The 115,343-nt window shown below is 49.2% G+C and carries 117 protein-coding genes and 2 pseudogenes (1 of these 119 running past the window's edge); 34 read left to right on the top strand and 85 right to left on the bottom strand.

Features of this window, described 5'->3' with window-relative positions:
* The 4 genes from AN963_RS01600 to AN963_RS01585 form a co-directional block, all read left to right on the top strand.
* Positions 1-1,047: the 3' portion of an aspartate aminotransferase family protein gene (locus tag AN963_RS01600; RefSeq protein WP_055742816.1), read on the top strand. 312 nt of this gene lie to the left of the window's left edge; 1,047 of the gene's 1,359 nt are visible here — the last part of the coding sequence; its start codon lies off the left edge, out of view; the stop codon is at positions 1,045-1,047.
* Between the two features lie 73 nt (positions 1,048-1,120).
* Positions 1,121-1,990 (top strand): MurR/RpiR family transcriptional regulator, encoded by an 870-nt coding sequence (locus AN963_RS01595; RefSeq protein WP_055742815.1) that lies wholly within the window; start codon positions 1,121-1,123, stop codon positions 1,988-1,990.
* A 188-nt stretch (positions 1,991-2,178) separates the two neighbouring features.
* Positions 2,179-3,036: an AraC family ligand binding domain-containing protein gene (locus AN963_RS01590; RefSeq protein ID WP_055742814.1), complete on the top strand. Its 858-nt coding sequence runs from the start codon at positions 2,179-2,181 to the stop codon at positions 3,034-3,036.
* A complete protein-coding gene (locus AN963_RS01585) occupies positions 3,033-3,989 on the top strand; it encodes a DMT family transporter (RefSeq protein WP_055742813.1) in 957 nt (318 codons plus the stop codon). The genes AN963_RS01590 and AN963_RS01585 overlap by 4 nt, the downstream gene beginning before the upstream one ends.
* A 33-nt stretch (positions 3,990-4,022) precedes the next feature.
* Here the strand turns inward: AN963_RS01585 and AN963_RS01580 are convergent, their stop codons facing one another.
* From AN963_RS01580 to AN963_RS01550, 7 genes are all read right to left on the bottom strand, one after another.
* A complete protein-coding gene (locus tag AN963_RS01580) occupies positions 4,023-4,538 on the bottom strand; it encodes a tetratricopeptide repeat protein (protein WP_330218810.1) in 516 nt (171 codons plus the stop codon).
* Between the two features lie 267 nt (positions 4,539-4,805).
* On the bottom strand, positions 4,806-6,134 hold the full coding sequence (locus tag AN963_RS01575; RefSeq protein WP_055742811.1) for an MFS transporter: 1,329 nt from the start codon (positions 6,132-6,134) through the stop codon (positions 4,806-4,808).
* Positions 6,135-6,350: 216 nt separating this feature from the next.
* A complete protein-coding gene (locus tag AN963_RS01570; protein ID WP_055742810.1) occupies positions 6,351-7,256 on the bottom strand; it encodes a hypothetical protein in 906 nt (301 codons plus the stop codon).
* Positions 7,257-7,351: 95 nt separating this feature from the next.
* Positions 7,352-8,158, bottom strand: coding sequence for a hypothetical protein (locus AN963_RS01565; RefSeq protein WP_055742809.1), 807 nt, complete (start codon positions 8,156-8,158; stop codon positions 7,352-7,354).
* Positions 8,151-8,735: a sigma-70 family RNA polymerase sigma factor gene (locus AN963_RS01560; RefSeq protein WP_055742808.1), complete on the bottom strand. Its 585-nt coding sequence runs from the start codon at positions 8,733-8,735 to the stop codon at positions 8,151-8,153. The genes AN963_RS01565 and AN963_RS01560 overlap by 8 nt, the downstream gene beginning before the upstream one ends.
* 274 nt (positions 8,736-9,009) lie before the next feature.
* Entirely contained in the window at positions 9,010-9,651 is a 642-nt protein-coding gene (locus AN963_RS01555; RefSeq protein ID WP_055742807.1) for a pyridoxamine 5'-phosphate oxidase family protein, read from the bottom strand.
* A 41-nt stretch (positions 9,652-9,692) separates the two neighbouring features.
* Complete coding sequence (locus AN963_RS01550) at positions 9,693-10,319, bottom strand: LysE family translocator (RefSeq protein ID WP_055742806.1); 627 nt, start codon at positions 10,317-10,319, stop codon at positions 9,693-9,695.
* 176 nt (positions 10,320-10,495) lie between these two features.
* Between AN963_RS01550 and AN963_RS01545 the strand changes: the two genes are divergently transcribed.
* The 3 genes from AN963_RS01545 (at position 10,496) to AN963_RS01535 (ending at position 12,052) form a co-directional block, all read left to right on the top strand.
* On the top strand, positions 10,496-10,921 hold the full coding sequence (locus AN963_RS01545; protein ID WP_055742805.1) for an SRPBCC family protein: 426 nt from the start codon (positions 10,496-10,498) through the stop codon (positions 10,919-10,921).
* Entirely contained in the window at positions 10,921-11,307 is a 387-nt protein-coding gene (locus tag AN963_RS01540; RefSeq protein ID WP_055742804.1) for an ArsR/SmtB family transcription factor, read from the top strand. The genes AN963_RS01545 and AN963_RS01540 overlap by 1 nt, the downstream gene beginning before the upstream one ends.
* 85 nt (positions 11,308-11,392) lie before the next feature.
* Complete coding sequence (locus tag AN963_RS01535) at positions 11,393-12,052, top strand: S-layer homology domain-containing protein (RefSeq protein WP_055742803.1); 660 nt, start codon at positions 11,393-11,395, stop codon at positions 12,050-12,052.
* 73 nt (positions 12,053-12,125) lie between these two features.
* Here the strand turns inward: AN963_RS01535 and AN963_RS01530 are convergent, their stop codons facing one another.
* From AN963_RS01530 to AN963_RS01480, 10 genes are all read right to left on the bottom strand, one after another.
* Positions 12,126-13,331 (bottom strand): MFS transporter, encoded by a 1,206-nt coding sequence (locus tag AN963_RS01530; RefSeq protein WP_055742802.1) that lies wholly within the window; start codon positions 13,329-13,331, stop codon positions 12,126-12,128.
* A 53-nt stretch (positions 13,332-13,384) separates the two neighbouring features.
* Positions 13,385-13,948 (bottom strand): thioredoxin family protein, encoded by a 564-nt coding sequence (locus AN963_RS01525; protein WP_055742801.1) that lies wholly within the window; start codon positions 13,946-13,948, stop codon positions 13,385-13,387.
* Positions 13,949-13,983: 35 nt separating this feature from the next.
* A complete protein-coding gene (locus AN963_RS01520) occupies positions 13,984-14,376 on the bottom strand; it encodes an IDEAL domain-containing protein (RefSeq protein WP_236707853.1) in 393 nt (130 codons plus the stop codon).
* A gap of 65 nt (positions 14,377-14,441) precedes the next feature.
* Complete coding sequence (locus tag AN963_RS01515; RefSeq protein WP_055742800.1) at positions 14,442-14,858, bottom strand: RrF2 family transcriptional regulator; 417 nt, start codon at positions 14,856-14,858, stop codon at positions 14,442-14,444.
* Positions 14,859-15,272: 414 nt separating this feature from the next.
* On the bottom strand, positions 15,273-16,253 hold the full coding sequence (locus AN963_RS01505; protein WP_055744407.1) for a quinone oxidoreductase family protein: 981 nt from the start codon (positions 16,251-16,253) through the stop codon (positions 15,273-15,275).
* A gap of 37 nt (positions 16,254-16,290) precedes the next feature.
* Entirely contained in the window at positions 16,291-16,878 is a 588-nt protein-coding gene (locus AN963_RS01500) for a DUF1802 family protein (protein WP_055742798.1), read from the bottom strand.
* Between the two features lie 63 nt (positions 16,879-16,941).
* The gene (gene nadR / locus AN963_RS01495) at positions 16,942-17,982 is read right to left on the bottom strand and encodes a multifunctional transcriptional regulator/nicotinamide-nucleotide adenylyltransferase/ribosylnicotinamide kinase NadR (RefSeq protein ID WP_055742797.1); all 1,041 of its coding nucleotides are present in this window, start codon (positions 17,980-17,982) and stop codon (positions 16,942-16,944) included.
* A complete protein-coding gene (gene pnuC / locus AN963_RS01490) occupies positions 17,970-18,683 on the bottom strand; it encodes a nicotinamide riboside transporter PnuC (protein WP_055742796.1) in 714 nt (237 codons plus the stop codon). The genes nadR and pnuC overlap by 13 nt, the downstream gene beginning before the upstream one ends.
* Positions 18,684-18,726: 43 nt before the next feature.
* Positions 18,727-19,602, bottom strand: a complete 876-nt coding sequence (locus tag AN963_RS01485) for an NUDIX hydrolase (RefSeq protein ID WP_201783730.1) — start codon at positions 19,600-19,602, stop codon at positions 18,727-18,729.
* A 239-nt stretch (positions 19,603-19,841) separates the two neighbouring features.
* Complete coding sequence (locus AN963_RS01480; protein ID WP_055742794.1) at positions 19,842-21,110, bottom strand: cation:dicarboxylate symporter family transporter; 1,269 nt, start codon at positions 21,108-21,110, stop codon at positions 19,842-19,844.
* Positions 21,111-21,748: 638 nt separating this feature from the next.
* Between AN963_RS01480 and ytvI the strand changes: the two genes are divergently transcribed.
* The 3 genes from ytvI to AN963_RS01465 all read left to right on the top strand — a co-directional run bounded on the left by ytvI (position 21,749) and on the right by AN963_RS01465 (position 24,619).
* Positions 21,749-22,780, top strand: a complete 1,032-nt coding sequence (gene ytvI / locus AN963_RS01475) for a sporulation integral membrane protein YtvI (protein WP_055742793.1) — start codon at positions 21,749-21,751, stop codon at positions 22,778-22,780.
* Positions 22,781-22,877: 97 nt separating this feature from the next.
* Positions 22,878-24,113, top strand: coding sequence for a pyridoxal-phosphate-dependent aminotransferase family protein (locus tag AN963_RS01470; protein ID WP_055742792.1), 1,236 nt, complete (start codon positions 22,878-22,880; stop codon positions 24,111-24,113).
* Positions 24,114-24,145: 32 nt separating this feature from the next.
* On the top strand, positions 24,146-24,619 hold the full coding sequence (locus AN963_RS01465) for a GNAT family N-acetyltransferase (protein ID WP_055742791.1): 474 nt from the start codon (positions 24,146-24,148) through the stop codon (positions 24,617-24,619).
* A 143-nt stretch (positions 24,620-24,762) separates the two neighbouring features.
* Here the strand turns inward: AN963_RS01465 and AN963_RS01460 are convergent, their stop codons facing one another.
* The gene (locus AN963_RS01460) at positions 24,763-25,071 is read right to left on the bottom strand and encodes an HD domain-containing protein (RefSeq protein WP_055742790.1); all 309 of its coding nucleotides are present in this window, start codon (positions 25,069-25,071) and stop codon (positions 24,763-24,765) included.
* A 174-nt stretch (positions 25,072-25,245) separates the two neighbouring features.
* On the opposite strand from AN963_RS01460, the gene AN963_RS01455 reads away from it, so the two are divergent.
* On the top strand, positions 25,246-25,566 hold the full coding sequence (locus tag AN963_RS01455; RefSeq protein WP_055742789.1) for a helix-turn-helix domain-containing protein: 321 nt from the start codon (positions 25,246-25,248) through the stop codon (positions 25,564-25,566).
* Positions 25,512-26,396: an IS3 family transposase gene (locus AN963_RS01450; RefSeq protein WP_330218809.1), complete on the top strand. Its 885-nt coding sequence runs from the start codon at positions 25,512-25,514 to the stop codon at positions 26,394-26,396. Before AN963_RS01455 ends, AN963_RS01450 begins: the two co-directional genes overlap by 55 nt.
* A gap of 95 nt (positions 26,397-26,491) precedes the next feature.
* Here the strand turns inward: AN963_RS01450 and AN963_RS01445 are convergent, their stop codons facing one another.
* The 14 genes and pseudogenes from AN963_RS01445 to AN963_RS01385 all read right to left on the bottom strand — a co-directional run bounded on the left by AN963_RS01445 (position 26,492) and on the right by AN963_RS01385 (position 41,736).
* A complete protein-coding gene (locus tag AN963_RS01445; RefSeq protein WP_055742788.1) occupies positions 26,492-26,926 on the bottom strand; it encodes an NUDIX hydrolase in 435 nt (144 codons plus the stop codon).
* Positions 26,927-26,980: 54 nt separating this feature from the next.
* Positions 26,981-27,190, bottom strand: a pseudogene (locus tag AN963_RS31315) (hypothetical protein); the annotation flags it as partial.
* Positions 27,191-27,380: 190 nt separating this feature from the next.
* Entirely contained in the window at positions 27,381-28,709 is a 1,329-nt protein-coding gene (locus AN963_RS01440; RefSeq protein WP_083496749.1) for a (Fe-S)-binding protein, read from the bottom strand.
* Positions 28,702-30,117, bottom strand: coding sequence for an FAD-binding oxidoreductase (locus AN963_RS01435; protein ID WP_055742787.1), 1,416 nt, complete (start codon positions 30,115-30,117; stop codon positions 28,702-28,704). Before AN963_RS01435 ends, AN963_RS01440 begins: the two co-directional genes overlap by 8 nt.
* Positions 30,118-30,135: 18 nt before the next feature.
* Complete coding sequence (gene murQ / locus AN963_RS01430) at positions 30,136-31,044, bottom strand: N-acetylmuramic acid 6-phosphate etherase (protein ID WP_055742786.1); 909 nt, start codon at positions 31,042-31,044, stop codon at positions 30,136-30,138.
* Positions 31,045-31,067: 23 nt separating this feature from the next.
* The gene (locus AN963_RS01425; protein WP_055742785.1) at positions 31,068-32,054 is read right to left on the bottom strand and encodes an ABC transporter ATP-binding protein; all 987 of its coding nucleotides are present in this window, start codon (positions 32,052-32,054) and stop codon (positions 31,068-31,070) included.
* Entirely contained in the window at positions 32,051-33,025 is a 975-nt protein-coding gene (locus AN963_RS01420; protein WP_055742784.1) for an ABC transporter ATP-binding protein, read from the bottom strand. Before AN963_RS01420 ends, AN963_RS01425 begins: the two co-directional genes overlap by 4 nt.
* Positions 33,000-34,262: a serine hydrolase domain-containing protein gene (locus AN963_RS01415; protein ID WP_055742783.1), complete on the bottom strand. Its 1,263-nt coding sequence runs from the start codon at positions 34,260-34,262 to the stop codon at positions 33,000-33,002. The genes AN963_RS01420 and AN963_RS01415 overlap by 26 nt, the downstream gene beginning before the upstream one ends.
* Before the next feature lie 15 nt (positions 34,263-34,277).
* Positions 34,278-35,111 (bottom strand): ABC transporter permease, encoded by an 834-nt coding sequence (locus AN963_RS01410; RefSeq protein WP_055742782.1) that lies wholly within the window; start codon positions 35,109-35,111, stop codon positions 34,278-34,280.
* A gap of 15 nt (positions 35,112-35,126) precedes the next feature.
* Positions 35,127-36,068 (bottom strand): ABC transporter permease, encoded by a 942-nt coding sequence (locus AN963_RS01405; RefSeq protein WP_055742781.1) that lies wholly within the window; start codon positions 36,066-36,068, stop codon positions 35,127-35,129.
* Positions 36,069-36,134: 66 nt separating this feature from the next.
* Positions 36,135-37,685 carry an ABC transporter substrate-binding protein gene (locus tag AN963_RS01400; protein WP_055742780.1) on the bottom strand — a complete coding sequence of 517 codons (1,551 nt, stop codon included), beginning with the start codon at positions 37,683-37,685 and terminating at the stop codon, positions 36,135-36,137.
* 25 nt (positions 37,686-37,710) lie between these two features.
* On the bottom strand, positions 37,711-38,931 hold the full coding sequence (locus AN963_RS01395; RefSeq protein WP_055742779.1) for an anhydro-N-acetylmuramic acid kinase: 1,221 nt from the start codon (positions 38,929-38,931) through the stop codon (positions 37,711-37,713).
* 745 nt (positions 38,932-39,676) lie between these two features.
* Positions 39,677-40,519 (bottom strand): aldo/keto reductase, encoded by an 843-nt coding sequence (locus AN963_RS01390; protein ID WP_055742778.1) that lies wholly within the window; start codon positions 40,517-40,519, stop codon positions 39,677-39,679.
* A complete protein-coding gene (locus tag AN963_RS01385) occupies positions 40,516-41,736 on the bottom strand; it encodes an MFS transporter (RefSeq protein ID WP_055742777.1) in 1,221 nt (406 codons plus the stop codon). The genes AN963_RS01390 and AN963_RS01385 overlap by 4 nt, the downstream gene beginning before the upstream one ends.
* Before the next feature lie 199 nt (positions 41,737-41,935).
* Between AN963_RS01385 and AN963_RS01380 the strand changes: the two genes are divergently transcribed.
* A complete protein-coding gene (locus AN963_RS01380) occupies positions 41,936-42,304 on the top strand; it encodes a winged helix-turn-helix transcriptional regulator (protein ID WP_055742776.1) in 369 nt (122 codons plus the stop codon).
* A gap of 98 nt (positions 42,305-42,402) precedes the next feature.
* Here the strand turns inward: AN963_RS01380 and AN963_RS01375 are convergent, their stop codons facing one another.
* The 10 genes from AN963_RS01375 to AN963_RS01330 form a co-directional block, all read right to left on the bottom strand.
* Positions 42,403-42,786, bottom strand: a complete 384-nt coding sequence (locus AN963_RS01375; RefSeq protein WP_055742775.1) for a DMT family transporter — start codon at positions 42,784-42,786, stop codon at positions 42,403-42,405.
* Between the two features lie 11 nt (positions 42,787-42,797).
* Positions 42,798-43,298, bottom strand: a complete 501-nt coding sequence (locus AN963_RS01370) for a TetR/AcrR family transcriptional regulator (protein WP_236707852.1) — start codon at positions 43,296-43,298, stop codon at positions 42,798-42,800.
* Between the two features lie 316 nt (positions 43,299-43,614).
* Positions 43,615-44,556: an NAD(P)-dependent oxidoreductase gene (locus AN963_RS01365; protein ID WP_055742773.1), complete on the bottom strand. Its 942-nt coding sequence runs from the start codon at positions 44,554-44,556 to the stop codon at positions 43,615-43,617.
* 26 nt (positions 44,557-44,582) lie between these two features.
* Positions 44,583-45,515 (bottom strand): sugar phosphate isomerase/epimerase family protein, encoded by a 933-nt coding sequence (locus AN963_RS01360; protein WP_055742772.1) that lies wholly within the window; start codon positions 45,513-45,515, stop codon positions 44,583-44,585.
* Positions 45,512-46,246, bottom strand: a complete 735-nt coding sequence (locus tag AN963_RS01355) for an HAD hydrolase-like protein (RefSeq protein WP_055742771.1) — start codon at positions 46,244-46,246, stop codon at positions 45,512-45,514. Before AN963_RS01355 ends, AN963_RS01360 begins: the two co-directional genes overlap by 4 nt.
* A 92-nt stretch (positions 46,247-46,338) precedes the next feature.
* A complete protein-coding gene (locus AN963_RS01350; RefSeq protein WP_055742770.1) occupies positions 46,339-47,670 on the bottom strand; it encodes an ABC transporter substrate-binding protein in 1,332 nt (443 codons plus the stop codon).
* A gap of 96 nt (positions 47,671-47,766) precedes the next feature.
* Positions 47,767-48,588 (bottom strand): carbohydrate ABC transporter permease, encoded by an 822-nt coding sequence (locus AN963_RS01345; protein WP_236707851.1) that lies wholly within the window; start codon positions 48,586-48,588, stop codon positions 47,767-47,769.
* Positions 48,589-48,604: 16 nt separating this feature from the next.
* Positions 48,605-49,492 (bottom strand): carbohydrate ABC transporter permease, encoded by an 888-nt coding sequence (locus AN963_RS01340; RefSeq protein ID WP_055742768.1) that lies wholly within the window; start codon positions 49,490-49,492, stop codon positions 48,605-48,607.
* Positions 49,493-50,647 carry an alkaline phosphatase family protein gene (locus AN963_RS01335; protein ID WP_055742767.1) on the bottom strand — a complete coding sequence of 385 codons (1,155 nt, stop codon included), beginning with the start codon at positions 50,645-50,647 and terminating at the stop codon, positions 49,493-49,495.
* The gene (locus AN963_RS01330) at positions 50,644-51,732 is read right to left on the bottom strand and encodes an ABC transporter ATP-binding protein (RefSeq protein ID WP_055742766.1); all 1,089 of its coding nucleotides are present in this window, start codon (positions 51,730-51,732) and stop codon (positions 50,644-50,646) included. The genes AN963_RS01335 and AN963_RS01330 overlap by 4 nt, the downstream gene beginning before the upstream one ends.
* A gap of 266 nt (positions 51,733-51,998) precedes the next feature.
* Here AN963_RS01330 and AN963_RS01325 point away from each other — a divergent pair, with 266 nt between their 5' ends.
* A complete protein-coding gene (locus AN963_RS01325) occupies positions 51,999-52,541 on the top strand; it encodes a GbsR/MarR family transcriptional regulator (RefSeq protein WP_055742765.1) in 543 nt (180 codons plus the stop codon).
* 536 nt (positions 52,542-53,077) lie between these two features.
* On the opposite strand, the gene AN963_RS01320 is transcribed toward AN963_RS01325, so the two are convergent.
* From AN963_RS01320 to AN963_RS01310, 3 genes are all read right to left on the bottom strand, one after another.
* Positions 53,078-53,455 carry a VOC family protein gene (locus AN963_RS01320; protein WP_055742764.1) on the bottom strand — a complete coding sequence of 126 codons (378 nt, stop codon included), beginning with the start codon at positions 53,453-53,455 and terminating at the stop codon, positions 53,078-53,080.
* 17 nt (positions 53,456-53,472) lie between these two features.
* Positions 53,473-53,835 (bottom strand): MmcQ/YjbR family DNA-binding protein, encoded by a 363-nt coding sequence (locus tag AN963_RS01315; protein WP_055742763.1) that lies wholly within the window; start codon positions 53,833-53,835, stop codon positions 53,473-53,475.
* A 110-nt stretch (positions 53,836-53,945) separates the two neighbouring features.
* Positions 53,946-54,770: a helix-turn-helix transcriptional regulator gene (locus AN963_RS01310; protein ID WP_161827247.1), complete on the bottom strand. Its 825-nt coding sequence runs from the start codon at positions 54,768-54,770 to the stop codon at positions 53,946-53,948.
* Between the two features lie 171 nt (positions 54,771-54,941).
* On the opposite strand from AN963_RS01310, the gene AN963_RS01305 reads away from it, so the two are divergent.
* Positions 54,942-55,733 (top strand): YheC/YheD family protein, encoded by a 792-nt coding sequence (locus AN963_RS01305; protein ID WP_055742761.1) that lies wholly within the window; start codon positions 54,942-54,944, stop codon positions 55,731-55,733.
* Positions 55,734-55,750: 17 nt separating this feature from the next.
* Here the strand turns inward: AN963_RS01305 and mscL are convergent, their stop codons facing one another.
* The 3 genes from mscL to AN963_RS01290 all read right to left on the bottom strand — a co-directional run bounded on the left by mscL (position 55,751) and on the right by AN963_RS01290 (position 58,077).
* Positions 55,751-56,218: a large conductance mechanosensitive channel protein MscL gene (gene mscL, locus AN963_RS01300; protein WP_055742760.1), complete on the bottom strand. Its 468-nt coding sequence runs from the start codon at positions 56,216-56,218 to the stop codon at positions 55,751-55,753.
* 63 nt (positions 56,219-56,281) lie between these two features.
* Entirely contained in the window at positions 56,282-57,211 is a 930-nt protein-coding gene (locus AN963_RS01295; protein WP_055742759.1) for a nucleoside hydrolase, read from the bottom strand.
* A complete protein-coding gene (locus tag AN963_RS01290; protein WP_236707923.1) occupies positions 57,211-58,077 on the bottom strand; it encodes a nucleoside hydrolase in 867 nt (288 codons plus the stop codon). Before AN963_RS01290 ends, AN963_RS01295 begins: the two co-directional genes overlap by 1 nt.
* Positions 58,078-58,324: 247 nt before the next feature.
* On the opposite strand from AN963_RS01290, the gene AN963_RS01285 reads away from it, so the two are divergent.
* Positions 58,325-58,672 carry a hypothetical protein gene (locus tag AN963_RS01285; RefSeq protein ID WP_055742757.1) on the top strand — a complete coding sequence of 116 codons (348 nt, stop codon included), beginning with the start codon at positions 58,325-58,327 and terminating at the stop codon, positions 58,670-58,672.
* Between the two features lie 416 nt (positions 58,673-59,088).
* Here the strand turns inward: AN963_RS01285 and AN963_RS01280 are convergent, their stop codons facing one another.
* From AN963_RS01280 to AN963_RS01255, 6 genes are all read right to left on the bottom strand, one after another.
* Positions 59,089-59,304 carry a hypothetical protein gene (locus tag AN963_RS01280; RefSeq protein WP_055742756.1) on the bottom strand — a complete coding sequence of 72 codons (216 nt, stop codon included), beginning with the start codon at positions 59,302-59,304 and terminating at the stop codon, positions 59,089-59,091.
* Between the two features lie 58 nt (positions 59,305-59,362).
* Complete coding sequence (locus AN963_RS01275; RefSeq protein WP_055742755.1) at positions 59,363-60,580, bottom strand: ABC transporter permease; 1,218 nt, start codon at positions 60,578-60,580, stop codon at positions 59,363-59,365.
* Positions 60,577-61,299, bottom strand: a complete 723-nt coding sequence (locus AN963_RS01270; protein WP_055742754.1) for an ABC transporter ATP-binding protein — start codon at positions 61,297-61,299, stop codon at positions 60,577-60,579. The genes AN963_RS01275 and AN963_RS01270 overlap by 4 nt, the downstream gene beginning before the upstream one ends.
* A 4-nt stretch (positions 61,300-61,303) precedes the next feature.
* Entirely contained in the window at positions 61,304-62,842 is a 1,539-nt protein-coding gene (locus AN963_RS01265) for an efflux RND transporter periplasmic adaptor subunit (protein WP_055744404.1), read from the bottom strand.
* 155 nt (positions 62,843-62,997) lie between these two features.
* Positions 62,998-64,407 carry a HAMP domain-containing sensor histidine kinase gene (locus AN963_RS01260; protein WP_055742753.1) on the bottom strand — a complete coding sequence of 470 codons (1,410 nt, stop codon included), beginning with the start codon at positions 64,405-64,407 and terminating at the stop codon, positions 62,998-63,000.
* Positions 64,400-65,083: a response regulator transcription factor gene (locus AN963_RS01255; RefSeq protein WP_055742752.1), complete on the bottom strand. Its 684-nt coding sequence runs from the start codon at positions 65,081-65,083 to the stop codon at positions 64,400-64,402. The genes AN963_RS01260 and AN963_RS01255 overlap by 8 nt, the downstream gene beginning before the upstream one ends.
* 138 nt (positions 65,084-65,221) lie before the next feature.
* Here AN963_RS01255 and bluB point away from each other — a divergent pair, with 138 nt between their 5' ends.
* Positions 65,222-65,887, top strand: coding sequence for a 5,6-dimethylbenzimidazole synthase (bluB, locus tag AN963_RS01250; protein WP_055742751.1), 666 nt, complete (start codon positions 65,222-65,224; stop codon positions 65,885-65,887).
* A gap of 183 nt (positions 65,888-66,070) precedes the next feature.
* On the opposite strand, the gene hrpB is transcribed toward bluB, so the two are convergent.
* Positions 66,071-68,602 carry an ATP-dependent helicase HrpB gene (gene hrpB / locus AN963_RS01245; RefSeq protein WP_055742750.1) on the bottom strand — a complete coding sequence of 844 codons (2,532 nt, stop codon included), beginning with the start codon at positions 68,600-68,602 and terminating at the stop codon, positions 66,071-66,073.
* Between the two features lie 162 nt (positions 68,603-68,764).
* Between hrpB and AN963_RS01240 the strand changes: the two genes are divergently transcribed.
* Positions 68,765-69,580: an MBL fold metallo-hydrolase gene (locus AN963_RS01240; protein WP_055742749.1), complete on the top strand. Its 816-nt coding sequence runs from the start codon at positions 68,765-68,767 to the stop codon at positions 69,578-69,580.
* Positions 69,581-69,637: 57 nt separating this feature from the next.
* On the opposite strand, the gene AN963_RS01235 is transcribed toward AN963_RS01240, so the two are convergent.
* The 5 genes from AN963_RS01235 to AN963_RS01215 all read right to left on the bottom strand — a co-directional run bounded on the left by AN963_RS01235 (position 69,638) and on the right by AN963_RS01215 (position 72,647).
* Positions 69,638-70,084, bottom strand: a complete 447-nt coding sequence (locus tag AN963_RS01235) for a DinB family protein (protein WP_083496748.1) — start codon at positions 70,082-70,084, stop codon at positions 69,638-69,640.
* A 140-nt stretch (positions 70,085-70,224) separates the two neighbouring features.
* On the bottom strand, positions 70,225-70,932 hold the full coding sequence (locus AN963_RS01230) for a DUF421 domain-containing protein (RefSeq protein WP_055742748.1): 708 nt from the start codon (positions 70,930-70,932) through the stop codon (positions 70,225-70,227).
* A 158-nt stretch (positions 70,933-71,090) separates the two neighbouring features.
* Entirely contained in the window at positions 71,091-71,921 is an 831-nt protein-coding gene (locus tag AN963_RS01225; RefSeq protein WP_055742747.1) for a prohibitin family protein, read from the bottom strand.
* Positions 71,922-71,989: 68 nt separating this feature from the next.
* Complete coding sequence (locus AN963_RS01220; protein WP_055742746.1) at positions 71,990-72,205, bottom strand: hypothetical protein; 216 nt, start codon at positions 72,203-72,205, stop codon at positions 71,990-71,992.
* A 1-nt stretch (position 72,206) separates the two neighbouring features.
* A complete protein-coding gene (locus AN963_RS01215) occupies positions 72,207-72,647 on the bottom strand; it encodes a hypothetical protein (protein ID WP_055742745.1) in 441 nt (146 codons plus the stop codon).
* A 197-nt stretch (positions 72,648-72,844) separates the two neighbouring features.
* Here AN963_RS01215 and AN963_RS01210 point away from each other — a divergent pair, with 197 nt between their 5' ends.
* The 5 genes from AN963_RS01210 (at position 72,845) to AN963_RS01190 (ending at position 75,878) form a co-directional block, all read left to right on the top strand.
* Positions 72,845-73,180 carry an ArsR/SmtB family transcription factor gene (locus AN963_RS01210; protein ID WP_055742744.1) on the top strand — a complete coding sequence of 112 codons (336 nt, stop codon included), beginning with the start codon at positions 72,845-72,847 and terminating at the stop codon, positions 73,178-73,180.
* Positions 73,181-73,384: 204 nt separating this feature from the next.
* On the top strand, positions 73,385-73,774 hold the full coding sequence (locus AN963_RS01205; protein WP_055742743.1) for a DoxX family protein: 390 nt from the start codon (positions 73,385-73,387) through the stop codon (positions 73,772-73,774).
* Between the two features lie 50 nt (positions 73,775-73,824).
* Positions 73,825-74,319 carry an SRPBCC domain-containing protein gene (locus tag AN963_RS01200; protein ID WP_055742742.1) on the top strand — a complete coding sequence of 165 codons (495 nt, stop codon included), beginning with the start codon at positions 73,825-73,827 and terminating at the stop codon, positions 74,317-74,319.
* Between the two features lie 154 nt (positions 74,320-74,473).
* Positions 74,474-75,262 carry a YwqG family protein gene (locus tag AN963_RS01195; RefSeq protein ID WP_055742741.1) on the top strand — a complete coding sequence of 263 codons (789 nt, stop codon included), beginning with the start codon at positions 74,474-74,476 and terminating at the stop codon, positions 75,260-75,262.
* A gap of 46 nt (positions 75,263-75,308) precedes the next feature.
* On the top strand, positions 75,309-75,878 hold the full coding sequence (locus AN963_RS01190) for a DJ-1/PfpI family protein (protein WP_055742740.1): 570 nt from the start codon (positions 75,309-75,311) through the stop codon (positions 75,876-75,878).
* A gap of 74 nt (positions 75,879-75,952) precedes the next feature.
* Here AN963_RS01190 and gnd read toward each other — a convergent pair whose 3' ends face one another.
* On the bottom strand, positions 75,953-76,849 hold the full coding sequence (gnd, locus tag AN963_RS01185) for a phosphogluconate dehydrogenase (NAD(+)-dependent, decarboxylating) (RefSeq protein WP_055742739.1): 897 nt from the start codon (positions 76,847-76,849) through the stop codon (positions 75,953-75,955).
* A gap of 176 nt (positions 76,850-77,025) precedes the next feature.
* On the opposite strand from gnd, the gene AN963_RS01180 reads away from it, so the two are divergent.
* The 3 genes from AN963_RS01180 (at position 77,026) to AN963_RS01170 (ending at position 80,974) form a co-directional block, all read left to right on the top strand.
* Positions 77,026-77,886: a MurR/RpiR family transcriptional regulator gene (locus tag AN963_RS01180; RefSeq protein WP_407922535.1), complete on the top strand. Its 861-nt coding sequence runs from the start codon at positions 77,026-77,028 to the stop codon at positions 77,884-77,886.
* Positions 77,887-78,060: 174 nt separating this feature from the next.
* Positions 78,061-79,602, top strand: coding sequence for a gluconokinase (gene gntK / locus AN963_RS01175; protein WP_055742737.1), 1,542 nt, complete (start codon positions 78,061-78,063; stop codon positions 79,600-79,602).
* 43 nt (positions 79,603-79,645) lie between these two features.
* Positions 79,646-80,974: a GntP family permease gene (locus AN963_RS01170; protein WP_055742736.1), complete on the top strand. Its 1,329-nt coding sequence runs from the start codon at positions 79,646-79,648 to the stop codon at positions 80,972-80,974.
* Between the two features lie 15 nt (positions 80,975-80,989).
* Here the strand turns inward: AN963_RS01170 and AN963_RS01165 are convergent, their stop codons facing one another.
* From AN963_RS01165 to AN963_RS01155, 3 genes are all read right to left on the bottom strand, one after another.
* Entirely contained in the window at positions 80,990-82,417 is a 1,428-nt protein-coding gene (locus AN963_RS01165; protein ID WP_055742735.1) for a sensor histidine kinase, read from the bottom strand.
* Positions 82,417-83,100, bottom strand: coding sequence for a response regulator transcription factor (locus tag AN963_RS01160; RefSeq protein ID WP_055742734.1), 684 nt, complete (start codon positions 83,098-83,100; stop codon positions 82,417-82,419). Before AN963_RS01160 ends, AN963_RS01165 begins: the two co-directional genes overlap by 1 nt.
* 137 nt (positions 83,101-83,237) lie before the next feature.
* A complete protein-coding gene (locus AN963_RS01155) occupies positions 83,238-84,125 on the bottom strand; it encodes a PepSY domain-containing protein (RefSeq protein WP_055742733.1) in 888 nt (295 codons plus the stop codon).
* Between the two features lie 307 nt (positions 84,126-84,432).
* On the opposite strand from AN963_RS01155, the gene AN963_RS01150 reads away from it, so the two are divergent.
* Positions 84,433-86,427, top strand: a complete 1,995-nt coding sequence (locus AN963_RS01150; RefSeq protein ID WP_055742732.1) for a Na+/H+ antiporter — start codon at positions 84,433-84,435, stop codon at positions 86,425-86,427.
* Positions 86,428-86,479: 52 nt separating this feature from the next.
* On the opposite strand, the gene AN963_RS01145 is transcribed toward AN963_RS01150, so the two are convergent.
* Complete coding sequence (locus AN963_RS01145; protein WP_055742731.1) at positions 86,480-87,709, bottom strand: MFS transporter; 1,230 nt, start codon at positions 87,707-87,709, stop codon at positions 86,480-86,482.
* Positions 87,710-87,851: 142 nt separating this feature from the next.
* Here AN963_RS01145 and AN963_RS01140 point away from each other — a divergent pair, with 142 nt between their 5' ends.
* Positions 87,852-88,763: a LysR family transcriptional regulator gene (locus AN963_RS01140; RefSeq protein WP_055742730.1), complete on the top strand. Its 912-nt coding sequence runs from the start codon at positions 87,852-87,854 to the stop codon at positions 88,761-88,763.
* Positions 88,764-88,815: 52 nt separating this feature from the next.
* Here the strand turns inward: AN963_RS01140 and AN963_RS01135 are convergent, their stop codons facing one another.
* Both AN963_RS01135 and AN963_RS01130 read right to left on the bottom strand, forming a co-directional pair.
* On the bottom strand, positions 88,816-90,669 hold the full coding sequence (locus AN963_RS01135; protein WP_055742729.1) for an ABC transporter ATP-binding protein: 1,854 nt from the start codon (positions 90,667-90,669) through the stop codon (positions 88,816-88,818).
* A 1-nt stretch (position 90,670) separates the two neighbouring features.
* Positions 90,671-92,398, bottom strand: a complete 1,728-nt coding sequence (locus tag AN963_RS01130; protein ID WP_055742728.1) for an ABC transporter ATP-binding protein — start codon at positions 92,396-92,398, stop codon at positions 90,671-90,673.
* A gap of 141 nt (positions 92,399-92,539) precedes the next feature.
* Between AN963_RS01130 and AN963_RS01125 the strand changes: the two genes are divergently transcribed.
* The 3 genes from AN963_RS01125 (at position 92,540) to AN963_RS01115 (ending at position 94,892) form a co-directional block, all read left to right on the top strand.
* Positions 92,540-93,286, top strand: coding sequence for a class I SAM-dependent methyltransferase (locus tag AN963_RS01125; protein ID WP_055742727.1), 747 nt, complete (start codon positions 92,540-92,542; stop codon positions 93,284-93,286).
* Between the two features lie 86 nt (positions 93,287-93,372).
* The gene (locus AN963_RS01120) at positions 93,373-93,789 is read left to right on the top strand and encodes a VOC family protein (RefSeq protein WP_055742726.1); all 417 of its coding nucleotides are present in this window, start codon (positions 93,373-93,375) and stop codon (positions 93,787-93,789) included.
* A 416-nt stretch (positions 93,790-94,205) separates the two neighbouring features.
* Entirely contained in the window at positions 94,206-94,892 is a 687-nt protein-coding gene (locus AN963_RS01115) for a hypothetical protein (protein WP_055742725.1), read from the top strand.
* A gap of 98 nt (positions 94,893-94,990) precedes the next feature.
* On the opposite strand, the gene AN963_RS01110 is transcribed toward AN963_RS01115, so the two are convergent.
* From AN963_RS01110 to AN963_RS01025, 18 genes are all read right to left on the bottom strand, one after another.
* Positions 94,991-95,890, bottom strand: coding sequence for a hydroxymethylglutaryl-CoA lyase (locus AN963_RS01110; RefSeq protein WP_055742724.1), 900 nt, complete (start codon positions 95,888-95,890; stop codon positions 94,991-94,993).
* A gap of 7 nt (positions 95,891-95,897) precedes the next feature.
* Entirely contained in the window at positions 95,898-97,253 is a 1,356-nt protein-coding gene (locus tag AN963_RS01105) for a tripartite tricarboxylate transporter permease (RefSeq protein ID WP_055742723.1), read from the bottom strand.
* A complete protein-coding gene (locus AN963_RS01100; protein WP_055742722.1) occupies positions 97,250-97,696 on the bottom strand; it encodes a hypothetical protein in 447 nt (148 codons plus the stop codon). The genes AN963_RS01105 and AN963_RS01100 overlap by 4 nt, the downstream gene beginning before the upstream one ends.
* Positions 97,686-98,966 (bottom strand): hydroxymethylglutaryl-CoA reductase, degradative, encoded by a 1,281-nt coding sequence (locus AN963_RS01095; protein WP_055742721.1) that lies wholly within the window; start codon positions 98,964-98,966, stop codon positions 97,686-97,688. Before AN963_RS01095 ends, AN963_RS01100 begins: the two co-directional genes overlap by 11 nt.
* A gap of 343 nt (positions 98,967-99,309) precedes the next feature.
* On the bottom strand, positions 99,310-99,978 hold the full coding sequence (locus AN963_RS01090; protein ID WP_055742720.1) for a GntR family transcriptional regulator: 669 nt from the start codon (positions 99,976-99,978) through the stop codon (positions 99,310-99,312).
* Positions 99,979-100,071: 93 nt separating this feature from the next.
* Entirely contained in the window at positions 100,072-100,614 is a 543-nt protein-coding gene (locus AN963_RS01085; RefSeq protein ID WP_055742719.1) for a Fe-S-containing hydro-lyase, read from the bottom strand.
* A 9-nt stretch (positions 100,615-100,623) separates the two neighbouring features.
* Complete coding sequence (locus AN963_RS01080) at positions 100,624-101,466, bottom strand: fumarate hydratase (RefSeq protein ID WP_055742718.1); 843 nt, start codon at positions 101,464-101,466, stop codon at positions 100,624-100,626.
* Between the two features lie 5 nt (positions 101,467-101,471).
* Positions 101,472-102,224 (bottom strand): succinate dehydrogenase iron-sulfur subunit, encoded by a 753-nt coding sequence (gene sdhB / locus AN963_RS01075; RefSeq protein ID WP_055742717.1) that lies wholly within the window; start codon positions 102,222-102,224, stop codon positions 101,472-101,474.
* A complete protein-coding gene (gene sdhA, locus AN963_RS01070) occupies positions 102,221-104,023 on the bottom strand; it encodes a succinate dehydrogenase flavoprotein subunit (RefSeq protein ID WP_055742716.1) in 1,803 nt (600 codons plus the stop codon). The genes sdhB and sdhA overlap by 4 nt, the downstream gene beginning before the upstream one ends.
* A gap of 27 nt (positions 104,024-104,050) precedes the next feature.
* The gene (locus AN963_RS01065) at positions 104,051-104,689 is read right to left on the bottom strand and encodes a succinate dehydrogenase (RefSeq protein WP_236707850.1); all 639 of its coding nucleotides are present in this window, start codon (positions 104,687-104,689) and stop codon (positions 104,051-104,053) included.
* 140 nt (positions 104,690-104,829) lie between these two features.
* On the bottom strand, positions 104,830-106,044 hold the full coding sequence (locus tag AN963_RS01060; protein WP_236707849.1) for an MmgE/PrpD family protein: 1,215 nt from the start codon (positions 106,042-106,044) through the stop codon (positions 104,830-104,832).
* Positions 106,031-106,945, bottom strand: a complete 915-nt coding sequence (locus AN963_RS01055) for an HpcH/HpaI aldolase/citrate lyase family protein (RefSeq protein WP_055742714.1) — start codon at positions 106,943-106,945, stop codon at positions 106,031-106,033. The genes AN963_RS01060 and AN963_RS01055 overlap by 14 nt, the downstream gene beginning before the upstream one ends.
* Positions 106,946-108,124 carry a CaiB/BaiF CoA transferase family protein gene (locus AN963_RS01050; protein ID WP_055742713.1) on the bottom strand — a complete coding sequence of 393 codons (1,179 nt, stop codon included), beginning with the start codon at positions 108,122-108,124 and terminating at the stop codon, positions 106,946-106,948.
* Positions 108,125-108,214: 90 nt separating this feature from the next.
* Positions 108,215-109,657, bottom strand: coding sequence for an aldehyde dehydrogenase family protein (locus tag AN963_RS01045; RefSeq protein ID WP_055742712.1), 1,443 nt, complete (start codon positions 109,655-109,657; stop codon positions 108,215-108,217).
* Positions 109,658-109,685: 28 nt separating this feature from the next.
* Positions 109,686-110,774 carry a zinc-binding dehydrogenase gene (locus AN963_RS01040; RefSeq protein ID WP_083496745.1) on the bottom strand — a complete coding sequence of 363 codons (1,089 nt, stop codon included), beginning with the start codon at positions 110,772-110,774 and terminating at the stop codon, positions 109,686-109,688.
* Positions 110,775-110,801: 27 nt separating this feature from the next.
* Positions 110,802-111,635 carry an AhlS family quorum-quenching N-acyl homoserine lactonase gene (gene ahlS, locus AN963_RS01035; protein WP_152985592.1) on the bottom strand — a complete coding sequence of 278 codons (834 nt, stop codon included), beginning with the start codon at positions 111,633-111,635 and terminating at the stop codon, positions 110,802-110,804.
* Between the two features lie 262 nt (positions 111,636-111,897).
* Positions 111,898-112,461 (bottom strand): helix-turn-helix domain-containing protein, encoded by a 564-nt coding sequence (locus tag AN963_RS01030; protein WP_055742711.1) that lies wholly within the window; start codon positions 112,459-112,461, stop codon positions 111,898-111,900.
* A gap of 76 nt (positions 112,462-112,537) precedes the next feature.
* Positions 112,538-112,915, bottom strand: a complete 378-nt coding sequence (locus AN963_RS01025) for a hypothetical protein (RefSeq protein ID WP_055742710.1) — start codon at positions 112,913-112,915, stop codon at positions 112,538-112,540.
* A gap of 227 nt (positions 112,916-113,142) precedes the next feature.
* Here AN963_RS01025 and AN963_RS01020 point away from each other — a divergent pair, with 227 nt between their 5' ends.
* The 3 genes and pseudogenes from AN963_RS01020 to AN963_RS01010 form a co-directional block, all read left to right on the top strand.
* Positions 113,143-113,616: an RrF2 family transcriptional regulator gene (locus AN963_RS01020; protein ID WP_055742709.1), complete on the top strand. Its 474-nt coding sequence runs from the start codon at positions 113,143-113,145 to the stop codon at positions 113,614-113,616.
* A gap of 55 nt (positions 113,617-113,671) precedes the next feature.
* Complete coding sequence (locus tag AN963_RS01015; protein ID WP_055742708.1) at positions 113,672-114,586, top strand: NAD(P)/FAD-dependent oxidoreductase; 915 nt, start codon at positions 113,672-113,674, stop codon at positions 114,584-114,586.
* A gap of 76 nt (positions 114,587-114,662) precedes the next feature.
* Positions 114,663-115,343: pseudogene (locus AN963_RS01010) on the top strand (helix-turn-helix domain-containing protein); the annotation flags it as partial.

Raw genomic sequence — 115,343 nt, 5'->3', positions numbered from 1 at the left:
ATGGAAATGACAGACGAGCTGATCGAGCTGTACCCGAGCTTTGATCAAGTACGCTTTACGAACTCCGGACTGGAAGCGACTCTGTTTGCCCTGCGCCTCGCTACGGCGTATACCGGCAAATCCCACATCGCCAAATTTGAAGGGCACTATCATGGGGCACACGACCATGTTCTGCAGAGCGTAAACCCAACGGCAGACCTCGCTGGCACGACCCAATCGCCACAGGCGGTGCCTGAATCCCTCGGTACTCCTGACTACTACCGCGATCACAGTGTCATCCTGCCGTTTAATGACTGGGATGCATGCGAGCGCATTTTGACAGAAAAAGCAGACCTCATCTCTTCTGTGATCATGGAGCCGATGCTCTCCGGCTACATTGCTGCGGATCGCACATTCATGAAAAATCTGCGCGAGCTCACCACTCAATTGGGCATCATTCTAATTTTTGACGAAGTGAAAACGGGCTTCCGTATCGAGGTAGGCGGAGCACAAGCCTTTTACGGCGTGGAGCCTGATTTGACCGCTCTGGGGAAAGTAGTGGGCGGCGGCTTTCCTATCGGAGTCGTGGGCGGAAAACGTTCTATCATGGAGCTGTCCTCCCCGCTGCGTTCCAGCAAAAAATCAGAGGTCGTCTTCCACAGCGGTACATTCAATGGCAATCCGTTGTCCATTGCCGCTGGTTTGGCTACGATCCGTTACTTGAAACAGCCTGGGAATTTTGCACAGCTCGTCGCAAACACCAACGAGCTGCGCGCCGGTATCGACGTTCTTGCCAAGCAATATGAACTGCCTTTCCAAACGCTCGGAGAAGGTACCATCTTTAATGTCCTGGCAACTCATGCACCTGTTGGCCATTACCGCGATCTTGGCAACAACAACAACCAGCTGCGCCTCGCTCTCGACTACTTGTTGATGGAAAACGGCGTCTACTCTAAACCGATGAACCGTTTCTCGATGTCTGCTGCGCACGGATCGGCCGAGATCAAAGCGACATTGGATGCCTTTGAAAAAAGCATGGCCGCCCTCAAACAAGATCCGCTCGTGTAAGGCGTGTAATTGTCACTCCTCCGTTCCTGTCGTATACTTATCGCAGTATTTGTGCAAGACAGGAGTGAATCCATTGAACCTGCGCCCTACCGTATTGCAAAAGTTGTCCCATATGTACCCGCAGATGAGCCCTTCTCAGCAGGCGATCGCGGATGTGATCTTGCGTGATCCCGAGGCATCGGCCTTTTATAATGTAGCGGAAATGGCCAGAGAGGCAAACGTGAGCGAATCTACTGTCACGCGATTCGCCACGTTCCTCGGCTTTTCCGGCTTCCCCGGACTCTCTCGTGAGCTACAGGAAATGGTTCGCTCGCGACTTACGACGGGCCAACGCTTTCAGCTGTCCCGCAGCATTACCAAGGCCGAGCAGCAAACGGTCGTGCAGCATTTTGAAGAGGATGTTCACAACCTGAATCTGATGATGGAACGGATCGACCTCAATGCACTTGAGCGGATTGTACAGCTGCTTTTGGCCGCCAAACGGATCGGCATCGTGAGCGCACGCAGCGCCTTGGCACTGGGAACGTTCTTTGATTTTTATCTGAATCTGTTGAACAAGGACACGCTCCTGTTTAATGGAGATCCTCGAACTGTGGATCGGATCCATCGTTTCCAAGCAGAGGACGTGATCGTCGGGATCGGCTTTGCTCGGTATACGCGATTTACCGTAGATTGCCTCGCGATCGGGAAAAAGCGTGGTGCTCGGATCATCGTCATCACCGACTATCCTTCTTCGCCGCTGGTCCAATATGCGGATGAGGTCTTGTATACACCAACAGGTATCGCCTCACACATGGAATCCTTCGTCGCACCGATGTCCCTCTTGACGGCCATCCTGCGCTCCATGTTCCATCAGGATTCCGAAAAGGCTACAGGCTTGTTGACCGACTTGGAAGAAGCGTGGATTGGATTGGGAACGTATTACGATCCGAACAAGTCTTAAATCAGAGCTCCAACTAAAAAGGCAGTAGCAGTCACGGACGAAGCATAAAGTCCTGGACTGCCACTGCCTTTTTTGCGTTAACGGTAACAGTTTGGTCACCAAATTTCTTTTGAGCAACATCATGCAAGAATCACTAACATTCGTGTGGTATGTTATCCCTACATCAACAAGCAACGGGGGGATAACGAATGGCCAATGAGGTACGGACGGTCTTTTTTGATAAGAAATTAAAAATTGAGGCTTATTGTTTTCAAGGAATTATGCAGAAATTCCCAAATCATTTTCATGATTATTATGTCTTGGGCTTTATCGAAAAGGGAAAGCGTTATCTGTTATGCAAAAACCAGGAATATATCACGAACGCCGGCGACGTGATCATTTTTAACCCACGTGATGCTCATACCTGTGAACAGGTGGACGGGAAAACGCTGGACTATCGCAGTCTTAACATTCCTGAGGATATCATGCGCCAAGCCGTATGGGAAATCACAGGAAAGGAATACCTACCACGCTTTACACAAACGGTTCTTTATCACAGCGAACTTGCAACCTCGCTTCGAGAGCTTCATCTGATGATTTCTGAGGGTGACAGTGCCTTCAAAAAAGAGGAGCTGTTTCTGTTTCTCATCGAGCAGCTCATACAAGAATATTCCGATACCGTTCCGGAACATTGCACACAAGAACCTACCTCTGAATTGAGATTGGTCTGTGAATATTTGGAATCAAACTACGCAAATCCAATTACGCTAGACCAGTTGAGTGAGTTGACGAAAATAAGCAAGTATCATCTGCTGCGCTCTTTTACCAAACAAAATGGCATCTCCCCCTATAGTTATCTTGAAACCATTCGGATCGGAAATGCTAAAAAACTGTTGGAACAAGGCGTTCCGCCGATGGAGGTAGCCTTTCAAACTGGCTTTAGCAACCAAAGTCATTTTTCGAATTTCTTCAAAAAAATGATCGGATTAACGCCTAAGCAATACATGAAAATATTTGAACCTGTTACAGAATCGCTATTGCCGACCAGCAGGGAGATCGCTAAATGAAGACTCAGCGTATATCTGCGGGGCATCTGGCTGCATTCGTTACGATCCTGATTTGGGGCATGACTTATATATCCACCAAGCTATTGCTGGTCGATTTTACTTCTATTGAGATTCTCTTTTTTCGATTTATCATTGGCTATCTTACACTGCTGATTGTATACCCGCGTCGAGTCAAAACAAGAGATTTTAAAGAGGAGCTGCTTTATATCATTGCGGGGCTGTGTGGCGTTACCTTGTTCTTTTTACTGGAAAATATCGCGCTTACCTATACGTTTGCCTCCAATGTCGGTGTGATCGTTTCCATTTCACCGTTTTTTACTGCTGTTTTAGCCCACTTCAGCTTGGAGGGAGAAACATTACGTCCTCGCTTTTTGGTAGGCTTTGTTATCGCGATTATCGGGATTGCATTGATTATGTGTAACGGCAGCTTTGTTTTACAGCTGAATCCTCTAGGAGACTTACTTGCTATTATTGCATCCATCGTTTGGGCCGCTTATTCTGTATTCATGCGTAAAATAAGCAAACTTGGCTATCACACCGTGGGTAGCACGCGCAAGGTGTTTTTCTACGGTTTACTCTTCATGCTACCTGCTTTATTAACTCTGGACTCTACCTTTGACTTTTCGAGGTTCCTTAGCGTGCCCAACTTATCAAATCTATTATTTTTGGGCTTTGCAGCTTCTGCCTTATGCTTTGTAAGTTGGAACTGGGCCGTGGGGATTTTAGGAGCGGTAAAAACAAGTTTGTATATTTATTTGGTGCCGGTGATTACCATCGTAGCCTCTTCGCTTATTTTGCATGAGAAAATCACATGGATCGCGATAGTAGGAGCAGCGCTTACCTTGGTGGGGCTGTTTGTTTCAGAGGGGACGAAGCAGCTTGGCTTAAAGGGTAAGTTCTTCAGACAGACTGGCCGAGATAACCAAGTAAGCGTAAAGAAGTCCTCATATTGAGAAGAGACTTCTTTACGCTCCGAAATTTCATTTTCATTTTTTCAACCAAGCCAGAAGCGCCCAGCGTCTTTCCATCCGGCGTTTGTAGGAAGGCAATCCGCGATAAACCTCCACTGCTTCTTGGTAGGCCTGCTTTGCTTTTTCTTTTTGTTGCAGCTCGGTATACAGCACTCCCTGTTTGTAGTAAACCTCGCAGGATGACATATTGATCTTGGCCAGTTCTTCTAGACTTGCGAGAGCTTTTTCGCTCTGGTTCTGTTTCGCGTGTGCCTCTGCTACTCTGAGGTACGGTTCTCCGTATTTGACCCTAGGATTGGCTTTCAATGCCTGCTCGATCAGGAGCAAACCCTCTTCCACACGGTTCACCTTCAGTAGGCAGATACCCTTGTCGCTCAAATATTCTGGAGAATCCTGCATCAATGACGAGATTCCTTCCAAATAGGACAATGCCTCCCCGAATTGCTGTTTCTCCATGAGCAAACGGGCTGCCTCCAGCTTGGCAGGGGTGTCATGTGGATTGAGACGCAGCTGGTTTTTTAGAGTGCTCAAGCGCCTCCATCTCCTGTATGGTTTGGTGATGTCAGGGAGCAATCGCACAAAACGAAGATCCAGAAAGTATAACAGGAGCAAAATGATTATCAGAGCGGCAAATGGATTCCCAGTCAGCCACCATAAAAACGAAAACAAAAAAAATTTCCCCAACGCTTTTCCCTCTATTCTCTGTTTTTTTCTTCCTAACTATAAAAGCCTCCCTATGAAATTGTCAATTTTTGCATAAAAATCCGGTTATCACCACGCAGGTGTAACCGGCATTTTTTAGAGTGTCATACTTTCAGTTTTTTCCACACTTTGACTTCTGTGGTACCATATGCCGACTGGTATCAGGAGCAGAGAAAGGAAACCGCCCGCGAGTGAGAGTATTGCGTAGCTGGCGTTTGCGACAACCATCCCAGATAATGCTCCACCCGATGCTCCTGCCAAAGCAATCAAGACATCAATCGTGCCCTGTGTCTTTGCTCGTGTGCTTGGGTGCGTGGCATCTACAATAAGTGCTGTGCCACTAATTAACCCGAAGTTCCAGCCCAGCCCCAGAAGCGCGAGAGCAGTAATGAGAAGTGCCATAGAATCGGCTGGGGCTAGCGCTGCTGTAACACCTGCCGCAAGCAAAATGGCACCTGAGGCAAACGACATCGCTGTGCGACCCAGCTTATCGACGAGGACGCCAGTCAAGAGGGATGGTAGGTACATCGCGCCAATATGAATACTGATGACCAATCCGACCTCACCCAATCCGTGTCCATGATGCTTCATGTGGATCGGCGTCATCGTCATAATGGCGACCATGACAATTTGCGTTAAAATCATGACGACTGCCCCAACGATGATTCCTCGGTTGTTGGTTGCCGTTTTGTTTGTATGCCAGTCTGACAGGTTACGCTGATCGACCTTCTGTGCTTCCGATATGGCATTCGCTACGAGCAACGGATCAGGTCGGAGAAACAGCAGAAACACAAGACCCGCCAGGATAAAGGCTGCAGCACCTAAAATAAAGGGACCTGCTAATGCTGGGATCCCCAGTGAGGTAGCGAAACCGCCCATGACTTCAACCAGGTTGGGACCTGCTACTGCACCGAATGTCGTTGACACCATCGCAATACTGACTGCGGTTGCTCGCTGCTTGGGCTTTGCCAAGTCGGTACCTGCATAACGTGCTTGTAGGTTGGTAGCCGTTCCTGCGCCATAAATAAGCAGAGAAATAAAAAGCAACGGAACGTTTTGAGCGATTGCTGCAAAAATCACGCCAATAGCGCCAATGCCTCCTGCTAAGAACCCTGCAGCAAGCCCAACGCGACGTCCATGCCTTTGTGAGATCCGCCCAACGAGCAATGCGGCCACGGCAGACCCAAGGGTGAGCAAGGCAGCAGGAATTCCTGCCAAACTGTCCGTTCCCAGCATATCTTGGGCGAGTAGTGCCCCGACCGTGACACCTGCTGCAAGACCAGCACCGCCAAAGATCTGGGACAGAACCACGATCAGTAGCGTCCGTTTATATATCCCCTCTTGCTTTTCTGGGGAATCGATGATACATCGTATGCTTGATGTTTGCTTTTCGAGGATTCCAGATTCATTTGACTTACTTGACATGACTTCAAACCACCTTCCTGTAAATAGAGCATCCAGCATTACTTCGTACGAGCCTACTAGTCGATAATAATTTCTCCTCTCTACTAACAACCGTACATTCATTTTACAATAATTAGGCAAAAATAAAGAGATAGAATTGTCTTCTCGTTTTAGGAGTCCATGCAAAAAAGCCCCCCTAGGAGGCTCTTCCCATTCCTTGCTTTCCCTTTTTCATTTTCACTCTGTCACAACTATTTTCATGGTTGCTTCCCCGATCCACTGCTGGTCCCGCGAAACCTTGAAGGTAACTTTGTGTTCTCCCGCCTCATTTGCCTTGAACAATCCAACGATATACGTATTAAGATTGTCTGATGAAGCAGGCTTACCAAAACCAGTTACATTGTCTGACCAATCGACACGATAGCCTTGATCTGCATAATATTTAGGTACTTTTGCGATGACTACTGCTTGGCCATCCTCACGCAAACTAGGATTACCCAGTAAAGGGATGAATGTAACTTTAATTTTCTTGGGCTCTACCTTTTTCACTTTGATTGTTTTGCTTGCAATACCTTCCCACTGTTTGCCATTGTCATCACTCATGAGCATTCGAAAGTTGATCTTGTACTCCCCTTCTTGCTGGGGAGTTAGATAGCCTGTGGTAGCATAACTGTTATTTAAGGAAACGGTTCTTATCGATTGCACTTTTTCCCCACCATCTGGATTGGGGACGAGTTCAAAACGGGCATTCTCATATGTAGTTCCTTTTTTCGGAGTCGATACGGTGATTTTTACTGTCTTCCCGACTTCATAATGGTTGGTCGAAATCATCATTTTCGATTCCACCGGGTCAGCAGGAGCAAATATTTCTCCCTCATTTAGGACCCTTATCTTTGTCGTAATCGAATCAATCGTATAAGAACTCTCCTCGTCTCCCGCTCCAACCGTGCACTTCAACGTATAGTTCCCTTTTTTCTTGGGCGTGAAGTCACCTGTGATCTTGTAGTATTTTCCGTTCTTGGTCAAAACCGTTTCGATATTCTGCACCGCTTCATTGGTACCACCCGCAAAAGCGAACTCCACTTTCTTTATTTCTCCCTCCAAACTGAGTGATTCCACTTCCAGATTGTACGTTTTTCCCACAACGAAATAATCCGGTAAATCTACAAATAGCCAGTCAAAACACGAATCACGCCGTGTTCGACTGGCTTGTCCTCCTTTACGCTGATTTCACTCTTTTACTTGCTTTCCACAGACAACGAATCAATGATTTTCCCGATTGTCCCATGATCAAAATCCTTCTCGGCCATTTGATACATCTCGTAGGTGAATCCTTCATGCTCCCAGATCACAATTCCGTTTGCAAAATAGACTTTATGCCCGCTAATGGTTTCGATTTTGACTGGATCCGTAGTGCCGATACCGTTTTTCGACCCAGTTGAGATCAACAACGAAATGATCTCGTCTCCCTTTGCATATTGCACCTCGACCATTTGTTTCCCTTGAATGACACTGTTCACGTATTGATAATCCGACATCCAGCCTGGTGCAGGGAAATTGATTCCCAAAGCCTCACGAGCTTCTTTCACCGTCATTTTTTTCGGAGCCACTCCTCCTTGTGTTTTTTCTGGGGAATCGGGAGAAACCGGCGCAGGGCCAACAGTTGCTTCTTCTCGTTTGTTATCTACAGAACTGTTTTCCTTCACTACAGGCAGCTCTCTATCATATTGAGTGATTTCCATGTTCCCAACCTGGAAACGTGCCAAAATCGATTGAATCATCCCTTGCGCAAATGAGGTAGTCGAAAATGCACCGCAAAGAATGATGACAGCAACAGCACTTACCGTGATCGATTTCCATTTATTTTTTCTCATGAGTATCCCATCCTCTTCTAGTTTGGAATCAAATTTTTGTATGGTTCCTGCTTCTAGCTTGAATTTCAGGCGCTTGTAAATCCGATCCTTGTGCTCGCTGTCATCGACTTCAGCACTTTTGAGCAAGTCAGCCACTTTACGGAATTCACTCAGATCCTGCTTCTTATTCATACAGGAACCCTCCTTTATCCAGTTCTTTTTGCAGCTTTTTTAAACTTCTGTAGAGAACCACCCCAATATTTGAACCACTAACACCCAAGAGTTCTGCAATTTCCGAGTTTTTTAGTCCCGCTGCGTATTTCATGGCAATGATATTTCTCTCCTTGTCACTCAGCTTAGCGAGTGCCAGAAACAAGGCTCGGTTGTTGTCGCCCTGGATCACCATGTCTTCGGGTGATGGCTTGGCTAGGACCATATCCAAGATGGAATCCAGTGAAAAGACAGCCCTCTTTTTCTTCAGTGAGCGAAAGTAATCCGTCACGGCATTTCTCGCAATCGCAAACAGCCACACTTCAAAATTCGATTTTTCCGGTGAGAAGCTACTGTATTTGGAAATAACCACTTCAAAGATATGACTGCATATTTCTTCTGCCGCGTAGTGGTTATTGATTCGATAGCAAACATATTTATAGATACGCGTATAGTACGCATCATAGATTTGCGTAAATTCCTCTGAGGCAATGAGTCTGTCATGCGTATCGCTTTGCTGGCTTTGGCAAAATCCTGATGGTACTTGGACGATCTCCACCTGTTTCTCCTCCCTTCCTCTCGTCATGAACAAATTGCGCAATTTGTTTGTAGGAGTCTTACAATAGCTAATACGTAAAACTCACGAATGTATTAACAAATAAAAAAAGCCAACTTCTCATAGGAAGTCGGCTCCCGAATATGAAATGGCTACAAGCATTCTAATCAATATCCATCCCAATAAACATGCTTAGGCACCAAAGGTTACGTTGTCCGAGTCGAATCACGACTTCTTTACCTGTCTGTAATGTGAATAGCCTCTAGAAGCATTCCCCTCAATACAAGCGTTTCGTGTAGCTTTCGTTTAATTCCTTTTCCACTTGCTCCGCGGTCATCGTCGGGATCTTGCAATGGTCGACGTACATTTGCGGCATTGAGGGCAGTAGCTCCTCCGACAACCAAGAGTCCGATTTCCATAGTCCCGATCGAATGATGGCTTTGGCACAGTGCGCATAGCACTCCTCGATCTCTACTCCAATCCCGAACAAAGGGCTACGACCGTTTACTGCGGTTTTTTCGAGAAGCTCCTGATCCCGACAGACAAAAGCTTTCCCGTTGATTCGTAGCGTCTCTCCTAAGCCCGGAATGAGAAACAGCAGTCCGACCTGAGGGTTTGAAATGATGTTCTGTACGGAATCCAATCGCCGATTTCCTGGCCGCTCCGGAATGAACAGGTGATGATCATCGAGAACGAGCACAAAACCTGGCTGATCTCCTCGTGGCGAAACATCGCATTGGCCGTTTGCGTGAGAGGTAGCCATGGATAGAAAGGGTGACTTGGCAATGAAATCTCGGCAGTGCTGGTCGAGATAAGAGATGACTTTTTTGGCAGCACGCTCACCCGGCTGACCATACACCGAACGTAATTCAGCAAATTGCTCTTCGGTCGAAATGACATCCTGAAACATCTTGCTCATTCGATCACCTGCTTCTATGTATTTTCACTAAGAAACCCTCATTAGCGACTCTGAAATGCCACTTTCAATCCCAGACCGATATAAATAACACCGACTAATTTCCCACTCCAGCGTCCCATCCAAGGCACCCGTTTGACCAGCCTCCCTAGCTGACGAACACTCACTGCGATCAGCGTTGTGTACATGATACTCAGCGCCACAAAAAGCAACCCAAGCACCAAAAACTGTAGGAACGATGCCCCGTTCTCCGGATGAACAAACTGAGGTAGAAACGCTAAAAAGAATAGGGCGGTTTTCGGGTTTAGCACCTCAATCAAAATGGCTTGACTATACATGCGTAGGTTGGACATAGGCGCTACTTGCGGCAGACTAGGGTCAGTAGGCTTCTCGAGCATTGAGCGTATACCCAGGTAAAGCAAGTAACCGGCTCCAGCAAATTTGACGACCTGAAAAGCCGTCGCGGACGTCATCAAGATGGCGGACAATCCGATTGCCGCAAATAACGTATGGATGAAATCTCCCGTAGCAATGCCGAGTCCAGCCATTATACCTGCCTGGCGTCCGCCCTGTACCGTGCGAGTAGCAGTCAATAGAACAGCTGGTCCAGGTATCAAAAACAGTCCGATGACAATGATAATGAATGTGCTCAATGTTGAAATGGTAAACATGTGCTCCTCCCCTTGGCTACTTTTCTCATCTCCCCCTATTGTAACGGTGAGCAAGCAATCTGGTAAACGGAAACTACTTGACGCGAAACCAATTGGTTTCCTATAATAAACGCGAAACGTTTTGGTTTCGCTTTTTGATTTGTCTGCTACTGATTTCATTCATATGGAGGTTACTCATGTCAAACCATGCCAACGGAACGATTCCTGATATCGTTCAGACACTCGTATTTGAAGCTCCTTTGCAAAAAGTATGGCAAGCTGTTTCTACTGCAGAAGGGATTGCCGCTTGGTTTATGCCAAACAATTTTCAAGCCATTGAAGGACAGACCTTCACGATTTTTTCACCTTATGGAGACTCACCCTGCGAGGTAAAAGAGCTGGATCCCCCCAATCGCCTCGTTTTTTCGTGGGGCAAGGACTGGGTCGTCACCTTTTCGTTGAAGGATCTGGATGGGAAAACTGAATTTACGCTGATCCATTCTGGATGGTCCGAAGACACCGTCACTGAAGTGGGCGAAACACACACGGTTGTCAGAGATCGCATGAACCAAGGCTGGGATTCTTCTGTACTGCCTAAACTGCGCCAATTCGTGGAGCAATAATGAACTCATCTGCCGCTAAGCATGATGTCTTTCAAGCCATCGCCGACCCTACCCGACGCCAGCTTTTACATTTGCTAGTCGAGCAGGAAATGTCGGTCACCACGATCAGCGGACATTTTCCCATGAGTCGGACTGCCGTTTCCAAGCATCTGCGAGTCTTATCAGAAGCAGGTCTGGTCAAAGAGCAAAAGGTGGGGCGCGAGACGAGATACCGCATGCAGCCTGAGCCTTTGCTGGAACTGAAGGACTGGCTGTCGTACTACGAGCGTTTTTGGGAGAATAAAATGCAAGCTCTCAAGCGATTTGTGGAGGAAGATCCATCCGAAAACAACGTGCCTGCCAATCCTCGACTCGTAGATCGATCGCCTAAAAAAGAATCTCGTTAACGAATGTGCAAGTCATTGAAACGGATTGCGATGCATCTCGTCCCATATACGTAAAACTCAACAACATGAGACGAGGTGGCTCTTAATGAAAGCGCGCAAACTGATGGCCCTGCCGATCGTAGCACTGCTCACACTGTCCTTTGGTCAACAAAGTTTTGCTGCAACTACTCCTTTTACGGATCTCAATCACGTAGCAGCAAAAGAGAAGATCATCGCTTTACAAGAAAAAGGCTATGTTCATGGTGTGGATGCAAATCGCTACATGCCGGAAGCGGTCATGACAGCAGCTCAAGGGATCCAGTTGATTGTAAACGCACTGAGCCTGGAGGCGGATCCGACACAGACTGGAAAGCCTACTCTGAATGTTGATCCTGGAGAGTGGTATGCGGATGTTTTGCAGATCGCTATCCAAAACGGGATCGAGCTACCTGCTGATTTTGATCCAAACAAATCTTGGACGCGTGAAGAATTTATCCACCAGCTCATGGTAGGGATGGAGAAAAAGAATCACCTTCCTATGATTAAAATTGCTCCTGTAGAATTTGCGGACAGTGACGAGCTCACGGTAGAATACCAAGGCGCGATTCAACGTGCGATTGTTCTTAAAATCGTCCAGTTGGATGCCGATCGCAAGCTGCATCCAAAAGAAGAATTGACCCGTGCAGACGCTGCCGAGCTCATCTACCACGCCCTTGAATACTTGCAGGCGCACCCTGGACCTGCCGCTGATACACCAAAATCGTAAGTAGTTTTGCCCAGGCTTTTTTGGCTCGTTTCGGCAATAAAAAAGGACCCGTTTCTACGGGTCCTTTTTCTGATTAGGTTTGAGCCGCAATTGGCTTGATTTTTCTTCGCCCTTCTCTTCTCGAAAGGAACAGGCTGACGATCAAAATAATAGCACCGACTAAATAAGGCGCATTCAAATGTACATCGTACAGCGTGCCTGCTGCAGCTGGTCCAAAGATGTTACCCAGACTCATGTAGGCATTGTTCATCCCCGCCACGAAGCCTTGTTCGTCACCGGCCTTCTTGGAGATGAGTGTATTGATGGCTGGACGCATGATGGAAGTGAGTGTAAAGAAAATCACGGTCAGCACGAGCATATACCAGAAGTTCCCGGACAGAAGCATCAGCACCATGGATATTGCGGAGAAGAAGAACGTCCAGTTGATCAATTTTTTCTCACCAAAGCGAGTGATCAGCTTTCCGATAAACGCTGCCTGAACAATCGTACCTGCCAATGCCCCCACCGTGATGATAATGGAGATGTCACGCGCGGTGTAGGCGAATTTCGCATCCACAAACAACGGAAAGATCGCTTCAAAGTTCGCCAAGCCAAAGGTCATCGTAAAGATGAGGATCAGCATGATGAAATAAGGAGCTTTAATCGACTTGCCCAGCTGGACAAAGATGTTTTCCTTCTTTTCTATTGCATTTCGCGACGCCATCTGTGCTTCTTTCGAGAGCGATTCAGGCAAGAACAGCAAAGAGCCAATAGTTGCCAAAGCCCCTACCGCTGCCGATACATACAACGGAGTCCGCAGTCCGAGCTCGGCGAGGAAACCGCCAATCCCTGGCCCAATCACAAAACCAAGCGACATGGCCGCACCCAGGAGGCCCAAGCCTTTCCCCCGTTTTTCTTCCGTCGTAATGTCTGCTACATATGCCAGCATCGAAGGAATCATAGCAGCAGCGCCGATTCCCCCGATCAACCGGGAAATGTACAGCATCGAGATGTGTTCTGCCATTGCAAAAAGCAGATTGGAAATCGTAAACAACGCAAGTCCTGATACGATCATGATCTTCCGACCGTATTTATCGGACCATTCCCCTGCAATCGGTGAAAATAAAAACTGCGTCAAACCCAAAGCCGCGATCAAATATCCAGCGGTCTTGCCACCCGCGTCAAATTCCTTTAAAAATTCGGGAAGAATGGGAATGATCAGGCCGATTCCCAGCATCGCAATGAACATGTTGACCATGAGGAAAAGAATCGGTCGTTGATTATTCTCTGTACTTCTCATTTCTATTTTATCCAGTCCTATCCAAGTATATTTTTCTCTCTATGCGCCTCTCTTTATCCCTGAAGCTTGGCTTTTACACTGTCGATCACCGTGCGCCAAATAGCAGGATCGGTCGTGATGTGTTGTTTGAAGTCGCGATAGACGTTTTTCTGCTTTTCTTCAAAATCTGATGCATCAGCAGCAGGCAATTGACTGCGCAAGCTAGTGATCAGATCTTGTACTTCTGGAGATCGAGGTCCCCATACCGCCTTCATTTCTCCCTCTTGGTCGATGAAGATGAAGATCGGAATCGCACGGGATGTTCCATTGGTCAAATACTGATCCATCAGTTCGAGATTCTCGTCACGGATCAAATAACGCAGCTCCATCTGACTCTGTTCCGCGATTTTTTGCACGACCGGCACATTCAGGGCAGCATCCCCGCACCAATCAGCTGTTAGAACGATGCCTCTCCAGTTACGCTGAGCGACTTCCTTCCATACCGCCAAATCATCAGCGGAAAACTCGAGCTGCTCATAGACGCGCGTCAGTTCTTCGCGGTTTACCTTCATGGCCTCCACGTACTGCTCAAAAGTCATCCCTTTTTCGAACCATGGATTGTGTGCTACAGTAGCCATCCTTTTTCCCCCTACGCATTATACTGTATAAACCGTTATTCCCAGATAGCAGATGTTCCCAAGCGATTACGGATGTATCGATGCTCTGCAGTCCTTTTTTCTCTACCTTGCAAGTTCTTTTGCAATGATTTGGATGTCGCAACAAGCTCTCTAAACCATTCCTGATCCCTCGTTGCTAAAGCGAGATCAATCAGATCGCTCAGATGTTCCTCATCGATTACACTGGATTCATTCATCACCTCGACCCTGCTTATAGGGATAGCGATTACTTTTCCCACCGTCATGTCGTTATCACAATTAACCACGTACACATGAACGGTGCTCCCTGTTGAATCGATGCTTTCCACAAAACCGTGGATCAGCTCACCTTTTTTGGTCTTACCTCGAACCCATTCGCCAACCATCGATTGTTCTTCACGACTCATCATGTTGCACCACCTTACGTGTATTTGGAAAAGTTACAGTTTGAATATAAAAAACCGAAATGGAATGACTATGGCTGCTTGATTCGATCTAGCACGGACTGGATGGTAATCTGCTCCAGATACTTGGTGTAGTGGATCTCAGCCTCCATAAAAATTTGATCCATTACACAGTGCATTTTAGCAGATACGAGACAGGTGTCTTGAGGATCTCCCGTGCACCAATGCGGCTTGAGAGTCCCATTCGAGATCGTCCGATAAATTTGGGCCAGATTCACTTCACGCGGATCGCAGTCCAGAATGTAGCCTCCCCCGATCCCCTCCTTTGTCCGTACAAAGCCATGCTTTCGCAGTATACTCATGATCTTTCGGATTCTTGCCGGATTCGTACATACATTTTTCGCAATGTGTTCACTGCTCGCCATATGGTCAGGAAGATTCGCCAATAAGGCTAAGCTGTGGACAGCTATCGTAAATTCACTATTCACTTCATCGACTTCCTCCTCCAGAAGAGTACTGTAATTTTAATTCGTACAGTTTATAAAGTCAACGGGTCAATAAACTTTGGCTATTGCGAGTGGATGGACTATCGTGGAGGGGCGGAAAAAGGAGAAAACGCTCCAGGTTAGTAGGGTCACTTGCGCTGGGGTCATTCCTGTACGGCTCCATTCCAAAAGCGAAACGGCGTCCAAAGTTGCTGCTTCCATGGAGATATTTCAAAAGTGGACGCTCAAGCGTGTTCCGCTTTTTCCACTCTGCCTCGGCTGTGCCCCTAATACCTTCGCTTTTTTCTCCTTTTTCCTGGACAGCTCGTTTGTTTGTCGGGATATAACTGCGTCTTTTTAAAGCGAGAAAAGCTCTCGCCACATGGACAAGAACTTTTTCCCGCAATCTTTCTAAGTTTACTTCCTCACATCGAGCAATACTTTCCCCGTACTCTGCCTGCTCTCCACCCACGCGTGGGCACTAGCTGCGTCCTCTAGAGCGAAGCGTCTGCCGATCTTGATATTTAGACTTCCATCCACTAAGTACTGGAACACTTTTTCTGCTGTGTCCTGCAATAGCTGTGGACGTTTGTTGCGGGTGGTTCCAAAGCTAAAGCCTAGCACGGAGCGGCAGCTCGCATGTAGATCAATCGTTTTGATTGTCCCCACTTCTCCGCTGGCATTTCCAAAGTGGACGAGTCTTCCGTACCACGCCAGGCACTCCATGCTTCTCTCCGAAACCTCGCCAGAAATGGAATCCAGAATAACATCAGCGCCAGCTCCATCCGTCAGTTCGTTCACTTTTGCTGTGAAATCCTCTGTATCATTGCAGATGACGTGATCCGCACCTGCTTCCCGGGAAATTTCTGCTTTGCTTTCACTGCCCACCGTGCCGATAACTTTGCCTGCTCCCAGCAGCTTGGCGAGTTGAATCGCTGTCGTTCCAATTCCACCAGCAGCCGCGTGAACCAAGACCGTCTCACCCGGGACGAGCCTCGCCACATCTGCCAGCAATTTATAGGAAGTAAACGAAACGACAGGGCTCGCCGCCGCGGTATCAAAGTCGATGCTGTCCGGAAGTGCAAATGTCAGGTCTTCACTTGCAACGACGTACTCTGCGTACGTACCGCTGGCGGGGAATGCAACAACGCGCTGTCCGGGCTGGAAGTGTTGTACCTCAGGGCCGACTTGCGCGATAACCCCAGCCACATCAAGTCCCGGGATAAAGGGGAGTTTGCCTGCTCCTTTCTTTCCATAACGCGACTTGATATCTGCAAAATTCACGCTCGTCTTTTCCACGCGGATTAGAACCTGCTTCGGTTGTATCTGTGGCATTTCCATCTCCACGAACTTCATGTGTTCAGGACCGCCAAACTCGGTTACAACGATGGCTTTCATCATTGGACTCCTCCTCTTTCGCAGCCTAAGTCATCCTTCAACGGTTCAAAATACTCAGGATTGCATCTTTTTTCTGAGCATACTCTGCATCGGACAGCACAGGCTCAAAGCTTTGGCCCGGAATGGCTTCTAGCAGATCATGCCACGATTTGCAGCCTTTGTACGCTTCATCGATATGGATTTCCACTGGCTGCTGCAGACGGTACACACGGGCGAACAAGATATGGAGAGGCTTTTGCTTTTTCCAGTGCAGCCGCACATCCGCGAAGTTGTCCGTCCAAATATGATAAGGCGATAAGGCACGGAGCTTTTCCTCGTCCATGAGCTCTACATCATCTGTTACTTCCGCAAAATAAGCAATTTCCACCGTTTCCTTCTCCGGCGACCAGCTGATCCGTGTCGCCTCCAGCAAATGCTGATACTCCGGTTTGACCATCTCCTGCTTTTGGTGCTCATAGGTCGGGTACAGATAAAACTGGTTGTTTTCAAGCCTGAACTCTCGCGTTTCTTCATATAATCCGCCCTTGCGGATCGTAATGATCTGGTGTCCATCTCCCAGCGCTTTGACGGCGACAGCCCATTCCTTGAGAGAAAGGGGTGATACGGGTTGCGTGATGGTGTGCATCCAAAAGCAGCTCCCTTCCTATATGTTCACATACTTGTTGCTCTAGTCTAGCCGAATTTACCGCTACTGGGAAGTCTTCCGGCGCAGCAAAGCGTCCACATGATACATCGCTTGTTGCAACCGTTCTTGGTAGCTTCCCCCGATCTTCACGTACGAGATGTTCCTCTCATCGAGCATCTGCTGGAGTCTCTCATTGTTCTCTCGGCGGACATCGCTCTCCCCATGCACACGCAATCCATCATCTACCCATGGCACATCTGGTTCGAGGAAAAGCCAGAGATCGTACTGTTGCTCTCGCGCTACCTGATCGAGCACGGGAAAGGTACGTCCCGTGTACAGCTCCGAATAAAACTGCGTCACGATTGCTTCCGTATCGATAAACAAAAGCTTGTTTGCCTGCTTAATCGCTTCGTACTCTTTCATCTTGTGGCCATAGGCAATGTACGGGTAGTACTCCTCGGTCAAGATGGTCTCGCACCCGCCGACCTCTTCGCATACGGTCCGCCCGTACTCTTCAACAAACACCGTGTTGTACACCTTTGCCAAGTATCGGATCAGTGTCGATTTGCCACAGCTCTCTGTGCCTACCACCACCACTTTTTTCACAAAAGTCGGACGGACGATGGTAGGAATCTGCTCCCAATGGGCAAAAACTCCCTCTTCCCTTATGCGAGTGGCGGAAATGGGCACCTGACTGCGGTCGGCGTCGATGATGATGTGCTTTGCTTCTGGGTACAACTGATGGAAAATAGGTTCATAAGCCGTCTCTGAGCTGAAGACGTAGTCAATCGGCTTTCCGATTTTACGTCGTATATTAGCAGCCCCCGCAGCCCAATCGTAGCTTTCGTCGCTATCCGCTGCATCTTCTACTGCCAGCACGTGCACATTTTCCATGTCTTTCGCCATACCAGACAACCAGCGTAGTCGAACTTCATACGGCATCTCCTGGATTTCTGCTGCCTCACAAAGCTTGCGGTCACGAATCTGACTGTAGGAGAGAATGACATACAGCTCGTCGCAGTAGCACGCCGCCTGAGTAATCGCGTAAACATGCCCTTGGTGAAGCGGCAAGAACTTTCCTCCAATAAACCCTACTGTTCCCATACCTTCTCCTCCTTTTGCATGCGATATTGTGTTCTCCAGTTCAGCCAGCCATAGATCGCATTCACGAGATACGCGGTCCACATGACGAGGATCGAAACGTCGTTGCCATCCCTCATAAAGGCGACTAGCCACATGTAGATGGTCAGCACATCGATGAGAATCCAGACGACCCATTGTTCTACAAAGCGTTTCACCATGAAGATCATCGCCACAATCGAGAGCACAGCGGTCAGGGAGTCAATGAACGGGAGAGCTCCGCCCATTGTCTTCAGTACCCAAGCATACACAACCGTCACAGCGAGACATAGCACGCTCCAATAGATCCGGGCGCGGTTGGTCATCACCGCCACCCTCACATCATTTCGTTTTTCTTCGGACAAACCGTTCTTTCTCCACATGAACAGCCCAATAAACTGCATCGGTAAAAAGTAGAGAAGATTGAGCATGACTTCGCCGTAATATTTTTGTCCATAGGCAACAAAAGCGTAGAGCACTACGTTGATGATGCCCGGGTAGTAATTCCAGGTCTTCCCTTTGGCGACGAGGACCACGCTGAGCATTCCTGTCAACGACGCAATCAAGCCGATGAGCGTATCATCTAGGGCGAAAAACAAATACACATTGACGACGGTAAAAGCAAGCAGCCACAGTCTTTCAAACCAGCTCCAGTCAGCGAAGTAACCGGTCCATTTGGTAATCATAGGAATCTCTCCCTTTTCATATTCGTTCCTCCCCAAGCCGGGGTTACGCTTGATCTGTCCACTCCGGATGAAACCGGTAATATTTTGATGGCCGATGGCCCGCATGCTTGCGGTAGTGATTCGTCTCGATTACCTTGTCAGCAACCTTTCTGCGAAATGCCGCAGCCAACAGTTCCTTGCCTAAAATCACCTCATACACTTGCTGCAGCTCTGTCAGCGTGAAGAGCTCCGGCATGAGGGCAAAAGCGATATCCGTATACTCGATCTTGTTGCGCAGACGCTCTAGCGCGTATTGAATGATCTTCGCATGGTCAAAGGCCACCTGATTTGTCTCCACGATCTCTCTTTCTTCCCGAACGGTACGCCCCGAGACCGTGCGCGTGATTTTGACCGTTGCCGATAATTCCTCGGCTTCATTCCAGAAACGCAACGCTACCCATTTTTCCGTAATCGTTCCTGTCTCTGTGGCGATCTTGTTCTCGCGCAGCCATTTGTCCTCGACGCGAAACCACCTGGCATCATCTGCATCGTCTCCTGCTTTTACTTCCAGCCTCTCGCTGTCCACCAGCGCCATGTATGAAGCGCTGATAACCCGTGTGCGAGGATCCCTGTTTACTTCTCCCCACGTGTACAGCTGCTCCAGATAAATGTCGTCGATATTCGTCTCCTCTCGAAGCTCGCGAAGGGCTGCCTCCTCCAAGCTTTCATCGGGAGAGACAAATCCTCCCGGCAAGGCCCACTGTCCCATGAAAGGATGATCCGCGCGTTTGACCAGTAGAATCTGCAACGATTTTGGGGAGAGCTTGCGATAATTCGGCTCCTGTTCATCGGCAACGGTAAAAATGAGCATGTCGACGGTGACAGACGGTCGTGCATATCGGCTTGCATCGTACTTTTGTAGAAATTCCTGCTCGGTCATTCCATCCTTGTTGGTAATCGGTGATGGCTTCACTTCGTTCTTCGCCCTCCAGTCGCGCATTTTGTAAAGTTAGATGCGCGTTAATTGTTCGAAACTCATTGTTATTATCATTTTGTTATTAACAATCTGTTATCATGATAATATCTTTCCTTTTTCTCCCTGTCAACAGGCAATTACAATTAAAAAAAGCCCTTTGCCCGGATTGCTCCAGACAAAAGGCTTGGTTGGGTCTGTTATATTTAAGCGGCTTTCGTAGCTACTTCTTTTAGGTACTGCTCAGCTTTTTGTTTGTCAAACTGACCTTCCCAGCGAGAAATAACGACGGCAGCCAGAGAGTTCCCTACTACGTTTACAACGGTACGCGCCATGTCAAGCAGACGGTCGACACCCGCGATGAAAGCGAGACCTTCCAATGGAATACCGACTGAACCCAAAGTCGCCAACAGGACAACGAACGAGACACCAGGTACACCTGCGATCCCTTTGGAGGTTACCATCAGAACGAGCATCAATGTAATCTGTGCGCTGATTGGCATGTGGATGCCGTACATTTGCGCAATAAACAATGCCGCCAATGCTTGGTACAGCGTAGAACCGTCCAGGTTAAAGGAATAGCCTGTCGGGATTACAAACGAAGTAATCGCTTTTGGACAGCCGAGACGCTCCATTTTTTCCATGATTTTCGGCAAGACGGTCTCAGAGCTGGAAGTCGAGTAAGCCAAGAGCAGCTCGTCCTTCAAGATTCTGAGAATCTGCGTAATTTTAATTCCACTGATTCTTGCAATCGTTCCCAAAACAACGAAAATGAAGAACGCCATCGCGACGTGTACGAGAATCACCAATTTCCCCAAAGGTACAAGGGATGATAGACCAAACTTGGATACCGTAACCCCGATCAGGGCAAATACCCCGAATGGAGCAAAACGCATGATTGCATTTACAACCCAGAACATAGCGTCCGCAACGCCCTGGAAGAAATTCAGTACCGGTTTTCCGCGCTCACCTGCAGCCGCTACCCCTAACCCAAATAAGACGGAGAAGAAGATAATCGCCAGCATGTCACCACGGACAATGGCATCAAAGATGTTTTTTGGAACGATGTTTACAAAGGTATCAATCATACTGTGGCTTTGCGTGGTTTCCGCTGTCTCCACATAAGTATGAATGTCGGTTTTCGCCAGATGCGACATGTCCACGCCGACCCCTGGTTGAAAGATGTTTGCAGCCAGAAGACCGACAACAATTGCAATCGTGGTAACGATTTCAAAATACAGAATGGTTTTTCCGCCGATTTTACCCAGCTTCTTGACGTCTCCCACTCCCGCAACTCCGACGATCAACGTCGCGATTACGATCGGGATAACAATCATTTTAATCAAACGAAGGAAAACATCACCAATCGGCTGTAAATAGGTCGCCACAGCAGGATTGCCAAAGAAAATGGCGCCCACCAGGATACCCAGAATGAGACCGATGACAATCTGAATCGCTAAACCAAACCGCTTCATTCTGACACCTCACTTCAATAAAAGTAATGTATGTCTACACCAATTTCGACGTTTTGTCGAATTGTGTCGATTCATAATTCACATTCTAGCAGAGGAACGTTTTTATACTCAATGTAAATAGCTTCCTCTACTCCTTACATACTTTTTCTTGCTATATACTTTCGTGACTCTTGGCCGAGAATCATATAGATCAGTATCATATCACGCAATTTACGTATACCTGATTTTTTGTATTTTTTTATTTTTACTTATTATTTCGATAGTTTGGTCACAACACATCTAGGCCCTAGGTCGAATACGATGAAGAAATCGCGTTTTACGTAAAATCCCAGAAGAGGAGATCTCTCATGACCGCTCGTACAACACCTCCCCGTTTCCTTTCCCTTGAGCAAAAATTGGCAATCATCCAAAATGACTTTCCGCCAGTACGAATACCCAAAAAGATAACGATCGTCAGCTTTCGGTCATCTCCCCGACGACTGCCTTTTACGAAATGACAGGGGGCAACGATCAATTGTCCAACGCATTTCTCCCGGAGCTGGCGAAGTGATAACATTGTTTTACCCATGACAAAAATGATAAAATAGGTAAGATTGGATATAACCTGTTACTTATAAGAATGAGAATGGAGCCCAGCGATGACGATTCGGAAGATTATATTGTTAGGAATTCTCCTAGCGATCACATTATTTCTGCTACCGTATTCCGTTCCTTTTATCCTCTCGTTATTGACGGCGATTTTGCTGGAACCGTTGGTGTTGTTTCTCATCCGGAGTCTACGCATCAATCGATTGAGTGCCGTCATCGGTTCCTTTCTCTTGTTTCTCTTGTCATTTGCAATCATCGCCTACTGGTTAGGCACTCAGATCGTGGTGCAAAGCGTTGATCTCGCTCAGCGGCTACCCACCTATTCCCAGCATCTGTTTGAGTTCCTGGAGTCCACGTTTGGGCAATGGGAACTGTATTACTCCACTTTGCCTGCTGAAACAGTCAATCAGATTCAACAGGTATTTGACAGCTTGAAAACGTCCGCGCTAAACACCGCTTCTACGCTCGCGAAAGGAATCCTCGGAGGTGTCGCCACCATTCCTGGCTTCCTGCTCACGACGATCATCTACCTGGTAGCACTGTTCCTGATTAGTCTGGATCTGCCTCGGTTGCGTGCTGGTTTCATGCGGATGTTCACGGTCTCTGCCAGAGAGAAGATAAACGTGGTGCTCACTCAGCTCAACCGCGCCACGATTGGTTTCTTACGCGCCCAGATCATCCTCAGCTTTGTCACGTTCATGATCGCATGGCTGGGTCTCATCATCTTGAAGGTCAAGTATTCAGCGGTCATTGCTCTGCTGATCGTACTGGTGGACATCCTCCCGATCTTGGGAACAGGATCCTTCCTCGTTCCATGGGCGGTCTACAATTTCTTTACAGACAAGGAGCACCTCGCCATCGGTTTGGTCATTCTCTTCCTGGTGATCACCGTCATCCGGCGCATCATCGAGCCAAAGATTTTGGCTTCGAGCCTCGGCATCAGTGCTTTGGCAGCGTTGGTCAGCCTCTTTCTCGGCTTTCAGGTCATGGGCTTTTTCGGTCTCATCCTGGGTCCTGCCCTCGTCATTATTTATGATGCACTGCGCAAGGCAGGTTTCCTGAAGTTCAAAATTGATTTCTAAATAGGAAAGCAACGATGCGAGCGGCCGTTTTTTCTGGGGAAGACCCTGAGAGGACGGTCATTTGTTTCATACAGGAGAAAAAAGGAGTGGCCTGAACATGTACAAAGAACTGAATACGTCGATGCGTACCATTCTGACCCCAGGGCCTGTAGAAGCAGAGCCACGTGTGCTGCGTGCCATGTGTACACCGATTCTGGGGCAGTTCGATCCAGAATTTACAGCCATCATGAATGAAACCATGGAGATGCTGCGCAAGCTATTCCAGACAAATAATCACTGGGCGTTCCCTGTCGACGGTACTTCCCGAGCGGGCATCGAGGCCGTACTCGGCAGTCTCATCGAGCCGGGGGATCGGGTGCTCGTCCCGATTTACGGCCGGTTTGGACATCTGCTGACGGAAATCTCAGAGCGCTATGGTGCGGATGTCGTCACGATGGAAACAACTTGGGGCAAAGTCTTTGATCCCGCTGCCGTCATTAACGAAATCGAACGCATCCAACCTAAAATCGTCGCGATGGTCCACGGGGAAACCTCTACCGGTTGCTTGCAGCCTCTTCAGGAAATCGGATGGGCTTGCCGGCAGATGAATGTGCTGTTCGTCGTCGATGCCGTCGCCTCTATCGGGGGCACGGACGTAAAAGTGGATGATTGGTACATAGACGCTTGCATCGGTGGTACGCAAAAATGTTTATCCGTTCCATCTGGTATGGCTCCAATCACGTTCAATTCCCGCGTTGAAGCTCTCCTCCTGGAACGCAAGAAAATCGAAAGAGGCTTGGCAGATCCTGATGCATCGTACTCAACAGGTCTGGGGCGAAGCATTCGCAGCAACTATTTTGACCTCAGCCAGCTCATGGACTACTGGGGACCGGCCCGACTCAATCATCACACGGAAGCTACCAGCATGCTCTACGCTTTGCGTGAAGGGGTACGCATCGTTTTGGAAGAAGGTCTGGAGGAGCGCTTTTCTCGGCATCGACTGCATGAAACCGCTCTGGTACAAGGAATCAAGGCGATGGGTCTGGAGCTGTATGGCGATCCTGCCTGCAAGCTACCTGTCGTCACATGCATCTCTATTCCTGATGGGGTTAACGGCGAATCCGTACGTGCGATGTTGTTGGAAGATTTCCACATCGAGATCGCCAGCTCGTTTGGACCACTCAAAGGGAAAATATGGCGGATCGGGACCATGGGCTATAGCTGCCGGAAGAAAAATATTTTGCATGTGCTAGGAGCACTGGAAGCTGTTTTGATTCGGCATGGGGTGGATGTACATACGGGGCAGGCGGTGCAAGCTGCTTTGGATGTTTATCATGGGGAGAAGCCTCAATAAAAAAACGCAGGCGAGCTTGGGGGTTAACGCTCATGTCTCAAATCACTTTGAAACGAATCACCTCTGAAAACTGGCGAGAAGCAATAGGACTCTCTGTAACTGTTGAGCAGCAAGAGTTTGTAGCAGCTGTCACACCTCCTGCTGCCATTGCTCTTGCCAAGGCATACATTAGGCCAGACGGTAAGATGGTTGAACCTTATGGCGTCTATCATCTGCAGGAAATGGTGGGTTTTTTCAATCTTCACTATACACCGGATAGCCATGAAGACTATTGGCTTTTTCATTTATTTATTGATAAACGGTTTCAAAGAATGGGATTAGGGTCTACTGCAATACAAGAGTTGATCAAACATATGAGAGAATTCCATCCTGCTTGTCATCGCTTAAGATTGACTGTACACCCTGAAAACGATGCAGGCAAAAAATTCTACAAGAAGCTTGGATTTACTGATGATCATATTCTTACACATGGTGAACCGACATTTTCGATTTCCCTAAAAGCATAGCTCTTCCTTCTGACAGACTCAAAAAAGGAAGCCAGCACTGCCTCTTCATTTTCGTGGCAGTACTGGCTTGAAGAGTTTCGTCGTTTCTTCACAGCTAGCTTCTAGCCCCCTTTTGGATTACAGGGCCAGCACATGCCATTTGCCTAAAATTCCACTTGGTTGATCAAATGGATAATGGCATGCGCGATTTTTGCTTCGTAGCTCTCGTTTCTCTCAAACTCGTTCCATATCGCTTGAACATCGTGATTGGATATCGTCTCGATCCGTAATCCTGGCTTTGTGGCCCATTTCTGTCCCATGCTCGTTCCTTGCTCAGCGGACGTGCACGCGACATCGTGGAGAATGAGCATTTTCAAGAGCTTTTCCATGTTGGCATGATTACGGATCAGATGCGGTTCCATCCGTTTGGCCAGCATCCATAACTTTTGCGATTGATCTTGTGTCGCCACCATTTACAACCGTCCACCTCCCATTAATTATATCTAGTTATAACTAGTTATAACTAATTATAACGATTTTCTCAAACAAAAAAAGCTATTACCCATTGAAGTGCACCCCTTATAGTGGACATTGGAAAAAACACGAGTGTTTTAAACCGATGATTCCTATAGGGGGTGTTTTTCGTTATGGCAAAAATGGGGCAAAAGTTTACGAATTATAGTCATGAAATCAAGATGGAAGCAATTCGCTTGTACATGGAGGAAGGATGGTCTAATCGAAAGATAATGGAACATCTAGGGATCCCAGACAGAGGCCGAGTCACTACATGGACAAAGAAGTTCAAGCAGTTGGGTGAATTCGGCTTATTGGATCAGAGAGGTCGACGTGACGAATACATGGATCAAAATCGATATGTCCAAAAATTAGAGAGGGAGAATTCGATGCTAAAAAAGTGTTTACAAATTTGGATGCGGGAGGTGTCCAAGAGAAGTACAATGCCATCGTGAAATTGACTGAGTGGTACCATGTAACAGAGTTATGTAAGCTATTCGGGGTCTCTAGAAGTGGATTCTATGCTTACAGAAAGCGGAGTTCACAAGACAAAGACCTTGTAATTAAGGAGTTCATTCAAAAGATCTATAGCAAATATGATGGGAAATACGGATATCGTCAAACGCAGCTCTTTCTACTTCAAGACTACAAGATATGGGTTAACCACAAAAAGGTCCTACGCCTCATGCAAGAGATGGGACTACGCTCCCGAGTACGCCGTAAACATCGATGCAACTATGCTTCTTCTATAGGGACACGTGTAGTTGAAAACTTATTGCAACGGAAATTTCATGCCAACTTACCGAATCAAAAGTGGGTTACTGACGTAACCCAATATCGTATCGGAGATACATGGTTGTACCTGTCTGCCGTCAAGGATTTGTTTAATAACGAAATCGTGGCCTACCATCTAGCGCAGCGCAATGACAATGATCTTGTTTTGCAGACTTTCAAGAAAGCCTTTCAAAATAAAGAGGACATGTCTGGACTGATCGTTCACAGCGATCAGGGATTCCAGTACACGTCCTATGCGTATCACGACATGCTGCCAAAGGTTGGAGCCCAAATCAGCATGTCACGCCGAGGCAATTGTTACGACAATGCCTCTATGGAGAGCTTCTTCTCGCATCTCAAAACGGAAGCGCTCTACCCTTATGATATCCGAACAGTAGACGAGGCACAAAGGAGAATTGAGGAATATATCCATTTTTACAACTCTACGAGGCCACAAAGAAAATTAAACAAGCTGACGCCGATTGAGTACCGGCGCCAGCTTGCTGCTTAGCTCTTTTTTTAGTGTCCACTAAATGGGGTCTTGACCACCATGGCAACAGCTTTTTTCTAAACCTTGGACTTACTCAACTGTTAATACGCATACGTTTATCTCGTACCTTCAAAAGCATAAAAAGGCAGAGCTTTCTCCGACTCCGTTTCTAGCTTCAACGCTTCCACCAGAAACGGCATAAGTTCCTTTGCCTTTGGAAAATCCGCCCACATTACCTCTGCGATATCATCATCGGGGTCATTGATCTGGATCTCGTCATCGATGATTTGTGCAAAAAAGGTAAAAAATAACACATGATGTCCTCTTTCTTCAAAAAGCACCTCTCGAACAGAGCTCAAGCCGCCAACGCGAATGTCGTATCCCGTTTCTTCTTTTACCTCGCGCACGACCGCTTGCTCTAGCGTTTCCCCTACTTCGACGGCCCCTCCTGGAGGACCCCAATAAAAAGAATCGCCCTTTCGATTTTTGACGATCAAGATTTGTCCGCTTTCGTTTGTAAGGATTGCGGATACGACATCGACTCTTTTCAAAATAGTTTCTCCTCTTTCCACACGTGTCTCCACTGCGTTTTTTTCCACTTCGTATTAGCGACGATCCAACGCCATCCGTGCGGCCAGCGCCGTCAAAACACTTGCCATGAGCCATTTCTGGACACGTACCCATGTTGGACGCTGCCCTAGCAGCCTTGCTACCTTATTCGCCGTCGGCCTTATGGATTTCCATGCGAGCAACAGCAAATACGCCGCACCTGCCCATTTGATCACTTTATACGCGAATGGTTTTGAAAACACCAACTCAGAGGAAACTACGATTCCCGAAAATCATGTTTATGTTATCGGTGATGATTGGTTTAGAACCAATTACATCGGACCAATAGCAAAAGAAAGGATCATAGGTAAAGTCTTGGGATATAAATGAAGCCAAAAACATGAAAAAAGCCCTTGCATACCCGAGTGATCGAGCGATGCAAGAACTTACTTTAACTTATGCTCGCAGGTCCGAGGAGGTTCCATTTTTTCTTCGGACACCAGCCAATAAATCTACGATGTGCACAGCTTCCATCTGACCTTCCAGTCCCGCACGCTTGATTCCCGCTTTCATCTGCAGGAGGCACCCTGGATTCGAGGTGACCAAAATATCCGCTTGTGTAGCGGCGACATGGCCCATTTTCTCATCCAGCAGATTGCCTGCCATCTCGGGCTGCACGAGGTTGTAGATGCCTGCCGAGCCACAGCAGCGGTCGCCTTCCCGCAGCGGCACATAGGTGGCGTTCGGGATGGATTGGAGCAAATTTACTGGCTCTTTTGTGACCTTCATGCCATTGCGCAGGTGGCAGGATGATTGATAAGTGATCCGCTTGGACTCGGGCAGAGCCGCCCATGTATCTGGCTCAACCATCTCCACCAATAGCTCGCTGATATCTTTTACCCGGGAGGAAAACCACTTGGCCTTTTCATGCCACTGGGGATCATTCTCCAGCAGATGATCGTATTCCTTAAGCAACGCGCCGCATCCCCCCGCGTTGGAGACGATCACCTCTACCTCCGCCTTGCTAAATGCTTCGACGTTTTTCCTCGCCAGATTTCTCGCTTCTTCCCGCTCACCGCTATGGGCGTGTAATGCGCCGCAGCATACCTGCCCCTGCGCGATGACGACTTCGCAGCCGGCTTCAGTCAATAGCCGCACGGTGTTGAGATTGGTCTCATTAAACAGCACATCCATGATGCAGCCGTGAAACATGCCGACGCGAAGCTTCCGTTCTCCCACAGCGGGAATGACCGTAGCGCCTAGGTATTGGGTGATTCCTTTTCCGGACGCATCTGGCATGATCGCTTCCATCTCGCCCAGCTGTTTCGGCAGGATGCGGAGCACACCGAGCTTGCGTACCGCTTTTTGCATTCCGGATCGCTGGTAGAATCGCAACATGCTGCCTAATCGATAGAGTCTGTCCTGGCGTGGGAACAGATGAGTGAAGGCCAATTTGCGGACGGCTTTGACCCATGTCGGATGCTCTTGCACTTCCTCGATTGCCTCTCTCGTCTGTTCAATCAGTTGGCCATAGGGAACACCTGCCGGACAAACTGGTTCGCAGGCACGACAGCCGAGACACAGATTCATTTGATCCACAAAATCCTGGTCCGGTTGCATGACGCCGTCTGCCACCGCTTTCATCAAGGCGATCCTGCCCCGTGGAGATGCAGCCTCATATCCCGTCTCGCGAAAGGTCGGACAAGCAGGCTGACAAAAACCGCAGCGCATGCAGTTGGACAGCTCTTCATAATCCAGTTTATCTATCAAGGCTTCTTTAAGCACGGTTGACCACCACTCTGTTCCGGGTTTCTTTGGCGAACATCTTGCCTGGATTGAGCAGGTTGTGCGGGTCAAAAGCCTGTTTGATCCCTTTCATGACTTCGATCCCCGCAGCGCCCACTTTCCACTCGAGATACGGTGCCTTGACGATCCCTACGCCATGCTCACCTGTAATGGTTCCGCCCAAATCGATGGCGGCCTGGAATATTTCCGCAAACGCGTCCTCGACCCGTTCGATTTCTTCGTGATTGCGCGCATCGGTCATACAGGTGGGATGCAGATTGCCGTCACCTGCATGACCAAAGGTACAAATGTGCAGCCCATACCGCTCTGTGATTTCCTGAATAGCCGCAACCATCGGGGCAATCTGTGCCCGAGGAACAGTCGCATCCTCAAGAATCGTGGTCGGGCGCATCCGGGACAGAGCAGCCAGCGCACTGCGTCTCGCCGTCATCACTTCGTCCGCTTCTTCCGGTGTCGTGGCGACTTTGATCTGAACCGCGTCGTTTTTCTTGCAAATCGCGGAAATCTTATCAATATCGCGATCTACCGTTTCCGCTTCTCCATCCTGACCGATCAGTAAAATGGCAGCCACATCAGTAGGCAGACCAATCTGCTTGAAATCTTCCACGACGCGAATCGTCCCCTGATCCAAAAACTCCAGCGTTCCCGGGATGATCCGGTTTGCGATAATGTCAGAGACAGAGCGTGCTGCTTGGGACATATCTGCATACATCGCCAGCATGACGCGCTGGGTCTGTGGTTTTGGAATCAGCTTGAGGATCGCCTGCGTAATGATGGCCAGCGTTCCCTCACTGCCTACCAGCAGCTTGGTCAAGTCATAGCCCGCCACATCTTTCATCAGCTTGCCGCCGGTACGAATGATCTCCCCATTCGGCAGAACAGCTTCCAGTCCGAGTACGTAATCCTTTGTCGTTCCGTATTTCAGCCCACGGAGTCCTCCCGAATTGAGAGCGATATTCCCACCAATCGTCGAGATGACCATACTGCCTGGGTCTGGGGGATAAAACAGACCATGTGCTTCGACCGCCTGATGAATGTCTGCAGTGCGCACACCTGGCTGTACGGTGATCGTCAGATTTTGCTCGTCGATTTCCACGATCTGATTCATCCGGTTCAACACGAGGACGATGCCTCCCCCAACCGGAATTGTTCCTGCGCAAAGATTCGATCCTGCTCCACGCGTCACGATCGGGATTTGATGCTTTGCCGCGACCCGCATGATTTGTTGGACTTCTTCCGTGCTTTGCGGCATTACCACGACGTCCGGCAATGACTGTTGCATAGGTGTCGCATCATACGAGTAGGCGACCAACGCTTCCTGCCGATCCAGACAATGCTTCTCTCCCACGATCGCGCGCAGCTCGGAGCGAATGTGTTCTGGCAACATGGAAACCCTCCTCAAGAATTAACTGTACTTCTGAATTGCTTCCCGAATTCTTCCATTGGTAAGATTCAACAATTGTGCGGCTTCTTCCCTGCTGGTATTCGTCAATTTCATCAAAATCGCCGTCTTGGCATCCCCTTTTGCCTGATCTGCCAGTCGCTCCGCTTCCGCATAGCTGACGCCAGTCACTTCCATGACGATGCGTTTGACACGTTCCTTGAGCTTGAGGTTTGTCGCCTGAACATTCACCATCAGGTTGCCGTACACCTTGCCGAGCTTGATCATGGTAGCTGTCGTCAGCATATTGAGAACGAGCTTTTGTGCCGAGCCTGCCTTGAGACGTGTCGAGCCAGTCAATACCTCTGGTCCAACGACGACATTGATCGCAACATCTACCCCTTTGTTAATAAAGGAAGGCTGGTTGCATGATACGGAAATGGTACGCGCTCCGATCGCCTGCGCTTCTTGCAGAACTCCGAGCACATAAGGAGTCCGACCGCTCGCCGCGATACCAACGACCACATCGCGATCCGTCACACCGTATTTGTGTACATCCTCAATCCCCAGCTCCACGGAGTCTTCCGCGCCTTCTACTGCACGGATCATGGCAGATGGTCCGCCAGCGATGACTCCCTGAACCAATTCAGGATTCGTCCCAAATGTCGGTGGGCATTCAGACGCATCGAGAATTCCCAATCGCCCGCTAGTTCCTGCTCCAAAGTAAAAGAGTCTGCCATCCTTTTCCAATGCCGCCACGATCAGCTCGACCGCTTCAGACACTTGATCCAAGACGCGCTCTACTGCGTAAGGTACTTTTTTATCTTCATCGTTCATCAACTGAACGATTCCCCGGGTACTCAACCGATCAAGGTCCTGAGTGCTTTCGTTTTTTCCCTCTGTAGTTAATGCTTGCAAGTTCTCCAGCTTCACTCTCTCCGAACCTCCTTTTGTATTCATACTTGCGGCCTGATTGCTCCCTCATCCAGATGGCAGGAAACCCAATGTCCTGGTGCCAGCTCACGTGCAGGTGGGGCACTTGACTTGCAAATGTCCATGCAGTGTCGGCAACGCGGATGGAACGTGCAACCCGATGGCGGATTGGCTGGGCTCGGCAAGTCTCCCTCCAAAATGATGCGCTGTGTCGTCAGGTGCGGATTCGGAACAGGTACAGCGGATAGCAAAGCCTGCGTGTACGGATGTGTCGGGTGTTCATATAAGGATTGCTTGTCTGCTACCTCGACCACTTTTCCCAGATACATAACCGCGACTCGGTCGGAAATGTGGCGCACGACACTCAAATCGTGGGAAATAAACAGATAGGTCAAATTGAATTCCTTTTGCAAATCTTGCATCAGGTTGAGAATTTGCGCTTGGATCGATACGTCCAGCGCAGATACTGGCTCGTCAGCAATGATCAACTTGGGACGTAAAATCAGTGCCCGGGCAATCCCGATCCGCTGACGTTGTCCCCCGGAAAACTCGTGAGGAAAACGGTCCAGATGCTGCTTGGACAGTCCGACAATCCCGATCATTTCCTCTACCTGACGGCGGCGTTCTTGTGGCGTGCCGATCCCATGTATGATCAATGGATCTTCTAATAGCTGTCCGATTGTTTTACGTGGATTTAGCGATGCGAATGGATCCTGAAAAACGAGCTGCATGTCGCGGCGGGCACGGCGTAAATCCGTCTCGTTGAGCTTGCGGATGTCGTTACCTTCGAACAGGATTTCCCCATCCGTTGGCTCGATCAACCGCAATATGCAGCGACCCGTCGTTGATTTGCCGCAGCCGGATTCACCTACGATACTGACTGTCTCCCCCGGATAGACCGTGAGATTGACACCATCGACGGCGCGGACGACCTTTTCCTTGCTGAAAAAGCCCTGCTTGCTCGTAAAATGCTTGGTTAACGATTTAATCTCCAAGAGTGGCTTGGTCATTGTGCTTCCCCCTCGCGATACAGCCAGCATCGGCATTTTTGCGAATCGGAGACAGGCAAGAGCTCCGGATTTTTCTCCCGGCAGATATCCATCACTTGGGAACAACGTGGGGCAAAGCGGCATCCCGCTGGCATTTCACTCAGCAGCGGAACAGCGCCTGGAATGGCATCGAGCCGCTCCTGATTCACGTTGACACTCGGCATGGACTTCATCAGACCTCTGGTGTAAGGGTGCTTAGGGTCGTCAAACAGCTTTTTGACGTCCGCTTCCTCCACAATCTGGCCGGCGTACATGACGATTACGCGATGGCACATCTCGGCTACCACACCCAAGTCGTGGGTGATGAGCATGATGGAAGTCCCTCGCTCGTTGCGTACCTTTTTCATCAGCTCGAGAATCTGCGCCTGAATCGTCACATCGAGGGCAGTCGTCGGTTCGTCGGCGATCAGCAACTTTGGTTCACAGGCCATCGCCATGGCGATCATGACACGCTGACGCATCCCGCCGGAGAGCTGGTGCGGATAGTCCGAAATGATTTCATCTGCGCGAGGAATCCCCACTTGCCTGAGCAGCTCGATCGTTCGTTCTTTCGCAGCTTGCTTGGACAAGCCCAGATGACGGCGCAAAGGCTCGCTAATCTGTTTTCCGATCGGATGCAATGGATTAAGCGAAGTCATCGGTTCCTGAAAGATCATCGCGATCTCGTTTCCCCGTATCTTTTGCATTTCTTTATCAGAAAGGGTCAGCAATTCTTTGTCCTGAAAGCGAATGCTGCCGCTCATTTCCACATTTCGTCCTAACAGCTGCATGATGGACATGCTTGTCACGCTTTTACCACAACCCGATTCGCCGACCACCCCAACGGTTTCGCCAGGTTCTACAGTCAGGCTGACCCCTTCGATGACCGTCAGCTTATTGCCCGATTGAAGAAAGGATGTTCGTAAATTATCGATCGTTAGCATAGCTGTCATGGATACTCCCCCTTTCTCTCGATGATCCGACTGGCTTGATGCCATTCAAAATTTGATTGTGGTGAGCGATACGCCACGGCCCGATCAAGGGGCTTGCGACTGGATGGACCCGATTGGTCAACGTAATGATCGTCGCTTCTCTGACCGGATCGGACCAGATCGATGTCCCTGTAAAGCCTGTATGGCCAAAAGCGTGTTCTGACACCAAATCTCCCCCTGTACAGCCTGCCGCAACTTGTTCGAGTGAACCGCCTGTAGATGAGGCGATCCAACCAAGTCCTCTGCGATGAATAGAGGGATCGGTATGGGAGCGAGTAGATAGTGCCCTCAGCACGGGATCAATGCGGACCGGGGCATCATCGGAAGTCCAGATCTCCATATAGCGTTCGACATCGCGAACAGTCGCAAAGAGTCCTGCATGACTGCTGATTCCTCCGAGGCCGTAATGTGCGTTGCAATCGTGGACTGTACCGCAGATCACGCCTTGACGCCACTTGTAATCCGCCAGCTTTTCTCTCCACTCTGCCACGCTCGGATGATCGAAAGGCTCCATTTCTGCCAAGAAGTTCTCTGCCATATTTTGCTCGAACGCATTACCATTCTCCGTAAACGCAATCCCGCTGATTTCGAGCATGGATTGCTGCAGAGGAAGATAACAGGCGCTTTCCATTCCGCTCGGTTTAAAAATGAGTCTTTTCGCGAGAGCGTCCAGCTCTTCTCCCCAGACGCGCTCCAAAAGAAAGCCGAGTACCATAAACCCTAGATCACTGTAGACGACTTGACTGCCTGGAGTGCCAATGAGCTCCTCCTGGGAGATCAGTCGAATGTATTCCGCTCTCCCCTGTCCCATCAGAAAAAACGGTCGCCATGCAGGAAGTCCTGACGAGTGCGTAAGCAAGTGCGCGATCTTGATTTGCGCTTTTCTTTCCGTGTCCTCGCCCTCTCCCATTTCTGGTATATGGGTGATGAGTGCATCTGATAGGGACAGCTTGCCTGCTTGAATGCTGAGTAATACGAGCGGTAGCGTCACGATGACTTTGGTCAGGGAAGCAAGATCGTATAGTGTCTGAGCATCGACAGCTGCTGCTCCCTCTGTTACTCCCGTCTTGCCTTTGACCGTTGTCAGTGTCGGCGCTCCTTTTCTCATCACACTAACAGCAGCTCCTGGAAAAATACCTTTCCGAATCCCATCCTCCAGACTTTGTTCCATCCGAACCATGAGCTCGATTCCGTTCATATCGATTCCTCCCGCCTACTTGCCGCGATGACGCGGATCGAGAATGTCGCGAACGGCATCGCCAAACATGTTGCAAGCCAGAATGGTCACGGTCATGGCAAGACAAGGCCAAATGATCATCCCCGGAGCCAGCTCCATATAACGGCGAGCCTCTGAAATCATACCGCCCCATGATGGATCAGGCGGTTGGATGCCCAAGCCCAAAAAGCTGAGAGCGGATTCGGTCAAAATCGCACCGGAAATCGCCAACGAGGATTGCACCAAAAGTGGCGCTGTCACATTTGGAAAGATCTCCAGGAACAAAATTCGTTTCGTGCTCGCCCCGATTGCGCGGGCGCTTTCCACGTATTCCAGGTTCTTGATGGAGAGGACAGCTCCCCTGACAGTACGGGTAAAAATGGGAATATTCACAATCCCGATTGCCATGATGGTATTAAAAGTACCCGGACCTAACGCCGCGACAATCGCCAGCGCCAGCAAAATTTCCGGAAAGGCAAACAGCACATCCATGCAGCGCATGATAAAACCGTCCACCCAGCGTCCGAAGTAACCAGCTATCAATCCAAACAGCGTCCCAAATACCACGCTGACCAATACGGCAGACACGCCTACTACCAGTGAAACGCGTGCTCCGTAAATAATACGGCTCAAAAGGTCACGACCAAACTGGTCCGTACCTAGCATAAACTCACCTGAGCTGCCTTCCATCCGATGCTCCTGAAACATCTGCGTCGGGTCATGCGGTGCCAACACCGGCGCCAATGCAGCCGTTGCACAGAGCAGCGCCAGCAACACGGAACAGAAGACGGCCGTTTTATTTGCTAAAAATCGCTTTCGAAAAGTGCTCATGTCGCATTCCCCTTGTCAATACTTGATACGCGGATCAATCCAGGTATAGATCAGGTCGATGAGCAGATTGACCAGGACAAACACCAGAGCGACAAATAGCACGCCTCCCTGTACGACCGGATAATCCCGCTGATAGATGCCTTCCAAAATGTACTGACCTAATCCCGGTATCGAAAACAGCTGCTCCACGATGACTGATCCGCCCAACAGGTATCCGATCTGCATGCCGGCAATGGTCACGATCGGAATCGAGGAGTTACGGAAAGCGTGACCAATGACGATGGTCCATTGACTGTTCCCTTTTGCACGTGCGGTACGGATGAAATCTTTGTCCATGGTTTCCAAGAAAGCAGATCTCGTCATCCGCATCACGCCTGCAGCTACGACAATGCCCATCGTTACTGCTGGCAGAATAAACACCTTGAAGGCTTCCACGGGATTTTCCCAGAAGCTGACGACATCAATCGGAGGAAACCAGTTGAAATAGAGTGAAAGGCCCAACAAAAGAAGAGTACCGATCGCAAAATTGGGTACCGAGATTCCCAACAGCGTAGCAACGCGGACGATGATATCTGTCTTGGAATGCGCACGAATGGCGGATAAGATACCAAACGGAATGGCGAGCGCCCAGCCAATCAGAACACCAAATACCGTCAACTGCAGCGTGATCAAAAAGCGCTTGATGATTTGCGGCAAGATTTCTTCACCAGAATGAACAGATACTCCAAAGTTCCCCTGCAGCATTCCGCCGATCCAGTGAAAGTACTGCGTGATCAACGGCTGATCCAGTCCCATGCTCTTGTGCAGCGCGGCGATGGCTTCGGGGGTAGCGTTTGTTCCCAGCATGATGGAAGCAGGATCACCCGGCACCAGATGCAGGATGGTAAATACCAAAACGGAGATGCCAAACAGGATGGGAATCAGGCTGGCGACGCGTTTGATTAGATAAGATCCCACGAGGTTCCCTCCAAATTAGAAACTTGGCTCCGCCAGAGGCCAGGCGGAGCCTTGATGATCACTCTATTACTTGATCGCAGTCTTGATCAGAGAGTATACTTCACCCGCTGCGGTTGGTGTGAAATCGATGTTGTCACGTACAGCATAGTAGTTCTTTGGAGAAGCCAGGAACAGGTTTGGTGCATCTGCTACCAGCATCGTTTGTGCTTGCTCGTACAGTTTTTTGCGTTCTGCTTGATCTACTGTAGCCAATGCTTTTGCAACCAGCTCGTCATAAGCAGGGTTGGAATAGTTCCACACGTTGGCAGAACCAGTTGTCGAGAAGAAGAAGCGCATCGAACGGTCCGCATCTACACCGGAAGTGTTACGTCCAACCATCAGGTTCATGTCTTTGGACTTCCAGACTTCGATGTAGTTACCCCATTCCAGCTGGTTGATCTTGGCGTTGATTCCGATTGCTTTCAGTTGTTGCTGAATTACTTGCGCGGTTTCTACCATGTCTGGATAAGTAGCCGCTGTTTCGATTTGCGTGTCAAATCCGTTCGGGAAGCCTGCTTCCGCGAGCAATTGTTTTGCTTTTTCTACATCCGTTTTGTAAGTCGGGTACGTAGCTGTATCTACTGCCCAGTTCGTGATAGCAGGGGCGATTGGACCAGTCAGGGCTGCTTCGCCTTTCCATACTGTCTGTACGATCTGATTGCGGTCTACGGCATAGCTGATGGCTTCGCGTACTTTTGGATTGTCAAACGGCTTTTTGTTTACGTTAATACCCAGGTAGCTATACTCCAGAGATTGATAGTTTTTCACTTGAACCCCTGGCTTGCCTTCCAAAAGCTTAGCGGAATCAGCAGAAACTACGCTGATGTCGATTTTGCCGGAGCGGATCGCTGCCAGACGCTCAGCTTCGTCCTTCATGATTTGGAACTTGATCGTTTCTACTTTTGGCACATCTTTATTGAAGTAATCCGGATTTTTCTTCAGCAATACGTATTGGCCAGGCTCAGCTTTTTCCATTTTGAACGGCCCTGTACCAATTGCCTCTTTCGTCAGATCAGTCGATCCGCTAGGTACGATAGAAGCATACGCGCTCGCTGTGTTTGCGATGAACGCTGCATCCGCATTTTTCAGCTTGAATACGACGGTGGTTGGGTCTTTTACTTCGATCGACTCTACGCTGGAGAAGTACGATTTTGCGATCGAACCGGTGTCTGGATTCATGATGCGTTCAAAGGTGAATTTCACATCGTCTGCTGTCATGTCTTTGCCGTTGTGGAATTTCACACCTTTGTGCAGGAACATGGTAATGGTCTTGCCATCTGGAGCGACTTCCCACTTCTCAGCCAGATTCGGGATGATGTTCATGTTCTCATCCAGCTTGGTCAAGCTGTCATAGATGAGCGCATACACGCGCACGCTGGATGCTGCTGGAACCTTGTGCGGGTCATAGCCTACTGGCTCTTGCTCTGCCGCTACTACCAGCTCCGTTTTTGCTGCTGCTGCTTGCCCTTCTTGCGGCTTCGCTGGATCAGCTGGTGCAGCCGTTCCTCCTCCGCCAGAACAAGCGGAAAGCATCAGGGATAAAGATAGAAAAAAGCCTGCCAACACTCGTTTTTTCACGATGGTACCCCCTACGTTTCTCAGTTTAAAAGCATATATTTCCTAACGGTACGGCCCTCTTGGCACCCGTCACTGACGGTACATTCGATGGTCGTCCCATTAGTGTCTCATGACCCAAAATGGCAAAAGCGACAGCTTCCTTCGCGTCATCCGGCATGCCGAATTGCTGTGTCGTCGTGATGGTCATTCCTGCCCCCAATTGACTTTGCAGCATACGAAGCAGTGTCTGGTTGTGTGCGCCTCCTCCAGAGACGATCACTTCCTCCACCTTGGTTGTAGGTATTACGAATTGCAGGTACGCCTGTGCGATGGAAGTCGCGGTCAAAGCCGTCACCGTCGCGATCAGGTCAGGACTACTGAGGCCGAGCTTCCCTGCCTCTGCCAGCAGCTCCTGGGCAAATGCCTTTCCGTATACTTCACGGCCAGTGCTCTTGGGTGGTTTGATTTGGTAGTAAGGATCTTGCATCAGTCGTTCGAGCAGCGGTTGGGAAACCACTCCAGAAGCCGCCAGTCGACCCGCTTCATCGTATCGCAGCTTACCCTCGGTGACAATCTGGACGACCTGGTCCATGATCATATTGCCTGGGCCCGTATCGAATGCAACAACTTCTTCGATGCTGGCGCCTGCTGGGAGAACAGTCACGTTGGCAATTCCACCGATGTTTTGCAGCAGTCTACCTTTTTCGGCGTGACGGAACAAAATGTAATCGGCGTACGGAACGAGAGGCGCCCCTTCGCCATCAGCTGCCAAGTCGCGCGCCCGGAAATTGCCTACGACCGGAATGCCAGTGCGTTCAGCCAAGGTAGACAGCTCACCGATTTGCAAGGAAGCGCGTACTTCTGTCATCCCGGTTGGTCCTGGAAATGGCGTATGTCCCGCAATGTGCCAGATCGTTTGTCCGTGATTACATACGGCATCCACTTCTGCTGCCGTTACGCCAGCCTTTTGCATCAGCTGATTGACGGCGTACGCATACCATTCCGACAATCCGTAATGCACAGCCGTCAGTTGGTCCAGACGGGCTGTTTCTACGCTACAAAGATTCAAGACCCACTCGCGCAAATCGTCCGAGTATGGCATGTAATAAAACTCACGAAGGGCTACGTCTTCAATCTCGCCGTTCCCATTCGTGCGGATCGCCACTAGTGCAGCATCAATACCGTCCAATGAGGTACCGGACATGAGACCGATGAGCAAATGCTCCCTTTTTGAGCGATAATCTAGCAATCTCGCAGGTTGATCCATCGTGCAACCCCCGTTCCGCTATGGAGAATAGTTAAAATATTCGCTTGTTTCCGCTTTCATTATAAGAAATAAAATTACATCAGTCAATCTGAAAATAGTAAACTTTATTTCTTTTGCTTTTTATATTTCCTTGAAAAGTTGCCTTGGGTGGGAGAAGAATATTTACAGGCTACGCTCGGTAGGACTTCACATAACTACGCCTAGAAATATTCTTCTCCTGCGTTTCAGGAGGGTTACGATAAAGTTTCAAAAGATGAATACCATGAATATCACTTCCCTGTTTCATGTGAAGCAAACCATATTTGATATCTCATTTACTTCCGTTCTTACGCTCATTCGATGATGACTGAGCAAAATGCCTTTAGAGGCGAAGCGATTGGCAGAATAATCTTTCTCTCATAAATCTCCGTACTAAATAAAGGTAGCTAGAAACCACAAAAGCTCGCAGGAGAAGCAGGTTTCCAGGCGGAGCGACTTCGGAACCCAGCTTAGCGGAACAACGAATTCACGGGATTAAGAAGCGGTACCTCTGTGTTCACGGCGAAGCGGCTACTACTTTACCGCTTCCTCATGAATCGTTGTGGAGCGGACAGTTTATTCTTCTTTGCAGGGTGTAGACCGGAGCATAGATCGGAAACGTGCTTCTCCGCACACCTCAGCTAAGTTGTTCCTTTCGGTTATAACAAAAAATGCCCCACCAGCAGTGCTTTCTACTGATGAGACATCTTTTCATTTATTCAACACATTAAAAATCAAAGTTATCCGGGTCCGGACCTACACGGACTCCTTCATTTAATGCATCGATTTTCGCCATGTCTTCTGATGACAATTCGAAGTTGAATACATCCGCGTTTTCTACGATCCGATGCTCTTTTGTAGACTTCGGAATGGTGACCACACCGTTTTGCAGATCCCAACGCACGATGACTTGCGCGATGGACTTTTGGTGGCGATCCGCAATGTCTTTGAGAACGGGATGATCGAGCAGTTGTCCTTGCATCAGTGGAGACCATGCTTCCATCTGAATGTTTTGCTCCCGGCAAAAGGCCTGAAGTTCTTTTTGAGTCAGGCGCGGGTGGTACTCGATCTGATCGACCATCGGCTTCATTTCCGCATCTTTCATGAGATCTTGCAGATGATGCACGTGGAAGTTGGAGACCCCGATCACTTTTACCCTTCCTTCTTTGTAGATCGTCTCCAAAGCGCGCCAAGCCTCTTTATACTTGCCTTCGACTGGCCAGTGAATCAGGTACAGATCGAGGTAGTCCAAGCCAAGCTTTTTCAGACTCGTTTCATAGGCTGCCAGCGTGGACTCGTATCCGAGGTCTGCATTCCATACTTTCGAGGTGACGAACAGATCTTCTCTCGTGATGCCCGCATCTTTCATCCCCAGACGGATTCCTTCGCCAACACCTTCCTCATTGCCGTAGATCGCAGCAGTATCGATACTGCGATAACCATGTCGGATAGCCGTGCGTACCGCTTCGACCAGCTCAGGTCCTTCTTCCACTTTAAATACGCCGAGACCTAACCAAGGCATTTTAACACCGTTATAAAGGGTTGTTGTATCTTGCAGATGTTTTGTCATGAACATACTACCTCCTGATTGTTTTTCCCTACCCTAGAATTTCCATCTTTGCTTTCTAATACTCGACTCAAGCCAGTTAATATAACGGCACCAAGCACCATGATTCCCCCGACCCACGTCGTGTGGATGAGGCCAATCGAATCCGTAATGATCCCACCCAAGTAAGCCCCGATTGCAATACCTGCATTGAATGCAGCGATGTTAATAGCAGAAGCCACGTCCTTTGCACTCGGAACAAATCGCTCTGCCAGTATGACCACGTACACTTGCAGTCCTGGAACATTCATGAACGCCAAAATCCCCATGAAAAAGATCGTGATCAGACCGGCGAGCTTGAACGGTACGGTGACAAACATGATAAACAGAACAATCGCTTGAATGCTAAACATACGAAACAAGGCAGCCAACGGATTTTTATTAGCCAGCTTTCCGCCGATCACGTTGCCAATGGCAATGGCAATCCCGTAGGCTACCAAGATGATCGCTACTGTACTTGCTGAAAACCCGGTAATGTCTGTCAGTAACGGAGACAAGTAGGTGAAGACAACAAATGTCCCGCCATAGCCCAGTGCCGTAATGATAAACATCAAGAGCAATCTGCTGTTCGTAACCAGCTTGATCTGATCGCCAAACGTCGTTTTGACTCCTTTTCGCAGGTTAGACGGCACCAGAATCAGATTGGCGATCAGCGCAATGATACCGATCACCACAATCGCTACAAATGCTGTACGCCACCCCAACAGTTGTCCCAAATACGTTCCCATCGGTACTCCTGTGACAGTCGCGACAGTTAGACCAGTAAACATGAGGGAAATCGCGCTCGCTCTGCGGTCCTCCGTCACGAGATCCGCGGCAATGGTTGATCCGATGGACATGAACACACCATGAGCCAATGCGGAGACGACCCTTCCGACCAGCAACATACTAATTGTAGTCGCACTGGCGGCAATGCTGTTCCCTGCTATGAAAATAACCATAATCCAGAATAGCAGCATTTTCCGTGGAACTCTCGACGTCAATGAAGTGAGCACAGGTGCTCCAATCGTAACACCCAACGCATATAAGGTAACGGTCAGTCCTGCTGTCGTGACCGGGATTTGCAAGTCTTGCGAAATCAGCGGCAACAATCCTACGCTAATAAATTCCGTCGTGCCGATGGCGAAAGCACTAATAGCCAGGGCGAGTAATGCCAACGTGCTTCGCTTTGTTCCTTCCATCACCGTATTCCTCCTTGTTAGTTCTATCTCTCGTTCGTTCACCGCGAACGGAATAAATGAATGGGTATGGTGAATACCAGCTGGCAAATGCTATTATGGATGATAGAAAACATAATGAGAAGTACACACTTTTTTGTACTCTAGGCACCGAAAAGTACTATAGGTACTTTTTAGTGCCCATCAGAAAGAAGGGGCTGTCATGAAGAAAAAGAAATACAACATCTCTGTAGAAGCCACACTAGAAGTAATCGGCGGAAAGTGGAAATGCGTGATACTCTGCCATCTTACACATGGCGAAAAACGCACGAGTGAACTCAAGCGGCTAATGCCTGGCATTACCCAGAAAATGCTGACTCAACAGCTGCGGGAATTGGAGGATGACGGGATCATTAACCGGATTGTCTACAACCAAGTCCCGCCAAAGGTCGTATACGAGCTGAGTGAATACGGCTGGAGCCTGAAAGGGATACTCGATACTCTCTGTGCATGGGGGGAACAGCATATCATTCGTGTGTATGGGGATACTGCAGATATGCTGGAGGATAGCATTTTAAATCAAAAGAACTGACAAAGGAAGGAATCAAAAATTTGCACAGCAGCCGACCTTTATGATACGCATGCAAGCTGGCAAATCCGCGGTAATCCAAAAAAATGGCCGCAATCTCTTCATGAACGCAGCTCCTTGACTGCCATTCCTGCATCACTCGTTCCTTTTGAAGGCATTTCACCGTGCGCTCCGTCACCCAGATTCAAGAGCACGCATCCGGAGATGATCAGCGCGATGGCGATCCCTTTTTTCACGGTAAACAGATCGTTGAAAAAGTACACACCGATCACGGCAATGGCGGCTGTACCCAATCCCGACCAGATCGCATAGGCAGTCCCTACCTCCATTTCCTTGAGGGCCAGGCTTAGCGAAGAAAAGCACATGACGTAAAATACAAACATCAGTACAGACGGGATTGGCTTTGTCATCCCCTCGGACATCTTCATCGATGTAGTTCCTGCCACTTCCAGCCCAATCGCCAGAAGAAGATAGACCCAACTCATTTCTTTTCCCCCTATTCCGTTTCTTGGCGCACCACGCCGCCCAGCAAGATATCAATCATGGCATTCAAGGCCTCGCCCATCGTCATGCTATTTTTACCCAGCGCCTGCTGATCGACGAGCTGTTCGAGGCATCCCGTATACATCTGAATCAAAATGGGAAGCTGAATCCTGCGGAATATCCCCGCAAGTATGCCTTCATCCAGAATCAATCCGACGTGCTCCCACTCCTGCTGATAGAAATCCTCTACCAATTTCCACTGCATGGGATAATACCGCTTCAACTCGTACCAGACACGCAGATTGGTGCCGGCAAACCCATTCGGCAGCAGACCGAGCAGCTGCCTCAATTTTTCAATCAGATCCAGTTCCTTGTCGTGCAGGATCAGATCCTCTCTCTCTCGTAATTCCCGAATGCTCTCCTGAATGATTCGGGTAATCAGTTCTTCTTTGGATGTAAAGACCGCATACAAGGTTTTGGTGCTCACTCCCACGCGCCGGGCCAAATCAGACATTGTAAAACGTATTCCCCTTGATTCAATCTCATGTATGGCGCACTGCACGATTCGTTCCTGCACTCGATCATCTCCCCTTCAAGAAAACTAGGAAAATAATATGTTTTCTTTATTTTCCACATTATCGAGCCTACCTGCTTATCAATCAACTGTCAATTGAAAGAAAGCTCTTACCTTGTGAATTTACGCGAATTCGGTGATCCAAGTCGCCTGGAAAAGGATTTTCACCATTCTCACCTTCTTGCCCTTATTCTACGAACACGAAACAAGCTGACACCAGTCGAGGCTGATCCCAGCTTGTTATCTAATGCTTCGCTTACTTTATTTGATTTAAATTGTTTTGTGGCGTTTCATTACTCTGTATTCGTAATATATTTTGAACAAAGAAACGATACCTCACTTCATGAAATTTTGTTCCATCAGGCATACCCGCTGTATGAGGGGTTAAGACAACGTTTTTCAAAGTTCTTAGTTCACTGTCCAATTGTAAAGGCTCCACAGTGAATACATCAAGGCAAGCTCCGCCAATGACATTATTCTTTAGAGCTTCTATCAAATCGTCTTCACATACAATAGGTCCTCTTGCTGTATTCACAAGTAACGCATTTCTTTTCATTTTACTTAAAAATGCTTTATTGACTAAATTTCTGGTAGACTCGTTAAGAAAAATATTGATGGTAATAACGTCAGCATTTTTCACCAATGTATCCAAATCAACCATTTCAACGTCATTACTTTGAATATTTTTATTTGTGTCATACGCCAGCACTTTCATCTTAAAGGCTTTTGCCAGCTCCGCTACTCTGGAGCCTATCGCGCCAAAGCCGATTGTACCGATTGTTTTTCCGAGCAACTCGCCCCCGGCGTACTCCAGTTTCGTTTCATCTTCTCGATTCTTCATGCTTTGATCCAGAAAAGAGATGTTCTTGTAGTAGCCAAGAATCAACGCCATAATATGCTCAGCTACTGCGTTGGCATTTACTCCAGCCGCATTGCTCACCCAAATGTTTTTCTTGGTACACGCTTCAATATCTACATTATCAAAGCCGGCACCCGTCTGAACAAATTTTAAGTTCTTCGCTTTATTCAACAAGGCTTCGTTTACTTCGATATGCTCTGGAATTAACACATCCGCTTCACTGATGAATTCTTCGATTTGCTGAGGTTCAACGATTTGAACATTCCAGTCCTCCGGAAATGATTGCGTCACTCGTTGTTTCGAATAATCGTTAAAATATCCTGTAATTAATACATTCATTTATCCAACAGCTCCTTGTCATCCGTTTATGCATTTGCCCAAGCTTCAAAGAAAGTACGCTTTACATTTGCAATAACCAGCTTGGGTGATTCATTCTCTAGCCGCCCAACCTCAAAGGTCATTACTGGCTTTCTTGTTGGTTTTGGGCTCTTGAAAAAATCAATGTCATTCAACGTTGTGATGAACGCTGTCAGCTCATTCACGCCCACCTCCGAGTCTTTGACGCCAAACGGAATGTGCTTATCCCCGAAGTAGCTAGCTTGTCTATCTTTCAAGTAACTATTCCCGATATGAATGTGCGTCAAATAGTCTTTGGCCAGCCATAATGATTTGTGTGGGTCTTCTCCCATAATCGGAAGGTGGCTTTGATCCAGCAAGAGACCAAAATTGTTATATTCGCTTCGGATCATTCTGGCTACATGTACCGCCTCATGGGTAGGGCCCAGCAAATATTTGCGGTCAACATGACGATCCCCGATTTCCAATGAAATGCACAGCTCATACGTATCCGCTTTATCTTTTGCATACTTGCATAGCTCCATGGTCGAAGCAATAAACGCGTTGATATTTTGCTGTTTGTTTTCTTCGCCTTCAAATTTACCTGTCACGATATGCATGATTTTCGCATTCATTTCATAGCAATGGTCAATCAGCATTTGGCATTGAATGATAGACTTGTTTCTAACAACCGGATCCAAAGAACTTAAATCAATCTGTAATTCTCGAAAGGCATCTCCGCCATTGAAAATGATCTCGACACAACTGTACTGCATATACTTCCTGGCAAGCTCCCTTGTCTCTTTATCCGCGATATAAGAGACTTCCACTGCCGTAAAAAAGGGGTCTTCCAGAATTGTTAATAGACTCGAAATCATCTGTTCAGGCTGGCTTTGCGAAAAAGGAAACAGCTTAGGCAAGACAATGCCTATGCTTGCCGTTTTTTCCAGTTGATCGATCATACAATTTTACCGGACACGATGAGCTCAGGCAGTTCTTTCACGGTATCAAGCACATGCGTATGATAATACTTGCCCCATACTTCGATAGGAGTCGAGCCTTGCATGACGCCAATGACCGCTTTACAACCAGCATTGTATCCTTCGAGCATATCAGCAGGCGTATCGCCGAGTTTAATGACTTGTCTTACGTTTTGAACATTTAAATATTCCATTGCTTTGAAAATCATAAAGGGAGCCGGGCGTCCTTTTCCTTCTGGAACCATATCAAGGTCAACTGCATAATCGATCAAGCCATTCTTCACCCAACCGAGCGACTCCATAATGACACTGTTGATCTCTTTATGGAATCCTGTCCCCGTCGCTACTTTGATTCCATTGTCTTTGCACCATTTCAACGTTTCTGTTGCGCCTTCGATTTCTCGGCAATTTTCTTGATAATAAGCAATCATGTATTCGGTATATCGATCGTAAAGTTTGACAGCTTCATCGTGCGTCGAACTATCAATATCTACTTCAAAATTTTTGAAGTCGATCATATTCCCTTTTGTTCTTGCAATCAAAAATTGATAGAGATGAATCTTGTTTGTTCCCATGTGGGTGCTGATTTCATCTTTTGTCACGTTTAATCCGTATTCAACGGCCGCTTTGTGAAGACAATCTCTGACTCCGTTATTGTCCTCTACCAGGGTTCCCGCCAAATCAAATACAGCCAATGCAATGTCGTTTTTCATTTTTCATCTCTCCATTTTTTTTATGATGGGAAAGGAACCCCCAGTTGCTCTCTCATGGTGAGCTCCCTTCCATACGTGTTTGCTTGTGACGATTATTGCTTCAGAGCCTTGTCGAGCTCTACTTGCGCTTTTCTTTTCGCCTCTTTCAGCGCTTCTTGTGCAGGGATATTTTCAATGAGAACTTTGTCTTTCGCCAGCTCGATTTCTGCATAAATCTTACCACCTGTCGGATCTACAAAAGGAGCAATCCCATTCGTTTTTGCTTGTTCCAAAGGTACTGATAAATATGGGTTTTCTTTCAATTTATTCTGGTAGATATCTGTATTCACCGCGCTGTCCCGAATCGGAATATATCCTGTTTCTACAGCCCAGTAAGCCGTTTTTTCCGCTTCCGAGAAGAATTTCACGAATTCCCAAGCACCTTGTTGTTGCTCTTTGGAGGACGCTTTGAACAGGTTAAACATGACAGATGTCGCTACAGGTCTAGGCTTTTCTCCATGAAATCCTTTTTGCATCCCTGTTGCCACTTTGGTGAAATCCAAATCGCCTCCGTCGCCGGAAGAACCTGTGTATCCTGCGGATTTTCCATTCATCACATTGTCAATCGTTTTATACCACCATTCCCAGCCATTCCCACCGTATACCGTGTCCATGATTTTGTCCTCATGAACCCATTTGCGAATGTTATCCCAAGCATAAATCCATTCTTCCGAGTCGATCGTAACGGTCTTGCCGTCTTTGCTGACGATATCGCCACCAGCTGAACGGGCGTAATCGATCATATGCTCTGCGTACCACATGATTGACCAGCCGCTAATCCCTTCCTTTTCTTTGATGAGCTTCGCTGCATCAGCCAATTGTTCAAAGCTTTTCAGAGAATTGTAATCAATATGGTATTTTTCAAAGATATCTTTTCGGTAGTACATCATTTGTGTAGCGACATATGCCGGAACACCTAAGGTTGCCTCATTGTATTTGCCTTGCTCCAACAGCAGAACGTCGTCCTTTTTATACTCCGGTTGATTGATATACTCATCCAATGGAAGCAACGCATCGCTCTTTGCCAGCTTCATAAATTCTGGGTAACCGTTAATAGATAATGCGGGAGGCTTACCCGCTGCGAGTGAAGCCTGCAGTGCTTGCAACGTTTCACCATAGTCCCCTTGGATAACCGGCACGACTTCATATTGCTGATTTTTGCTGTTAAAATCCTGAACGATTTTTTGCATCGTCTCCCCGAGCTTACCGCCAAGACCATAGTAGAACTCCAGTTTGATTTTCTCTTTTGGGTCAGACGCTGACGCTGCATTCGCATTGTTTTCCGATGTGGTATTATTCGAGCAACCGACTACCCCCGTCAAAATGAGTGCAGAACACATGATAGAATAAACGACGCTCTTGGCGTTTCTTGTCCGCTTTTTCACAGTGAAGCCCTCCCGATAAATAGCTGTTTTGGTCTCAATTGGCAATGCCGACATTTATCAGTCCCTGGATTCCAGCTAATGCACATCACCACCTTATTATTTGTTCACATAGAGATTGGCCATTGAATGAATGATCCTCTTACTGGAAATGGCCAACAGGATTAACATAGGCGCAAGCGACACCGCGCAGGCAGCCATCGCTAGAGGGAAGTCCATTCCATAGCCTGCCTGACTCATAAACAACCTGCGCAAGCCGATCGTGACGAACATGTTATCCTCTGACTTGATCAACAGCGATGGCCACATGTAGTTGTTATAGCTGTAAATGAATGTGATCAACACCAAGGATGCAATCGCATTTTTGCAATACGGCATATACACGGTAAAAATGAGCCTCAAATGCCCTGCGCCATCCAATTTAGCGGCGTGAACCACATCCTTGGGCACCTGGGCAAAAGATTGCCGCAAGAAAAAAATCGCAAAGATGCTGATGAATTCACTGAGAATATACCCGATATGCGTATCCAGCAAATTCGCTTTTGATAACAGAATAAAGGAGGGAATGTACGTTACCGCTGATGGCAGCATGTACGTCGCCAATATAAGCACAAAGCAGTAACGGACCCATCTTTTCTGAACCGTGGCGAATACATACGCCGCAAAAATAGCAGTTGCGATTTGAAAAACTATGATAATCAGGCTGACGTAAATACTGTTCCACAAATAAAGCAACATCTTGGTATCCGTAAATATGCGGATGTAATTTTCAAAATGAAAGGTTGACGGCAAAAGATTCCCGCTATAAATCTCGTTTTTCGGTTTTACGGAAATGATGAACATCCAAATAAATGGAAATACCATCATTACGCTCAACAAAATTAACGTTGCATAGTTAATGCCCATTTTTAATTTTGCCAAGGACAAAGCCCCCACCTCATTTCGGAAACAGTAGTTTAGATAGGAAGAAATTCAGCGCGCTGATCAGAAGACATATGACAAGGAAAATCATCGCCAACGCCGAAGCAGGTCCTGTTTCATACAACTCAAAAGCTAATACATAGAAGTAGTACAGAATCGTTGAGGTCGCACCTGAAGGTCCACCTTGCGTCAAAATATAAATCTGATCATAGGCTTTGAGCGAATTCAGTGTAAAAAAGACGAACATAAACACAAGGATGGGAGAGATCGCCGGCAGGGTGATTCTTAGTAATTTTCGTAACCCTTTGCCCCCATCCAGATCATTCGCTTTCTCTACTTCCGGATCTACCTTTGCCAAAGCAGAGGAAAGTAACAATACGGCCAATCCCGTATACTGCCAGATCGTGACGATAATGACGACAATCATCGCCGTAGTTTGTCCACCCAGCCACTTTACCGGTTCTGCGCCTACTCCTTTTAGAAGTGCATTTACAATCCCCGATTCACTGTCGAATATGCTGACCCATACCATGGATACCACGACAGTTGGTGTGATCCATGATGAAAAAACAGTGGCAACAAAGAAATTACGTAAGGCCTTTATCTTGTTTAACCTGATCGCCACGAACAACCCGATAAGAATTGGCGGGACTACCGTAAAAAATGTAAACACAAGCGTATTCTTCAAAACCTTTGCAAAAAAAGAATCGCTGATTAAATTTTTGTAGTTCTCCAGCTTTACATAATCAAAAGTTGGCGAAATGTAGTTCCAATCCGTAAAGCTAATGTGGAACGTTTTAATCATTGGATATATCCAAAAAATTAGTAACGGAATCAGTGTCGGCAACAGTAGCGCAAGCGACCATAGGTTGTCTTTTCCATCTCTGCTGATTGGTCTACCCATTTAATCGTACTCCCTAATCATGCCTTTAATCTTTCTGCCGTCACATGGGTGCGAGATTTGGAACAACGCCGCTATCGTAGGTGCGATGTTCTCTATGTTTGTTTCATCCATTATTTTGTTTATCTCGATTTGGTCGCCCTTACACACCATAAACCCATTCATTTCATCGACATTGGCAGGATGATACCCATGCAAGCTTTTCATATTCCTGTATTTCGGCTGTTCCGGGGGAACGATATCTTCGCCGCATACCGTATGATTCAAATCCAAGATACCGACAGGCCGATATTCCGAACTGGATTCTCCTTCCAGCGCATAAAAAAGATTCACTTGAGGCAGACCGCTAAAATAATCCATGATTTCTCTGTTTTGCTGATGCTCCAATGAACTGTAAAACAACAACGAACCGCTTCCATCGCCGACAAATCTTATTTGATTGTTGTGCAAATTTTGCTGCCAGCGGCTTTGCGCCAAAATCTCATTGGGATAAAAGAACGTTCGAACATCGCTTTGACCATGATCGGAAAAGACAATCAGGTTGTATGGTCGATGCGACTTTTTTAACGCGTTGTCAATTTGCCCGATATATTCAAACAGCATTTCAAGACAACGGGCTGCCTCCATTGAGTCCTTCCCATATTGGTGCGACAGCGCATCATAACAGACAAACCTAGCAGCGATGAAATCATATGCCGCAGATTCAATCGCTTGTATCGTTTCAAGCAGTGCTACTGTATCGATTTCCTCCACAGAAACGGTTCCTTGGATCTTTTTTTTGCTGCCAGATTCCGTAACCAGATGATGAATATAAGGGTTCCCGGACGTCATCGGCCAATGGATGCAGCAGCTCTTCCTTTCGTTCTCGGCAAGTGAATAAAATAACGTCTGCTCATGTAAAGATTCATTGCAAATGATCTCGTGGTCGCCGTACAACTCGATTCTTTCCATCGTCCCAGAACGAGACACAACATTATCAAAGACAAGATGCTTGTCATGATTGCTCCCGGTCATCGCCGTAGCATGAGCATTAAAGGTAACCGACGGAAACGTTGTGATCAGTTTTTTACAGTATGAAAAGCCATTCATTATAAATTGCTGTGAGCTACGTTCAAAGTTTTGATGACTTAAGCCATCTAACGAGATGAGCACATTCATTGGCGACTCCTTAGGTTTTTTTCCGTTTGTTTGTCAAACACGTTGACATGATTTGCATGCATCCCCACGTGCAGCTTCTGCCCTTTTGAGTACATCTCCGTAAAGCTCTTTTTCACAATAAAATTGGACGTCTTATACTTTAGGTGCAACAACACATCCGTACCGATAATTTCCGTAAACAATACCTCCATTTCCAATGTATTGTTCGTGTCTTCCGTGATGAAACAATGCTCAGGTCGAATCCCTGCTACAACCTTGGGGCTATCTTTCATCACTTCTATCGGTAGGTTTGTTTCCAGTAACACCCCATCGATGTCCACATACGTTTGTCCATTTCGATTCATCAGAACAGCATCCAAATAATTGATTGGTGGAGAACTGATGAAATTGGCGACGAACATATCCACAGGGCAATCGATTATTTCCATCGGCGTTCCGATTTGCCTAAACTTCCCTTCGGCCATAATCGCGATCCGGTCGCCCAGGGTAACGGCCTCTACCTGATCATGGGTGACATAAATGAAAGTAGAGTTTAAACGCTCATGAAGTTTTTTAATTTCAATTCTCATTTCATTTCGCAACTTGGCATCCAGATTGGATAACGGCTCGTCCATTAAAAAGACTTTCGGTTCTTTGACAATAGCCCTGCCGATTGCTACCCGCTGTTTTTGCCCGCCTGACAATTGGCTGGGGAGCCGTTTCAGCAATGAATTGATCTGCAAAATATCCGCTGCTGCCTTAATGCGTCTTTCCCTTTCGGCTTTTTTTACCTTTTTTATTTTCAGACCGTAAGCCATATTCTCAAATACGGTCATATGCGGATAAAGAGCATAGTTTTGAAAAACCATCGCTACTCCCCGATCCTTAGGCTCCACGTCATTTACACAAACATCCCCGATATAGACTTCACCGTGCGTGATTTCTTCGATGCCGGCAATCATTCTGAGCAAAGTAGACTTCCCGCATCCGGACGGTCCTAGCAACACCAGAAACTCTTTGTCTTTAATCTCAAGACTGATATGATCGAGTGTATGCTTTTCTTTCGTATATTGTTTCGACAATGCGTTCAACGTAATACTCGACATGATGAATACCCCCTCATCCATTTGCTTGGTTGGCGTCGTTATGTCATATACTGAATGGCGAATACACGAACCAGATTTTTCATTTTTAACCATTCAAAAATAATTGGATATTTGATAAAATTGTCTTATAAAACTTGAAAATCACCTTCTGTACAAAAAATATTGTACACTAAGCACGTTCTTAATGTGTTAACACAGTGTCAATCTAGCTTGTGTTTTTTGTAAATTGACTCTCGTATTTTGTAAAAAGCAGAGGGGGTGTATGAATGAAGCGAATGACCACGCAGGGTCAGGAAGAGCCGTCGCAGCGCCGCATCGAATTACGCGCCCAGGTTATCGAAGCCATTGCGCAGACGATGGATCTTTACGGCGCCAACCATTCGTTCGGCAAGCTGTACGGTTTCATGTTTTTCGAGGATAAGCCGATGACACTTGAGGACATGAAAGACTATATGAACATGAGCAAGAGCAACATGAGCTATGCCATCCGATCACTGCTGGATTCCAGAATGGTCACCAAGTTGGAGGAGAAGAAGGACCGAAAAGATCAGTATGTGGCGGAAACCGATTTTTTCCAGACATTCCGTGTCTTTTTCACCATGAAACTACAGCGGGAAATTGATGTCATGCTCGGGGCAATCAACCAGGTGATTCCCGAGCTTTCGGAAATCGCGCTTGCAGAGGACACCTCCGATGCCGAGAGACAGGAATGCCTGCGAGATCTTCATAAGCTGCGCCACGGCGTAAACTATTACACCTGGCTTCAGAAGTTTGTGAATCGGCTGCGGGACGGAGAGTATTTAGATTAGAAATAAGTCTTTATCAGCGGGATATTGACCAATGGATAGCCTTAGTACATCGGCGGCCCGAAAGAGGGATACATCTGACTGGCCATCCAGGGATTTTCATTCTCGTTGCAGTAAAAATATTTCCCAAATAAAACAGCCCTTTATCCAAGGGCTGTTGTCTTATTACTCACCTGTATCTCCATCATTGTCACCGTCCAGACCAGCTCTATCCCCCTCCAAGAAGACACTAATCCTTAGTACATTCTTGGAGGCGAGGTGGGATGGCACCCTATATGGTACGACAACTTTCCAATGCATCCCGTTCTCGATTTCATTTCGTCAGAATCAATACATGCTTTTACCGGATGCGCTCATCCTGCCGGAACTTCTCCAGGAGCTGCGCCATGTCCAGTTTCACTTTCAACTCCGTCACTGCCTTTTTCCCTCGATTCTACGAATGTGCGTTCGGATAGTAAATGAGGAAAAATGTCCATGCTGAAAAACGGACCCCAGGAGTTGGTCAGGATGACCTTTTTTCATTTCATATGACATTGACTTTACGCAAATAGACTGATGAGATTTCCATCCGGGTCAGTGACAATCGCATAGCGCTGGCCCCAGAAGGCATCCCACGGTTCGCGATGTCCCACATAGCAGTGGTGCATCAGCTTTTCGTACAGGGCATTCAAAGCGTCTGCGCTGTCACACAAAAACGCCAGTTCGATTCGGTGGCCGGTCGGCTCATCCCAACTGCCATACACACCCTTTGCGACCTCCACGGTGTCAAACGCTAGACGTAGACCGTCCTGTGCCACTTCCACATGCATTTCTGTATTTGCTCTTTCCGGTATTTCCAGGCCGAGCACACGATAAAAATCCAGTGATTTCTTCATATCCTGCACGACAATTCCCACCATATCCAGCTTGATTCCCATTGCGTTCACTCCTGTTCCTACTCGATATTTTGCAATTCCAGCTTTACTTTTTTGGGCAGCTTTTGGACGACGAGCTCATGCGAGTGAGCAATGAGACGTTCCCACAGCCCCTCTGGAATATCTGCGTCGAAGTAAATGGAATTCCAATGTGTTTTGTTCATGTGGTAGCCAGGAATGATCCCTTCGTAGATTTCTCGCAGTTCATCTGCACGAGCCGGATCACACTTCAATGTAAGGATGTCTTTCCCTTTGGAATCGCTACCGATCATCGCAAACATTTTTCCGCCTACATGGTAACGATCGCACTCCCAATCGACCTGATAGTCATGGGTGCAGCCCAGTTGCTTTCGGCAATACACATCCAACGTTTCCTTCTTCACTCTACATTCCCCTTTCCTCGAAATGGTCGCTACCACGTACTCTCGACACCAGTATAGACGGTGACGAACCGGTAGACTTGTAAAAATCGGACAAGATTACGAGTAGACATTCATAGTTGGCTTGGCACCAAAACTTGGGAGGGCGGCAGTCCGTAAAAACGTTTGAACTCCTTGATAAAATGCGGCTGATCAAAATATCCGTACGTGTATGCGAGCTGTGTTAGGTGAGCAGGTGGCGTGTGATAAAGGCTTTGGAGCATCGCTTGAAAACGAATGATTTGGGACAGCTCTTTGGGGGAGACTCCCAGCTCATGCTGAAACATCCTCCGCAGATTGCGTTCACTGTAGCAGAGTGTTTCCGCCAATGCCTTTATGGAAAGATTGCCTTGGGCAGCGTACAGATAAGAAATACTCGTCTGTAGCAGGCCCTCCGAAATGGACGAATGACTATGTAAGCAGCGACGCAGCTTTCTTTCCACAACTTCAATCATTTCACGAATTCCAGGTGCCTCCATCATTTCTTCTACCAGCAGCCCTGCTTCACTCCCCCACAGATCAGCGAGCAAGGGTGGACTGCCGCGAAACGCAGAAACAGGATCGCGTAGAAACAGGTGGATGGTCTCCGCAAAAAAGCGAATGCCGAACAGCGACTGGGGTCGGGTGAGATCGAGTACTTCATAGCTCGTCATCAATTCCGAAATGAACGCGCCTTTGGTGAGTGAGGGAGCCTTCCGATCAACAATAATGTCGATGCAGCCATCCGGAATAATCCGGTGTAGCTGAGTGTGCTCTATGGGGGAAAAGTCGCTTGTCCAATAACACGCAACATACGGCTCCAAGCCATCGCTTGGTTCATACTCCCGATAATCATAGTGAGGCTGTAATAGCCCCTTTTGGATGACAGGTGGCTGTAACGGTCGATAGATTCGCTTCAATGGTGCCACCCCCTTTTCATTTCCTCCATAACGATCTAATTTCCTCATTTTACCACCCGATGCCTGCTTGTCATACACTCACATCAAAGAATCCAGACAGAGACTCACTCCTCGCGTGTCCCCCGTATATCATAGCGAGAATGGACTATTTCCAAGCGAGGTGCATGCTGTATGATCTCCTCCTCCAAATGGAGCCTTCACAAGTTTTTTGCCAAAAGCCCGCACATTCGTCCGTTTTTACCTCCCACTTCTTTGTATCAACCTGCCTTGCTCAGCACCTATTTAGGCAAATACGAGACCGTCTACATCAAACCGACGAGAACCCATATGGGAAAAGGCATTTTGCGCGTACAAAAAAAGGACAGCGGTTATCAGTTCGTCAAGGAGCGTGGGGAGCCCGTAGAAGTACCCTCTCTGGAAGAACTGCAAAGAAGGCTGGAGAAACAGTGCGTAGAAAAACAATACATTATTCAAAAAGGAATCGATCTGGCGGAGTTGAACGGACGCCCTTACGACATCCGCGTGATGATGATGCGAAACGGCCTCGGCAAGTGGCAATACGCAGGGATGCTGGCTAAAGTCGCCGGGTCCGACAGTATCATTACGAATGTGGCACGTGGTGGTGGGTATGCCGTCACAGTCCCTCATGCCTTGAAAAAATCGTTATCGCTCAGCTCCAATGAAATTCGCAAAATCGAGCAAAACCTCATTCGTCTCAGCTATCAAGTATGCTCTCATTTCAATAAATACAGGCATTCGGCCCAGATAGGGGTAGACTTTGCCATCGACAAACAGGGCGGAATCGTCGTGATCGAGGTCAATTACGACTTTCCTTCCCACGGATTATTCGCCAAGCTCAAGGACAAAACCTACTTTCGGACGATCAAGCGGCTCCACTTTCAATACCGCAACCGAGTCAAACGAAAAAAGAGCTTCACGCCCACGAAAAAAAGGAGAGCATGAGCGCCCTCCTTTTTTAGTTATTCGGTTGCCAGAGATTGTGAACCATGACCTTCCAGCACAGAGGTACAATTCGGGCAGCGCGTCGCCTTCAACGGGATCGAGGTAATGCAGTGCGGGCATTCCTTGGTCGTTACTGGCGTCTTGACCTCTTCCTGCTTGCGTTTGAATCGGTTCAGCTGCTTGATCACGATAAAGATCGAGAATGCGATGATCAAAAAGTCGATGACGCTGTTGAGGAACAAGCCGTAGTTTAGAGTCGCCGCCCCTTTTTCCTTGGCTGCTTTCAGCGTCTCGTAATGAACGCCACTCAAATTGATGAACAGATTGGAAAAATCAACCTTGCCAAGCAACAACCCGATGAGCGGGGTAATTAAGTCATTTACCAATGAAGTAACAATCTTTCCAAAAGCACCACCGATTACGACACCGACTGCCAGATCAAGCACGTTGCCTTTTAAGGCAAACTCTTTAAATTCTTTCAACAAGGCTATCGTCTCCTCTTATCCCATGTACTCGCCTGATGGACAGGCGGTCTTCCTTTTCACAAGCTACATGACAAATTCCAAAAAATGCTGAACGAAGCGGTCATGATCGACTTCGACGCACACATCCACATTGGGCGGGAACTCCGGGTGCTTCCGTCTGTCGCCAATCGTACGCGCATCACTCGCACTACCTGACGTATCTACCTGAACGTGCATCGGAACAGCTGTAACAAAAGTAGGGTCGATGACGACACCGACTGCGAGCGGATCATGTAGCCCACATCCACGAACGTTGCCGACCTTGGCGTACGCATCCATGTAGACGTCACAAATATCTGCGAAAAAGCGGCTTACTTTTGTATCGCGTTCTCGCCATTGCTGCAGATGCTCTCGCGTGAGGAGTGTCTGCATGGTCACATCCAGACCAACCAGAGTCAGTGAAATTCCTGATTGAAAGACGTACGCTGCCGCTTCAGGATCCGCACAAATATTCGCTTCAGCCACAGGCGTCCGATTGCCCGGAACAGCTACGGCTCCCCCCATGACAACGACCCGCTTGACGAGAGAGACGATCTCCGGCGCAGCCATGATCGCCAACGCCAGATTGGTCATACTTCCTACCGTGACCAAGGTAATTTCATTCGGCTGTGCCTTGATCGCCGACACGAGATATTGTGCTGCACTTATCGCTTGGGGAGCGGACGTAGGCAAAGGCAGCATGATATTACCCAAACCGTTCTCTCCATGAAACAGCTTGGCCTTTTCTTTTAGCTCGCGAACGAGTGGCTTGAAAGCTCCCTGATAGACCGGGATATCTGTAGCACCAACCAGCTCCAGTACTTGCAGTGTGTTGCGTGTCGCTTCTTCGACACTGATATTTCCAAACGTGGTCGTAACTCCGCAAACCTCCAAATCAGGAGAATGAACGGCGTAGGAGAGCGCCATCGCGTCATCGATTCCGGTGTCCACGTCGATGATGACTTTTTTCTTCATCACAAGCTCCCCTCCTTGACTGATATCCCCTGCAACCACTGACGAAACGGCTTCACGTCAATGCCTATGACGACTTCTGTATCGATTCCTACGCTGGGCTTTGCCCGTAAATCAGCTAAAACCGCTCCGCGCGCCAAGGGACTGTGGCATTCAATCGTTAGCTTCATTTGCTGCTTATGTATGTGCTCAGGGTGCAACACAGCGATCATTGTACTCCATGCATCCAAGCGAGTGCCATCCTCTAAAGACGGTTGCTCTTTTTCCATAGATGCTTGCGCGATTCCGAGCGCGACAGCTTTGCTCAAGATTGCCTGGCTATCCTCCAGCGTCAGACGCAGATCGTCTGTGGCGTCGAATGGAACCAGCTGCAAAGGTAATCCTGCTGCCCATACAAAGGCAGCTGCCTCCGGATCGGCGTGGAAATTCGACTCTGCCACGGCCGTCGCATTTCCTGGCACACGGATGGCACCTCCCTGTACGACGACTCGCTCCAGCTTTTCTGCTATTCGCGGGTCAATCGCCACCGCTGTTGCCAGATTGGTCAAACGCCCCAGTGTGACCACCGTGAGCTCTCCCTTATATTCATTCGCTTTTTCGACGAGCAAGCGTGCGGCAGCTTTACTCTCCTCGGGACGACTAAATAAAGGCTGACTGCCTCCAGCTGCCACTGGAATCTCGCTATCCGGAAGAGCCAACCCTATCAGCTTTTTCGCGAGACTACTACCTCGCTCCATTTCCGTGTCGCTACAACCGACTCCGACAACCTCCACATCAGGCGCTTGTAAGGCGTACCACAAAGCGACGGCATGGTCGATGCCCCCGCAAAAATCAATAAACAGCTTCTGTTTTTCTGCCAGCGTCCTCACCTCTTGCAATGCTTCTCATTTTCTCACTGCATCTATGCTAACCATTTCAATAACAGCCGTCAAATGTAAGCATTCGTACTACTTCTCGCCTATTGCAACCAGCTAGCAACTATTTTACACTTAACGTTGACTTCGACAAAATCCGCCACATTTTGCAATCCTCATGACCCGCCGCTGACGGTAAACCGCCTTGACGGTAGTCGAAGCCAATGAAAATTGGTCACGTACCAGCAAAGGAGATAGGGTCATGCTCTCTGTTGAACCCTCGACTAACGAACTACTTACCCTGGCAAAAGCTCAGCTCCTCCGTTCCCTGCACCAGCAGAAGACAAAACCTTATTTGCCCGTATGGGGAGAGCTATTTACCTCCCTGCGAGATATCGTCAGACATGGAAAGCAAGCGCAAGAAAACATACTCGTCTATCCCATGCGCCCGACCGGAACTCTCTGGTATCTCTATCAGGAAAATCAGTTTCTGGCCGATCTACCCGACCCCGGCATAACGATCTCCATGACACAAGAACAGCTACTAGACGCTCTGGTAAAAGGGAGTTTTCCACCACTAACAACTGACAACAGGTCCATCAACGGATAAACGGTTACTGCCCGTATCCAGGTGGGCCTTTTTGGTTGCCTCATAGGAATCCAAACGGCACCTTGCTTATACACAAAAAAAGCCCAGGCTATCAAACCTGGGAAGAGTAGTACGGAATATTTAGGTGAACAATTTCATCTTATATCTAAATGCCCGCTTTATCTAGCTGTATTTTTAGGTACATGTACCTAATTTCACCTATTTGAAAAACGATTAAAAAAAAGAGGCGGCCCTCCTGCACAGTTTGGGTGCCGCCATCCCGAACTTCCCCAAGTTCGTTCATACTGGCATTGTACTATGAATCTTTGTTATCGAAAAGTGTCAGGTTTTGTTTTATATCGAAATATTGAAAATACCTATATCCTAGAGCAAAAAAAGCCCTGGTTCGAGGCGGCGATCCAGGGCCTATTCTTCTTCTATTTGTTGTCGCCGCCTGCCACATCTGCTGCCCTCGGTCCAAAGAGAATATACAGATAGACGTATTGACTGACACTCACTTTGGGAAAAACAAAAGCAATGCTAGATTTGCCTTCCATTTGCCTAACCATATACCGCAGGTTGCTCGTTTTGATCTTCTTCATGACTCGGGATGCTTCTCGCCACGTTACGGAAAATTGGACGTTTTTTTCCATCAGACAAACACCTCACGCGGCTAGTATGCCCGAATTGGAAAATGTAAACACCCGCTCTTTATTCGTAACGCAGGGCATCAATCGGCCTCAGCTGTGCTGCTTTTCTCGCCGGATAGACACCGAAAACGACTCCGACCAGAGAAGAGGTCAAAAACGCGTACAGGATCGGCGAAATACTGATCGCTGTAGTCATGCCTCCAAATTTGCTGATTGCAAGCGCTGCGCCGACCCCCAAGACAATCCCTATGATCCCGCCGATCAAGCTGAGTGTGACTGCTTCAATCAAAAACTGTCGAAGAATATCGCCACGTTTGGCGCCGATCGCTTTGCGAATACCGATCTCTCGCGTACGCTCGGTTACAGACACCAGCATAATATTCATGACCCCGATACCCCCTACTATCAAGGAAATTGCTGCGATTCCTGACAACAAGGCTGTCATCGAGCTGGATACTTCCTGGGCGGTGCTGAGAATATCCGTCTGTGAAGTGATGCGAAAATCATCTGCCGCCTGCGGTCTTAGATTGTGCTTGCTGCGCAACGTGCTTTGGATATCCTGTTGCGCTTGCTCCATCTGATCCGAGGACACGGCTGAAACGTAGATCGTGCCGACATTCTTTCCACCAGTCAAACGATTCATCGCCGTCGTAATCGGGATGATGATGCGGTCGTCATTGTTGGTCATACCGGAGCTTCCCTGACTTTTCAGTACACCGATAATCGTAAAGGGAATCTTGTTAATCTGCACGGTTTGCCCAATCGGGTTGGTGTTGTTGTTGGAGAACAGATTGTTCGCTACCTCCGTACCAATGACCGCCACATTGAATTGCTGCTTGACTTCAAAATTGGAGAAAAAGCGTCCTCTCTCTACCTGGGCATTGCGTACTTGGGGAAACGCGGCTGTGGTCCCTTCAAGAGAACTGGAGTAGTTATTGCTCCCCCATACGATCTGCCCCCTTCCATTTACGCTAGGGGCTACGCCGGACACAGACTCCTTTTGCTCGATCGCCTCCGCATCGGCCAGAGTCAACGTATTGAGAGAGCCTGCTCCCAGACTAACCCTCCCTTGTGTTGCTTGACCTGGCGAGACAATCAGGAGGTTACTCCCCAATCCATTGATCTGAGTAGCCACACTGCTGGAAGTCCCTTCTCCGATTGCGACCATGGCGATGACTGCCGCTACGCCGATGATGATGCCCAGCATGGTGAGGATCGACCGTAAACCATTGGCTCGGATGCTCCGAAATGAAATACGTATGCACTCTACTAAACTCATCGCTTCACTTCCTCTGAAGACGCTCTTCTCCGCTCGGATACCACTTCATTCGATACGATCTGTCCATCGCGAAAACGCACAATCCGTTTGGCATATTCCGCGATATCCGGTTCATGTGTTACGAGAATGACGGTTTTTCCCGCATCGTTTAGCTGCTGAAAGATGCCCATGATTTCTTCACTCGTCTTGGTGTCCAAGGCACCCGTCGGCTCATCCGCCAGCAAAATGACAGGATCATTGACCAGTGCTCTCGCAATGGAAACGCGCTGCTGCTGTCCACCCGACAACTCGTTCGGTTTGTTGACCAGACGATCTTTCAGGCCCACATCGATCAACGCTTGGATGGCCCGCTCCCGCCGTTCTCTTGCAGGTGTGCCTCCGTACAAGAGCGGCAGCTCCACATTTTCTACAGCTGTCGTGCGTGGGAGCAGATTAAAATTTTGAAAGACAAAACCAATCTTGCGGTTGCGGATTTCCGCGAGCTCATCATCATGAGCCTGCGACACGGGGTAACCATCCAAATAAAATTCTCCCGATGTCGGTTTATCCAGGCAACCGATCACGTTCATCATCGACGACTTTCCTGAACCGGATGGTCCCATGATCGCGACGAAATCTCCTTCTTCAATCGTCAGGCTGACGCCGCGCAACGCCTGAATTTCCTGATCTCCGATTTGATACAGCTTTTTTACGTCTTCAATCTGAATGACTGGTTTCATCTGCTCATCGACCTCTCATTCCGCCTCCCCCACCAGAGAAGCCTCCTCCCATACCGCCCATGCCGCCCAAACCAGGCATGCCACCCATGCGATTAGAGTTCTGGCTCGAAGATGAGGTAGTTGCGGTGTTTGCTAGGAGAACGACTTTGTCACCTTCTTTCAATCCTTCCGTGATTTCGACTTTGTCTGATGCAAAGTAACCGATCTTTACAGGCTGAAAACGATACGGTCTGCCTGAGTTGTTATCGGTGCTGCCTGCGTACAAGTACACACCGTCTTTACCATTTTGGGTCTGCAAGGCTTGAGCGGGAACGACCAGCACATTTTGATGGGTCCCGATCTCGATCGTCACATTCATCGTCATGCCGATCTTCAGCAGACCTTCCTTGTTGGAAACCGAGAGCAAAACATCATAGCTCGTCACACCTGAGTCCGTTTTTGCCTCTGGATACACCAGCTTGACGGTTCCCGTGAATATCTTGTCTGTATAGGAGCTCGTCGTAAAGGAAACGTTCAGACCTTCTTTTACTTTACCGATATCGCTCTGACTGATTTGCGCCAATACTTCCAGCGCTCCGGAATTCGAGTTGTCCATAATAATGAAGTCGCTACCTGGTATTTCCCCGGCGTTCCCATTTAGTTGTACGATCACGCCATCCATCGGAGCTTTCAAAGTAACTGCATGTAAAGCCTTTTGCGCTTGCTGTAGCTGCGCTTTTGCCTGCTCGACCGCGGCTTTAGCAGATAGGACAGTCGAGGCATCCGGACCTTCATGGGCTTCGTTTAGCGCTTCAACTGCTGTATCGTAGGCCGCCTGCGCCTGCTCTACCTTGCTGGTCGATTGGCCCTTGGTTTGGCCAGCTGTCAGAACTGCTGTGTTGTAGTCACGCTGTGCCTGATCCAGATCCGTTTGTGCTGTATCATACTCTGTCTTGGAGATAGCACCCGCCTCGTACAAAGCTTTTTGCGACGCGTATGTTTTCTGCGCATTGGCCAGACTGGCTTTCGCTTTCGCCTCATCGTTGATCGCTTTTTGCGAGTCGATAGACTGCTTTGCCAGCTCCAGATCGGTCTTGGTCTGGTTGACGTTTGCTTGCAAGGTTTTCATTTCCGCCGTAGTCTTGCGTTTCTGTGCTTCATCCAGCTTGGCTTGGGCGGACAAAAGATTCGCTTGGGAATTGGTCACCTGGATTTGGGCGACAGAGTCATCCATCGTGGCCAGCACTTGTCCTGCTTTTACTTGATCGCCTACCCCGACCTTGATGGAAGAAATCGCGTCCTTGGCATCCTCCGCATCGGCAAAAGACAGAGACGTTCGTTTGGATGCCTGCACGGTACTCGATGCCAGTACCGTCTCTGACACGTCACCCGATTTTACGGTGTCTACCTGAAAAGCCGCCTGGGCTCTTTTCGGGGTCATGAAAGTTTGATAGCCGTATACCCCACCTCCGATCAGCACGACCGCCAATCCGAGTACCATCCATCGTTTATTGCTCGATCTTCCTTTGGAAAAAAACGTACGTTTCTTATCCGCTTCCGTCACTTGGAGACTCCCCCCGTAGCTTTCTTGTTTGCAGCTAGAACCTTTTGCTGGGATCAATATACGGAATGAATACGTCAGGATCACGTCAGATTTGGATGGCTTGTCGCAAAAAAAACGACCTTGCCCACCGGCAACGTCGTTTGCTATCCATCTATTCATTTGCGTAGGATCAGCGTAAAGGTCGTTCCTGCTTCCGAGCTGTGTGTCAGCACCAGATTTCCTCCCAGTGCCTGCGCAATCATCCGGCTAAAGGACAGGCCTAATCCCAATCCACGTACGGTGTGCTTCTTCTCTTCCCCGCGGTAGAATCGATCAAAAACAAAAGGCTGTTCCGCGGCTGGAATCCCCATCCCGTTGTCCTTTACAGCAATGCGAATCTCCTGTTCCGTCTCAGATAGACTCACATCGATTCGTCCACCAGCCGCAGACGATGCTTGTGCGGCATTGTTCAGCAAATTGTAGAGCACTTGTTGAATGCGCAACGGGTCAGTAGAAACAATGATCGGCTTTTCCGATTTGTCGACAGTCAGCTCAAGCGTGTCCTCCTCCTGAACGATCCGCCATTGATGAGTGATTTCCTGCACGAGCTCATGCACATTTTGACTCTCTCTGCGGATGCGAATATCCCCCACTGCAAACGAGTTGAAGTCGAGCAGATCCTCCACCATTTTTTGCAGGCGCGCTGTTTCTTTGGAGCAGATCTCCAAGAATTCCTTTGCCTCCACACCGCTGACGATGTCATCCTTGACCGCCTGAACAAGCCCGCTGATCGAGGTAACAGGCGTTTTCAGCTCATGCGTCACACCCGCCAAAAGCTCCGTTCGCATCAGCTCCAACTGCCGCAGACGATCGGCCATCTCTTTGAACGAGTGGATCAATTCATAGATTTCCTTTTCGCGGCTGTTTTTGTCCAAATGGATGTCGTAGTCACCGGTGACGATCTGTTTCGCCGCATCTGCGACGTCCTTGATCGGCTGGGAGAGCTTTTTCGTCAGCAGGTAGATGACGAGCCAACCGAGCAGTCCCAGGCTGATCAGCATAATGAACAGCAGCTGAAATTCCGTTGTGCTCCTCATCATTTCCTTTTTCGGAGTAAACAGCAGGACCCAGCCCACATTTTTCTCCTGTGCCGTAATACTTCGTTTCACAAACAGCAGTTTTTCACCGCGTGAGAGCGTGACCTCTGTCACCTCTTCCCCCGCTTCTGTCAGCTCGACTGCTCGCTTTGACAATTCGCTGGAAAAAGGACCGGGGCCATTAAATACCGGGCGATTCTGTTCATCGAGTATGAGCATAAATGGCTTGTAATTCAGGCGCAACGTCTCTTGGCGGTTGTCCAGAATGCGGAACAAAAACGGGGTGATCTTGATTTTCCCCTCTGTATCGAGAATGCGCTCAGAAATCTCTGCAGCCGTCAGTCTCATGAAATCGAGGCGTTTTTGCGTTTCGTTGTAAGTGATCCAGACGCTCGAAGCGATCCCTACAACCATTAAACCGACACACAGGATGATCAGGTAGCGCGTCGTCCAATAGCGAAAAAGCGTGGTCTGCTTGTTTTTATTCATACACACACAGCTTGTATCCTAATCCGCGATAGGTTCGGATCTCCCCTTCTGCAGTCGGCCAGTTCTCCAGCGATCTTCGGATTCGTTTGATCGACAGGTCTACGGCACGATCGCTCCCTTCGTAATCCATGCCCCACACTTGTTCGATGAGCTGCTCTCTCGTGAACGTCTGATTTTTGTACTGCGCCAAAAACAAAAATAACGACAGGTCTTTCGGGGTAAACGCCAGCTCAATCCCGTGTAGGGTGACGGTATACGCCTTGAAGTCTACCTTCAGGCTGCCGAAATGTCGGAGCTGATCGCCCTGTATGATATGAGCAGATCGGCGCAGCACAGCTTGGACACGCGCCACGACCTCATCCGCAATAAACGGTTTCGTTATGTAATCATCGGCTCCCTGATGCAATCCCATCAGTTTATTGTCGATCTGCCCGAGTGCCGTCAGCATGATCACCGGGCACGAGCTTTTTTTGCGTATATGTTCCAAAATGCTCCAGCCGCTTTTGCCAGGAAGCATGACATCCAACAAGACAAGCGCCGGGTTGACTGCATCAAATTTCCGTACAGCCTCGTCACCGGTAAACGCCTGCTCCACCTGAAACTGGCTCTTTTCCAGATAGGCCTTCAAAACACGGGAGATCGGCAATTCGTCTTCCACAATCAGGATGTTCTTCATTCCCGCTTCACTCCTCTTTCGATCGCACACTCCTTTACTAGCGTATGAGAGGAATATGTCAAGCAGATGTCTGGAAGGAAACCTCTTTAGCCAGTAAAATGAAAGGGAAATGAAATGAGCAGGAGGGTTTATCCAATTATGAATCGATTGACGGACGAAGAAAAAATCGGTCTCTATAAAGCCATTAGCAATCGAAGAGATATACGCACATTTCGCAGCGACCCCGTCCCGCCTGAAAAGCTGGCCATGATCCTCGCTGCTGCTCATCACGCGCCATCTGTCGGGTTCATGCAGCCGTGGAATTTCATCATGGTTACAGACGATACCCTCAAGCAACAGCTGGCTGAAAGTGCAGACAAAGAAAGGCGTGCTCTGTCGATTCATTATGAAGGCTCTGGGCGTGAGTCTACTTTTCTGGAGCTGAAAATTCAAGGAATCAAGGAAGCACCTGTCACGATCTGTGTGACCTGTGACCCGACTCGTGGTGGTGACCACGTTCTTGGGCGAAATTCCATACCGGAGACAGACATCATGTCCGTCAGCTGTGCCATCCAAAACATGTGGCTGGCTGCTTACGCCGAAGAACTGGCTATGGGGTGGGTCAGCTTTTATAAAAAATCAGATGTCCGCCGGATTCTAGACATCCCCCCTCACATCGATCCAGTAGCCTTGCTGTCCATTGGATACACCGACCACTATCCGGACCGTCCTCTCCTGGAGATCCATCAGTGGGAAAAACGTCAGGATTTGCAAAAGCTCATTTACCGCGAGCGCTGGGGAGCTGACACGACCGTACCGGAGTAAAACAAAAGCAGACAAAAAAAAAGAGCTGCTTGCGAACAAGCAGCCCCAAAAACGGAAGGGTAGTTACGAAAAGCACGGTACCTTCTCGACGTGACTACCCACCAAGAAAGTTTCAGAAACCCCCCCATTCACGAACATGGAACTACAAAAATGAGAGGATATTCCCAAAGCTTTACAATTGGACTAGGAACGTGGGCGCGTACGGTTTGTAGGAATAGCCTGCAGCGGATCGTCCGGCCAGTAATGCTTGGGATAGCGCCCCTTCAAATCTTTCTTCACTTCAAAATACGTATGCAGCCAAAAGCTGGCCAAATCCCTCGTGACCTGGACCGGTCGATGTGCAGGCGACAGCAGTTGCAGCGTCAGCGGAATACGTCCACTCCCAATCCTCGGTGTCTCTTTCCAGCCAAACAGCTCTTGTAATCGTACTGCTAGGATGGGTGCCTCCTGATTGTTATAGTCGATCGGTACACGAGAGCCGCTGGGAACGACCATATGGGTGGGGGCGTGTTCATCCAGCTCCCTCTTTTGGTTCCAGCTCAGCATGCTCTCCAGGATAGAAGTGAGGGACAGCCTCGATAAGTCATCCCGGCTTTTGCAACCATAGGCATGCGGTCCCAGCCACTCTCCCAGCGTCTCTAGCAGTGCATCATCTGATACATCTGGCCAAGCGTCATCCAGTCTATGCATAAAGAGCATGCGCTCCTGTAGCTGGCGGGAATGGCGATTCCACGGCAAAAGCCCTAGACCCTCTGACGCAATCCCACTAAGTAATGCCTCCGTGACTGCCTCTTGATTCGCTTGGGCGACAGACGCTTCCCGCAGGATCAGCGCACCGAGACGCGTTCGTTTGCGGGCACGCACCGATTGGGATGCTTTCTCCCACCATACCGCTGTTTCTTCCTCCACCTGCTCATCGCATACGCCTTCCAGCTCTGTCTGGGTGATACTCGCGGCCAACATGATGCGACTGTCTGATCCTTGATCGTCCAGCTGTGCCGCCACGATATAAGGAGCGTACGCTAGCGGTTGATCTGTGGCAAATGCCGCTCCACGCCCATTGCGAAGCAAATACTTCCCATTTCCTCTGCGTTGTCCGATTCGATCCGGATAGGCTTCCGCCAGCAAGGTACCGATCGCGTCCAGAGAGACGCTTTGTTTCGCTCCCTCTTTTTGCAGACTACTACTCCAAGCCTGTTTGAGCTGAGCAGCTTCCTGCCATATCCTTCGGCACGCTCCTTCGTCGACTTCTACGTAATCCGCATGCCCCGACAGAGCCGCCTCTCCTCTGGATGCTACCGAACGAAGTGTCTCCATTCGCAGCCGCAGATCTACATCATGAGCAGCCTTTCTCCCCCTCAAAATGTCCTTTTCCCCCAGCAGGGCTGCCAGCTCGCATGCCATACCTGTGAGTCCCCGTTCCTTTGCTTTTTGGATCATATGCCCTAATCTCGGGTGCAAAGGCATTTCAGCAAGCTGTCGTCCATGTGAAGTAATACGCTTGTCAGGATCCAATGCACCGAGCTGGAGTAATAGCTCATGGGCATGCTCGAGTGCTGCTTTTGGCGGTTCGTCCAGCCATGACAGCTCAGCTGGATCATTCACACCCCACGCTGCCAACTCGAGAGCGAGTGGGGTCAAATCCGCTTCCTTGATTTCTGGTGCCGTGTGAGCAGTCAGGGCACGATCCTCCTGCAGCGTCCACATCCGGTAGCAGACACCTGGCGTGAGCCGACCTGCCCTGCCTCGACGCTGATCTGCGGACGCCTTTGATACCTGGATCGTTTCTAGTCGCGTCATCCCTGTTCGGGGAGAAAAACGCGGGACCCGCATCAAGCCGCTATCGATGACAATGCGTACCCCTTCTACCGTCAGGCTTGTCTCAGCAATCGATGTAGCCAAGACGATCTTGCGCTTCCCAGACGTTCCCGGCTGAATCGCAGCATCCTGCACTTCTTGTGGGAGCGCACCATAGAGAGGCGCGAGAACGGTAGAGGACGGCAAGTCGCTCTCACGAAGCAAGGTCTCTACGCGGCGAATTTCACCCGCACCAGGGAGAAAGACTAGCATATCTCCGGTTTCCTCGGACAACGCCTGCTGGATCAACTGTACGATGTTCGTCTCCAGACGTCCCTCCATCGGCCGTGTGAGATAGTGCGTTTGTACCGGAAACACTCTGCCTTCACTCACGATCACCGGTGCGTTCTCCATCATCGCAGCTACGGAAGAAGCATCCAGAGTCGCCGACATCACGACGAGGCGCAAGTCTTCTCGAAATAAGCTCTGTGCCTGCAGGCTGAGGGCCAGTCCGAGATCCGCATGCAAGCTTCGCTCATGAAATTCATCGAATAGGATGAGCCCGACATCTTCTAGCCCAGGGTCTGCCTGGAGCATACGGGTCAGTACCCCTTCTGTGATGACCTCGATTCGGGTGCTCGGCCCTACCTTCGCATCCATTTTGACACGATACCCCACTGTCTGCCCGACCTGCTCTCCCAAGGCAGCAGCCATATACCGTGCCGAAGACCTCGCAGCCAGACGGCGCGGCTCCAGCATCAAAATACGACGTCCCGCGAGCCAAGGCTCATCCCGCAGTGCCAGTGGAACCCGCGTCGTCTTTCCCGCCCCAGGAGCAGCGACGAGAACAGCCCTCGTATGCGCTCTCAGCTTTTCAATCAATTCGGGCAAAATTTCATCTATAGGCAGTGCTTTCATTCCTTCACCTCTTGCAAAGCATCGTCATCCTTTCATCTTACACACGTTCCAGCTCGGCAAAAAGCCTCTAGAAAATGACAGAATAATCAATTAATCGTATAATAAACAGATGAGCTAACTTTTTTACTGGTAGAGAGGATTTTATAGCTGGAGGGGTTGCACATGATTCACATCTACAATCACGAAGATGTCGTATGTGTGGAAGGGATTGTGAAAAGACGAGGACGTGATTCATCTATCTATGTGTTCTTGACGGATGGCATGCTGATCGATACAGGGCCGAAAATGATCGAAGAATCGCTGATCCCGTTTTACCAATCCTCAGCCTTCGAGTCTGTCGTCCTCACCCACAGTCACGAGGATCATGTAGGAACGGCTGCCTGGATCGAAAACAATCTCAACGTGCCCATTTACATTCATGATAGAGGGGTTGCCTTTTGTTCACAGCAAGCCGATTACCCGGAGTACCGTCAACTCACATGGGGGATCCGAGAGCCGTTTCACGCACATCCTTTAAAAAAATCGTTCCACTCACGTACTCTGGATTGGAAAGTGCTCGAAACGCCGGGCCATGCCCATGACCATATCGCCTTGATCCATGAAAAGACGGGCCGTTTGTTCGCTGGGGATCTCTTTTTGGGCATCAAAACAAAAGTCATCCTGCGGGAAGAGTCGATTCCAATACTGATGAGCTCCATTCGTCTGGTCCTGTCCCACGATTTTCAAGCCCTGTATTGTGCCCATGCTGGCTATATCGCAAATGGCAAAGCCATGCTGCAAAAAAAGCTCGACCACCTGGAGAACCTCACCGGTGAAATTCTTCTCCTCCACGGCAGAGGGATGTCAGCCGATGAGATCAATCGTACTCTCTTTCCTATGAATCTGCCGATCGTAGAAGCATCCGAAGGCGAATTTGACTCCATACATATCGTCACGTCTGTACTAGCAGGCTACGAGCAGCACGATAGCATCTGCTAACTAATTCCATCATTTGATACAAAAAACGCGAACCGAGATGGCCGCGTTTTTTTGCTGCTAGATTCCTTTACAGATTTGTCCAAGATGATGCTCCAGATGATCCACGTAATCGGCCATGAGCCACTCCAGAGTAACGGTAGTACCATCGGGCACTTCACATCGATGTTGACCTTTATCCGGTGGCATCGTCTTCATTACGTGCAGCACCGATTGGTTCAAGCCGATCCACAGCTGTACGATTTCTTCCACTGGCCGTTCCTGATACGCCTGGTTACTTACCCACTCGTTCTGCTTGTAAGGAACGATGTGATAAGGCTGTTCCGTCTGAGCTCGAATAAAGCGTCCGAGATTGTTGATCGCTGAATCACACAAATGGCCCAGAATTTCTAGGGGAGACCATTTTTCTGGAACTGGACTTTTTGTCGTCTGATCGGCTGGTATCGCGCGAAAAGCCTGAGGAACCTCCTGCAAATGCTTCTGCAATCGAGCGATGGTGGTTTCCATCGGATCACCTCCTGATACTTCAGACTACATTATCAGGAATTTCCAGAACCGTCCAATCAATAGATTCGATGGAGGGAATCACTACCGTTAATGGGTTTTCATGTTCCGCTGCGCTTCCCAGACCAGCTCCTCCCATGTCCTCACTCTTTATCAATTGGATTGGACATTTGATCATCGTACTTGTCGAAATAGACATGACCATTCGAACTCTTCACCGCATAGTTTACTTCTGCGACGGTCAGCCCTTTCTTTTGTACCTGACTCATCAGCCATTCGATCGTCAGGTTGTTTTGTTGCAGGTTATCTTGAATGATCTTTCCATCCATAATCAGCTCGACCGGAAACCATTGCCTGTCCGATTTCAGTTTCAAATCCTTTCGGGTTACAGGCAGATACTCAGGCTTTCGAAGAATAGAGATCTCACCGTTCAGCTCCAAGACGGCGAATTGAACTTCTTCGATGTTATAGATATTTCTTTCCCGCAGCTCCTGATTCAGTGTATCTAGAGAGAATTTCAATTTCCGCATGTTTCCCTCTAATATTTTTCCATTCTGGATAATCATTGTCGGCTGACCGGAAAACCATTTTCTCAATGTCCGATTTCTGAGCGACAGATCCATCAGCAAGTACGCAATGCCAGTGAACGTCAGCAGCGTTGTGATCATATGCCACATTTTCATTTGAACGTTAAACGCAAGATTTGCAGTCAGCGCGCCCAGTGTAATCGCCGCTACAAAATCGTGATAGGTCATTTGCGCAATCGTCTGCTTCCCCAACAACCGGGTAATCACCATCATGATCGCAAAAGCCAAAGCCGCCCTGCCAACCATTTCGAGAATATGCTCCATGCTCCACCTACCGAACTGACATTTTTCCTTTCCTTAGCATTCTATCCAGGATTCTGCTGCAGCATCCAATTGGGGCAGGCGCTCATGATCAACGAACGGCAATAAAAAAAGACCATCCAGACGATTCACGTCTTTGGATGGTCCCTTCACTCGATTATTTATTTGTTCTCTACATTAATAAACGGAGTAGCTCCCCCGGTAACATTCGGCAGTTTGCCATCCCACTTGCGGATCGCTTCCAGCTGAGCCTCGATTTGTCTGAGCTGGATCAGCTCAGGCGTTACTTCTTGCTTTTGCAGTCGCAGCGCTTCTGCCTGCGCTTGCGCCTTCGTAATTTCCTGTTCTTTCTCAATCTTGATCCGTTCCAAGTCCAGCTTGGATTTGAGTGCTTGCTGCTCCGCTACCTGCTTGGATTCAATAGCGCGATTGAATTCGTCGCTGAACGTAAACTCGCGGATGTTGATCTCATCCAGAATCACGTTATAGGTAGACAATTTTTGTTTCAGCACGTCTTTTACCTTGTTGCTGACCTCGGAGCGTTTGGAGATGAGCTCCTCTGCTGTATATTGGGCCGTAACAGCCTTGAGCGCCTCGGCGATGGCTGGATCTACGATGCGACTGGCGTATTCGAGACCGACCTGCTGGTACAGCTTGTTTACGTTATCCGCATCCAAATGGTGATTGACTGCAATGGTCGTCGAGACGGTCTGCAGGTCACGTGAAGCAGAGGTCTGACTCATTTCTGACTTCTGTACCCGTACTTCCATCGGAATGACTGTTTGAATAAACGGAATCTTGAAATGAAGCCCTTCCTGCAGTACCTTTGGCTGAACAGCTCCCAGCTGCAAGACGACCCCGCTATGACCCGCTGAAATGATCGTAAAGGATTGAGTTCCGAGTAGCACCACGACAAGAATAATCAAAATGGCCGTAATCAGCCGTCCACCGACCTTAAAGGGACTCATTTTCACCACATTATCGTCTGACATGTTCCGCCTCCCCTTTATCTATAATGTCTTTCTATCATGATACGAATAGGGGGGATATAAGTTTCGTTTTATTTCCTTTTCGACCGGGCTGCCTCCAAGAGAACATTTCCCATCCGCTCTGCTTCCATATGGCAAAGCTCAAATTCAACCTCCCCAGACACGTGGGATATCAGTTGGATGACCTCTTCACAGCCGTGACTGCAAATGAGAAAAGACTCCCACTTCACTTCGGAGCGCGGGACCTTACGGGCGTGAAAGCCGCTTTGAAAACCACCTACGGACATGCTACCACACCCTTCTCTTTTCCTTAATCAAGAGGAAGCTGACCAACCAGACATGCAGGTACAAAAGTGACGCGAGCATTCCCCATCCATATCCTGATGACAGCAGTGAGAGATTCGTCAGTTTTCCTAAAGTCATGACGATCTGAAAAAGAACCATGACCAAAACGCCTGCGAGCGCATAGGCGATGAGGCGGAACAGATAGACGATCACAGGATTGGCCCACGCGATTCGACGGTTCAGAGCTTCTATCAGCATGGAAGCTGGCACGCCTCCCACCACATATACCGGGGTCGCATAAATAAGATACACCATCACCAAAGAGAAGTACGGCCAGTAGTACGTGTCTGGCTGTTGCTGCGCTTCAGGTGTGTAGTTGATCGACGCAAGTACCACACAAAAAAGAATGGATGATACGAGAGCGACCAGAATTTTTCGAATCATGAAGCGATAACCCTCCTTCCTTTCTATTTACCAAACTGCACGCATCATGCATCGGACAACTTGTTCATTATCACCCATTCTCGTATTTTATGACAGAAATAATTGGAAAAAAATAAGGGAAGAAGGCCTGTTTTTTGTATCTAAAAATTTGATTATATTCCTTGACAGGAATATTCCTATAATCGTATATTATAGTCATGAACAAAACGTTGAGCGCTCTTTCCGAACCAAACCGATTGCGTATTGTTGAACTTCTACGTGATGGACCACTCTCGGTAGGAGAAATTGCCAATCAACTCAGCTTTAACCAACCGCAAGCTTCCAAACATTTAAAAGTACTTGCTGAGGCCGGTCTCGTTGAAGTACAGGTGCAAGCAAACCGCCGGATCTACACACTGCGACCTGAGCCATTCCGCGAACTGGATAATTGGGTAGAATCGTATCGTCACATCTGGGAAGAAAAATTCGACCGTTTGGAAGAATATTTGCGGCAACTGCAAGGAAAGGAAGTGAGTCGCAACGACAAGCAGTAGTCTTGCCGAGTTGTATAAGCAAAACACTGAGGAAGGAACCTCACTGGTGGGGTCCGAAGACAGAGATCACCATGCAAATGCTGTTCACATCCATCGAGGAATTGAATATAGCGGTCGACCAATATGGCGCCATCGATGGAGCAAAATCTACCCTTGATCGTCTTGAAGAAAAATTGTTGAAGCGGGAAGGAAAGGAATGAACCGATGAAAAAAATAGCCATCATTTACTGGATCTTTACCGCACTAATGGTTGCTCTAATGGGCTTGGGCTCGATTCCTGATATCATGTCTAGCCCAGAGGCAGTCGCCCTATTCAGCCATCTGGGGTACCCCGACTATCTCCTTCCCTTTATCGGCATTGCCAAATTATTGGGTGTGGTAGCGATTTTAACTCCCGGATTTCCACGATTGAAGGAATGGGCGTATGCCGGTTTTGTGATCGATTTGACGGGCGCTATGTATTCGAGTCTCGCAGTGGGTGACCCTCCCAGCGGTCTCGTGTTCTTTTTCATCGGGTACCTCGTGATCGGCGGGTCCTATGTCTATCATCACAAAAGATTGAAAGCCGTTGCTGCCTTAAGAATCTCCAAGTAATCTATCCCTGTCTCATGCATAAAACCACTCAATGTACAGGAGGAATTTTCATGTCTAAAACAATCGATCTCGTGATCACACGCACGTTTGATGCCCCGAGGGAGCTAGTATTTAAAGCCTTTACCCAAGCAGAGCATCTTCAGCACTGGTGGGGGCCAAAAGGTACCACCCTCCGTGTCTCCCAGTTGGATCTTCGTCCAGGCGGGGTCTTTCTCTACAGTATGGAATCTCCGGATGGCAACAAAATGTGGGGGAAATTCGTCTATCGGGAAATCACCGCTCCTGAAAAAATTGTATTTACGAACTCCTTTTCAGATGAGGAAGGCACCATTATCCGTGCTCCCTTTAGCCAGACCTGGCCGCTGGAAGTGCTGAATACATGGACGTTTACCGAGGAGGATGGCAAGACAACCATTACACTCCATGGTGTGCCGTTGAACGCTACCGAGGAAGAGCAACAAAACTTTGTGGATATGCATGGCAGCATGCATCAAGGCTTTGGCGGCACCTTTGACCAGCTCGACGATTATCTGGCACAGTTCTAGCCACTTCAAACACCCTCGAGGTAACCGAGGGTGTTTTTTCTTTTTCGAGTTGCCTCCTCAATAAACAAGTATTTAGACAAATATAGGAATTACCTGTACCATTGAACATGTCATTACCTACCTTTATTTGGTAGTATAGGAAAGGAGAAATCAGATGATCAATCAAGTAAAAGCGCTGATCCAGAAACACGGATTGCAGGGGATGGAGGATCAAATTCTCACTCATTTACACGAATGTATCTATGTACAGCCGACCCAGTCCCTTTCAAAATCGGTAGGTACGAGTCGATTAGGCGGCAGTCCTGATCTGCCTCCCGGATGGACCTATCCTGTTTATCGTGAGGAACCGCTTGTTTTTATCGGTCAACTAAACCTCGAGGAAATTCAGCGTATCGGCGTCGCTAATGAACTGGCCCAGCGTGGACTCCTCTACTTTTTTTACGAGGCGGCAGAACAGTCCGTTTATGGAGAACTGAAAGATCGGGATGGCTGGCGGGTTCTGTTCTTTGATGGCGACTTCTCAATCCTACAGACGGCGTCCTACCCAGGTACTCATCCGCACGGCACGCTCCCGGCCAATGACTTGCATCTACGAAAAGGGCTCTCCCTTCATACGGATGCGATCAAGGTTCCGGACAAGTTCTGGGAATCGTACTACGATGAATTTCTCCCGGACTTCTCCACCATCAACGGTTCCTACGACTGCAATCATCAGATTCTAGGGCACCCGTACAATATCCAAGGGGATGTATTCGAAGAAATCGATTACTTCCGAGACGTGAAATCAGGTGGTCCTTATACCTTGCTGTTGCAGGTAGACACGGATGAAACAAACCTGAACATCATGTGGGGCGATGTCGGGACGATCTATTTTGTCATCGCGAATGACGACTTGCGTGAAGGCAGCTTTGAACATACTTACTTTTCTTATCAGTGTTGTTGAGCGCGAGAGGTAAAGATATTTTACTTAACTTATAAGGGTGAGACTATTGAAAAAGATTTTACTGTTCATCTATGATTCCTTCGCAGAATTCGAGATTGTTTTATTTACGACAGCACTGAATCAAGAGGAGTTTCAGCTCGTTACCTTTTCCACAAAGCCGGCAGGTGAGACTGTAACCGGAGTCTCCAGCATGAGCTATGTGCCGACTCTGACGATCGAAGACATCGACGTGAATGAGTTCGAAGCGCTCGTGATTCCAGGTGGAACCACTCACCCGCTCCTGACTCATCAGCCCTTGCAGGCCATCATCCGTGCTTTTTATGATCAGCACAAGACGATCGCTGCGATTTGCGGTGGCCCTGCACTGCTCGGAGCTGCAGGAATCTTACAGGAGATTACGTTCACAGCCTCTCTCACACCTGATGATCACGAGTACAACGATGTCATGCACTGGGACAACAAGCTCGAGCAAATGCTCGTCGTAGATCGTCAGGTCATTACTGCAACCGGCTCCAATTATGTACAATTTGCGGAAGAAGTCTTGCGCAGAATTGGCAGTGTGCCAGAAGACGAACAAAATCCTTTGCAATATTTCCGTGAACCCTCTATGAATTAATCCCTCCCTGAATCACCCTATCCACGCAAAAAAGGCCGTAGAATCGGGATTCTACGGCTCTTTTTATTCAATCGCTATTTCTTTTCTACCGCATGCCCGCCAAATTCGTTACGTAGCGCAGCCACGACTTTTCCGTGGAACGTATCCGGCTCAAGTGAACGATAGCGCATCAGGAGGGACATCGCGATCACTGGCGTCGCAGCCTGTAAATCCAGCGCCGTCTCCAGCGTCCATTTTCCTTCACCGGAGGAATGCATGACCCCGCGGATTTCGTCCAGATTCGCATCTTTGCGGAATGCTCGTTCTGTCAGATCCATCAGCCAGCCGCGAATGACGGAGCCGTTCGCCCATACTCGCGCCACCTCAGCGAAATCGTAGTTGTACGGGCTCTTTTCCAGCACCTCAAAGCCTTCCCCGATGGCCTGCATCATGCCGTATTCGATCCCGTTGTGAATCATCTTCAGGAAGTGCCCACTACCCGCTTCCCCTGCATACAAATATCCGTTGGCCACATTAATGTCACGGATCATTGGCTCGATATGGTCAAAGGCTTCCCGATCTCCGCCAATCATCATACAAGCGCCGTGACGTGCACCTTCCATTCCGCCGCTCGTTCCTGCATCTAGGAAGTGAATGCCTTTTTCCTTCAGACGCGCATAGCGTTCCAGTGACTGCTTGTAATGAGAATTCCCTCCATCGATGACGATATCTTCTGCAGACAGCAAGTGCGAGAGCTTGTCCACCAGCTCATCCACGATTTCTCCGGCAGGCACCATCAGCCAAACCACACGCGGTGCGTCCAGCTTGGCGATTACTTCCTCGACCGAGTATGCTGGAGTGGCACCTTCCCGTCCCAGTTCATCTGCTCGTTTTGGTTCCACGTCGTAAGCTACGACCTCGTGCTCATGAGAGAGCAAATTCAGTGTCAAATTGTAACCCATCTTGCCTAATCCGAGTATCGCCAGTTTCATATCGGGTACGTCACTCCTTTGAGAAAGGTCTCTGTTAGTTTGTATTATATGATAATAATTTTCATATTTCATTAGAAATGAAGAAAATTTTTTTGAAACTAGGAAATCATCGCATTCCTTTTCTATAATGAGTAACAGGTCGCCATAACTTGGGAGGTGCTTTCCTTTTGGCCGATATATCCACTCATGTTCCACCCAGCGTTCTGACCCAGCTACGCGCCATCTACTCTCAATTGAGCGGCAAGGAGCAGCAAATAGCCGACTACATTTTAGAGCATGCAAGTGACGTCATTCATCTGTCGATTACCGAACTGGCTGATCAGAGCCAATGTGCGGATGCAACGGTTTTTCGTCTCTGCCGCCGACTCGGATTCCGGGGATACCAGGCCTTCAAAATCGCACTCGCGAGTGAAGTGACCAACCCCAAACAATCCATTTACCAGGAAATCAATCTCGACGATGACGATCTGGGCTCGATCGCTGAAAAAATTTTCACAGCCAACATCGAGACCTTGCGAGATACCCAGCAAATTATTGACAAAGAAGCGCTGATGAAGATCGTCAACTGTCTGGAAACGGCGCGGCGCATTGAATTTTATGGCTCTGGCGGTTCGGCTGCGATCGCCCAAGATGCCTATCACAAGTTTATGCGGACAGGCATTCCCTGTATCCATCACTCCGATGCTCATTACCAAGTCATGTCCGCTTCCCTCTTGTCCGCAGGGGATGTCGCAGTTGGCATCTCCCATTCTGGCTCAAACGAAGACATCTTAGAAGCACTGCGGGTCGCTAAAGAGGCTGGTGCCAAGACAATCGGGATCACCAGCTACGGCAAGTCCCCTCTCGTACGACTGGCTGATATCTGTCTGTACACGACTTCGCGAGAGACGGTATTTCGCACAGAGGCGCTCTCCTCCAGACTCGCTCAGCTCAGCCTGATTGATCTGCTCTATGTCGCTGTTTCCTTGCGTCGTCAAGAGCAGACGATCACGAACATCCAGCATATCCGGGAAGCCATTTCGCTCAAACGCCTGTAATCGACAGGCGTTTTCTTTTTTTTTCAAAAGCGAAAGGCAATACTACCCATGAGGAAAAGAAAGGAATGAAATAATTTTTTTCTTAAGTATTAACAAATGAAAAAAATTTCGTTATAATCTCGTTATCACTTTAAGTCCAGCATGAAAGCGTATTCAAAAAGAAGGTGAACCCATATGAAGCAGACCTATTTTATCGGATTGGATATCGGAACGACGAGCACCAAAGCGATCGTTTTTACTCCATCGGGTGCTGTCCGCGGTATCGGCAACGTCGATTATCCGCTGCTCGTTCCCCAGCCGTCTTGGGCGGAACAAGATCCGGAAACGATCTTTGCTGCTGTCATTACCGCTCTGAAAAAAGCCATTGAGAAGGCTGATGTAGACAAGCATGAAATTGGCGGGATCGGTTTTTCTACCGCCATGCACAGCCTGATCGCTGTGGATCATCAGGGAAGTCCTCTGACTCACAGTATCATCTGGGCGGATAACCGTAGTGTAGCCCAAGCGGATCGACTTAAGCAGGACGGTGTCGGACACAACATCTACCTCGCGACAGGAACACCGATTCATCCCATGTCGCCCCTGCCTAAAATCATGTGGCTGCGTGAACAAGCTCCTGATACGTTCCGAAAAGCAGCCAAGTTTATTTCCATCAAGGAGTATGTGATCCATCGTCTGTTCGGGCAGTACGTGGTCGATTACTCCATTGCTTCAGCAACAGGCCTCTTCAATCTGCGCAAGCTCGATTGGGACGAGGAAGCGCTGTATGTGGCAGGCATTACCAAGCAGCAGCTGAGCGAGCCCGTTCCGACCACGCATATTTTGCGCGGAATGAAAATTCGTTACGCCGAAGAAATCGGCCTCGATGTGGATACACCTTTTGTCGTTGGTGCCAGTGATGGTGTCCTCGCCAACCTCGGAATCGGTGCCATCGATCCAGGGCAGGTAGCCATCACGATCGGGACGAGCGGCGCGGTACGAACAGTCGTGCCAGAGCCGATCACAGACCCGAAAGGCCGTACGTTTTGTTACGTGCTAACAGAAAACCACTGGGTGATCGGCGGTCCCTCCAACAATGGCGGCATCATGCTGCGCTGGTTCCGCGACGAATTCAGCTGGCCGGAGGTAGAGCGTGCCAAGCAGATGGGGGTCGATCCGTATGACGTCATGATTCAGGCTGCGGAAAATGTCCGGGCTGGAGCAGATGGCCTGCTCTTTCTCCCCTTCCTCTCTGGCGAACGCGCCCCTTACTGGAATGCACAGGCACGAGGCTCGTTTTTCGGAATCGGTCTGCACCACAAGCGGGAGCATTTTATCCGGGCTGTTCTCGAAGGCATCCTATTCAGTGTCTACAGCATCGGCATCGCGCTACGGGATCTGGCTGGCGGCGCTTCGGAGATTCGTGCTTCTGGAGGCTTTGCCCGTTCACGGGAATGGCGTCAGATCATGTCCGATATGTTCGGCTATGAGGTACTGATTCCCGAAAGTCATGAAAGCTCCAGCTTTGGAGCTGCTTTGCTCGCGATGCATGCCCTCGGAGCCCTAAATGATCTGCACGATGTCAAAAACATGATTCACATTTCGCATCGGCATGAACCCGATCTGGAGCGATCCAGCACGTACTTGCAGCTGTTTTACATTTACGAACGCGTGTATTACAACCTGCTGGAGGAGTACAAGCTCATCGCAGACTTCCAAAAGCAGCTACACAAATAAAAAAATCCATCATGGAACTTTTGACACCAAGGGAGGGTTATTCATGCCATTAGTCATTACGCTGATTTCCATCGTGTTGCTGCTTATTCTCATCACCCGCTTTAAAGTAAACCCATTTGTAGCCCTGCTGCTCGCTGCCGGATTTGTGGGAATCGCATCCGGCATGCCATTGACCAAAGTCGTTGATTCGATCAAAGACGGTATGGGCGGGACGCTAGGTTTTATCGCCATCGTCCTCGCACTGGGTACGATGCTCGGAAAGATGATGGCGGAATCAGGCGGCGCGGAACGTATCGCCCGTACGCTGATCAATCTCTTCGGAGAGAAAAACGTCCATTGGGCCATGATGTTTGTTGCCTTTATCGTAGGGATTCCGGTATTTTTCCAAGTCGGTTTTGTCCTTTTGATTCCACTGGTCTTTACGATTGCTCGTCAGACGGGAGTCTCCCTCCTGAAAATCGGGATTCCACTGGTCGCTGGTCTGTCTATCGTTCACGGGATTGTCCCTCCCCATCCAGCTGCGATGGCCGCTGTCGATCTGTTCCAAGCAGATGTGGGTAAAACGATCCTTTTGTCTATCATCGTCGCTTTGCCATCCGCGATCATCGCGGGTCCTCTCTACGGAAGTTGGATTAGTAAACGAGTGAAAACGAGCATTTCGCCTGAGCTCGCCTCCCAGCTGAGCGAACCAAAGGATGAGCGCGAACTGCCTAGCTTTGGCATCACTGTCTTTACCGTTTTGCTGCCGGTTGCTTTGATGCTGCTGGCGACGGTTGCTGATGTCACTTTGCCGAAGGAAGACATGCTGCGCCAATGGGCAGACTTCATTGGTAACCCGATTACGTCCCTGTTGATCGCCGTCATCATTTCCTTCTGGACGCTCGGGATCAACCGTGGCTTTACGAAAGATGACATTCTCAAATTCACGAACGATTGCCTGGCTCCGACCGCTACGATCCTGCTCGTCATCGGTGCAGGTGGTGCCTTCAATAAAGTGTTGCTCAACAGTGGCGTTGGCGACTACATCGCGGAATTGGCGACAGCTTCAGCCATTTCCCCCATCTTTCTCGGTTGGCTGATTGCTGCCCTGATCCGTGTAGCAACAGGCTCTGCGACGGTCTCCATGATGACCGCAGCGGGTATCGTCGGCCCAATCGCCCTGCAGATCCCTGGGACGAGCCCTGAGCTGCTCGTGTTGGCTACAGGTGCAGGATCGCTGATTCTGTCCCACGTCAACGACTCCGGCTTTTGGCTCATCAAGGAGTACTTTAATATGACGGTACAGGATACGCTGAAAACATGGACGGTCATGGAAACGATCCTGTCTGTCGTCGCGATTATCCTGATCATGGCGCTGTCTTTGGTTGTCTAAAAGAGAAAAGAGCCCTCACTCCAGCAGTGAGGGCTTTTCATGATCTCGTGGAAAATGTAGATAGACGCTCGTTCCTTGCCGCTCTTCACTTTCCAGATGAATCGTTCCGTTTACGTACACCATCAATCGTTTTGCGATCGATAAGCCCAGCCCATTTCCGCCCTTCATCCGGCTTCGTGCCTTGTCTACGCGATAGAAGCGGTCAAGCACATGCGGGATTTCCTCCGCCGGTATCCCTTCCCCGAAATCGGTTACGATGATGAGCACCTCAGAGTCCCTCAATATCCCTCTGACTTCTACTACCTTTCTCTCGCAGGAATACTTGATCGCATTTTCGATAACGATAGAAAGCACCTGCTCCAAATGGTTCGGATTGATGCCGATCTGCACGTTTCTGATTTCTTCATAATCCACTTCAAAAGTAAACTCCGGATAGAGCAGCATGAAGTTCTGAACCGTATGGGAAATCACGGAACCCGAGTAGATGCGAGGAACAGATTTTGCCGTATAATCTTCCTCCGCACGACTGAGCTCAAGCAATTCTTTGACCAGTACCTTTAGCCGTCTACTTTCCATAAGCGCTGCGGCAATCGATTCGTCTAATATTTTTGGGTCGTTCTTTCCCCAACGTTGCAAAAGAGAAAGATGACCTTCAATCACTGCCAGAGGGGTCCGAAGCTCGTGTGACGCATCCTCAACGAATTGATTTTGCTGCTTGAATGAAAGCTCCAATCGGTTCATCATTTCATTGAAAATGGTCGCCAACTGCGACAGCTCGTCGCCGTTATCCGAAAACTCTACGCGGCGCGTGTGCCCCGTCTTGCTCACAATGTTCATCGTCTCAGCCAGGGACTGCACCGGTTTGATAATTTGTCGTGCAATTAGAAAACCGCCAGCCGCGCTAAGCACAATCGAACCGATCCCTGCGATCAGCATCGTCAACAGCAATAGATCATTGAGTGAATCCGAGCTCTCCAGGTTACGCACGATTTCAATCGTGCCCTGAAAAGGACGAGAAGCGAATGGACTGCGAAGGACCAGCAGCTGATCTTCTCCATGACTGATACGTTCAAGCATTTGCGAAGCGACCACCTGGGGAGAGACCCAATTGGCAGGAACGTTTTGACTCAACGTAATGAGTGGCTTACCCGTATGATCGAGAATGCGGATTAGCTGGTTTTCTTCATTCAACCTCTCTAGAAAAAGGGTGCTCTTTTGAAGCATGGAGGGGGAGAGGGAATCTGTTCGCTCTTCCATGTAGCCTACTATTTCAACCGCAAGCTTTCGAATGTTTTTTTCCTCGAGATTGTTCACCCATACATTCGTGACGATGTACTGAATGCCGCTGTAAAAGAAAAAAAGAGTGAATAGAATAAAGGAGGTACCCAACGTGATTTTCCACTTTAATGGCATTTGTATGAATTTGATGAGTGCTTTTTTCATTATCTCATAACATATCCCGTTCCACGTATTGTCTGAATGATGCTTTCCTCTCCTGGAAGATCCAGCTTGTGTCGTAAATATCGGACGTACACATCAACCACATTGGTTTCTACCTCGGTTATATACCCCCATACCTGCTCCAGTAAAATCTCTCTCGTCAGCACGCGGTTTATATTTTTGAGAAAAACCAGCAACAGCTCGTACTCCCTTTTTGTCAGCTCGACTTCCTCATCATTTCGCTTGATGATTCTCGCATCCATGTCTATTGTCAGATGCTTGTATGTTAACAGGGCCTGCTTGGGTTGATTCTCTGGTACCATCCGACGAAACAGGGAGCGGATGCGAGCAAACAACTCCTCTATCGCAAATGGCTTAGCTATGTAATCATCTGCTCCGCTATCAAGACCCGAGACGAGATCCATCACGTTATCACGAGCAGTCAAAATAATAATGGGCGTATTTTTTTTGGCACGAATGCGCCGACAAATCTCTAATCCATTTAATCCTGGAAGCATGAGATCCAGCAAAATGAGATCCCACTCCTCCTGTTGTGCTTTGTCCAAGCCTTCGCGCCCATCATGCACAACTGCCACCTCGTAGCCTTCATGATTGAGCTCTAGCTCGATAAACCGGGCAATGTTTTGCTCATCCTCGATTACTAATACCTTCTTCCTGTCTTCCATCGCCGTCTCCTCTCCTTCACTACACCACAAAGTATAGCATCCCCGGATACAGAAACTGGAATGCAAAAAGAGCAGTTCATGAAAAACATCTCCAGGACCTTTTTTAGCAGTCCCAGAGATGTTTCCTTACGACGATATTAGTCTTGTTCCTCTTGATCGTCTTGTTCTTCTTGGTCACCCTTTTTATCCTGCTTGTCTTGCTCTACCTTGAGGATTGCTCCTGTGTTGGCGTTTACTTTCACTTCGTACTCTTCCTTCTTGTCGTTGACGATCGATACGGTATATACGATGGTCCCGTCTTCGTCTTCCAGCTCAACGGAGTCCAACGTACCCGGTTGTTTCTTCATAGCTGCATCGATTGCTTGCTGAATCGTGATTTTTGCCGCTTGAACGAGTTGGGTACGCTCTACGTTGTCATCCACTTCTTGATCGTCGTCTTGTTTGACTGTCCCTTTGTCGTTTTCTTCCTGCGCGCCCTGTTCATCATCGTGGTCAGCTTCCGCCAAACCGATGTTCACGATCATATCAGTCTCGACATCTACGTCTACTTCATAGGCTTGACCCTTTTGATCCGTGATTTCTACGCGATACACAGGCAGGTCTTCCAAATCACCTTTTCCGATCGTACCTTGAAAAGATGCAGTAGCGAATTTCTGCGCTTGCTCCAATGTAATCGCCGCTTCCTGATCATCGTCTGCTTCAACCTGATCAGATTCGTTCTCATCGTCATTGGTTTCTGTATCCACATCTGGCTGGGCTTTCAGGAGTCTGCCCGTTTTCGCATCGACTTGAACCTCGTATTTTTTTCCAGCCTTATCCACTGCGTCAAAATGATAGGACGGGATATGCTCCAGCTCAGCGCCAGTGACTGTTCCGTTCAGCAGCTTGGAAGCGACCTCGATTCCGTGTTGCAAATCATTCGTTGCTCCATCTTTTGCAAACGCATTGTGCAGGGCGTTACCACCAATACCACCACCAGCAACAACAGCAGTTGCTAATGCGGTGACCAACCATTTCTTATTCATGAATTCTTCCTCCTTCATTTCGGTAGAAAGTTTTTGCTACAAGTCATAGCGTACATGCCTTACATGAAAGAACCGCGAATAACAGATTAGAAATGGATGAGAAAATGAATGCCCATCACATCTAATATTTAAATGATCATAATATTTTACTGTAAAACTAACATACGATATAATGAAAATATAATATATGCCTCGACGAAGAGCTGGAGGTGATTTTCTAAGCCAAATCGGGTAACGAAGAATAAGCTCGCTACATATGGTTCAGTATGTTTACTGAGCGACAATAATTTGAAGGAGCAATTTCTTTATGGAAATCCTACTCATGGTACTCGTGCTGTTATTGCTTATTGGTGCCTCCAATGTCATTCAGCGCTTTGTGCCATTCATTCCCGTGCCGCTCATTCAGATTGCGCTCGGGATCGTAGCCACGTTTATGCCCAGCCTTCATCACGTCCCGCTGAATCCTGAATTATTCATGGTCCTGTTCATCGCTCCGTTGCTCTTTAACGATGGGAAAATCACACCTCGCGATGAGCTGTGGAAGCTCCGAACCTACATATTGTTATTAGCCTTAGGTCTCGTATTTGCCACTGTGCTCCTGGCAGGTCCTTTCATTCACTGGTTGATTCCGGCCATTCCTCTGTCTGCGGCATTCGCACTCGCAGCGATACTCTCCCCGACCGACGCAGTAGCCGTTGGGTCGATCGCAGGTCGTATCAAGCTCCCCGGAAAAATTTTGCGCCTGCTAGAAGGAGAAGCGTTGATGAACGACGCCTCCGGTCTGGTAGCGTTCAACTTTGCCATCGCTGCTACTGTCACAGGATATTTTTCCTTACCACAAGCTGTTGGTAGCTTTTTCGTTATTGCGATCGGTGGATTGGTGATTGGCGCCCTACTTGGTTTTGCCGTCGTCTGGCTCCGATTGTTCCTGCGTCGCCTCGGGATTGAGGATGTGACGCTGCATATGCTGATCATTATCCTTACTCCATTTATCATCTATATCGCAGCAGAAGAATGCCACGTCTCAGGCATTCTGGCCGTCGTCGCTGCCGGTGTCGTTCATGCGATTGAGAGAGACCGCGTAGAATCCGCTTCGGTCCGTCTCCGCATCGTGTCTGACAGCACCTGGTCGGTTATCCTTTTCTCGCTAAATGGTCTCGTGTTCCTCTTGCTCGGGCTGGAGATCCCGGCGGTCGTGGCGAAAATATGGGAAGACCCTGCTTACCAAAACGGACAAGTCATCGGTTATATCTTGCTGATCACAGCCGTCTTGATGATTTTACGCTTCCTCGTCGTGTGGGCGAGAGATCGTCAGCTTCGCTCTACCGTAATCACAGCACTCTCTGGCGTGCGTGGAGCCCTGACACTCGCAGCAGCGTTCTCGATCCCCATGGTATTAGCTGACGGGAGTCCATTCCCTGAGCGCAATCTGATTCTCTTCATCTGTGCAGGAGTCATCCTGCTGACACTGATTTCCGCCAGTATCTTTCTGCCCTTACTTGCACGAAAGTCTGAGGAAGGCGGAGATCATTCTGAAGATCGCACAGAAACCGAGCGCTCAGCCCGTATTCGCGTACTAGATGCCGGGCTTCGCACTGTTCGCGAGGAGATGAACGATGAAAACACTCAGGAAGGAGCCGATCTCGTTGCCGAATATACCCGGCGACTGCAAAAGACGAAGCTGGAGGGAAAAACCCAGCTCGGAGAAGCATGGAGAGCGATGGTGAGTATTCGTTTGGCAGCTCTTGCGGCAGAACGGGAAGTAGGAGAGCGATGGTTAAAAGAAGAGCGAATCACACCACAGCTCGCCGCCTACTTCCGTGCCTCCCTGAATCGAATTGAGTTACTGCTCACGAATCGGGTCAAGATCAAGCTTCTGTTTATGCTTTCATGGTCAACCCTGCGTCGTTTACTGAAAGGGCGCAACCGAATCCCGAGTGTTATTACTCCTGCTGATCCGGAATGGGACAGCTACAAGGAATTGAAACTCGCAGCTATTCAAACCGCCATCACTAAGCTCAAGCAGATGAAAACAGAGGATAACCGAGATGCAGTACTTACCGTCATTGCAGATTATCGCGGGATGGCACTGCAATACCAAAACAACAAGCGCAGAAGCGGCTCTCGACGCCACATGAGCTTGCAACGAAAAGAGCTGGAGCTCAAGGCAATCCAGTCCGAGCGAAACGCGATTCAGATGTTGTATGAACAAGGAGACATCGATCGTCATTTCGCAGGTAGATTGCGCATGGACGTCAATTACCGTGAAGCCAGTCTTTTCGAGTCCCAAGAAGGGCATTGATCTCCAATACTTTTAAAGCAAGAAAGAACCCCTCATGCAGGGGTTCTTTTATTTATTTCGCTATAGAAAGGTCAGCTACTGCTTTGGGTTGGTTGGCCGCTGCAGGTGGGATCTTTGCCAGTCGGGAAGCGAGAACAAACCCGATCAGCATGAACCCTGCAATCATTCCCACGACGCCTCCCCAGCCAAAGGAAGACCAAAATACCCCACCAGCTGTCCCACCGATACTGGAACCTGCGTAATAAAAGAATAAATAGAGCGAAGATGCTTGCGCTTTGTCATGCAGGGCACGTCGCCCCACCCAGCTGCTCGCAATCGAATGGCTCCCGAAAAAGCCAAAGGTCAGAATCGGAAGACCCAAAATTTTGATCCACAGATGGTCATCGAGCGTCAAGCAAGCCCCTACCAGTGTGATGATCAACGAGATCGTCAGCATTCTTTGGCGCCCGTGCTTTTCCGCTTTTTTCGCCATCCATACCGAGCTGAATGTCCCGACCAGAAAGACGATGAAAATCCACCCTACGAGTGTTTGGGAGAGCGAGTACGGAGGTGCTGTCAACACGTACCCGATGTAATTGTACAAGGCGACATTACTGCCTAGAATCAGAAACCCGATTCCAAAGAGGCAGAGCATGCCCGGATCTTTCAGATGGCTGATCATCGACGACACGAGCTTTCCGACTTCCGGCGAACGCGGATGGAAGTTCTGCGACTTCGGCAAATTCAGCCAGAAAATCAGGCTCGCGAACAGACTGATCAAGCTAATCGAGCCCATCGCTACATGCCAGTTGAAAAAGTCTGTCAGCATCCCGGATATAATGCGGCCACTAACTGCACCCACGGAGTTGCCGCTTATGTAGAGCCCCATCGCGACACCCAGACTGGCTGGCTCCATTTCTTCTCCCAGGTACGCCATGGCGATCGAAGGAAGTCCTCCGAGCGCGATCCCTTGAATGACGCGAAAGACGAGCAAGCTCTCAAAGCTGGTACTGCAGGCTGTCAAGATAGACAGGATCGAGGCCACGAGCATGGAGCCAATCATGACAGGCTTGCGCCCCCATACCTCCGATATCGTCCCGAAAAACAGCATGCTGACTGCCAAAGCGATGGTCGTCACTGATAACGACAAGCTCGCCATCGTCGGCGATACGTGAAACTCCTTGCTGAATTCCGGCAACAGCGGCTGTGTGCTGTACAGGATGGCGAATGTATTGAAACCAGCAGCAAAAAAGGCAAGGTTAGACTTGCGAAAAGCAGCTGTGCCTTGCTGAATGTATCCCATGATGATGAAACCTCCCAAAAGTCCGTTCCGTTCACACCTTTATACTATCATTGACAATTCATAATGTATAATTTATTGTATTCATGATTTTAATGCATATCGGTAATGATAAAAAAGGATCTCATTCGTGGAGGAAAGCCTCATGGAGTGGCAACAACTCGAATATTTTCAAACGCTCGCCCGTATCCAGCACGTGACTCGCGCTGCCGAGTCCATGTCCCTCTCCCAGCCTGCACTCAGTCGATCCATCGCCCGTCTGGAAGAAGAAGTGGGACTCCCCCTCTTTGATCGCCAGGGCCGCACCATCATGCTAAATCGCTATGGAGAGCTGCTATTAAAGCGAGTCAATCGCATTCTGAAGGAATGGGAAGACGGAAAGCAGGAGCTACGCGACCTGGTTCATCCGGAGCACGGTGAAGTGTCTTTAGGATTCTTGCATACGCTGGGCACTAGTCTCATTCCCGACCTGATTGGCGCTTTTCGCACCGAAGCTCCACAGATCAACTTTTCTCTCATGCAAAATCACAGCTACTCGCTCCTCGAGCATTTGGACGCGGGCGAGCTGGACCTTTGCTTACTAGCAGAACCGACAGAAACAAAGATGTCGATACAATGGACTCCCCTTTGGAGCGAGGAGCTATTCGCCATCGTACCCATCGGTCATCGCTTGGCTGAGGCCGAGAGCATCCTGCTAGAAGAGCTCGCGGATGAGTCGTTCATCTTTTTGAAAAAAGGGTATGCTCTGCGCAGAACGACTGACAGATTGTTTGAGGAAATCGGCGTACAACCTAAGATTACTTTTGAAGGCGAGGAAGCCGCTACCGTCGCTGGACTGGTCGCCGCTGGGCTCGGCGTCTCGCTCCTCCCCGATCTGCGCGGGATTGATAAAAGCAAAATCATTCATGTCCGAGTGCGTGAGCCGCAGTGCCACCGTGTCATCGGTATGGCATTGGTTGAGGGCGGCTACTTGTCCCCTGCCACGATCCGCTTTAAAGAATTCGTTCTTGCTCACTTTGGGCAAAAAGAAAAAGAAGCTGCTTCCGATCTCAAGTAGAACCGGGGACAGCTTCTTCCCTTTTTATGCGACAGTCACTGCTGGGCTGGCTTCACTCTGCCGATGCCTCCAGATTTTTAAACTGGTTGAAAAACAGCTGATGGTACACGCCTTGCTGCTGGATGAGCGACTCGTGATTTCCCTTTTCCACGATTTCGCCCCGATCTACAACCATGATTGTATCGGCGTCCCGAATCGTATTGAGACGGTGAGCAATGACAAAGCTCGTACGTCCCTCCATAATCGTGAGTAGTGCATCCTGAATATGAATTTCCGTACGCGTGTCGATGCTGCTCGTCGCTTCATCCAGGATGAGCAAAGACGGCTTGGCGAGAATGACGCGAGCGATCGCGAGCAGCTGACGTTGGCCTTGGCTGAGATTGCCGCCGTTTTCCGTCAGCTGTGTCTCGTATCGCTTGGGGAGACGATTGATAAAGACACTCGCATTGGCCATGGCAGCGGCTGCCTCGACCTCAGCATCTGTCGCATCTGGTTTTCCGTATTTGATATTCTCCTTGATCGTTCCGGAAAACAAGTACGTATCCTGCAGCACAAAGCCAAAGCTGCTCCTGAGACTATCACGAGTGTACTCCCTGATGTCTTTCCCATCCAAATAGATGTTACCAGCCGTCACATCGTAAAAGCGCGTGAGCAAGTTCACGATGGTCGTCTTCCCTGCCCCCGTAGGACCCACGAGCGCGGTGGTGCTCCCTGCTTCGGTTTCAAAGCTGACATTTTTCAGAATCGGACGGTCGCTTTGATAGCCAAAGCAGACGTTTTTAAACACGACATGTCCCTTCGGCTGTGTCAACGTCACGGCATCGGCAACATCGTCTGGCTCTTCCTGTTCATCCAGCACTTCAAATACCCGCTCCGCTCCAGCAACACCGGATTGCAAAACATTGAAGATGTTCCCGAGATCGTTGAGCGGCCGCACAAATTGGCGCGAGTAGCTGAGAAAGCTGGCTATGACCCCCACGGTAATCAAGCTTTTGACAGCCAGGACCCCACCTACCACTGCCACCATCGTAAAGCCTAAGTTGTTGATGACGTTCATGATCGGCATGAGAAAGCCTGACAGGACCTGAGCTTTCATCCCGATCTTGGACAGCTCCGTATTGATCACATCAAATTCCTGCGTCGCCTTTTGCTCGTGGTTAAACGCTTTGACTACGTGAATGCCGGACACAGTCTCTTCGATGTGACCATTCAGTTTCCCTAGCTGATTTTGCTGATTTTTAAATAGCACACTCGTCTTTTTCGCAATAGTCCGAGTCAGTAAGTAGACGAGGGGTACCGTGATCAGGCACGCCAGCGTCAAGATCGGGCTCAGGATCAGCATCATAATCAGGGAACCGAGAATCATGATAGTCCCTGACATCAACTGGGCGGTCGATTGCGAAATCGAGTTGCTGACGTTGTCGATATCGTTCGTCAGTCGGCTCATCAGCTCCCCGTGTGGACGGGAATCAAAAAAAGCGACTGGCAGCTTTTGCAGCTTTTCAAATAAGGCTGTTCTCAGATTCTTCACGATTCGTTGGGAGAGACCTGCCATCAGCCAGCCTTGCAAGAAGGTCAGCAGTCCGTCCGCAATGTACGAAATCAACAAGGCGAGAATCGTAATGCCTAGCAGCCCCAACGTGGCTTCTCCCCCTGTCATCGCATCGATCGACTTTCCTATCAAATACGGTGCCGAGAGCATCAGCAGCGCATCCACCAGCACAATGAGGAAGACAATCGGGAGAACCCTCTTTTCTTTGCCAAAGGCTTCCCAGAGACGGCGGAGTGTACCTTTGAAGTTTTTCGGTTTCACGACCGGAACTCTTCCACCATGACCAAGTCCACGACCTGGCCTGCCCGGAAAGACGGGAGGTTGTTGTGGTTGTTGTCTTTGCTCCTGCGACATCCTACTGCACCTCCCTGCCGAGCTGGGATTGGAAGATTTCCTGATAGACGCGACACGTCTCCCGCAAGCTTTCATGCGTCCCGATGCCTACCAGCTCTCCGTGGTCCAGCACGACAATCTTGTCTGCATCCATCACAGATGTGATTCGTTGAGCGATCAGAATACACGTCAGACCTTGGGCGTACTCCCGCAGCGCTTCCTTGATCTTGGCCTCTGTCGCCACGTCTACGGCACTCGTGCTGTCATCGAGGATGAGGATTTCCGGTTGTCGCACCAAGGCACGAGCGATCGAGAGCCGCTGCTTTTGGCCACCCGAAAAATTGATACCACCCTGGCCTACCCGCGCCTCGTACCCATCAGGAGTACGTACCAAAAAGTCGTGTGCCTGCGCCATCTTCGCCGCCTGCTCCACTTCTTCGCAGGTCGCGTCTTCTTTTCCCCAGCGGATGTTCTCCATGACGGTTCCTGTAAACAGCGTCGTCTTTTGCGGCACGATGGACATTTTCTCCCGCAACCATTTCGGATCGATTTTCCGTACATCTACCCCATTTACACGTATCGTTCCCTCGGTCACGTCATAGAACCGAGGGATGAGTCCGACCAGACTACTTTTTCCCGATCCCGTCGAGCCGATGATCCCCAACGTTTCTCCGGGTAGGCAAGTAAAGGTGATGTTTTTGAGGACAGGCTCCCCTTGCTCTCCTTCGTAGGAAAAGGACACCCGTTCGAAGTCGATGCGCCCTTTCACGCCATCTGTTTGGACCGACAGTTCCTCCCATGTCATGCGGTTCTCCTCTGCGAACACTTCCCCGATTCGTCCCGCAGAAGCCTTTGCCCGTACAAACATGTTGAACACCATCGAAATCATCATGAGCGAAAACAGAATTTGCGTCATGTAGTTCGTAAAGGCAATAATGTGACCGACCTGCATATCTCCTCGCTCAGCAGCCATTCCCCCCAGCCACAGAACCGCCACGATCCCCATATTAACCGTCAGCATGATAGCTGGGCTGAAAATGGACATGACACGTGTAGCAGAGACGGATTTCTTCTGGAGCTCTTCGTTTGCCTCGCCGAACTTGCCGACCTCAAAGTCAAAACGGTTAAACGCCTTGACGACTCGCACTCCGGACAAATACTCCCGCATGACTCCGTTGACCTTATCCAATGCTTGCTGCACCTTCATGAAAAACGGAAAGCCGATCTTCATATTTAAGAAGATAAACAAGCCCACGATCGGCACGACCACTGCCAATACAATGGCCAGCTTGGCATTCAGTTGTGTCGCCATAAACAGCCCGCCGATACACATGAGCGGAGCCTTGACGAAGATACGCATCATGCCATTCACAAACACCTGCACCTGATTGACGTCATTGGTAAGCCTTGTCACGAGAGACGCCCGGTCGAAGCGATCGATGTTCTCGAATGAAAGCGACTGTACTTTTTTAAACAAATCCGACCTCAGCTGAGCGCCGAAGTTTTGCGATACGTATGTAGACAAAATGTTGCGCATCGATGCTGCAATCGCGCCCAATGCTGTCACTCCGAGCATCAAGCCACCTGTCGAGAGCACGTAATTCAAATCCCTTTTCGCTACCCCCACATCGATGATCCGAGACATAATGGTCGGCTGCAACAGATCGCATAGCGCTTCTACGGTCAGAAAAAAGAGGGAAATACAAAAGACGACTCCGTATTTTTTGATGTATTTGGTATAAAAACGCATGCAATCACTCCATCTTCACGGCAGCTCCCAATCTTTCTCTATCACACCATACCTATCGGGATTTGAAAAGTAGTTTCTAGGGCCAGAATACAGGGAAAACACCCACCATTTACGAATCAGTAAAGGAAGGAGGTGACTACCATGAAACATGTGATCATGGACGCATATTCGAAACTTTCCAGAGACTACGAAAAGAATGTAGATACCGAAAGTGGTTATAATGCTTACTATGAGCGGCCTGCCATGCTGAAGCAGCTGCCGGAAGACATGAGCGGACTTGCTGCTTTGGATGCTGGATGCGCCGCTGGATGGTATACGGAACAGTTATTTCATCGAGGGGCACAGGTTACTGCGATCGACCTTAGCCCAGAGATGATTGAAGCAACCCGGAGAAGAGTCGGCGAGAAGGCGAACCTTTTGGCTCACGATCTCAACGACCCGCTTCCCTTTGCTGATGAGTCCTTTCATCTCATTATCAGCTCCCTGACGTTGCACTATATCGAGAATTTGGCTAGACCCCTTCACGAGTTTCACCGTGTCTTGCGTCCTGGGGGACAGCTATTATTCTCCGTCCATCATCCGTTTATGGACTTCACCCTATTTCAACGCCCCGATTACTTTACCCACGAATGGCTCATAGACAACTGGATCAAAAAAGAAGCAGGAGAAGTCGAGGTCGCTATTTTCCGCAGACCCCTTCACGACATCATCAATCAAACGACAGCTGCATTCACGCTCGATCGGATCATAGAGCCACAAGCTGTTCCAGCGTTTTTGGAAAAATTGCCTGACTCAAGAAAAAGCTATGACCACCTCATGACGCATCCCCATTTTCTGATCGTCCACGCGCACAAATCACAGTCACCCACCCAAGAGCGCAATCGATAAGAAACCTTCACAGCCCATTTATGTTTTACTATTCTTGAAGGATGAAAACCTGTTCCAACAGGAAATCAAAATAGAGGTGATCCCAATTGGCAACGAACAATATTTTCGTCAATCTCCCAGTCAAGGATCTGAACAAAACAAAGGAGTTTTTCTCCAAAGTCGGCTACGAGTTCAACCCTCAATTCTCTAACGAGCAAGCAGCCTGCATGGTCATCAGTGAAAATATTTATGCCATGCTGCTCGTTGAGGATTACTTCCAGTCCTTTATCCAAAACACCAAGAAAGAAATTACAGATACAAGCAAAAACACAGAGGTCATTCTCGCCCTGTCCGCAGAAAGCCGTGAAGAAGTAAACGAGCTGGTCAATCGTGCACTGGAAGCTGGCGCCAAGCCATACAATGATCCTGTCGACCATGGCTTCATGTACAGCTGGAGCTTCCAGGATCCAGATGGCCATCTGTGGGAATTCGTGTACATGGATCCGAGCACGATCCAACAGTAAGGCGCAGGGCAGATCCTTTCCCTCGTACGAACAAAAAAAGCACAGCGACTGTTTCGGACATGATCACCATGTTCCGTACGACCGCTGTGCTGTTTCTTTTATGAGTGGCCTGGTACGCTCTTTCTTGTTTGTCATAACATAAAAAGCTAATTCTGCAGCTGTCCATATTGTTTTCATATGGTTACTCTACATTTTTTAGATCATACGATCAACAAAGGAAATCATGATGACAAAGTGATCATCGGGTATGGCAATGTGTCGGAGGAAGAAATTCAGGAGGGTGTGCAACGGTTGACGTCTGTGTTGGGGCGAAATAAACGGGCAAAAGCCTAGCCCCATAAGCAAGCTCATCTACGCCCAATTAGGCATAGCATACATCGACTGAATATAACGTAATGCAGGGAGGTTACGATCCGTTGAGACAACAGGAATTCCCTATGTATTATCCGCCACCTGTACACCCCTATCATTTTCAAGATGGCGGGGCTTTTTGGCCGAATCCCTATGCATATAGGAAAGTGGCTATGCTACCGGTTGGAGAAGCCATCGTTGGTTTGGTGGGACTTGTAGGTTGGATGGCAAATTACTATGGTCAACTCTACATGAAATATAAGGATGCTGCCGCAACATGCGCTTATGAATTTCCTTATCAATGGCATAAAATCGAGGAGTGCTTAATCCATACGTATGGTGTGCCAAGAGCAGAAGCAGAACAGATCGTAAGCACGATGCGGTATTGGTTCCATAAGTTTAAAGCAGCTGGATTAATGTTGCCGGATCCTGCCGGGAGATGGATAACCAAATGGGGTGCCATCACACTCACGAAAAGATTTGACCCCGCGACTGGTGCGTATGTGATGGACGGTACGTATAACTGGGCTCCCACAGGTACATTGACGGGTACACTCGTTGCGCCAGACTACCTCTATGGCACCTGGAAGGATAACCAACCTCTAGGCGACAAACCAACCGAAGGGAAGTTTATCATGCGCTTTACGTTTGACGAACATGACAGACCCGTTTTTAACGGTTCATTTGGCTATGGCAACGATGCCTATGCTAATAAATGGAGCGGCAGGCAAGACTTGACGTCTCATGGATAGCTCGGCAAGCGAATCCTTTTACCCGTCATACAAAAACAGCACAGCGACTGTTTCGGACATGATCACCATGTTCCGTACGACCGCTGTGCTTTGTCTTTTTATGCTTGGCAAGCCTGCATGTTGTGGCTCATTAAGGGACGTCCCATTTTCTCCTGAATGAACAAGGCAGCTGCTTGCAGCTTTTCCGCATCAATCCCAGTCTGCATGCCCAATCCATTCAGCATGTACAGCAGGTCATCCGTCGCGATGTTTCCTGATGCACCCGGAGCATAAGGGCAACCGCCCAAACCGCCCAACGAGCTGTCAAAGGTGGTCATCCCCATCTCCAGGGAAACGAGCACATTCGCCATCGCCATGCCGCGAGTATCGTGAAAATGCATCGCCAATTTGTCAGTCGGGAAACGCTGGAGCAATACCTCCAGCACTTCCTGCACTTGACGAGGCTGAGCGACTCCGATTGTATCACCGAGAGACACCTCGCTTACCCCCATCGCAAGTAACGCTTCCGTCACGCGGATGACATCATCTACCGAGACGGCACCTTCGTACGGACAACCAAACACAGTAGAAACGTAACCACGAACGGTCTTGCCTGCCGCTAGCGCCGCCTGAGTGGTTTCCGCCAAAATCGGGTACGTCTCTTCTCGGGTCTTGTTGATATTTTTCAAATTGTGTGTCTCACTGGCTGACATAAAGACCGATACTTCGTCCACCTGGGCTGATAGCGCCCGCTCCAGTCCTTTTGCATTTGGCACGAGGGCCGCATACGTGACACCGGGTACTCGCTCGATGCCACTCACTACTTCAACAGCGTCTGCCAAAGCAGGTATCCACTTGGGATGGACAAACGAAGTCACTTCCATATAAGTCAGTCCAGTATGCGACATCTGATTGATCCACGCGATTTTGTCAGGAGTCGGGACAAAAACCGATTCGTTCTGCAAACCGTCCCGAGGTCCCACTTCTTTGATGGTGATCTTTTTCGGATCGATTTTCATACGGGCATCAAACTCCCAGCAGTTTTGACATCATGTAGGTGGAGCCGTAGAAGATCATGAACTGTACGCCGGAGCTAACCCCCAGAACGCGGTTCATCAGTCCTCCTACTGCTGCCATTGTCAGTGTAAGTATGACCCCTACAAGCTGTGCCTCATGGAAGGCGAGCAAGCAAGCGAGACCGATGAACATACCGACGATCGCTTCCTGGCTGATGTTTTTCATGACAAACACGGTCGCTTTACGCGCATAGTTCATAGCAAATGGATACGCAATCAGCGCTGCGATCACCAAACCGATCAAGCCGTACAGGAAGAACTCCCATGGTGTCATCATATTATGCAGATTGTTTACTGGATCGCTCGTAAACACAGGCGGTGCGTTAAACAAAGGAGAAGCTGGTCCCAACGCCACTGGGCTGAGCGGAATACCAAACGCCAGGAGTGGGATGATCGCTTCCGCAATGTAGGTGGACTCGGTAACACCGTTCATGGACGCCAGACTCGAAGTAGACTTTTTGTACACGCCTTTGTTGCGCGAACCCACGATCTCCCCCATCAGCGATGTCATGCCCACTGGACTAAAGGCAAAGGTCAGAGAGGAAACAAAGGAAGTTGCCGCCGTATAAGCGGTTTGTCTGCCTGTCAGGACGCGGAACGGATTCGGGAAGAAACCCTTCCATGACTTCGTTTCCGGTGCAAGGTGATATTCCTTTGCAGTCTGCCGAACCATGCCTTTACGTGCAGTCGGGGACAGAGAAAACAAAATGTCCGAGAGCATAGGTCCGATCGCGATGCCCAGAAAGAAGCTAGTGCTCAAATGCTTTTCTACTACACTAAAGCTGAACGTATCAATGCTTTTAATGAAGAAGGCAAATGGGATAATCATCAGGACGCTTACCCATTTTCCTTTTGAGAAATAAGCGATCAGGATAGCAGCCAAGGTGAAGATCAGCCCAGATGAGGCTTTGAAGAAGTCAGCGAACTGTCCCAGAAACTGCCCGAACAAAACTGCTGTTGGCAGGGCGATGAAAGCACCGATCAAACCGCCGGACAGCATTTTGCGCAACGCGACATGGGGTACACCCAATCTGCGCAGGGCAGACGCATGGTCAATCAAAGGCACCGCCGTGGTATCACCAGGAATACCCATGAGTGCGGTCGGGATCGCATGCGTGAGATGCTTGGACAATACTGCCGCCATGAAAAAGGAAAAGACTGCTTCTGGCGGTGCTCCGAGCAAGATGACGAGCAGGGTAAAGGGTACCATGATAGCGGTTTCATCAGTACCCGAAACTAATCCGATCAAGGAAAAGATAATAGCACCTGCCAATGCAAGCAAAATGGATATCATGAGTACGCTCATTGTTGTGTTCGCCCCCCGCTACGCTTGAATGTCTCTAAAATCCCCAGTTCTTCCATCTCTTTTTTCGTCACAGGGTCGTCTTTAATCAATTCATACTCTGCTTTCGGATCTACCTGCATGCTGAGTAGGATTTCTTCCAAGCCTTCGGAGGAGGTTTCTTCTTCCGTCAATATCCGGCTTGGTTTAAACAGGTTCGCACAGATGATGAGTCCCAGTACGCTACCTGCGATTCCTAGCAGCAAAGAGTAGGAGCCTACCATTTTGGCCTCAGCGATCTTGGGGAAAAAGCTTTTCCCCAAGAAGTAGCCACCAATACTCAGGCAAATACTGATCACGATGGCCGAAAGAATTCGGACCGGTACGACCGTATCTCCTAAAATTTCAATGTACTCTTTTTTCGATGTCGTCGCCTGTTGTTCTTTCCTTACCATTTCAGTTTCCATTGGCAACCCCCTCCTGCAATTGTTTGGTCAGCTCCAGAATGCGGTCGTAGCGTACGTCCTTCTCCTGAATGGCTTGCTTGACGATCTGATCGATCTGGTCATCATGAGCACCTGCCATCATCGCGAGGTTGCGAGCATGCAGTGCCATATGTCCTTTTTGAATTCCTTCGGCAGCCAATGCACGCATGGCAGCCAGGTTTTGTGCCAAGCCCACTGCTGCGATCGCTCCAGCGAGCTCTTCCGCGTTCTGAATTCCCATTACTTTTAGGCCCAGACGAGCGGTTGGATGCGATTTGGTCGCGCCTCCGACAATCCCTACGGCCATCGGTACTTCAATTGTTCCTACCAGGTTTCCTGTGCGGCCCAGCTCCCAGCGAGTGAGTGAACGATAACGGCCAGATACAGATGCATAAGCGTGTGCCCCTGCTTCTACTGCTCGCGTATCATTTCCCGAAGCCAATACGACCGCGGAAATACCGTTCATGATTCCTTTATTGTGTGTAGTCGCGCGGTACGGATCGCACTCTGCAAATTCGTAAGCGCGGATAATGTTGTCGACGACCTCTTTGCCACCCAGTTCTTCTGTAGAGAATTCGGCGCGTGCGCGTACCAAACGGCGATCAGCCAGGTTGGAGATAATGCGCAGAACGACGCGGCCCGAAGTAATTTCCTCGATGTAAGGAGCTACTGCCTCTGCCATCGTGTTGACCGCATTGGCCCCCATCGCATCACGTGTATCCACGAGGAGATGCAGGACAACCATCGGCTGTTTTGCCCGCTCGATCACATGTACCTCGACGTCAATCGCACCGCCACCGAGCGAAACGAGTGTCGGGTCTTTTGCATTACAGCGATCCAGAATCTCTTTTTTGTTTTCGTAGATGCGAGCCATCGCGCCATACGGGTCAGTCAAATCGACGACTTGAATTTGCCCTCTCATGATGGAGCCGCTCAAGGAAGTATGAAAGCCTCCCAGATCGTAGGCTGTGCGTGCCGCATTACTCGCTGCTGCCACGACAGACGCTTCCTCGGTTGCCATCGGAATGAAGCGATCTACCCCATTGATTTTAAAGTTGGTTGCGATCCCGAGTGGAATGGACATCACGCCCACCACATTTTCAATCATCGAATTGGCGGTACGCAATGGAAATGCGGTCGCTCCCGACAAGATTTGTTTTTCTTCTGCAGTCAGTTGACACTCCTGTGCAACCTTCTCTAGTCTTTCCTCAGGTGATAGTTTGTAAAATCCGGATACTCGACTGGTAGTCATCTCGCATTCTCCTACTCTATGTTGAATGATAGGGGTACTGCGCCCCATGTTTCTGACCCTTTCTGATTGAAACGCTTTCATTCTTTCGTAAAAACGCTTACATCAAAAAGGCTCGCGACTGACTTAGCGCTCACATTGTAATTGTGTTTCCTTTTATTCAACTTTGTTGAATGACCATATACTACTACATCTTTTCCCGTCTGTAAATGGGGAGCATTCGAAATTGTTCGATAGATGTTCACAATCAAAATAATACGATCTAGAAAAACTCGTCTGAATGGGTGGCAGAAAAAAAGGCATCGTACCTGACCCGACAAAAGCCCGGTGGTACGATGCCTTTTTGCTATTCCAGCGATTCTTGCAAGCTCTTGACCAAGTTGTCACCCGTGCGCTTGATGTGCCCGTGAACCAATTTGCCTGCTTCGGCGGCATTTCCTTTTTTGATTGCCTGTAAGATCTCTCGATGCTCTTTGTTTGATTTTTCAGTCTGGTCGCGGAGCATCTGTGGCGTTTGCTGAGGAAAACCGTTCCACAAGGTCTCGATAAAGTTCACCAGTCGTTTCCATGGACAGCGACTGATTAATAATCGGTGAAATTCAATATTGCACTCGATGAATTCAGTGGCATCCTTGGATTGCTCCATCGCGACCACCAGTTCTTCCAGCTGATCGATGTCGTCCTGCTCCATGTGCTCCACGCTCATTTCGACCGCCATCTTTTCAAACTGGGAGCGAAGGCCATATATTTCCTGAATATCCTCCACGGACAATGATTTGACAATGGCTCCCCGGTGCGGTTCGATGATGACCAGACCTTCTGTTTCCAGCTTGCGGAGCGCCTCTCGCACTGGCATTCTGCTTACACCTAACGAACTGGCCAGCTCTTCCTGAACGAGGCGTTCTCCCGGCTGGAAGTGCCCTCGCAAAATCGCTTCCCGCAACACGCGACACACCTTGATATGCAGCGTGTCCAGCTCGTGACTTTCCAACCGCAATTCAAATTTTCTGCTCATCCATGGCTCGCCCTTTCGCTTTCTCTCTCACTCGTCATCCAGATGCTAGGATTAGGATAGGGTATCTGGCTTCCTTTGTCTAGTGATTCAGACTCAAAGCGATTGCGATTGCTGATACAGATCCCCGCCTGCGATGTCATTGATGACGATCACAGGAAAGCGTTCCACTTCCAAACGGTAGATGGCTTCTGTACCGAGGTCATGATAGGCGACCATTTCAGCGGCACGGATGGTTTTGGCGATTAGAGCACCCGCCCCACCGATCGCTGCAAAGTAGACGGCCTGCGATTGAACGATGGCTTGTTTGACCGTCTCACTCCGACTTCCTTTGCCGATCATTCCCTTTAATCCGAGCGCTAACAGGGCTGGTGTATACGGATCCATGCGGCTACTGGTAGTCGGCCCTGCCGATCCGATGACCTGCCCGGGCTTGGCGGGCGTCGGACCGACATAGTAAATCGTCTGTCCCACGAGCTCGACAGGCAGCTCCTCACCCACTTGCAGTGATTCTGCCATCCGCTTGTGCGCCGCATCGCGCGCCGTATACATCCACCCGGTTAGCTCCACCCTATCCCCGGCACGTAGCCCATTGATTTGTTCCTGATCGAGCGGCAATGTGAGTTGCTTGGCTGACATCGGCTCCTCCTACAATGTGACATGCTTATGGCGACTGGCATGGCAATTGATGTTGACGGCTACTGGAAGACCCGCGATATGCGTCGCGTACAGCTCTACATGAACGTCTAGTGCTGTCGTGCGCCCTCCCATTCCTTGTGGGCCTAGTCCGATCTGGTTGATCTGCTCCAGGAGAGCCAGCTCCAGCTCTGCCGCATCCTCCCGACTATTTCGTTCTCCAATCGGGCGAAACAAGGCTCGCTTAGCCAAATAGGCCGACATCTCAAAGTTTCCTCCTAGGCCAACGCCAACCACAACAGGCGGACAAGCGTTGGGACCCGCCAGGCGCACGGTTTCAACGACAAAGGCTTTGACAGCCTCGATCCCATCTGACGGCTTCATCATTTGCAAACAACTCATATTTTCACTGCCAAAGCCTTTGGCCGTCATATGAATGGTGCAGGCATTCCCTACTACCAGCTCGACATGCACGATGCCCGGCGTATTGTCTCCTGTATTTTTACGCAGGATGGGATCATGGACGATAGAGGCACGCAAGTATCCGTCGCCATAGCCTCTACGAATCCCTTCGTTTACAGCGTCGTACAGGCTTCCTCCAACGATATGGCAATCCTGTCCCAGCTCGACGAGAAAGACTGCCATCCCTGTATCCTGGCACATCGGTACCCGCTCTGACGCGGCGATCTCAGCATTTTGCAGCAGCTGCGACAATACCTCGTCGGCAACGGCAGACTTCTCTTTCTCCTTGGCCTCCCGCATGGCGGCCACAACATCAGGACCTAGCTCCACATTTGCCTCGATGCAGAGCGATTTCACGGCGTCGACAATCTGCTCATAGGTTACTTCCCGCATCGGCGTCACCCTTTCAATAGCTTTCGCAGCATGTAGCGGTTCGCATCTCGATTCAACTCGGCGAGCGCGGTCGTCAACGGAATTTCCTTTGGACATACTTGCACACAGTTTTGCGAATTGCCGCAGCCCGCGATCCCCTCGTTACTCACGACCGTTTCGAGGCGCTCCTTTGCCATCATTTTGCCGATCGGATGGCTATTAAAATACTTTGCTTGGGCCATCGCCTGCGGACCCAAATAGGGGGAATGGTCATTCACATTCGGACACGCCTCCAGACAGCAGCCGCACGTCATGCACGTCGCGTATTTGTAAGCCTCCTGCTGTTCATCCGGTGCAATCCGCGGTCCTGCTCCTAGTGGATAGGTACCGTCGATGGCGATCCACCCTTTGATTTTTTGCAAGCCTTCGAACATAATTTGACGATTGACGATCAAATCCTTCTCGACGGGAAACGTGCTCATCGGCTCCAGCACAATCGGCTGTTCCAACCGGTCAATCAGAGCAGAACAAGCTTGACGCACCTTGCCATTGATCCGCATGCTGCACGCCCCGCACACCTCTTCCAGACAATTGTACTCCCACAGCACGGAGCGTACTCGCACACCGTCGACGCGGACTGGATTTCGCTGGATTTCCATCAGGGCCGAGATGACATTCATATTTTTGCGGTAGGGTACGTCGAATTCCTCCCAATAGGGCGTCTGACCCGAAGCATCCTGTCGCTTTACCTTGATTCGAATTCGCTGTGTCTGAGTCATTTGGCGACCCCTTCCTGCTCCTGACCGCTCGGGGTAGAGCCAGTCGCCTCTCTCTCCTTCACGACATCATACCTTCTCGCTCGCGGCTGAATGTGGGAAAGGTCCACGTCCTTGTAGTGAAAGATCGGTCCCTCTGCTGTATGAGTTGCAAGCGTCGTCTTCAACCACTGCTCGTCATCCCGATCAGGAAATTCTGGCTTGTAATGGGCCCCTCGACTCTCATTCCGGTTCCGAGCGCCCAGCGTGATGACTCGCGCCAATTGCAGCATGTTTTGCAGCTGGCGCGTAAACGCCACCGACTTGTTGCTGTAATGGGACGTATCATCGACACCGATCCGCTTCCATCTCTCCAAGAGCTCCTGCAGCTTTTCATCCGTTTTGTCCAGTCGATCATTGTAACGGACGACAGTCACATGCTCGACCATCCAGTCGCTCATCTCCAGATGCAGCTGGTATGGATTCTCCGGACCTTCCATCCGAATGAGCTCGGCATATGCTGCTTCCTGCCTCTTTTGCTCCGTCTCATAAAAGCTCGAGGACAGGTCATCCGCAGAGTTGGCGAGGCCAGAAATGTATCGCAGGGCGGCAGGGCCCGCCACCATCCCGCCATACACGGCTGAGACGAGCGAGTTCGCCCCCAAACGGTTCGCGCCATGGTACTGATGATCGCACTCTCCGCAAGCAAACACGCCTTTGATGTTGGTCATCTGGTTGTAATCGACCGCGAGCCCGCCCATGGAATAATGCATCGCGGGAAAGATATGCATGGGAACTTTGCGTGGGTCATCGCCCACAAATTTTTCGTAGATATCCAGAATGCCTCCGAGCTTTTCGTCCAGCTGCTTCGTCGGAAGGTGGGAAATGTCGAGATAAACCATGTTTTCGCCGTTGATCCCCAGCTTCAGATCGACGCAGACGTGAAAGATTTCTCGGGTGGCGATATCGCGTGGCACAAGATTCCCGTAAGCAGGGTACTTTTCCTCTAGGAAATACCACGGCTTGCCGTCCCGGTACACCCACAGACGCCCGCCTTCACCTCGCGCAGATTCTGACATCAGCCGCAGCTTGTCATCTCCCGGAATCGCCGTCGGATGAATTTGGATGAACTCAGGGTTGGCGTAATGCACACCTTGCTGATAGGCGATGCTGTGGGCGCTTCCTGTATTGATCACCGAGTTGGTGCTTTTACGGAAAATGTAGCCGATCCCACCCGCAGCCAAAATGACTGCATCCGCTCGAAACGAGCGAATCTCCATCGACTTCAGATCTTGGGCCACAATCCCCCGGCAGCGCGGCTCTTCATCCAATAGCAGAGATAAAAACTCCCAGTACTCGAACTTTTCGATTAAGCCTTCTGTTTCGTACCTTCTGACCTGTTCATCCAAGGCGTACAGCAGCTGTTGCCCAGTCGTCGCTCCGGCAAAAGCTGTCCGCGAATATTTGGCGCCACCGAGCCTGCGAAAGTCGATCTGTCCTTCTAACGTCCGATTGAACTGCACGCCCATCCGGTCGAACAAATAAATGATCTCGGGCGCAGCCTCGCACATCGCTTTGACCGGTGGCTGATCGGCTAAAAAATCACCGCCGTAGATCGTATCGTCAAAATGCTCCCATGTGGAGTCGCCCTCTCCTTTTGTATTGACGGCTCCATTGATTCCACCTTGGGCACAGACGGAGTGGGACCTGCGAACCGGAACGAGCGAAAACAGCTTTACCCGCCCTCCCTTTTCTGCGATCTGGATAGCAGCCATCAAACCAGCCAGCCCTCCGCCAATGACAATGACGTCTTCCTGCTTCATCTCTCTCACATCCCTTTTCTCGTAACGCTAGATAAACGCAATGAGGCTCGCCAATCCGACCAAGCTGAGCAAGAAAAACAGGAGTAGCATGATTCGTCCAGACCATTGCTGGGCACGTGGACCTGCCGTGATCCCCCAAGTGATCAACCCTGACCACAAGCCGTTGGTAAAATGAAAAGTCGTGGAGAGGATCCCCAACACGTAAAAAGTAAAGATCCACGGATTCAACAGATGAGAGGACACTGCATCGAAATGGACATCCATGCCGAAAAAAGCGCTCTTCAATCGAAAGCTCCAGACGTGATAGACCACAAACAGGAGCGTCACGATACCACTTACCCGCTGTAGAAGAAATCGCCAGTTGCTCGAGTATCCATAGGAGCGCGTATTGGGTGTCGACAAAAAAGCCAGATAGATACCATAGCCCGCGTGATAGAGCAAGGGAATGAGAATAAAAACGATCTCGAGCACCCACACCAACGGGATGCCTTGCAACGCTGCCACCTGCTTGTCGTACGCGGAAGCACCCAACAGAGCGATGGCGTTCGAATAAAAATGTTCGATCAAAAAAGCGCCCAGCGGTACGATTCCTGCCAGAGAGTGCAGCCTGGAAAGCAGAAAATGATTTTGTACCAGAGGGGCTGAAACCGCCTTGCTCGTGCCCACGCTCTTCATCTCCCTTTCATCTGAGCAAAGAACATCGTCACATCCGGGACTTGCTCCAGATTTTCGATCATCCGCAAATAATGATGGATCGTCTCCTGTGGTTGGTCCAAGGTCAATGCCCGAAATTTCTGTACGATCTCTTAATACGTCACCGGATTTTCTGGATCTCCCTTTGGATATTCCGCATGCTGCTGTAGAGTCGACCCATCAGCGAGCACGAGCTCGACTGTTGCCTCCCATTTTCCCGGATAACACGCATGGATGGCGGGATCGACTGACACCTCCACTCGGCGCATTACCTCCCGAATCGCCGGGTCATGGAGAGCCTCCTCAGAAAAATCAGTCAGTCCGGCACTGCCTTTGACCAGCGCGAGGGCGACACAATACTGCAGACTAAACTTGGCTGCATACACAGTCGACGGGTCAGGATTGTCTGTGATCGTCAGCGCTACCTGATACGTGTGGACGCGGACTTTTTCAACCTCCCGCCATGAAATCCCATGCTGAGCAATCATAGCTACCATTAAATCGATCGCGTGGTGCGTATGCCTGCAAGAGGCGTGAATTTTAAATGAGTTTTCCAAGATCTTGTACACACTGCCCAAGCCTCGCGACATCTCTTCGGCATTTCCTTCCTGCGACATCGCACGGACAAATCCTCGATCTCCCTCTAAGATTTTACTCGCTCCGGTAAAACCCTTTTCCGCTAGCAGCGCAGCGACAATGCCGTTCATCGCCGCTTTTCCAGGATGGAGCTGTTTGGACATGGCACCATCCTCGATAAACTCCCACAGTCCGGCTGCCTGTGTCCCTGCGCTCCCCAGCGTATGCACGATCTGCTCTTCGTTTTGTCCAAGCAGCTTGCTTGCAGCCACGGCCGCACCGAACGTTCCGCAGGTGGCCGTGTTGTGCCAATAATAGTAATGAGACGGAGAGACAGCCTCCCCAATCCGATAACAGACTTCATAGCCTGCCACGACGGCTTCGATCAGCTCCTCGCCGCTCTTTTGCTTCCATTCCGCGATCGCCAATGCTGCAGGGATTACGACTGTTCCTGCATGAATGATCGAAGCCTTGTGGATATCATCCAGCTCGACGATATGACTGGAGGCACCATTGACCAGCGCTGCATGTGTCACGGATGATCTGCCTCCGGTCATCAGGGTAGCTTGCTCTGCTCCCCCCAGCTCGGCTGCCACTTGCGCTATCATCTGCACCGGTGATTGGCTGGAACCGGCCAGAGCTGATCCCAGCCAATCAAGAATGCAAATTTTAGCAAAAGCCACCACTTCTGCCGGCATATCCGCATATCTCAACGTTGTTACGTATTGGGCGAACTCTTTACTTACGCTCATCGCTCTTCTCCTTGGTATTGATAAGATGGGAGACCTCTTCCACGACACGCTTTGCCCGTTCATAGACTGGAGCATCGACCATCCTGCCACGCACCTGGATGCTGCCGATTCCCGCTGCCAGCGCTTCTTGATAGGAGGCTACGATCAACTCGGCTTCGACGATTTCTTCACGGCTCGGGATGAACACTTCTCGTACGGGTCCGATCTGACATGGATGAATGAGTAATTTGCCTTGAAAGCCGAGCTGTTTGGCACGCTGCGTCTCGCGGATCAGTCCATCCTTGTCACGAAAATTCGGAAACACAGCATCGATCGGCGCACCGATGCCTGCTGCCCTGGATACGACGACCAGCTGTGACCGCGCGTAGAGCAGTTCTTGTCCCTCTGGGGTCAGCTCTGCCTGAATATCGAGGGCAAAATCAATGGAACCGAACATCAGCCGCTTGATTCTTTTGCTCGCTCTGGCAATCTCATACGCGTGAAACAAGCCTCGAGCCGACTCGATCAGCGGGACGATCTCTACCCGTCGATCTTGCCCGCCATCCACACCGTTTTCGGTGCCCGGCAACTGATCGAGCAACGCATCCAGTCTCGCTACTGATTGCACATCCTCGGCTTTGGGCAGGACGACTCCCCTGAGTCCCACCCCATCGATTCCTTTCACATCCTGCTCGAAAAAGGGAGTGTCCACCGCATTGACCCGCACGTACCGAGCTGGCGTTCCTTGCCGCGGCACATGCTGAAGCTCCTCTTTCACCAGCCTTCTCGCAAGTGCTTTTTCCTGTGCAGGTACCGCATCCTCGAGGTCGAAAATGACGGCATCGGAAAGCAATTGCTCGACCTTTTCCAGCTTTTTCGGATCCGAGCCAGGTACGAAGATCCATGTGTGCATCTGCTTCATCTACACAACACCCGCTTCTTGCCACTTGCGGATCGTACCCTCGTCATACCCGCACTCCATAAGGATTTTCTGGTTGTGCTGACCTAGCTCCGGAATCGGTCCCATGTGTGGTTCCACGCCTTCCATCGTTACCGGGGGCAGCAGACTTTGTACAGGTCCTACCGGGGTTTCCACCTGCCGCCAGCGATTACGCGCCTTGAGCTGCGGATGATCCCAAAAGTCTTGCACCGTATTGAGTCGTGCATTGGCGATCTTGGCCTGCTCCAGACGCTCGATGACCTCCTCAGCCGTCAATTGCTGAAACACCACATCAATTATGCCTTGCAGCACATCGCTGTTTTGCAGCCGATTTGAATTGGTCGCGAACCGTACATCCTCGCAAAGTTCTGGTTGCAGGATTACGTGCTGACAAAACATCTCCCATTCTCGCTCGTTTTGGATCGCGAGAAATACGGTCTTGTCATTCCTAGTACGGAAAGGTCCATACGGGTAGATCGTCGCGTGACTAGCTCCATTTCGCTTCGGCTCTGTACCGCTGTAATTCGTATAATAAAGTGGAAATCCCATCCATTCCCCCAACGCTTCGAGCATGGAGATTTCCAGCACGCTTCCTTTGCCAGTCTTACCACGCGCGATCAATGCGGTCAAAATGCCGGAGTAAGCATACATACCGGCGGCAATATCGGCTACAGAAATCCCTACCTTGGAAGGAACCTCCTCCGATCCTGTCACAGAGACGAGGCCAGCCTCACATTGAACGAGCAAATCGTACGCTTTCTTTTCCCGATAAGGTCCGTTTTCTCCATAGCCGGAGATGCTGCAAATGATCAATTGCGGGTACTTCTCCTTTAAAACGTCAATCCCAAAGCCAAGACGATCTATGGCGCCCGGCCCGAAATTTTGAATAAACACGTCAGCACGTGACAATAGTTGGTCGAGAATTTCCTTTGCCTCTGGTTGTTTGACATTCAAGGTGAGCGACTCTTTGGAATGATTGCACCACACAAAATGACTCGACATCCCATTGACCGTCTTGTCGTAGTGGCGAGCAAAGTCCCCTACATCTGGCCTTTCAATTTTGATCACTCTCGCTCCCAGCTCCGCTAATTGGCGGGTCGCAAACGGTGCGGCTACAGCCTGCTCCAGTGCGACTACCGTGATCCCATCCAATGGGCGCATCCTTATCCCCTCTATCTGTCAGGATTTTGTATTTTGGATCCAATATCACGAAGATCAAACCCCCCGTCTTCCAACGAGGGGTAGACTCGTTTATCCATTTACTTTGATAGCCACATTTTTTACCTGCGTGTAGTACTTCAGTGCTTCGAGACCTTTTTCACGGCCGAAACCGCTTTTGCGATAGCCGCCAAATGTCATCTCGACACCTCCGCCTGCTCCGTAGTTGTTGATAAACACTTGGCCGGATTTGACGCGGTTGGCGAGCCAATGTGCCTTGTGAATATCCGACGTCCAAACGCCCGTGACCAATCCGTATTCCGTGCCATTGGCAATAGCGAGCGCTTCTTCTTTCGTACGGAACGGCAGGACAACCAGAACGGGTCCGAAAATTTCTTCCTGCGCCAATCTGCCTTCCGGTGTGACCGCATCGATGACCGTCGGCTCGAAAAAGAAACCTTCTCCAGCCTCTGTATGTCTACGGCCACCCGTGCGGATGGTTGCCCCATCTTCCTGAGCTACCTGCATGTAAGACTCAATTCGCTGGAGCTGCTTTTCCGAGATAATCGGGCCGACTTCGACATTCTCCAGACCGGAGCCGATCCGCAGACCCGACATGAGAGCGACGACCTTGGAGACGAACTCCTCGCGAACGGATTCCTCTACAAGTAGCCTGGACCCCGCTGAGCATGTCTGTCCCGCATTTTGCGTAATGGAGCGCACGACCCAGTGAGCAGCATCATCCAGATCAGCATCAGCAAATACGATATTCGGAGACTTCCCACCCAGCTCCAGCGTTACGGGCTTGATCTGCTGTGCCGCTGTTTTCATGATCGTCATTCCGGTCACGACCGAGCCTGTGAAGTTAATGTGATCAATATCGGAATGGGCCGCCAGTGCTGCGCCTGCCTCGGCACCGTAACCTGTAACGATATTGACTACGCCAGCAGGAAAGCCTGCCTTTTCGCACAAATCTGCGATGCGTAATGCTGTCAACGGCGTGTCCTCCGCAGGCTTCATGACCACGGTATTGCCTGCAGCGACCGCCGGAGCCAGACTGCGAACCGCGATCTGGATCGGATAGTTCCACGGCACGATATGAGCTGTGACACCGAGTGGCTCTCGGATCGTGTAGTTCAAAATGTCCGTACGAACGGGAATGGTTTCTCCCAAAATTTTATCAGCTGCACCTGCATAGTACTCGCAGTAGCGCGCTGCCACCTCTACATCCGCCAGTGCTTGTGCCAGCGGCTTGCCTGTATCCAACGTCTCCAAATGGGCCAGCTCGTCTTTTTGCTCGCGAATGAGCTGGCACAGACGCAGCAGCATCCTTCCTCTCTCGGCTGGCAGGATTTCTCGCCATTCGATCGATTCAAAGGTAGCTCGTGCTGCTTTGACTGCCCGATCCACATCCTCCTGATTTCCCCGTGGAAACGTAGCCAATGCCTCTTTGGTCGCCGGATTGATCGTCGTAATCACTTCACCGGACGAGCTATCTGTCCAGCCTCCACCAATGTACATCTGCAAGGAATTCATCTGTTCCCTCCCTGGATTCTTCTATCTGTTATCTGTTGGCAACAATCGTCGCACGGGTGATTTCCCTTGCTGCCGACTTGTCGAGGGCGATATTGACATCCTCGAGATCAAATTCTGCATCCAGTAGCTCGTCAAATGGATACTTCTCGATATTTTGAGAAATAAATTTCAATGCCTTATTGAGATACCATGGGTCATAGCGCATGTAGGCATAGATCGTCAGTGCTTTGCGCGTCATCAGCCCTGGGTCAAAGGACGTCATTTGGCCCGGAGAAATGTTGCCGATGCTGATGTATTTCCCTCCGTATCGGAGTAGATTGATTCCTTCATTCAGCGCAGCCGGTACTCCTGTCAGCTCCATGCAGACGTCGGCGCCTTTCCCACCAGTCAGCTCTTGCACCGCTTTTACCCGTTTTTCCACCGTGTCGTATTCATTCATGTGGATCACGTGATCGGCACCGAACTGTCTCGCTTTTTCCAAACGGCTGGTAACACTGTCAATGCAAATGACTGTCGCACCATACTCTTTTGCCACTGCGCTCGCATTTAGCCCCAGTCCGCCTGCCCCTTGGATCACGACCGTATCGCCGTAGCGTACTCCGGTCTTGTCGATCCCAAAATACACCTGTGACAACGCGCAGTTGGCACTTGCTGCTGCGGCATCCGGTACATTGTCTGGGACCTTGTAGAAATATTGGTCCGGCGGCAAATAGTAGTGAGTGCCAAAGGTTCCATGGAAGTGTGGTGCTTCCTCCGGATCTTTGACCCAGTGTCGGTAAGCGTTTTCACACAAGTGCATTTGACCTTGCTGGCATGGCGCACACTTGCGGCACGTAATGAAATACGCTGCAGCGACGCGATCCCCTACTTGTACGGGATTGCCGGCATAGTCCGTTTCCACACCTTCACCGAGTGCTGCGATTTCACCGACCATCTCATGACCCATCACACCAGACTTTTTCGTAGGGTGGTGTCCTTGCCAAATATGTAGTTCAGAACCGCATACATTCGTTCTGACCACTTTGACCAAGATTGCCCCCGGTCCTGGTTCAGGCAAACCGTATTCGGCAAACGACAGCTTGCCCGGCTCACTCATGACTGCTACTTTCCCCTTCATATTCCAGCCCTCCGATCTCGAATGGAGTTACTCGTAGAATCCTTCCGTCGACTTGATGAACTTTGCAAACTGATCGTTATCATGACCAAACCAGACCTGTGAGTTCGTTCTCTCGGCGTACGCTTTGATGCGCTCGACGGTACTTGTAAAACCGACGGAGTCGTAGATGATTCCCGGTATTTTAATAGGTGGCCCATAGTTTTCTGCGGAGTACACCGCATCAGATGCTAGAATGATTCCTCCCGATCCCGGTAGCTCCACGTGTAAGCCCAGCATGCCCCACGCGTGACCTGCGCCGAAGTTGAGAATTTTGACGCCATCTACGAGCTGGACTTCCTCATCCTTGGGTCGAATTGTCTTCCAATTCAAGCCGTTTTTTACCCAAGCATCGATATCCGCCCATACATAAGCGCCCATATCTTTGTTGATTGCATACGTTTTCATGGTATTGGATAGTTCGTTTTCATGAACGATGATCGTGGCATTCGTAAACATCTCCAGGCAACCCGCATGGTCGAGATGCAGATGGGAGGCGACGACGTATTTGATATCCTCGGGGCGCACACGCAATTGCGCCAAACGGTTAATCAGATAGCATTCCTCGGACATCGCCAGCGGGAACAACTGCTGTACACCCTTTGGCCAACGTCCTTTTTCGCCCATTCCTTCCGGGTTGCAGCCTGTATCAAAGAGGATCTTTCCATCCGGGTGGTCAATCAAGACAGCATAGACTGGAAATTCAACAAACTCTGCGGGAGGATTAGGATTGAGCACAGATGCCGGATTGTGCATGGCTACCATAAAGCCTTTGTCCATTTGCATTCTGCCAGTGTCAAGAACAAACAATTTTGATTTTGACAAGACCGTTCAGCTCCTCGAAAGTGATTTCCATTTCTACTTACAAGATCATGCCTTGCTCTCCTGAATAACCACCTCCACCAACCTCTTTGAACGCGATAAAAGATCCATAGGTTCGCATAGATTGAATCCTGTATATTGGATCCAATTATCACTTGATTCCATCGTATTTTGAATAGACAGAATTGTCAAGCTTATTCCATTTTACTTGCCGGACGACCAAAAAAGCACAGCTCGTCTGCTGTACTTTTCTATTCGCCTCTGCTCACGTGGATGGTTGAATGAAGACACTCAGTACTTTCGCTTCCACATTTCCATAAGGCAGAAAGATATGTGGTTTGCTCCCCGAAAAGTAGGCAGTGTCCCCTTCCTCGAGAACGTGCTTTTCCCCATCGTAGAACAAAATGATCGTCCCGCTCACAATGTAGATAAATTCTTCCTCGGGGTGCGTAAACGGCTCTGTCGCTGGCATGTCCACGGGGACCGTCACCAAAACAGGCTCGATCTTGCTAAATCGGGAACGGTTTGCGAGTGTTTCGTACAAGTAGCCCATTTCCTTGCTACCAAGCTTGGAGGTGCGCTGGCGGTGAGGGGATAAAACGAGATACTCGTCACGATCCTCTTCAAGAAACCATGCTAGCGGCGTTTTTAAATGATCGGCTATTTTTGACAAGGTTGCCACAGCAGAGGCTGTTTGTCCGTTTTCAATTTTCGATAGGAGGCTCTTGGTAAATCCGCAGCTGTCCGCCAACTCCTGCTGAGTGAACCCTTGGCTCAGCCGAGCCTTGCGGATGCGTTTCCCTATTTTGGATAAATCGATGACAAACATCCCCTTCTTCACTTGTTCATTCTATGATTATAGCGATTAATGAACAGCCGATCAACAAAGTTGAATATCGTTCAATCTAGCTAATGATTGAGATCGAGCTGATGCTGCTGCAAGGCACTGTTATGACCCCATCCGCCGTAAGGATTTGGACCAGTCCGGGAGAAAGCGGCTCCATAATCGTCCCTGTGATCGTCGTACCTGTGACAGTTTGAATCGCTACCATTCGCCCTCCGAACATCTCATACAACGCATTGGCGCAGCCCATATTTTCCTGGCTTCGCAGAAATTTCGCAATGCGCTTGTTAATATTCTTTTTTAACTGCCGTTCCCGTTTTTTCAGCCGTTTCTTGAGACGTTTTTTTAGCTTCTTTTCCCGACCCTTGATCTTGTTTTTGACTCGTTTCTTCAATCGTTTCAGCTTCTTGTTCAATTGAGCTTTTTGCGCGTTCACCACCTGTGCATATTCCCCCTCGTTACGATTTAGGGCGGGAAAGACTATCGTTTATTCGTTATCCATAGCATATTGTCGATGTCTTCCAAATGCTTGCTTTCTCCCATAGGGCATTGGTGGATATCCATGGAAAAGTGCAAAAGGAACTTGATAAATGGAAGCACACTCTTTATTATGGACATTAAAGATCTATAATGACGAAAAGTTGATGTCGAAGGGCGGCTTTCCTCATGCAATATTCCAAAAGCACTGGTTATGCACTACATGCCTTAGTCCACTTAGCTCAAACCGAGCCCGGTCAGTACGTAGGAATCAAAGACTTATCCAAGGCACTCGGCGTTTCGGATAGCTACTTGTCCAAAATCATGTCAAAACTGCGACAGGACGGGATCGTCCGGGCTGTGACCGGAGCAAGTGGAGGCTATGAGCTGGCACGAGCAGCCGATCAAATTACCTTCCTCGACGTCATTCAGGTGGTCGAAGGCCGGCAACACTTGTACGAATGCTTCCATGTGAACGCAAATCGTCTTCCGGCTGCCGATCCTGATGCCGTCTACGATCTAGACAGCCAGGAATGCTTGGTAAAAAAGGTGATGATCGGTGCGGAAATGCAGATGCATCAATACTTAGAGCAGCATACGATCCAGGGGGTATTGGACGCTCACCCTCTAGGAAGGAATCACGCTGGAAACAAGAAGGCGTGATCTTCTTGCGCTTTCATTATGGATATTAAAGATCCAGAAAGGTGGTTATGTAAAAATGAATCAGCTGATTGATGTAGGCGTTATTGGCGGCGGCCCCGCAGGTTTGAATGCAGCACTTGTACTGGGAAGAGCGAGGAAAAGCGTGATGGTGATAGACGAAGGGCGTCCACGCAATCGGGTAACACGTGAGTCTCACGGCTTCCTTACCCGAGATGGCATTTCACCAAGCGAATTTCGCCGCATTGCGATGGAACAGATTCACGCATACCCCTCCGTCCAATTTGTGGAGGATCAAGTGGTAACGATTACGGGAACGGACGGAGATTTTCACATTACGACTGCACAGGGAATGACCTATCGGAGCAAAAAACTGCTCTTTGCAGTAGGCATGAAGGATCTCCCGCTCGAAATAAACGGGTTGTCCGATGTGTACGGGAAGAGCGCTTTTGTGTGCCCGTATTGCGACGGTTGGGAATTACGTGATCAGCCACTCGTCTTGATTGTCAAAGGTGCGCGCGCTCTACACTTGGCCAAAACTATATCGGGATGGACAAATCGCTTTACGATCTGCAGCGATGGTCCTGATGAGCTGACCGGAGAACAGCGCGAGGAGCTCAAGCTGCATAGCGTTCCTGTTTTTCACTCACCAATCGAGCGTATCGTATCCACGGAAGGTATGGTGCAGCATGTCCTCCTTACAGATGGCACGATCATTCCCTGCACAGGAATTATCTTTGCGCCAAAGCTCATCACCGGATCAGACTTGCCACAAAGCTTGGGCTGCCAGCTCACGAAAACAGGAACTGTCATTGTTGATGAATTTGGGAAAACCAACGTACCGGGTGTCTATAGTGCCGGGGATGCAGCAACAGAACGATATCAGGTGATAACAGCCGCTTCTTTGGGGTCATTGGCTGCTGTAGGCATCAATAGTGAACTGATTGCCGAGTCATGGAACAGTAAGGGCTAGTTAAAAAAGCAGCCTCTGGCTGAGTGAAATGCACCCCAATTGTTAGACACACCTAACAATTGGAGGTGCATTTTATATGGCCAAATTTTCTCCAGAAGATAAATTATCCGCGGTTTTTCGTTGGAGAGACGGCAAAGAAACTCATGCTTCCATTGCTGCGTCTATTGGTGCAACCAAAGCTATGATTGGAGTTTGGGTGATGCAATACGAGCAAAATGGCGCGGAAGCGTTTAGAAAGTCCTATACAAGCTACACAGCTCCGTTTAAACTGGACGTACTCAATTATATGAATACCCACGGGACGTCTCCGAATGCAACTGCCGCCATTTTTCAAATTCCCTCTCCCGCTTTAATCCGAAAATGGAGGATTCAATTTCATTCATGCGGAATAGACGCCCTTATTCCAAAGAAAAAGGGGCGTCCAACGATGAAAAAGGGAAACAAGAATGTAACACCTGTTGAAGGATCAGTCGAGGCATTACAGCAAGAAGTAGAGCGTTTACGTATGGAGAATGCTTATTTAAAAAAGTTGAATGCCTTAGTTCAAAGCAAGGAAAAATTACAAACCAAGACAAAGCGCAAGTAGTGTTTGAACTAAGGACTGAATTCCCCATTAAAGCGCTACTCCAATTGGCGGGAATACCACGGAGTTCCTATTATTACTTCGTTCGTACGATAAGTCGCCCAGACAAACATGCTGAAATGAAGACGTTGATTCAGGCTATTTTCCATGAACATAAAGGCCGCTATGGATACC

This window comes from Brevibacillus choshinensis (assembly GCF_001420695.1).
Taxonomy (GTDB): domain Bacteria; phylum Bacillota; class Bacilli; order Brevibacillales; family Brevibacillaceae; genus Brevibacillus; species Brevibacillus choshinensis.
This window is presented reverse-complemented; position numbering and strand designations above follow the sequence as displayed.

What these genes read in the sequence shown, in the direction of transcription:
- hrpB (WP_055742750.1), bottom strand. Translation starts at nt 68,602, where the DNA reads ATGAAAGCACTGCCTATAGATGAAATTTTGCCCGAATTGATTGAAAAG.
- AN963_RS01095 (WP_055742721.1), bottom strand. Translation starts at nt 98,966, where the DNA reads ATGACTACCAGTCGAGTATCCGGATTTTACAAACTATCACCTGAGGAA.
- AN963_RS01165 (WP_055742735.1), bottom strand. Translation starts at nt 82,417, where the DNA reads ATGAAAAAAGCACTCATCAAATTCATACAAATGCCATTAAAGTGGAAA.
- AN963_RS01585 (WP_055742813.1), top strand. Translation starts at nt 3,033, where the DNA reads ATGAAGACTCAGCGTATATCTGCGGGGCATCTGGCTGCATTCGTTACG.
- AN963_RS01420 (WP_055742784.1), bottom strand. Translation starts at nt 33,025, where the DNA reads ATGACAGCTATGCTAACGATCGATAATTTACGAACATCCTTTCTTCAA.
- AN963_RS01525 (WP_055742801.1), bottom strand. Translation starts at nt 13,948, where the DNA reads ATGGCTACTGTAGCACACAATCCATGGTTCGAAAAAGGGATGACTTTT.
- AN963_RS01145 (WP_055742731.1), bottom strand. Translation starts at nt 87,709, where the DNA reads ATGGGATACATTCAGCAAGGCACAGCTGCTTTTCGCAAGTCTAACCTT.
- AN963_RS01205 (WP_055742743.1), top strand. Translation starts at nt 73,385, where the DNA reads ATGAAAAAAATAGCCATCATTTACTGGATCTTTACCGCACTAATGGTT.
- AN963_RS01105 (WP_055742723.1), bottom strand. Translation starts at nt 97,253, where the DNA reads ATGAGCGTACTCATGATATCCATTTTGCTTGCATTGGCAGGTGCTATT.
- AN963_RS01160 (WP_055742734.1), bottom strand. Translation starts at nt 83,100, where the DNA reads ATGGAAGACAGGAAGAAGGTATTAGTAATCGAGGATGAGCAAAACATT.
- AN963_RS01260 (WP_055742753.1), bottom strand. Translation starts at nt 64,407, where the DNA reads ATGAATAAAAACAAGCAGACCACGCTTTTTCGCTATTGGACGACGCGC.
- AN963_RS01325 (WP_055742765.1), top strand. Translation starts at nt 51,999, where the DNA reads ATGAAGCGAATGACCACGCAGGGTCAGGAAGAGCCGTCGCAGCGCCGC.
- AN963_RS01220 (WP_055742746.1), bottom strand. Translation starts at nt 72,205, where the DNA reads ATGTCCGTAGGTGGTTTTCAAAGCGGCTTTCACGCCCGTAAGGTCCCG.
- AN963_RS01470 (WP_055742792.1), top strand. Translation starts at nt 22,878, where the DNA reads ATGTACAAAGAACTGAATACGTCGATGCGTACCATTCTGACCCCAGGG.
- AN963_RS01060 (WP_236707849.1), bottom strand. Translation starts at nt 106,044, where the DNA reads ATGAGCGTAAGTAAAGAGTTCGCCCAATACGTAACAACGTTGAGATAT.
- AN963_RS01155 (WP_055742733.1), bottom strand. Translation starts at nt 84,125, where the DNA reads ATGAATAAGAAATGGTTGGTCACCGCATTAGCAACTGCTGTTGTTGCT.
- AN963_RS01415 (WP_055742783.1), bottom strand. Translation starts at nt 34,262, where the DNA reads ATGAACGGAATCGAGCTCATGGTTCGGATGGAACAAAGTCTGGAGGAT.
- AN963_RS01210 (WP_055742744.1), top strand. Translation starts at nt 72,845, where the DNA reads ATGAACAAAACGTTGAGCGCTCTTTCCGAACCAAACCGATTGCGTATT.
- AN963_RS01275 (WP_055742755.1), bottom strand. Translation starts at nt 60,580, where the DNA reads ATGAGTTTAGTAGAGTGCATACGTATTTCATTTCGGAGCATCCGAGCC.
- AN963_RS01055 (WP_055742714.1), bottom strand. Translation starts at nt 106,945, where the DNA reads ATGAAGCAGATGCACACATGGATCTTCGTACCTGGCTCGGATCCGAAA.
- AN963_RS01100 (WP_055742722.1), bottom strand. Translation starts at nt 97,696, where the DNA reads ATGGAAACTGAAATGGTAAGGAAAGAACAACAGGCGACGACATCGAAA.
- AN963_RS01015 (WP_055742708.1), top strand. Translation starts at nt 113,672, where the DNA reads ATGAATCAGCTGATTGATGTAGGCGTTATTGGCGGCGGCCCCGCAGGT.
- AN963_RS01545 (WP_055742805.1), top strand. Translation starts at nt 10,496, where the DNA reads ATGTCAAACCATGCCAACGGAACGATTCCTGATATCGTTCAGACACTC.
- AN963_RS01085 (WP_055742719.1), bottom strand. Translation starts at nt 100,614, where the DNA reads ATGTCAGCCAAGCAACTCACATTGCCGCTCGATCAGGAACAAATCAAT.
- AN963_RS01390 (WP_055742778.1), bottom strand. Translation starts at nt 40,519, where the DNA reads ATGACAAAACATCTGCAAGATACAACAACCCTTTATAACGGTGTTAAA.
- AN963_RS01425 (WP_055742785.1), bottom strand. Translation starts at nt 32,054, where the DNA reads ATGACCAAGCCACTCTTGGAGATTAAATCGTTAACCAAGCATTTTACG.
- AN963_RS01225 (WP_055742747.1), bottom strand. Translation starts at nt 71,921, where the DNA reads ATGTCAGACGATAATGTGGTGAAAATGAGTCCCTTTAAGGTCGGTGGA.
- AN963_RS01455 (WP_055742789.1), top strand. Translation starts at nt 25,246, where the DNA reads ATGGCAAAAATGGGGCAAAAGTTTACGAATTATAGTCATGAAATCAAG.
- AN963_RS01485 (WP_201783730.1), bottom strand. Translation starts at nt 19,602, where the DNA reads ATGACCGAGCAGGAATTTCTACAAAAGTACGATGCAAGCCGATATGCA.
- AN963_RS01215 (WP_055742745.1), bottom strand. Translation starts at nt 72,647, where the DNA reads ATGATTCGAAAAATTCTGGTCGCTCTCGTATCATCCATTCTTTTTTGT.
- AN963_RS01280 (WP_055742756.1), bottom strand. Translation starts at nt 59,304, where the DNA reads ATGGAAAAAAACGTCCAATTTTCCGTAACGTGGCGAGAAGCATCCCGA.
- AN963_RS01575 (WP_055742811.1), bottom strand. Translation starts at nt 6,134, where the DNA reads ATGTCAAGTAAGTCAAATGAATCTGGAATCCTCGAAAAGCAAACATCA.
- AN963_RS01335 (WP_055742767.1), bottom strand. Translation starts at nt 50,647, where the DNA reads ATGAATGTGCTCATCTCGTTAGATGGCTTAAGTCATCAAAACTTTGAA.
- AN963_RS01090 (WP_055742720.1), bottom strand. Translation starts at nt 99,978, where the DNA reads ATGAGCAGAAAATTTGAATTGCGGTTGGAAAGTCACGAGCTGGACACG.
- AN963_RS01530 (WP_055742802.1), bottom strand. Translation starts at nt 13,331, where the DNA reads ATGAGAAGTACAGAGAATAATCAACGACCGATTCTTTTCCTCATGGTC.
- AN963_RS01370 (WP_236707852.1), bottom strand. Translation starts at nt 43,298, where the DNA reads ATGTCTGATTTGGCCCGGCGCGTGGGAGTGAGCACCAAAACCTTGTAT.
- AN963_RS01235 (WP_083496748.1), bottom strand. Translation starts at nt 70,084, where the DNA reads ATGGAAACCACCATCGCTCGATTGCAGAAGCATTTGCAGGAGGTTCCT.
- AN963_RS01040 (WP_083496745.1), bottom strand. Translation starts at nt 110,774, where the DNA reads ATGAAGGGGAAAGTAGCAGTCATGAGTGAGCCGGGCAAGCTGTCGTTT.
- AN963_RS01435 (WP_055742787.1), bottom strand. Translation starts at nt 30,117, where the DNA reads ATGTTGCCAGAACACATTCGCTCCGAGCTGCGCGCGATCGTGGGAGAG.
- AN963_RS01125 (WP_055742727.1), top strand. Translation starts at nt 92,540, where the DNA reads ATGAAACATGTGATCATGGACGCATATTCGAAACTTTCCAGAGACTAC.
- AN963_RS01360 (WP_055742772.1), bottom strand. Translation starts at nt 45,515, where the DNA reads ATGATCGATCAACTGGAAAAAACGGCAAGCATAGGCATTGTCTTGCCT.
- AN963_RS01535 (WP_055742803.1), top strand. Translation starts at nt 11,393, where the DNA reads ATGAAAGCGCGCAAACTGATGGCCCTGCCGATCGTAGCACTGCTCACA.
- AN963_RS01500 (WP_055742798.1), bottom strand. Translation starts at nt 16,878, where the DNA reads ATGCACACCATCACGCAACCCGTATCACCCCTTTCTCTCAAGGAATGG.
- AN963_RS01465 (WP_055742791.1), top strand. Translation starts at nt 24,146, where the DNA reads ATGTCTCAAATCACTTTGAAACGAATCACCTCTGAAAACTGGCGAGAA.
- AN963_RS01305 (WP_055742761.1), top strand. Translation starts at nt 54,942, where the DNA reads ATGATCTCCTCCTCCAAATGGAGCCTTCACAAGTTTTTTGCCAAAAGC.
- AN963_RS01365 (WP_055742773.1), bottom strand. Translation starts at nt 44,556, where the DNA reads ATGAATGTATTAATTACAGGATATTTTAACGATTATTCGAAACAACGA.
- nadR (WP_055742797.1), bottom strand. Translation starts at nt 17,982, where the DNA reads ATGGGAACAGTAGGGTTTATTGGAGGAAAGTTCTTGCCGCTTCACCAA.
- AN963_RS01285 (WP_055742757.1), top strand. Translation starts at nt 58,325, where the DNA reads ATGCTCTCTGTTGAACCCTCGACTAACGAACTACTTACCCTGGCAAAA.
- pnuC (WP_055742796.1), bottom strand. Translation starts at nt 18,683, where the DNA reads ATGATTACCAAATGGACCGGTTACTTCGCTGACTGGAGCTGGTTTGAA.
- AN963_RS01020 (WP_055742709.1), top strand. Translation starts at nt 113,143, where the DNA reads ATGCAATATTCCAAAAGCACTGGTTATGCACTACATGCCTTAGTCCAC.
- AN963_RS01140 (WP_055742730.1), top strand. Translation starts at nt 87,852, where the DNA reads ATGGAGTGGCAACAACTCGAATATTTTCAAACGCTCGCCCGTATCCAG.
- AN963_RS01195 (WP_055742741.1), top strand. Translation starts at nt 74,474, where the DNA reads ATGATCAATCAAGTAAAAGCGCTGATCCAGAAACACGGATTGCAGGGG.
- AN963_RS01045 (WP_055742712.1), bottom strand. Translation starts at nt 109,657, where the DNA reads ATGAATTCCTTGCAGATGTACATTGGTGGAGGCTGGACAGATAGCTCG.
- AN963_RS01050 (WP_055742713.1), bottom strand. Translation starts at nt 108,124, where the DNA reads ATGCGCCCATTGGATGGGATCACGGTAGTCGCACTGGAGCAGGCTGTA.
- AN963_RS01080 (WP_055742718.1), bottom strand. Translation starts at nt 101,466, where the DNA reads ATGCGGGAAGTAACCTATGAGCAGATTGTCGACGCCGTGAAATCGCTC.
- AN963_RS01270 (WP_055742754.1), bottom strand. Translation starts at nt 61,299, where the DNA reads ATGAAACCAGTCATTCAGATTGAAGACGTAAAAAAGCTGTATCAAATC.
- AN963_RS01505 (WP_055744407.1), bottom strand. Translation starts at nt 16,253, where the DNA reads ATGAAAGCCATCGTTGTAACCGAGTTTGGCGGTCCTGAACACATGAAG.
- AN963_RS01375 (WP_055742775.1), bottom strand. Translation starts at nt 42,786, where the DNA reads ATGAGTTGGGTCTATCTTCTTCTGGCGATTGGGCTGGAAGTGGCAGGA.
- AN963_RS01550 (WP_055742806.1), bottom strand. Translation starts at nt 10,319, where the DNA reads ATGTTTACCATTTCAACATTGAGCACATTCATTATCATTGTCATCGGA.
- AN963_RS01135 (WP_055742729.1), bottom strand. Translation starts at nt 90,669, where the DNA reads ATGTCGCAGGAGCAAAGACAACAACCACAACAACCTCCCGTCTTTCCG.
- AN963_RS01590 (WP_055742814.1), top strand. Translation starts at nt 2,179, where the DNA reads ATGGCCAATGAGGTACGGACGGTCTTTTTTGATAAGAAATTAAAAATT.
- AN963_RS01340 (WP_055742768.1), bottom strand. Translation starts at nt 49,492, where the DNA reads ATGGGTAGACCAATCAGCAGAGATGGAAAAGACAACCTATGGTCGCTT.
- AN963_RS01385 (WP_055742777.1), bottom strand. Translation starts at nt 41,736, where the DNA reads ATGGAAGGAACAAAGCGAAGCACGTTGGCATTACTCGCCCTGGCTATT.
- AN963_RS01520 (WP_236707853.1), bottom strand. Translation starts at nt 14,376, where the DNA reads ATGATGAGTCGTGAAGAACAATCGATGGTTGGCGAATGGGTTCGAGGT.
- sdhB (WP_055742717.1), bottom strand. Translation starts at nt 102,224, where the DNA reads ATGACTCAGACACAGCGAATTCGAATCAAGGTAAAGCGACAGGATGCT.
- AN963_RS01395 (WP_055742779.1), bottom strand. Translation starts at nt 38,931, where the DNA reads ATGGATCAACCTGCGAGATTGCTAGATTATCGCTCAAAAAGGGAGCAT.
- AN963_RS01460 (WP_055742790.1), bottom strand. Translation starts at nt 25,071, where the DNA reads ATGGTGGCGACACAAGATCAATCGCAAAAGTTATGGATGCTGGCCAAA.
- sdhA (WP_055742716.1), bottom strand. Translation starts at nt 104,023, where the DNA reads ATGAAGCAGGAAGACGTCATTGTCATTGGCGGAGGGCTGGCTGGTTTG.
- AN963_RS01150 (WP_055742732.1), top strand. Translation starts at nt 84,433, where the DNA reads ATGGAAATCCTACTCATGGTACTCGTGCTGTTATTGCTTATTGGTGCC.
- AN963_RS01170 (WP_055742736.1), top strand. Translation starts at nt 79,646, where the DNA reads ATGCCATTAGTCATTACGCTGATTTCCATCGTGTTGCTGCTTATTCTC.
- AN963_RS01355 (WP_055742771.1), bottom strand. Translation starts at nt 46,246, where the DNA reads ATGAAAAACGACATTGCATTGGCTGTATTTGATTTGGCGGGAACCCTG.
- gntK (WP_055742737.1), top strand. Translation starts at nt 78,061, where the DNA reads ATGAAGCAGACCTATTTTATCGGATTGGATATCGGAACGACGAGCACC.
- AN963_RS01030 (WP_055742711.1), bottom strand. Translation starts at nt 112,461, where the DNA reads ATGTTTGTCATCGATTTATCCAAAATAGGGAAACGCATCCGCAAGGCT.
- AN963_RS01540 (WP_055742804.1), top strand. Translation starts at nt 10,921, where the DNA reads ATGAACTCATCTGCCGCTAAGCATGATGTCTTTCAAGCCATCGCCGAC.
- AN963_RS01480 (WP_055742794.1), bottom strand. Translation starts at nt 21,110, where the DNA reads ATGAAGCGGTTTGGTTTAGCGATTCAGATTGTCATCGGTCTCATTCTG.
- AN963_RS01255 (WP_055742752.1), bottom strand. Translation starts at nt 65,083, where the DNA reads ATGAAGAACATCCTGATTGTGGAAGACGAATTGCCGATCTCCCGTGTT.
- AN963_RS01380 (WP_055742776.1), top strand. Translation starts at nt 41,936, where the DNA reads ATGAAGAAAAAGAAATACAACATCTCTGTAGAAGCCACACTAGAAGTA.
- AN963_RS01110 (WP_055742724.1), bottom strand. Translation starts at nt 95,890, where the DNA reads ATGAAAATCGATCCGAAAAAGATCACCATCAAAGAAGTGGGACCTCGG.
- AN963_RS01240 (WP_055742749.1), top strand. Translation starts at nt 68,765, where the DNA reads ATGATTCACATCTACAATCACGAAGATGTCGTATGTGTGGAAGGGATT.
- AN963_RS01410 (WP_055742782.1), bottom strand. Translation starts at nt 35,111, where the DNA reads ATGAGCACTTTTCGAAAGCGATTTTTAGCAAATAAAACGGCCGTCTTC.
- AN963_RS01555 (WP_055742807.1), bottom strand. Translation starts at nt 9,651, where the DNA reads ATGAGCAAGATGTTTCAGGATGTCATTTCGACCGAAGAGCAATTTGCT.
- AN963_RS01230 (WP_055742748.1), bottom strand. Translation starts at nt 70,932, where the DNA reads ATGGAGCATATTCTCGAAATGGTTGGCAGGGCGGCTTTGGCTTTTGCG.
- bluB (WP_055742751.1), top strand. Translation starts at nt 65,222, where the DNA reads ATGAATCGATTGACGGACGAAGAAAAAATCGGTCTCTATAAAGCCATT.
- AN963_RS01320 (WP_055742764.1), bottom strand. Translation starts at nt 53,455, where the DNA reads ATGGGAATCAAGCTGGATATGGTGGGAATTGTCGTGCAGGATATGAAG.
- AN963_RS01130 (WP_055742728.1), bottom strand. Translation starts at nt 92,398, where the DNA reads ATGCGTTTTTATACCAAATACATCAAAAAATACGGAGTCGTCTTTTGT.
- ytvI (WP_055742793.1), top strand. Translation starts at nt 21,749, where the DNA reads ATGACGATTCGGAAGATTATATTGTTAGGAATTCTCCTAGCGATCACA.
- AN963_RS01565 (WP_055742809.1), bottom strand. Translation starts at nt 8,158, where the DNA reads ATGAATAAGAAGCAGGATCTGAGTGAATTCCGTAAAGTGGCTGACTTG.
- gnd (WP_055742739.1), bottom strand. Translation starts at nt 76,849, where the DNA reads ATGAAACTGGCGATACTCGGATTAGGCAAGATGGGTTACAATTTGACA.
- AN963_RS01330 (WP_055742766.1), bottom strand. Translation starts at nt 51,732, where the DNA reads ATGTCGAGTATTACGTTGAACGCATTGTCGAAACAATATACGAAAGAA.
- AN963_RS01200 (WP_055742742.1), top strand. Translation starts at nt 73,825, where the DNA reads ATGTCTAAAACAATCGATCTCGTGATCACACGCACGTTTGATGCCCCG.
- AN963_RS01295 (WP_055742759.1), bottom strand. Translation starts at nt 57,211, where the DNA reads ATGAAGAAAAAAGTCATCATCGACGTGGACACCGGAATCGATGACGCG.